Source organism: Streptomyces sp. 8N616, from assembly GCF_052246385.1.
Lineage (GTDB): Bacteria > Actinomycetota > Actinomycetes > Streptomycetales > Streptomycetaceae > Streptomyces.
In genome coordinates, this window is record NZ_JBQQBY010000029.1 from 1 (window position 1) to 102,521 (window position 102,521).

General features: G+C 69.2%; 76 protein-coding genes, 1 other RNA gene and 7 pseudogenes. 36 read left to right on the top strand and 48 right to left on the bottom strand.

Annotated elements, in window-relative coordinates:
* Positions 1–449: 449 nt before the first annotated feature.
* The 3 genes and pseudogenes from ACTWQC_RS24680 to ACTWQC_RS24690 all read right to left on the bottom strand — a co-directional run bounded on the left by ACTWQC_RS24680 (position 450) and on the right by ACTWQC_RS24690 (position 2,756).
* Positions 450–1,100 carry an HAD family hydrolase gene (locus ACTWQC_RS24680; protein WP_443317982.1) on the bottom strand — a complete coding sequence of 217 codons (651 nt, stop codon included), beginning with the start codon at positions 1,098–1,100 and terminating at the stop codon, positions 450–452.
* A 9-nt stretch (positions 1,101–1,109) separates the two neighbouring features.
* Positions 1,110–1,514, bottom strand: a pseudogene (locus tag ACTWQC_RS24685) (PP2C family protein-serine/threonine phosphatase); the annotation flags it as partial.
* Between the two features lie 39 nt (positions 1,515–1,553).
* A complete protein-coding gene (locus ACTWQC_RS24690) occupies positions 1,554–2,756 on the bottom strand; it encodes an RNA-guided endonuclease InsQ/TnpB family protein (protein WP_443317983.1) in 1,203 nt (400 codons plus the stop codon).
* Between the two features lie 728 nt (positions 2,757–3,484).
* Between ACTWQC_RS24690 and ACTWQC_RS24695 the strand changes: the two genes are divergently transcribed.
* From ACTWQC_RS24695 to ACTWQC_RS24705, 3 genes are all read left to right on the top strand, one after another.
* Entirely contained in the window at positions 3,485–3,709 is a 225-nt protein-coding gene (locus tag ACTWQC_RS24695) for a hypothetical protein (protein WP_443317984.1), read from the top strand.
* 316 nt (positions 3,710–4,025) lie between these two features.
* Positions 4,026–5,087 carry a LacI family DNA-binding transcriptional regulator gene (locus tag ACTWQC_RS24700; protein WP_443317985.1) on the top strand — a complete coding sequence of 354 codons (1,062 nt, stop codon included), beginning with the start codon at positions 4,026–4,028 and terminating at the stop codon, positions 5,085–5,087.
* Positions 5,088–5,243: 156 nt separating this feature from the next.
* A complete protein-coding gene (locus ACTWQC_RS24705) occupies positions 5,244–6,389 on the top strand; it encodes a helix-turn-helix domain-containing protein (protein WP_443317986.1) in 1,146 nt (381 codons plus the stop codon).
* 77 nt (positions 6,390–6,466) lie between these two features.
* Here the strand turns inward: ACTWQC_RS24705 and ACTWQC_RS24710 are convergent, their stop codons facing one another.
* The 16 genes from ACTWQC_RS24710 to ACTWQC_RS24785 all read right to left on the bottom strand — a co-directional run bounded on the left by ACTWQC_RS24710 (position 6,467) and on the right by ACTWQC_RS24785 (position 29,883).
* Positions 6,467–7,354 carry a peptidoglycan DD-metalloendopeptidase family protein gene (locus ACTWQC_RS24710; RefSeq protein WP_443317987.1) on the bottom strand — a complete coding sequence of 296 codons (888 nt, stop codon included), beginning with the start codon at positions 7,352–7,354 and terminating at the stop codon, positions 6,467–6,469.
* 31 nt (positions 7,355–7,385) lie between these two features.
* Positions 7,386–8,567, bottom strand: coding sequence for an ABC transporter permease (locus ACTWQC_RS24715; RefSeq protein ID WP_443317988.1), 1,182 nt, complete (start codon positions 8,565–8,567; stop codon positions 7,386–7,388).
* Positions 8,548–9,474, bottom strand: a complete 927-nt coding sequence (locus ACTWQC_RS24720) for an ABC transporter ATP-binding protein (RefSeq protein WP_443317989.1) — start codon at positions 9,472–9,474, stop codon at positions 8,548–8,550. Before ACTWQC_RS24720 ends, ACTWQC_RS24715 begins: the two co-directional genes overlap by 20 nt.
* Positions 9,471–10,235, bottom strand: coding sequence for a class I SAM-dependent methyltransferase (locus ACTWQC_RS24725; protein ID WP_443317990.1), 765 nt, complete (start codon positions 10,233–10,235; stop codon positions 9,471–9,473). Before ACTWQC_RS24725 ends, ACTWQC_RS24720 begins: the two co-directional genes overlap by 4 nt.
* The gene (locus ACTWQC_RS24730) at positions 10,232–10,732 is read right to left on the bottom strand and encodes a hypothetical protein (protein ID WP_443317991.1); all 501 of its coding nucleotides are present in this window, start codon (positions 10,730–10,732) and stop codon (positions 10,232–10,234) included. The genes ACTWQC_RS24725 and ACTWQC_RS24730 overlap by 4 nt, the downstream gene beginning before the upstream one ends.
* Before the next feature lie 86 nt (positions 10,733–10,818).
* Positions 10,819–11,814 (bottom strand): alpha/beta fold hydrolase, encoded by a 996-nt coding sequence (locus ACTWQC_RS24735; RefSeq protein ID WP_443317992.1) that lies wholly within the window; start codon positions 11,812–11,814, stop codon positions 10,819–10,821.
* Complete coding sequence (locus tag ACTWQC_RS24740; RefSeq protein WP_443317993.1) at positions 11,811–12,647, bottom strand: hypothetical protein; 837 nt, start codon at positions 12,645–12,647, stop codon at positions 11,811–11,813. The genes ACTWQC_RS24735 and ACTWQC_RS24740 overlap by 4 nt, the downstream gene beginning before the upstream one ends.
* A 140-nt stretch (positions 12,648–12,787) precedes the next feature.
* A complete protein-coding gene (locus ACTWQC_RS24745) occupies positions 12,788–12,988 on the bottom strand; it encodes a hypothetical protein (protein ID WP_443317994.1) in 201 nt (66 codons plus the stop codon).
* A 46-nt stretch (positions 12,989–13,034) separates the two neighbouring features.
* Positions 13,035–13,226 (bottom strand): hypothetical protein, encoded by a 192-nt coding sequence (locus ACTWQC_RS24750; protein WP_443317995.1) that lies wholly within the window; start codon positions 13,224–13,226, stop codon positions 13,035–13,037.
* Between the two features lie 164 nt (positions 13,227–13,390).
* Positions 13,391–13,783, bottom strand: a complete 393-nt coding sequence (locus ACTWQC_RS24755) for a hypothetical protein (RefSeq protein ID WP_443317996.1) — start codon at positions 13,781–13,783, stop codon at positions 13,391–13,393.
* Positions 13,784–14,299: 516 nt separating this feature from the next.
* Entirely contained in the window at positions 14,300–15,397 is a 1,098-nt protein-coding gene (locus ACTWQC_RS24760; RefSeq protein WP_443317997.1) for a class I SAM-dependent methyltransferase, read from the bottom strand.
* On the bottom strand, positions 15,394–16,614 hold the full coding sequence (locus tag ACTWQC_RS24765) for a glycosyltransferase (protein WP_443317998.1): 1,221 nt from the start codon (positions 16,612–16,614) through the stop codon (positions 15,394–15,396). The genes ACTWQC_RS24760 and ACTWQC_RS24765 overlap by 4 nt, the downstream gene beginning before the upstream one ends.
* Positions 16,611–17,456: an alpha/beta fold hydrolase gene (locus ACTWQC_RS24770; protein WP_443317999.1), complete on the bottom strand. Its 846-nt coding sequence runs from the start codon at positions 17,454–17,456 to the stop codon at positions 16,611–16,613. The genes ACTWQC_RS24765 and ACTWQC_RS24770 overlap by 4 nt, the downstream gene beginning before the upstream one ends.
* 3 nt (positions 17,457–17,459) lie before the next feature.
* Positions 17,460–17,762, bottom strand: coding sequence for an acyl carrier protein (locus ACTWQC_RS24775; RefSeq protein WP_443318053.1), 303 nt, complete (start codon positions 17,760–17,762; stop codon positions 17,460–17,462).
* 68 nt (positions 17,763–17,830) lie between these two features.
* On the bottom strand, positions 17,831–22,597 hold the full coding sequence (locus tag ACTWQC_RS24780; RefSeq protein WP_443318000.1) for a beta-ketoacyl synthase N-terminal-like domain-containing protein: 4,767 nt from the start codon (positions 22,595–22,597) through the stop codon (positions 17,831–17,833).
* Positions 22,598–22,626: 29 nt separating this feature from the next.
* On the bottom strand, positions 22,627–29,883 hold the full coding sequence (locus ACTWQC_RS24785; protein WP_443318001.1) for an SDR family oxidoreductase: 7,257 nt from the start codon (positions 29,881–29,883) through the stop codon (positions 22,627–22,629).
* 690 nt (positions 29,884–30,573) lie between these two features.
* Between ACTWQC_RS24785 and ACTWQC_RS24790 the strand changes: the two genes are divergently transcribed.
* Positions 30,574–31,656 (top strand): extracellular catalytic domain type 2 short-chain-length polyhydroxyalkanoate depolymerase, encoded by a 1,083-nt coding sequence (locus ACTWQC_RS24790; RefSeq protein ID WP_443318002.1) that lies wholly within the window; start codon positions 30,574–30,576, stop codon positions 31,654–31,656.
* Between the two features lie 77 nt (positions 31,657–31,733).
* Here ACTWQC_RS24790 and ACTWQC_RS24795 read toward each other — a convergent pair whose 3' ends face one another.
* Positions 31,734–31,964, bottom strand: coding sequence for a DUF7848 domain-containing protein (locus ACTWQC_RS24795; RefSeq protein ID WP_443318003.1), 231 nt, complete (start codon positions 31,962–31,964; stop codon positions 31,734–31,736).
* 340 nt (positions 31,965–32,304) lie between these two features.
* Here ACTWQC_RS24795 and ACTWQC_RS24800 point away from each other — a divergent pair.
* Together ACTWQC_RS24800 and ACTWQC_RS24805 are read left to right on the top strand one after the other, a co-directional pair.
* A pseudogene (locus ACTWQC_RS24800) lies at positions 32,305–33,056 on the top strand (DUF6879 family protein).
* Between the two features lie 12 nt (positions 33,057–33,068).
* Complete coding sequence (locus ACTWQC_RS24805) at positions 33,069–33,914, top strand: helix-turn-helix domain-containing protein (RefSeq protein ID WP_443318004.1); 846 nt, start codon at positions 33,069–33,071, stop codon at positions 33,912–33,914.
* Between the two features lie 383 nt (positions 33,915–34,297).
* Here ACTWQC_RS24805 and ACTWQC_RS24810 read toward each other — a convergent pair whose 3' ends face one another.
* The 6 genes from ACTWQC_RS24810 to ACTWQC_RS24835 all read right to left on the bottom strand — a co-directional run bounded on the left by ACTWQC_RS24810 (position 34,298) and on the right by ACTWQC_RS24835 (position 46,810).
* Positions 34,298–35,302 (bottom strand): ATP-dependent DNA ligase, encoded by a 1,005-nt coding sequence (locus tag ACTWQC_RS24810; protein ID WP_443318005.1) that lies wholly within the window; start codon positions 35,300–35,302, stop codon positions 34,298–34,300.
* Positions 35,303–35,462: 160 nt separating this feature from the next.
* On the bottom strand, positions 35,463–36,035 hold the full coding sequence (locus tag ACTWQC_RS24815; protein ID WP_443318054.1) for an HAD family hydrolase: 573 nt from the start codon (positions 36,033–36,035) through the stop codon (positions 35,463–35,465).
* Positions 35,948–36,286 (bottom strand): MFS transporter, encoded by a 339-nt coding sequence (locus ACTWQC_RS24820; protein WP_443318055.1) that lies wholly within the window; start codon positions 36,284–36,286, stop codon positions 35,948–35,950. Before ACTWQC_RS24820 ends, ACTWQC_RS24815 begins: the two co-directional genes overlap by 88 nt.
* A 381-nt stretch (positions 36,287–36,667) precedes the next feature.
* On the bottom strand, positions 36,668–37,102 hold the full coding sequence (locus ACTWQC_RS24825; RefSeq protein ID WP_443318006.1) for a hypothetical protein: 435 nt from the start codon (positions 37,100–37,102) through the stop codon (positions 36,668–36,670).
* A gap of 524 nt (positions 37,103–37,626) precedes the next feature.
* Positions 37,627–38,004, bottom strand: coding sequence for a hypothetical protein (locus ACTWQC_RS24830; RefSeq protein ID WP_443318007.1), 378 nt, complete (start codon positions 38,002–38,004; stop codon positions 37,627–37,629).
* Positions 38,005–38,113: 109 nt separating this feature from the next.
* A complete protein-coding gene (locus ACTWQC_RS24835) occupies positions 38,114–46,810 on the bottom strand; it encodes a golvesin C-terminal-like domain-containing protein (protein WP_443318056.1) in 8,697 nt (2,898 codons plus the stop codon).
* A 482-nt stretch (positions 46,811–47,292) separates the two neighbouring features.
* On the opposite strand from ACTWQC_RS24835, the gene ACTWQC_RS24840 reads away from it, so the two are divergent.
* On the top strand, positions 47,293–47,940 hold the full coding sequence (locus ACTWQC_RS24840) for a hypothetical protein (RefSeq protein ID WP_443318008.1): 648 nt from the start codon (positions 47,293–47,295) through the stop codon (positions 47,938–47,940).
* 331 nt (positions 47,941–48,271) lie between these two features.
* Here the strand turns inward: ACTWQC_RS24840 and ACTWQC_RS24845 are convergent, their stop codons facing one another.
* Complete coding sequence (locus tag ACTWQC_RS24845; protein WP_443318009.1) at positions 48,272–48,568, bottom strand: hypothetical protein; 297 nt, start codon at positions 48,566–48,568, stop codon at positions 48,272–48,274.
* A 163-nt stretch (positions 48,569–48,731) separates the two neighbouring features.
* Here ACTWQC_RS24845 and ACTWQC_RS24850 point away from each other — a divergent pair, with 163 nt between their 5' ends.
* The 3 genes from ACTWQC_RS24850 to ACTWQC_RS24860 all read left to right on the top strand — a co-directional run bounded on the left by ACTWQC_RS24850 (position 48,732) and on the right by ACTWQC_RS24860 (position 52,687).
* A complete protein-coding gene (locus ACTWQC_RS24850; protein WP_443318010.1) occupies positions 48,732–49,601 on the top strand; it encodes a YihY/virulence factor BrkB family protein in 870 nt (289 codons plus the stop codon).
* A 216-nt stretch (positions 49,602–49,817) separates the two neighbouring features.
* Positions 49,818–52,157, top strand: coding sequence for a molybdopterin oxidoreductase family protein (locus ACTWQC_RS24855; RefSeq protein WP_443318011.1), 2,340 nt, complete (start codon positions 49,818–49,820; stop codon positions 52,155–52,157).
* Between the two features lie 2 nt (positions 52,158–52,159).
* Entirely contained in the window at positions 52,160–52,687 is a 528-nt protein-coding gene (locus ACTWQC_RS24860; protein WP_443318012.1) for a hypothetical protein, read from the top strand.
* Between the two features lie 119 nt (positions 52,688–52,806).
* Here the strand turns inward: ACTWQC_RS24860 and ku are convergent, their stop codons facing one another.
* Positions 52,807–53,859: a non-homologous end joining protein Ku gene (gene ku / locus ACTWQC_RS24865; protein ID WP_443318013.1), complete on the bottom strand. Its 1,053-nt coding sequence runs from the start codon at positions 53,857–53,859 to the stop codon at positions 52,807–52,809.
* Positions 53,860–54,137: 278 nt separating this feature from the next.
* Here ku and ACTWQC_RS24870 point away from each other — a divergent pair, with 278 nt between their 5' ends.
* The 4 genes from ACTWQC_RS24870 to ACTWQC_RS24885 all read left to right on the top strand — a co-directional run bounded on the left by ACTWQC_RS24870 (position 54,138) and on the right by ACTWQC_RS24885 (position 57,742).
* The gene (locus ACTWQC_RS24870) at positions 54,138–54,491 is read left to right on the top strand and encodes a hypothetical protein (protein ID WP_443318014.1); all 354 of its coding nucleotides are present in this window, start codon (positions 54,138–54,140) and stop codon (positions 54,489–54,491) included.
* Positions 54,492–54,677: 186 nt separating this feature from the next.
* Positions 54,678–55,838, top strand: a complete 1,161-nt coding sequence (locus tag ACTWQC_RS24875) for an FUSC family protein (protein WP_443318015.1) — start codon at positions 54,678–54,680, stop codon at positions 55,836–55,838.
* Positions 55,839–55,885: 47 nt separating this feature from the next.
* Complete coding sequence (locus ACTWQC_RS24880) at positions 55,886–56,617, top strand: YqjF family protein (protein ID WP_443318016.1); 732 nt, start codon at positions 55,886–55,888, stop codon at positions 56,615–56,617.
* A gap of 240 nt (positions 56,618–56,857) precedes the next feature.
* Positions 56,858–57,742 (top strand): SDR family oxidoreductase, encoded by an 885-nt coding sequence (locus ACTWQC_RS24885; protein WP_443318017.1) that lies wholly within the window; start codon positions 56,858–56,860, stop codon positions 57,740–57,742.
* 16 nt (positions 57,743–57,758) lie between these two features.
* Here the strand turns inward: ACTWQC_RS24885 and ACTWQC_RS24890 are convergent, their stop codons facing one another.
* On the bottom strand, positions 57,759–58,772 hold the full coding sequence (locus tag ACTWQC_RS24890) for a Ppx/GppA phosphatase family protein (protein WP_443318018.1): 1,014 nt from the start codon (positions 58,770–58,772) through the stop codon (positions 57,759–57,761).
* Between the two features lie 145 nt (positions 58,773–58,917).
* Between ACTWQC_RS24890 and ACTWQC_RS24895 the strand changes: the two genes are divergently transcribed.
* Complete coding sequence (locus tag ACTWQC_RS24895; RefSeq protein ID WP_443318019.1) at positions 58,918–59,577, top strand: HemK2/MTQ2 family protein methyltransferase; 660 nt, start codon at positions 58,918–58,920, stop codon at positions 59,575–59,577.
* Between the two features lie 52 nt (positions 59,578–59,629).
* Positions 59,630–59,854 carry a CDGSH iron-sulfur domain-containing protein gene (locus ACTWQC_RS24900; RefSeq protein WP_443318020.1) on the top strand — a complete coding sequence of 75 codons (225 nt, stop codon included), beginning with the start codon at positions 59,630–59,632 and terminating at the stop codon, positions 59,852–59,854.
* On the opposite strand, the gene ACTWQC_RS24905 is transcribed toward ACTWQC_RS24900, so the two are convergent.
* Together ACTWQC_RS24905 and ACTWQC_RS24910 are read right to left on the bottom strand one after the other, a co-directional pair.
* Entirely contained in the window at positions 59,831–60,853 is a 1,023-nt protein-coding gene (locus tag ACTWQC_RS24905) for an iron-containing redox enzyme family protein (RefSeq protein WP_443318021.1), read from the bottom strand. The two genes, ACTWQC_RS24900 and ACTWQC_RS24905, sit on opposite strands and share 24 nt — an antisense overlap.
* A complete protein-coding gene (locus tag ACTWQC_RS24910; protein WP_443318022.1) occupies positions 60,850–62,019 on the bottom strand; it encodes a carboxylate-amine ligase in 1,170 nt (389 codons plus the stop codon). Before ACTWQC_RS24910 ends, ACTWQC_RS24905 begins: the two co-directional genes overlap by 4 nt.
* Positions 62,020–62,247: 228 nt before the next feature.
* Here ACTWQC_RS24910 and ACTWQC_RS24915 point away from each other — a divergent pair, with 228 nt between their 5' ends.
* Positions 62,248–62,577 (top strand): plasmid stabilization protein, encoded by a 330-nt coding sequence (locus ACTWQC_RS24915; protein WP_443318023.1) that lies wholly within the window; start codon positions 62,248–62,250, stop codon positions 62,575–62,577.
* A 157-nt stretch (positions 62,578–62,734) separates the two neighbouring features.
* On the opposite strand, the gene ACTWQC_RS24920 is transcribed toward ACTWQC_RS24915, so the two are convergent.
* From ACTWQC_RS24920 to ACTWQC_RS24930, 3 genes are all read right to left on the bottom strand, one after another.
* The gene (locus tag ACTWQC_RS24920; protein ID WP_443318024.1) at positions 62,735–63,409 is read right to left on the bottom strand and encodes a DUF6766 family protein; all 675 of its coding nucleotides are present in this window, start codon (positions 63,407–63,409) and stop codon (positions 62,735–62,737) included.
* Positions 63,410–63,508: 99 nt separating this feature from the next.
* Complete coding sequence (locus tag ACTWQC_RS24925) at positions 63,509–63,964, bottom strand: hypothetical protein (RefSeq protein ID WP_443318025.1); 456 nt, start codon at positions 63,962–63,964, stop codon at positions 63,509–63,511.
* Between the two features lie 192 nt (positions 63,965–64,156).
* Entirely contained in the window at positions 64,157–65,974 is a 1,818-nt protein-coding gene (locus tag ACTWQC_RS24930) for a thiamine pyrophosphate-requiring protein (RefSeq protein ID WP_443318026.1), read from the bottom strand.
* Between the two features lie 315 nt (positions 65,975–66,289).
* On the opposite strand from ACTWQC_RS24930, the gene ACTWQC_RS24935 reads away from it, so the two are divergent.
* The 8 genes and pseudogenes from ACTWQC_RS24935 to ACTWQC_RS24970 form a co-directional block, all read left to right on the top strand.
* Positions 66,290–67,387 (top strand): NAD(P)/FAD-dependent oxidoreductase, encoded by a 1,098-nt coding sequence (locus ACTWQC_RS24935; protein WP_443318027.1) that lies wholly within the window; start codon positions 66,290–66,292, stop codon positions 67,385–67,387.
* Complete coding sequence (locus tag ACTWQC_RS24940) at positions 67,384–68,274, top strand: RNA polymerase sigma-70 factor (RefSeq protein ID WP_443318028.1); 891 nt, start codon at positions 67,384–67,386, stop codon at positions 68,272–68,274. Before ACTWQC_RS24935 ends, ACTWQC_RS24940 begins: the two co-directional genes overlap by 4 nt.
* 150 nt (positions 68,275–68,424) lie before the next feature.
* Positions 68,425–68,711, top strand: a pseudogene (locus ACTWQC_RS24945) (ATP-binding protein); the annotation flags it as partial.
* A 237-nt stretch (positions 68,712–68,948) separates the two neighbouring features.
* Positions 68,949–70,235: an ATP-grasp domain-containing protein gene (locus tag ACTWQC_RS24950; protein ID WP_443318029.1), complete on the top strand. Its 1,287-nt coding sequence runs from the start codon at positions 68,949–68,951 to the stop codon at positions 70,233–70,235.
* On the top strand, positions 70,235–71,494 hold the full coding sequence (locus ACTWQC_RS24955) for an MFS transporter (RefSeq protein WP_443318030.1): 1,260 nt from the start codon (positions 70,235–70,237) through the stop codon (positions 71,492–71,494). Before ACTWQC_RS24950 ends, ACTWQC_RS24955 begins: the two co-directional genes overlap by 1 nt.
* Positions 71,491–71,802 (top strand): chorismate mutase family protein, encoded by a 312-nt coding sequence (locus tag ACTWQC_RS24960; protein WP_443318031.1) that lies wholly within the window; start codon positions 71,491–71,493, stop codon positions 71,800–71,802. Before ACTWQC_RS24955 ends, ACTWQC_RS24960 begins: the two co-directional genes overlap by 4 nt.
* A 10-nt stretch (positions 71,803–71,812) precedes the next feature.
* Positions 71,813–73,858 (top strand): aminodeoxychorismate synthase component I, encoded by a 2,046-nt coding sequence (pabB, locus tag ACTWQC_RS24965; RefSeq protein WP_443318032.1) that lies wholly within the window; start codon positions 71,813–71,815, stop codon positions 73,856–73,858.
* A gap of 552 nt (positions 73,859–74,410) precedes the next feature.
* Positions 74,411–74,983, top strand: a pseudogene (locus ACTWQC_RS24970) (transposase); the annotation flags it as partial.
* A 52-nt stretch (positions 74,984–75,035) separates the two neighbouring features.
* Here ACTWQC_RS24970 and ACTWQC_RS24975 read toward each other — a convergent pair.
* The 4 genes and pseudogenes from ACTWQC_RS24975 to ACTWQC_RS24990 all read right to left on the bottom strand — a co-directional run.
* Positions 75,036–75,350, bottom strand: a pseudogene (locus ACTWQC_RS24975) (hypothetical protein); the annotation flags it as partial.
* Positions 75,351–75,781: 431 nt separating this feature from the next.
* Positions 75,782–76,003 carry a hypothetical protein gene (locus ACTWQC_RS24980; protein ID WP_443318033.1) on the bottom strand — a complete coding sequence of 74 codons (222 nt, stop codon included), beginning with the start codon at positions 76,001–76,003 and terminating at the stop codon, positions 75,782–75,784.
* Positions 76,004–76,236: 233 nt separating this feature from the next.
* On the bottom strand, positions 76,237–77,190 hold the full coding sequence (locus ACTWQC_RS24985) for an SUKH-3 domain-containing protein (protein WP_443318034.1): 954 nt from the start codon (positions 77,188–77,190) through the stop codon (positions 76,237–76,239).
* Between the two features lie 2 nt (positions 77,191–77,192).
* Positions 77,193–81,767, bottom strand: a complete 4,575-nt coding sequence (locus ACTWQC_RS24990) for a DUF6531 domain-containing protein (protein WP_443318035.1) — start codon at positions 81,765–81,767, stop codon at positions 77,193–77,195.
* Positions 81,768–82,017: 250 nt separating this feature from the next.
* Between ACTWQC_RS24990 and ACTWQC_RS24995 the strand changes: the two are divergent.
* Positions 82,018–82,440 (top strand): annotated as a pseudogene (locus tag ACTWQC_RS24995) (CYTH domain-containing protein); the annotation flags it as partial.
* 208 nt (positions 82,441–82,648) lie between these two features.
* On the opposite strand, the gene ACTWQC_RS25000 reads toward ACTWQC_RS24995, so the two are convergent.
* From ACTWQC_RS25000 to ACTWQC_RS25010, 3 genes and pseudogenes are all read right to left on the bottom strand, one after another.
* On the bottom strand, positions 82,649–84,112 hold the full coding sequence (locus ACTWQC_RS25000) for an MFS transporter (RefSeq protein ID WP_443318036.1): 1,464 nt from the start codon (positions 84,110–84,112) through the stop codon (positions 82,649–82,651).
* A gap of 416 nt (positions 84,113–84,528) precedes the next feature.
* Positions 84,529–84,741, bottom strand: a pseudogene (locus ACTWQC_RS25005) (short-chain dehydrogenase); the annotation flags it as partial.
* A 463-nt stretch (positions 84,742–85,204) separates the two neighbouring features.
* Complete coding sequence (locus ACTWQC_RS25010; protein WP_443318037.1) at positions 85,205–85,462, bottom strand: hypothetical protein; 258 nt, start codon at positions 85,460–85,462, stop codon at positions 85,205–85,207.
* A 64-nt stretch (positions 85,463–85,526) separates the two neighbouring features.
* On the opposite strand from ACTWQC_RS25010, the gene ACTWQC_RS25015 reads away from it, so the two are divergent.
* Positions 85,527–85,988: a VOC family protein gene (locus ACTWQC_RS25015; protein WP_352038507.1), complete on the top strand. Its 462-nt coding sequence runs from the start codon at positions 85,527–85,529 to the stop codon at positions 85,986–85,988.
* A gap of 33 nt (positions 85,989–86,021) precedes the next feature.
* On the opposite strand, the gene ACTWQC_RS25020 is transcribed toward ACTWQC_RS25015, so the two are convergent.
* Positions 86,022–86,798, bottom strand: a complete 777-nt coding sequence (locus tag ACTWQC_RS25020) for an MBL fold metallo-hydrolase (RefSeq protein ID WP_443318038.1) — start codon at positions 86,796–86,798, stop codon at positions 86,022–86,024.
* Positions 86,799–86,890: 92 nt separating this feature from the next.
* Between ACTWQC_RS25020 and ACTWQC_RS25025 the strand changes: the two genes are divergently transcribed.
* Positions 86,891–87,490 (top strand): CGNR zinc finger domain-containing protein, encoded by a 600-nt coding sequence (locus ACTWQC_RS25025; RefSeq protein ID WP_443318039.1) that lies wholly within the window; start codon positions 86,891–86,893, stop codon positions 87,488–87,490.
* Positions 87,491–87,735: 245 nt separating this feature from the next.
* Here the strand turns inward: ACTWQC_RS25025 and ACTWQC_RS25030 are convergent, their stop codons facing one another.
* Positions 87,736–88,767: an aldo/keto reductase gene (locus ACTWQC_RS25030; RefSeq protein ID WP_443318040.1), complete on the bottom strand. Its 1,032-nt coding sequence runs from the start codon at positions 88,765–88,767 to the stop codon at positions 87,736–87,738.
* A 100-nt stretch (positions 88,768–88,867) separates the two neighbouring features.
* On the bottom strand, positions 88,868–89,905 hold the full coding sequence (locus ACTWQC_RS25035) for an AraC family transcriptional regulator (protein WP_443318041.1): 1,038 nt from the start codon (positions 89,903–89,905) through the stop codon (positions 88,868–88,870).
* A 225-nt stretch (positions 89,906–90,130) separates the two neighbouring features.
* Here ACTWQC_RS25035 and ACTWQC_RS25040 point away from each other — a divergent pair, with 225 nt between their 5' ends.
* Positions 90,131–91,051, top strand: coding sequence for a hypothetical protein (locus tag ACTWQC_RS25040; protein ID WP_443318042.1), 921 nt, complete (start codon positions 90,131–90,133; stop codon positions 91,049–91,051).
* 86 nt (positions 91,052–91,137) lie between these two features.
* Positions 91,138–92,139 (top strand): trypsin-like serine peptidase, encoded by a 1,002-nt coding sequence (locus tag ACTWQC_RS25045; protein ID WP_443318043.1) that lies wholly within the window; start codon positions 91,138–91,140, stop codon positions 92,137–92,139.
* Here ACTWQC_RS25045 and ACTWQC_RS25050 read toward each other — a convergent pair.
* The 3 genes from ACTWQC_RS25050 to ACTWQC_RS25060 all read right to left on the bottom strand — a co-directional run bounded on the left by ACTWQC_RS25050 (position 92,114) and on the right by ACTWQC_RS25060 (position 95,933).
* Positions 92,114–94,948, bottom strand: a complete 2,835-nt coding sequence (locus tag ACTWQC_RS25050; RefSeq protein WP_443318044.1) for a BTAD domain-containing putative transcriptional regulator — start codon at positions 94,946–94,948, stop codon at positions 92,114–92,116. The genes ACTWQC_RS25045 and ACTWQC_RS25050 overlap by 26 nt on opposite strands.
* 199 nt (positions 94,949–95,147) lie before the next feature.
* Positions 95,148–95,375: a hypothetical protein gene (locus tag ACTWQC_RS25055; RefSeq protein ID WP_443318045.1), complete on the bottom strand. Its 228-nt coding sequence runs from the start codon at positions 95,373–95,375 to the stop codon at positions 95,148–95,150.
* A 279-nt stretch (positions 95,376–95,654) separates the two neighbouring features.
* Positions 95,655–95,933: a helix-turn-helix domain-containing protein gene (locus tag ACTWQC_RS25060; protein WP_443318046.1), complete on the bottom strand. Its 279-nt coding sequence runs from the start codon at positions 95,931–95,933 to the stop codon at positions 95,655–95,657.
* A 275-nt stretch (positions 95,934–96,208) separates the two neighbouring features.
* On the opposite strand from ACTWQC_RS25060, the gene ACTWQC_RS25065 reads away from it, so the two are divergent.
* From ACTWQC_RS25065 to ACTWQC_RS25080, 4 genes are all read left to right on the top strand, one after another.
* Positions 96,209–96,829, top strand: a complete 621-nt coding sequence (locus tag ACTWQC_RS25065; protein ID WP_443318047.1) for a sigma-70 family RNA polymerase sigma factor — start codon at positions 96,209–96,211, stop codon at positions 96,827–96,829.
* Between the two features lie 135 nt (positions 96,830–96,964).
* A complete protein-coding gene (locus ACTWQC_RS25070) occupies positions 96,965–97,609 on the top strand; it encodes a helix-turn-helix transcriptional regulator (protein ID WP_443318048.1) in 645 nt (214 codons plus the stop codon).
* Positions 97,610–97,804: 195 nt separating this feature from the next.
* Positions 97,805–98,914 (top strand): FAD-dependent oxidoreductase, encoded by a 1,110-nt coding sequence (locus ACTWQC_RS25075; protein WP_443318049.1) that lies wholly within the window; start codon positions 97,805–97,807, stop codon positions 98,912–98,914.
* Between the two features lie 248 nt (positions 98,915–99,162).
* The gene (locus ACTWQC_RS25080; RefSeq protein ID WP_443318050.1) at positions 99,163–99,651 is read left to right on the top strand and encodes a DUF6924 domain-containing protein; all 489 of its coding nucleotides are present in this window, start codon (positions 99,163–99,165) and stop codon (positions 99,649–99,651) included.
* A 452-nt stretch (positions 99,652–100,103) separates the two neighbouring features.
* Here ACTWQC_RS25080 and rnpB read toward each other — a convergent pair.
* Positions 100,104–100,504, bottom strand: an RNA gene (rnpB, locus tag ACTWQC_RS25085) — RNase P RNA component class A.
* Between the two features lie 108 nt (positions 100,505–100,612).
* On the opposite strand from rnpB, the gene yaaA reads away from it, so the two are divergent.
* Entirely contained in the window at positions 100,613–101,413 is an 801-nt protein-coding gene (yaaA, locus tag ACTWQC_RS25090; protein WP_443318051.1) for a peroxide stress protein YaaA, read from the top strand.
* An 87-nt stretch (positions 101,414–101,500) separates the two neighbouring features.
* Positions 101,501–102,130 carry a bifunctional 4-hydroxy-2-oxoglutarate aldolase/2-dehydro-3-deoxy-phosphogluconate aldolase gene (eda, locus tag ACTWQC_RS25095; RefSeq protein WP_443318052.1) on the top strand — a complete coding sequence of 210 codons (630 nt, stop codon included), beginning with the start codon at positions 101,501–101,503 and terminating at the stop codon, positions 102,128–102,130.
* Positions 102,131–102,521 lie beyond the last annotated feature (391 nt).

Sequence of the window (102,521 nt, forward strand, 5' to 3'; positions counted from 1 at the left end):
CGGTGAGCCCCCCGCGGGCGACCCCCCGACCGCCCCCGCCACCCCGACCGACCAGACCACCCCACCCACCGACCCGCCCCCGGGCGGCGGAGTCGAGCAGCCGGAGTCCGGAGCGAAGTGACTCCGGGCAGGCCTCCGAGCTTTGCTGGACGAACGGCCCACGGAAGTCCGGCATTTGGGGTGGATTCTTGGGGGCGCTGGTGCAGCAAAGCGCGTCGACCCCCGCCCTCGCCGCTGGGAGGGAGGGGGGACGCGACGGGGGCGGGGCGGGCCGCGGAGCGGGGAGAGGCGGCCCAGGATTCGAGTGAACCGCGCGGAGCGGCGCGTGCCGAGGGTGTGCGCGCAATTATCTGCATGCGCGCGCTTCACACCCCGTTTGAATGCTCCCTCCCTGAAGGGAGGGATTCTCTATTCCGACATGAGCGCGGGGAGTTCCGCGGGAGGCCGGGCTACTCCTCGATGAGCGGCGGGAGTTCTGCGAGCGAGCCGATGTGCCAGTCCGCCGCCGCGGACGCCGCACTCCCCGCCCACAGGTGGCCCCAGGGCCCGCGGCGGATGTGCGCGACCCGCAGCCCGGCGGCCTTCGCGGGGCCGACGTCGTTGGCGGGGTGGTCGCCGACGTACACGATCCGCTCGGGAACGGCCTGGGCGAGGCCGACCACGCGGTCGAAGAACTCGCGCTCCGGCTTGGCGGCGCCCCACTCCCCCGAGGTGGCGATCGCGTCGGCCGGGAGATCGAGCGCGCGCAGCAGCTCGGCGGCGCGCGCGCTCTGGTTCCCGGCGATCACGACCCGCACACCGGTCTGCCGCAGATCCGACAGGACGGGCCTGACGTCCGGGTACAGGTCGCTCTCCTCGAGCCGCTCCCCGTGCCCGGCGGCCTCCCGCGCCCGGTACTCGGCGGCCACGTCGGCGCCGGGCTTCGCGATCCTGATGGCGTCGGCGCTGTCCCGCCCCTGCGCGACGACCGCCCCGACCAGCGCGGACAGGGCATGCCGTGGAACGCCGAGCCATTCGGCCCACGATGCCCAGTAGCGGTCGTCGCATACGAGGGTTTCCCCGATGTCGAACGCCACGGCCTCGATCCTGCGGACAACCATGCGGGAAGCCTACGGCGTCAGCACGGGCGGCCCGGCCTGCTCCACCCCGCCTGCCACCGCGTCGGCCACGACGTCGGCCACGACATCCGTCACGACATCGGCTACGACGCAGCTGACGTTGTCCGGCCCGCCCGCCCGTATGGCCGCGTCGATCAGCGCCCGGACCGCTTCGGCGGGCTCAGGCGTCGAGCCGACGACGCGGCGGATCTCCTCCGCGTCCACCACGGCGGACAAGCCGTCCGAGCACAGCAGATAGCGGTCACCGGCGCGCACATCGCGTACGCCCAGGTCGGGGGCGAACTCCCCGCCGCCGCCCATGGCACGCAGCAGCAGCGCCCGCTGCGGGTGCGAGGCGGCCTCCTCTGCCGTGATGCGCCCCTCGTCGACCATCGACCGGACGAGCGTGTGGTCGTGCTTGAATGCTCTCCCTCGTGAACGAGGGAGATTCCTGGCTCACGCTGCTCGGTCGCTCAGCGAGCGATCGAGTCTTACGCGATCGGCACCAGCCGGGTTCAGACCAGCCCGGACGAGCATCACGCGGGCGGAGTTCTTGTCCCTGGGGGATGTGGCTCCGCACGCGGTGCAGGTGTAGGTACGTTCCGACAGCGGAAGTGCGTGCTTGGTTCTCGCTCCGCAGGACGCGCAGTCCATAGTGGTGTGCGCGGGATGCACCAGGCGTACCTCGCGCCCGTGCTTGCGGCCCATCTCCAGCAGGGCCGCCTTGGTGGCACTGATGGCGGCGTCGGCTGCTTTGCGGGCCATGGTCGTCTTGGCGAGGAACTTCGGACGGAAGTCCTCCACGACGATGACATCGTGGTCGCGCACGACCTTCTTCGCCCACTTGCGGCCGGTGTCCTGCCGCTGCCGGGCGATCTTCTTGTACGTCTTCGCTCGCAGCCTCTTCGCTTCCCGGTAGCCCTTCGATGCGGGCTGCCCTTTCTTCGGTTTACGACGCGCCATCATCCGGTCGTAGCGGGTCAGCTTCTCCTTGGCCTTCCTGCCGTGCCGGGTGTGCCGGAGGTCGTGGGCGTCGCTAGTGGTGGTCGCCGTTTCCTTCACGCCCCAGTCGATCCCGATCACCGCACCGGTTGGCGGGAGCGGCTGGAGCTGGGCGGGAGTGACGAACGAGCAGTACCAGTGGCCGAGGCTGTCGCGGTACACCCGCACCGAGGAAGGCTCGGCCGGCAGCGGCCGCGACCACACCACCCGCACGACGATGCCGCCCGCCAGATGCAGACGCCCGTCCTTGAGCCGGAAGCCGCGCCGCGTGTAGTTCAGCGTCGGCTCCGCCTCGCGCTTCCGCTTGTACGTCGGCATTCCCGCCCGCTGCCTGATCGGCAGGCGGTCCTTAAGGTCTTTGAGGGCCTTCGCACGGGACTTTGCGAAGTCGCGGATGATCTGCTGCTGCGGAACCGAACCGCCCTTGCGCAGCCAGGTGTTGGCTGCCCTGGCCTCGGTGAGCATCTTGTCAAGGCGGGCCGGGCCGCACGTCTCGCCGTCCCGGTGCGCCTGCTGGGAGCGGGCAACACACTCGTTCCAGACCCACCGGCATCGGTCCCACTCCGCCTCCAGCGCGGCACGGGCGGTCGAGGGCACACGCAGTCGGTAGGTGTAGCGGGCATGCCCGGCTTCCGCAGCCGCCTTCACCTGCGCCATGTCTTCCCCCCTCACGGTTCCCGGCCGGGATGCCGTGGCAGCCCGAGCCCTCCGATGAGACCGTATGTGCGACCGCCGCACACCCATACCCCGATCACGCGGCCACCACCCCAACCAGCGATCACAGGCACACGCGTTCGCATCACCCCGGCTCCGCCGGGCAGCTGTGCGGGCGCTCCGCGCCCGGAACCGGATACGGCGACGCTCCGCGTCGCAACGCCCGGATGCGATTCCTCCCGGCGTAAACGCCGGGGCATCCGCAAGAAACAGGTGATCTGGAAGAACCGCCATCGCGGAGGAGATACGCGCGCGAGTCACCGATGTGGACGAGGGCCAGCCGGGAGCCGGACCACAGCATCGCGGTAAGTGTGGTGCCCACACCCGCCAGGCCGGGTCGGACCCGGCCAGCTCGCTGACGGTGTCGCTGGCCTGGCGGGCCGCCTCCTCAAGGGCGTGAGGAGATCGCCGAGCGGGCCGTCGCCGGTCTCGAGCCGCTTGAGGGCCTCGGTGGCGACGGCGCCGGCGGGCGTACGGACGGTCGAGCCGATGGACGCGCTCGCAGCGCCAGCAGCGCTCGAGGCCTCCCCGCCGCCGAAGCCGTCGGCCACGGCGAGGAGCCGCGGGCCCCGTACGCCGCGGTCAACCGTCGGCGGCGGTTCCCCGCCGTACCCGCCCCCGGCGCCACCGACCGGGATGCGGCGCGGCGCGTCCCGCAGCACTCTGGACGTATGGCTGCCGAGCACCCGCCCGTGATCGTGCACCCGCCGTCCCCGTCCGGCGGGCGGCGCGTGACCGTGCACGGCCAGATCGTGGGGCTGGCCCACGGCCGCGGGGACGTCGCCGAGTTCCTGCGCGCGGCAGGACTTGATCCGGCGGAGGTCTCGCTCAACGACCGGACGCTCATCGAGTGGCGCGGCGGCGACCTGGACCACTGGCCCCGCCCGGCCGCCTGACTGCCTACCGCTCCTGCGCCGGTCCTCTGGGCGCAGGCCTCTGACCTGCACCGATCGCCTGAGTAGCGGCTGACGTGAGGATGACGTGAGGATAACCACGCTCAGTAGTCGTCGGCGTCAGGCCGCAGGGAACGGTGGGCCCTCCTCGCACCGCCGCCGCCCCGGCAGGGCGGCATGGACACGCTCTCACCTCGGGATGCATCATCCATGACGTGCGTCGTTGACGCGGGCACAGGTCTCACGGGCCCGTGAAGGCGGATTGATCATCGCCGGATGTGTCGCGATAGGCTCACGCCGAGGCGGAGGGTGCATACGCATGCAGGAGGCGAGGTCCTCAAGGCCGACCATGAAGGACATCGCGTGCCGGGTCGGCGTGAGTATCAAGAGCGTGTCCCGCGTCCTCAATGGCGAGCCGGGGGTCTCCCCCGCGACCGCCCAGCGGATCACCGACGTCGCCCGGGAACTCGGCTTCCGCCGCAATGATCTCGCCCGCAACCTGCGCCAGGGCACACGTTCAGGTGTGGTGGGCCTGGTGCTGAAGCACTCGGCGACGCGCTTCTTCGGGGAGCTCGTCCGCGGGGTCGATGAAGTGGCGGCGCAGGCGAACTCCGTGGTGGTCACGGCGAACACCCGCACTGCCGGCCGGGAGAAGGAGACCCTGCAGATGCTGTCGTCGCGGCGGCTCGACGGTCTGCTCATCGTTCCGACCGGCGACGATCACTCCTTCCTGGCCCCCGAGCAGGCGACGGGCATCCCCCTCGTCTTCGTCGACCGCCCGCCCCGGGGGCTGTCCGCGGACACCGTCCTCGCCGACGACGGCGTGGCGGGCGCCGGAGTCGCCGAGCACCTGCTGCGACACGGCCACCACAGGACGGCCGTCATCGGGGCGGCCGCGGGGCAGTACACGGTCGACGAGCGCGTTCGCGGCTTCCGCGAAGCGATGCACCGTGCGGGAACTCCTGTCGGCGACGACCTCGTACGTCTGGGCGTCGAGGACATCCGGGCGGCGCGGGCCGCGACCGCCGCGCTGCTCGGCTCGGCGAACCCTCCCACCGCGCTGTTCACCCTGAACAGCGTGTGCACCACGGGCGCTCTCCTGGCGCTCCACGAAGCCGGTGTGCGGGACCGTCTCGCCCTGGTCGGCTTCGACGACTTCGAGACCGCCGACCTGCTCAGCCCGCCGGTCACGGTGGTGGCGCACGACCTGGCCGCCATGGGGCGGACAGCGGCCCGCAGGCTCTTCGACCGCGTCGCCGGGCTCGATGAGCCTCCCCGCACCTTCGTCATCCCGACCGAGTTGATCGCGCGCGGCTCCGGGGAGATCCCGGGCCCCGGACGGACGCGGATGGCGACAGCGGGGTCTGCCCGGCACGCGTGAAGTTCCGCTCCACGTCGGCCAGTTGGGGCCGACTGCGCACTCTGCCGAGGCTGGGAACGGCCATTCGACGGAGCATGAACGTCAACGTTGACGTACTGCAGGCGGTCGGGAAGGATCCATTGCCGTAAATCGCTGCTTCCACCCGAGGGAGGGGGAGTGCCGGCATCCGGTGACGTGGCCGAGTTCGCCGCGCTGATGCACGAGTTGAAGACCCGGGCCAACCGCAGCTACGCGGCCCTGGCGAAGCGGACCGGGTTGAGCGGTTCGGCCCTGCACCGCTACTGCTCGGGCGCGGGCGTTCCCCATGAGTACACCTCGGCGGAGCGCATCGCCAGGGTGTGCGGGGCGACTCCCGAGGAGTTGGCCGAGCTGCACAAACTGTGGGTCCTCGCGGATGCGGAGTGGCGCCGGCGCCAGCCGCGAGCCGGTCAGAGCCTGCAGGGCGCACCGGGCAACGGTGCGGCGGACGAGCCTGCGCCGGCCGCCGAGCACTCCACGCGGACCGAAGAAGCGGCCGGAGAACGGGCCGGAGTACGGGCCGGAGAAGTCGCGGAGCGCGCACCGTCCCGCCCGCCGGTGCGGGAGTTCGAAGACCCCACGCGATGGCTGATCACCGGTGGACTGGCGCTCGCCCTGGTGGCCTTCGTCACGCTGGCCGTGGCCTTCACACCGGGGGCGGGCGAGGATCCGGCGCATCCGGCCGGTGACCCGAAAACCGGCTCTTCAGGGAAACTGCTGTTGAGCACCACATGCCCTGTCGTGTTGAGCATGGGCGAGGAAGATGCGTGTGTACGGGAGACCCAGCAGCTTCTGGCCAAGGCGGGGGCCTCGCTGGACATCGACGGCATGTTCGGGCCGGTCACTCAGATGCGGGTGATCGTCTTCCAGCTCTTCGCCGGACTGAATCCCAACGGAATCGTCGACGAGCGCACCAAACGGGCCCTCTACGAAGGCAAGGTGCGCTTGCGGCCGTGGTCCGCGCCCCGGCTGGAGCGCCGGATCCGGGAGGTCTTCGCCGAGGAACCGGATCGGGCAGTCGGGATCGCGCGCTGCCAGTCGCATCTCGATGCGCTCTTCAGTCTGGCCAACTCCAACGGGACGCGTAACTGGGGCGTGTTCCAGCTCTCCGACCGCGCCCTGAGAGAGCTGGGCGGAACGCGGCTGCAGGCGCTGGACCCCGAGTGGAACATCCGCGCGGCACGCCGGCTGTGGTCGCGTACCAAGGACTTCCGTGCCTGGACGTGCAACGAGGCGTACGAGACGGCCAGTCCCTCTCCGACCGCGACCCGCGGCGCGCCCTGATTCACGGCTCGGCGAAGAACGGATCAGCTGCCCGCGGCCACGTCCGGTGCACCGCCGGATCCCAGCATCGTGCGCGGCTACCCGCATCCGGCCTGCGGTTCACGAGCCACCAGTGTCTTGTCGTTCGCCGGAACGCACGTGCCCCGTCCGTCCTCCACACCGATGTCGGCGAACGCGAACGGGATGCCGATGGCACGGCTCGCGCGCGGGTGGTCCATCAACTGGAAGTGGATGTGGGGTTCGCTGGAATTCCCGGAGTTGCCGCATTCGGCGACCTGCTCGCCGGAGCGGACCGCATCCCCCGCCCGTACCGTGACCGTGCCCTTCCTGAGGTGGGCCAGCACCGCGTACGCTCCGTCGCCCACGTCGAGCACGATGTGATTGCCGAACAGCATCCGTGCCCCGCCGGCTTCGCGGATCATCGCCTCGGCGAACATGCAGGCCAGACCGAGAGGGCCGGTGCGCGCCCTGTGGTCCCGCTCCGAGTCGTGGACGGCGACGACCTCCCCGTCGGCCGGTGCGTAGACCGGTCGCCCGAAGGACGGAAACCTGCCGGGGGCGATCAGGCCCTTCTCCGCGGGTTCGCCGCGCCCGGGAACGCCTTCGGGCACATGGACCAGGTCCACGGCGAAGGTCTGGGCGAGGGAGTGGATGCCGTGGCTCGGCACCGCGCTGCCCGGGCTGTTGACCACCATCCAGCGCCCTGCCACCGGCGCCCCCGTGACGCGGGAGTCGCGCCGGGGCCCCATCGGCAGGAAGAGCAGGCCGAAGCCCGCCGTGCAGAAGAACAGGCCGGTGAACACCGCGCCGAGGCCGAGCAGGGTGCGCACCGTGCGGTCGGGGACGACGATGAGCAGCGCCACGCCGAGGCACACGAGCACGACGCCGCCGCGGGCGAGTACCGGCCGGGCCCTCATCAGCCGTCGGAACGTGCGCAGTTCGATCAGCTTGGCGTTCGGTGTCACAGGTGGAGCCCTTCGGTTTGCCGTGCCGCTGTCAGGCGTTCTGCAGGATCTGCGTGATCTTCATGCGCTTGCCGGTGTGCAGGATCGACCGGTTGTAGATGACGCCGCCCAACCAGACTACGAACGCCGTCACCGCCAGCAGGATCACCGCGGGAAGCACGATCTCGGCCGGGGAGGCCACGCCTCCGGCCATCCGCAGGGGGACGAGAATGGCGGAGAACGGCGGTATGTAGCTGAACGCGGCGAGCCAGCCCGCACCGATGTCCTGCAGCCCGATCACCGCGATGACCAGCGCCGTGGTGTTGACCAGTTGCAGGGGGATCGTCAGGCCTGCCAGCTCTTCCTGGCGGGAGACCATCGAGCCCACGGCCCCGTAGACGAAGCCGTAGAAGAGGAACCCGAGGAGGTACCACGCTAGGCTCGCCCCTGCCACCTGCAGGATCGTGGACTCGATGGCCAACGCCCCCGAAACCGAAGCGGTCACGACACCCGCGGCCGCCACGGCGAGCAGCTGGATCAGGCCGACCGCCCCGATCCCGAGGACCTTGCCGATCAGCAGCGGAGTCGGGCGTACCTTGGCGAGGAGGATCTCGATCACCCGGGTGCTCTTCTCCTCCACGACGCCCTGCGCGACCGAGCCGCCGGAGCCGACGATCTGGCTGAACAGCATGAGCGAGACGACATAGGCCAGGACCACGCGCTGCTCGTCACCGGAGTCGGTGGTGGTGAAGTGGACTTGGGAGTGGACGGCCAGTGCCTCGACGTCCGCGCCCTGCCGCCGCAGTTCGTCGGTGAACGCCTGCCGCTCCAGGCGGGCGGTCAGCCAGTCGGCCAAGGCCCGATCGGACGACTGCCGCACGGTGATCGTCACATCCGAGCCGTTGACGACGGCCATGCCGTCGACGTCCTCAGCGTCGAGCAGGCTACGCGCTCGGGCCACGCTCCCGGCCTCGCGGATCTCGACCTGCTCACCCGCAGTTCCGTGCGCCGTCAGTGCGGCCTTCTGACGCGTGGACAGCCCGACGACCGCGACCGACTTGCCGTCGTCGCCGCCGAAGAAGCTCGGCAGCAGCGCAAGTATCGCGACGATCGCCATGGTCAGCAGAGTGCCGGCGATGAAACCCGCGGAGCGCAGCCGGGTGCGCAGCTCCCGCGAGGCCACGAGCCGTACGGACGTGGGCGCGGAGAGATGGTCAGGCTCGGTCGGGGCCATCCGGGTTCACCACGTCTCGGTAGAGATCGGTCAGGTTGGGCTGGGCGAGGGTGAACTCGCGGACGGGGCCGAGGGACTGGGCCGCGGCCAGCAATTCCTGGTCACGGCCCCTCTCGATCTCGACACGGCAGGCGTTGTGCTCGCACTCGAGCTCGGTCACTCCCTCAAGGCTCGCGGTCCATCCGGGCGTGATCCCGTCGCCGACGATCCGGTAGCTCACGGGCTCGCTCTCCCGCAGTGCGCCGACCGACCCGCACGCCACGATGCGGCCGCCGGAGATGATGACCACCTCGTCGCAGAGCCGTTCCACGAGATCGAGTTGGTGGCTGGAGAACAGCACGGGCTTGCCCAGCGCCGCCTGCTCCTTGAGCACGTCGCTCATGACACCGACCGCGGTGGGGTCGAGCCCGGAGAAGGGCTCGTCGAGGATGAGCATCCGGGGATCGTGCAGCAGGGCCGCTGCGAGCTGGACCCGTTGCTGGTTGCCGAGGCTCAGCTCGGACAGCCGGGCCTGCCCGGCCGCCCCGAGTCCGAGCCGCCCGGTCCACTGCCCGGCCGCCTCGCCCGCTTCCTCCGCGGAGAAGCCGCTCAGCCGGCCGAGGTAGGTCAACTGCTCCAGGACGCGCATCCGCGGGTAGAGACCGCGCTCCTCCGGCATGTAGCCGATGCGCTTGCGCTCCCTGACGCCGATGGGCTCGCCGTCGACGAGCACCTGTCCGGAGTCCGCCGAGGTCAGGCCGAGCACGATCCGCATGGTCGTGCTCTTGCCGGCACCGTTGCTTCCGACGAACCCCACGATCCGTCCCGCCGGTACGGAGAAGCCGACGTCGTGCAGCACCTGTTTGTCCGCGTAGGCCTTGACGAGGCCGACGAGGTCCAGGTCCTGGGTGCTCTCGCCCGCGCTCACCGGCTCTGCTCCGGCTTCCGGTAGGTCGCCACGAACATGGGCCCCTCCTCGGCGTACGGGCCGCCTGACCAGTCCGCGTGGTGACCGACCGGCTCCAGGCCCGCGTCGGCGGCGTAGCCGTCGGTCTCCGCGGGGGTGGTCAGCCTGCTCAGCTCGGTGCCGATCCGGAACTCGCCCTGGTGGAACCAGATGTGGGAGGCCTGCCACAGCGACGCCTGCGCATCGATCATCCACGAGGTGAACAGGCCGGTGTTCGGCTCGCCGTACGGGACGAAGAAGGTGGCGGTGCGCTTTCCCTCGGCCATCGCCAGGATGCCGGGGGCGTTGTGCGTCTCGATGACCAGGTGGCCGCCTGGAGCGAGCCGGTCCGCCGCGTGCCGCACGGCCTCCTTCTGCTGCCCGGCGTCCAGCACCATCGACAGCGTGCCGCAGACGCAGTACACGAGGTCGTAGACGCGCTCATCGGTATAGGTGCGCAGATCGGCGTGGACCGCCTTCACATCCACGCCGGCGGGCTCCGCATCGCGGCAGAGCCCGTCGAGCATCTCGGGGGACGAGTCGACCCCGACGACCGTGCCGATCCGCCGGGCGAGCGGGATCGCGATCCGGCCGGTGCCCACGCCGAGTTCGAGAGCACCGCGGTCACCTGCCAAGGCGGCCAGTGTGCCGGCCGTGCGGTCCGCGGAGGCGTCCTTGGGAAACAGTTGGTCGTAGAATGCCGCGAACTGGCGGCCGTATCCGATGTCGTCGACCTGCGTCATGCGATACCTGCCGAATTCAGTGGTACGAACGGTGAGATGAAGGCGTACTGGGGATCTTCCGAATCGTCGTGGCCGCTGTACTGCACCACCAGGAACTGGAATCCCTTGATCGCCGCATGCCGTTCGTCCTCCTCTTCTTCCCTGATCCGGCGGATCACGAAGTCGCGAAGCAACCGGTACGCCGCAGCGTCAACGATCTTCACGTCCTTCTTCCCCACCACTCCGACGATCTCGTTGCAGGTGTCGAAGACCGCTTTTTCCTGGCGCCGGCCGGGAAACCACACGACCTGCCGCCACCTCCTCTCGTGGATCCGGGAGGCCGCCTTCCACGGTGACTCCTCGTCCGTGACCGACAGGGTCCGGAACAGCAGATGGAAGTCGTGTCTGGCGGGCTCAGGGGCGAAGAACCTCCAGTTCGGTATCAGCAGGCCGACGTGGTCGTATCTGCGCAGCCGGTCGAACGTCCGGAGCGGATGCTGGCTCAGCAGTGTGACCACGAGCCACGAGGCGAAAGCGAACTCCACCGCGCGGGCCGCGGCGGCCCCCTTCCCCGGCACGGACCTGCCTCTTCCGGGCATCGGCATTACCGCCCCTCGTCCGTTGTCCTGAGCTGGGTGACGAATGCGCCGATCAGCGCGGAGATCTCGCTTGCCGGCCGCTGGTTGAGCAGCAGTTCGTCGTGTTCGGCATCGTCGATGCAGTGCTGGTCGCCGCTCGGCGCCGACGCCACGAGTTCCGCGTGGAGTTCCGCCTGGGCCCTGTCTTTGTGGTGCGTCCTGGTCGCGGCGACCAGGCGCAGCGGAACACCGATTTTGGGAAGGATTCCGTCGTGGTTGAGGAATTCGGCATAGGCGGCCCGCCATTCGCGGCGGCCCGCCTGCCACAGTTTCCGGTCGCGGTACTGGGCGAGGGCGAGCGCCCGCGTGTCCGCGGGCAGCCAGGCCAGCCACTCCGGGGGCGGGAGCAGCGCGCCGAGGCCCAGGCGGATGGACTGCGGCATGAGCGACAGCGCGAAGGTGAGGGTCCGGGCGCCCTCGGCCTGGGACTGCGACCTGTGCAGCTCGGCCGGGTGGCTCGGGTCGATGAGCACCGCGCCGACGGTGATGTCGCGCAGCGACTCGAGCGCCCGCACGATGAGATACCCGCCGAGCGAGTGGCCGACGAGCACCACGGGGCGCTCACCGGCCACCCCGCGTACGAGGTCGGTGAGGTCGGCGACCGCCGCGCCGAGCGTGAACGGATCCGTCCGCCGGTATTCGCTCCGGCCGTAGCCGGCGCGGTTGTACGACAGCACCGGATGGTCGCGGGCCAGCGCGCGCCGGAGCCACACCCAGTGCTCCGACGTGGACAGCAGGCCCGTCTCGAAGACCACGACCGGATCGAGGGGCGCCGTCTGGCGGTCCGTCCCGGTGAACCGGTACGCCAGCAGGTTGCCCGCGCTGGTCTCGAAGAGCTCCTCGTCCCGCATACCGCGCAGCACCTTGCGGTGGCGCAGGAACTGGGCCGCGACTCCCGTCGCGCACGTGGCACCCAGCAGCCCTCCCGCGACGCGGGGAAGGATATTGCTCCTGCCGCTCATCGCCCGCCTCCGGGAAGCCCGCGGCGCTGGGTCACGTACAGCACGGCCGGATAGGTCGCCACGAACGCCCAGACGAACCGACCGAGACCCATCACGCGGGCGTTGACCAGGTGGAAGGCCCCGGTCGCGGTCAACAGCGCGGCGCCGGCCCTGCCCTTCGCCAGAAACACCGCCGGGAAGGCGCACTCCATGGCGAGCACCGCGTGCCCCAGGATCTTGGAGGACCGGGGGTAGCGCTGGATGAGCCGGAAGACCTGCGCGTCCCCGTAGGTCTCGGTGCGCATGATTCCGGGCAGCGCCGCGCCGGTGCGCCAGGTCGGGCTGACGACCTTGACGTATCCCGAGATCGCGTAGGACATCGTCGACTGCAGTGCGATGTACCACAGGCAGGCGTCGACGATCCTGGGCTGCCGCTCGCCGATCCGGGCGACGGCCGACGCGGTCTGTACGAGGAAGGAGAGCTGGTCCGAGCCGTCGGTTCCGTAGTGGTGGCGAGGATAGGTGACGAGGGCGGACAGCGCGAGGAAGCCGTTCGCCGCCGCACGGTGGTTCCGGTGGGTGCCCGGCAGGAGCAGCGACGCGGCGGCGGCCGCCCGGGCGCCGTGGATGACCCTGGTGGTTCGCCGGTCCGCGATGAAGTCGAGGGCCTTGCGCACCACCAGTGGCGCCGCCGCGAAGTTCTCCCGGGCCAGGTCCCAGTTGTTCAGCCCGCCCTCACACCGGTCCCGCTCGGTGACCAGGAGCTCCAGGCTGCTGACGAGGTGCGTCATCGCGCTGATCTGCTCTCCGGCGGTCAGCGCCGTGTTCCGGCCGATGGCCGGGGAGGAGAACACTCTCCTCGCGATTGAGGAAATCGCCGACCCCACTGCTGTTCCCGTTCCTTTCCCCGGCCATCGGTCTTCATGTGCCGTCCGGAATCAACGGCGGTCATACGCATACGCTTGCGCGTCGATACCGCCCGGCGGCGGGGACTTCAGCCGAAAACCGCTTGTCCGACCGCCACGCCTGCCGCGAAGGCACCGGCCGAGGCGGCTGCGCCGGCGACACCCGCGGCGAAGGCGGCCGGTGTGGCCAGCACCGGGCTCATCGCACTGATCCACTCGGACTCCGCCGAGTGCATCGAAACCGAACGCAGCTCCTCGCTGGCGTTCACCTTCTCCAGGACAGAAGACATCTACTTCTCCTCGGCTTTCTATGGATTCAGATCTGGTTCGGACGAATCAGTCGTTGACGGCCCAGCTGACCGCGATGCCCCCGCCGAACGCGGCGGCGGTGACGGTCACGCCTGCGGCCACGGCCGCGGGGGTGGCGAGCACCGGCTCGCTCGCGGACAGACTCTCCACGTCCGCGAGACCGGAGGCGGCGGAACGCAGTTCCTCGCTGGCGTTCACCTTCTGCAACATGGTTGCCATTCGTTCCTCCTCGACTATTACTCAACCTGGCGTGCGGGTTGAACCGAGCGAAAAGCTAGCCACAAAAACGTGTCAGCGGTATGGGAATCCGGCGGGAGGGATGGCGGCTTCTTTCAAGGGCGTCCCGCATAAAACCTGTCAACGCTACGGGAGGCGGGGGCAGGTCAATCGGACACCACCGCCGCCCCCACGACGAAGCCCACGATCGCGGCCACGATGGCGATGGCGGCGGACGCCGCACCGACGACGAGCAACGCCTGGGCGGGCCGCCACGCCTCCAGCTGTGCCCGGTGGGCCACGGAGATCGCGACAGGCGGCGGCGCGGCGTCCCCCGCCTCGTCCCGCTGGGCCTGCCGAGCCTCGGTCCTCACAGGTGAGCCCCTGGATTCCGGCTCGTTCGCGATCTCCTCGGCGGCCGCGTGCCACCGCTTCTCCCACAGGTCGACGTCTCCGCCGCACGCCTCGGCATAGGCCAGCGTGACGGCCAGAGAGGGGTGTTGCAGTCCCCGTGCGGCCTCGGCGAGGGTCGCGGCCGAGTAGTGAGCGGACTCCGCCATTTTTCGGTAGGAGGGTCTTCCGGCATCCGTTCGCAGCTCACGCAGTTCGTGGGCGAACCGCTGCACGGTGCCGGCCGATGGATCTATCACTCTTTCTGGCCTGGGCATTGCCCTCCCTTGATGTAAGGCGTCAATGTGCCCGCACAATCGCCGGAGGCGTCACGGCCGCACAACCGGGAGCGGGGATCTTGGGACGGCGGGACGGCGATTGCCGTCCCACCTGGGAAGAGATGACCAGCGGGGGACGCCGCCGGGGACAGCATTCGCGCTCTCGAGGGCCTTACCCTTCCCGCAGACATGGAATGTTCAACTACCCTCGGGAAAACGGGAGTCGCAGCCGCAATGGCCGACGAGAAAGCGGAAGAGCCGATTTCCCATGGGGATTGAGAACGCGGATCGCGGGCGTTCTCGAGAGAGCACGTCGTTTCCCGGTGGGCACGGGATCGGGGCCGGCCGCGGTAGCCCACGCATACGGTTACCGAGAGCAGAGTCGTGCTCGCTGTACGCCGCATCGCGTCAGTCCCGCCGGGCGACCACCCGATAGGCGTTGGCCAGGCCCCACGGGTGTGCCAAGGGCTTGACCAGGAGCCGGTCCAGCAGGGCTGCGGCGAGAAGAGCGGGAACGCCCGCCAGCAGAGTCGCGGTGCGCAGCAGACGGCGGAGCCGGGTCGGCGGCGTCGCCAGCCAGGGAGCGTCCTCCGGCGGGGCGACGGCATCCAGCAGCAGCCATACGGCACCGAGCAGGTCGACCGGGTCATGCGGCTCGGCGTGCTGCTCCGCGACCACGGTGAAACCGAGCTCGGCCAGCTCCTGGCGCAGGTTGGCCACCGGGATGAAGTGGAGGTGCTGCGGCTGGAGCCATGGCAGCCACCAGCGGCCGAGCAGCCGGGCCCAGCGGCTCTCCGGGTCGGGCACTTCGATCAGCAGATGGCCTCCGGGTCGGATCGTCCGCCGTGCCGCCCGGAGTTCACCTCTGGGCTCGGTGCTGTGTTCGAGGTAGTGGAACATGCTCACCACGTCGTAGCCGTCGCCCGGTTTTTCGGCCAGGTCGACGAAGCTGCCGCGGATTCCCCGCTCCACCCGGCCGGCCTGCTCGGCCAGTTCGACGCCTGCGCTGAGGTCGAGCCCGTCGAAGGAGGTGCCGGGGAAGACCGTGCGGGCCGTCTCGCAGTAGTGGCCGTGCCCGGTGCCGACGTCCAGCCAGGTCCCGGGGCGTTCGGCGAAGGGCCGCAGAGACTCGGCGCGTTGCCGGTACATCTTCTGCCGTCCGGCGAAGACGCCGCCGAGACTCTTCTCCCCCAGCCCGTCGTAGAAGTCCCGGTAGTAGAACTCCAGGCCCCCGGCGTTCAGTCTGGGGTTCTGGAAGACGTGACCACACTGCAGGCACTGGTCGAGCAGGAAGCGGCCCGGCTTGTGCTGGAAGAGATCGGACGTCCGAAGCCGTTCCCGGAGCCGGCCCGAGCCGCACCACGGGCAGTCGTCCCGCCGCGGCTCGAAGAACCGCTCGGTGCCCTGGGCCAACTCGGCCTGGTAGCCCGGACGCAGCGCGGAGACGGCCTCGGCGCGGTCGGCCGTCGCGGGCTCTTCGGGTCGTCCGTCGGTGCTGCTGCTCATCGCTTCTCCCTGGGGCCTTCGGCGGCGACCTCGACGGCCAGCTGCTCGAGGTGGGTGGCGGCTGCGGCGGCGCCGCCCGCGGCGCGGAAGGATGCCCCGACGCGCTCGGCCGCGGTGCGGTGACCCGGCTCGTGGAGGACGGTGTCGAGCGCCTCGCCGAGCTGTGGCGCCCTGACCCTGCCGAACCTGACCCGGATGCCCGCCCCGGCGTCCACCACCTGCGCGGCCACGACGGGCTGGTCGTCGCGGATGGGCGCCACGACCAGCGGGACGCCGTGCCACAGGGCCTCGCACACGGTGTTGTGCCCGGCGTGACAGACGACGGCGCCGACGCGTTCGAGCAAGGGCAGTTGAGGGACGCTCGGGAGCACCAGGATGTCCTTGTCCTCCGGGCCGGCCGAGGTGCAGGACGGAGTGCCGAGCGAACCGGCCGGGTCGACGATCATCATCTGCAGGCGGTCGGCGCGGCTGCGCCCGGCCTCTCGGCACTCGGCGAGGAACCGTGCGCCGGCGTCGGCGTTGGCGGTGCCGAGGGTGGTCAGTACGGTGGGGCGCGCAGGGTCGAGCCACTCCCAGGGGAAGCCCGGCGCCACGGGGCGCGCGGCGATCGACGGGCCGACATAGCGGATCCGCTCGCCGGCCCGGGAGGCCCGGCCGGCGAGTTCCTCGGTGGTGAAGGCGAGCACCAGGTGCGGCGAGAAGCGGGGGTCGGCCGTGGCGTCCGGGTCGCCGATGCGGCCGCGCAGCTCATGGAGCAGCCCGCTGAGCCAGGCGTCGATCTTGGGCATGCCGTCGAGCGCTCCGGTGAACTCGGCCGAGGTGGTGGCCGAGGTGGCCCACGGCACGCCCAGCCGTTCGGCGATCAGACCGCCGGCGACGGTCTGCTGGTCGGCGACGAGCACATCCGGGCGGAACGCCTCGACCGCCGCGTGCACACCCGGGGCCATCTCCTCCGCGAGCGGCACCAGGAACCGCTCCCAGAGGAATTTCAGCGCGCCCGGACCTCGCACATCCGGCGGGCGGACGGCACCGCCCTCACCGAGCCGTTGCCCGGCGCAGCGGAAGACCACCGCCCCGCCCCCGGCCAGCTGTCCGACGAACTCCGGCATTCCGGCCCAGGCCACCTGGTGGCCGCGGGCAGCCAGTTCCGCCCCGACGCCGATGGTCGGATTGATGTGCCCGACGAGGGGCGGCACCACGAAGAGGAAGCGGCTCACCGCGCGTCAGCCTCCGCCAGGGCAGGGCCGGGCGGCATGCCGCCCGGCTCGCGGATCCATGACAGGAGGAGGTCGAGAACCTGCGCGGGCGCCTCGGCCAGCACGGAGTGTCCGTGGCCCGGGACGACGACCGAACGGGTGCCGGGAAGCAGCGCCTCCAACCACCGGACGTCCCCGGCGAGTTCCGAGTCGGCGCCGTAGACGGCGAGCACCGGGCAGCACACCGCCCTGACCTGACCCTCGCTCAGCAGCTGGCTTTCCGGGACCTCCTGGGCGAGGGAGGTGGTACGCACCAGCCGGGCCGCCGACTTCGCCAGCCGGGCGGTGTGCGCACCTTGGTGAGCAGTGATCCAGGCCAGCGTTTCGGCCTCGTGCGCGACCAGTTCGGTGGAGATACGCCGGAGGATCCCGGTGATCTCCGCCGCCCAGGCTTCGGTGGCCGGCTTGGCTTCGATCACCGAGAGGCCGGCCACCCGCTCCGGGTGGCGGATGGCGTACTCGAAGGCCACCGTTCCGCCGAAGCAGTTGCCGACCAGATGAACCGGGCCGGTGATCTCCAGTCGGTCGAGCAGCCGCTCCAGATCGGTGACGAACGCGTCGAGGTGGTACCCGTCGGCCGGGCGCTCGCTGCGTCCGTGGCCCCGCTGGTCGTACATGACCACATCTGTCCCGGCGGCGGCGAGGCCCGGGGCAACGGTGAAGTAGTAACTGGCCAGGCTGTCGGTGAGCAGCCCGTGCAGGAGTACGGCGGTGGCGGTGGCCGGGCGGCCGTGGGCCGGGGCCAGGCGCTGCACATGGAGCCTGATGCCGCCCGGCCCGTCGCCGGTGTGGATCATCGTCATGGGTCAGCTCCCCTCGGCAGCCATGAGGCTGCTCTCCTCGGCGGCGCTGAGGCTTCCCTCCTCCGCGGCCCTGAGGCTGCGGACGACGTACGCGACGAGTCTTCCGACCGTGAGGCCGATGATCTCGTCGAGCTCCAGACCGGCCACGAACTCGGCGAAGTTGACCTGCCGCCCGTAGCGGGCCTCCAGGCTGCCCCCCAGAGTGACCAGGTCGATGCTCTCCAGCTCCAGATCCTCGGTGAAGCGGGTCTCCATGGTGATCTCGATGTCGTCGAGGCCGTACTCGTCGAGCATCGCCTCGAGCATCCCGGCGATGTCCGCGAGGACGGCCGGCTCGTCCGCCGCGGGCGCCGGGGCGGTCTGCTCGCTGCTGGTCACTGATCGGTCTCCTCGGTCTCGTCTGCCGGGCCGGTTGTCCAGGCCACGGCGTAGTCCCTGCTCGGCAGCCCCGGAGGGTTGACCGTCCATGTGCTGTGCACCCGGTAGCGGCGCCGGGGCCGTTCGCCCGCCGCGGCCACCTCGACCAGGAGCCGTTCCGGTTCCGCCGCGACCACGGCGAAGTCCCGCGGCCGGCCGAGGAAGCCGGTGCCCTCCGCCTTCGCGACGGCTTCCTTCGCCGCCCAGAACGCCGTGGCCCACCGTGCCTCCGACTCACCAGTGGCGGCGCACACCTCGGCGAGGAGTTTCCGCTCCGGCTCCGCGAAGGCGACGGCGAGGGTCTGCTGGTCGCGGTCGGCGATCTCCTCGATGTCGATGCCGGGGCCCGGCCCGCCGTGGTGGCCCGTGTGGTGACCGGGTGGGCGCTGCACCACCAGCGCCACCCCGGCCTCCGCCCGGTGCGCGAGCGAGAGGGCCGACTCCGGCAGCGTCCGGCCGTGGATGCCGGTGGCGTACGGGCGGCCGTGTTCGTCGTTGCACACCTGGATCTCGGCGGGGAAGACCGGGCCCTCTCCCCGCTCCCAGAGCCACTGCCGCACGGCGTCCTTGGCCGCGATCCGGCCGAGCAGCCACTGCCTGCGGCCGCGTGGCGGACGGCGCTCGTACTCGGCCCGCTCGGCGCCGCCCAGATGGTTCCGCATGATCAGCTCGCGGGAGGCCAGGTCCGGCCAGCGCTCGTGCAGCAGGACCCAGCCGCCGGGCCGCGGCCTGGACAGTGTGGTGCGCTGGGGGAAGCGCTCCACCGCTCTGGTCTCGGGATGGTTGTCGAAACGGCGGTCCTGCCAGCCGGTGAGCTCCGCCCACACCTCCCCGTCCGCGACGAGCTGCACATCGGCTTCGAGGACGGCGTCCGTCAGCGAGGCGATCCCGACCAGGCACTCCACCTCGGTGCCGGGGCGCGGGTGCGGACCGAAGAAGCGCAGATGCCGTATGCCGACGGGGAAGACCACCGTCCGCTCGGTGCGGGTCGCCATGATCCAGTAACCGAGGAGCTGGCCGACGTTGTCCAGCAGCGCGCCGGGCGCGGGCGGCGTGGTGATCCTTCCGCGTACGTGCCGCTCCCCCATCGCGGTGATCTCCGTGATGCCCTGGAACGCCGGGCCGTGGAACATCCATCGCTCGCTGTAGAGCTCGGCCGCGCTGTGGTCGGGAATGCGCTCGGCGGCCGGGTCCGTACGCCACGGGGCCGGGCGGATGTCCGCGTACCGGGGCGCGAGTTCCACCTCGCCGCGCGCGCTTCGGCCGAAGGCGACGGCGAACCGGTCCGAGCCGTCGGGCGACGGCGTCACGGTGACCGGCACATCGGTGGGCGGTGTGGCGGTCACCCACTGGTCGAACCGTGCGCTGTGCACGCCGACCGCCCGCAGCGTGGGCATGGCCTGCTCCGCCGAGTCCATGAGGTGCTGGACGATCGTGGTGGCCGGGACGACAGGCCATCGGTCCGCCTCGTCGGGCCAGCCGGGCCGCTGCTGGAAGAAGCAGTGGTCGCGCAGGTACGGCATGGCATCGGTGGAAACCCGCAGGACGGTGCGCCACTCGCGGGCCGGGCCCGCCGCCTCCGCCCGGGGCACGGACAGCCCCGTCGGCGGGGACGCCGCCGCACCGCCGGAGGAAGCCACGGGCTCGGCTGCCGCCGGAGGTTCGGGAGCGGACGGGAGCCGGCCGGATGCCGCGATCAGCTCGGCGGCCGTATCGGCTGTCTCCCGCAGCAGCGCCCCGAGCTCCGCCGCCACCGGGAAGCGCTCCACAAAAGCGTCCAGCGCGAGCGCCGACTCCGGTCCAGGATCAGGGGTCAGGTCCGCCGAGCGGGACGCGAGTTCGCGGCGCAGGATCGCCACGTCGGGCCCGTCGAGGGAGATCAGCGCACCCCCCAGGTCGAGCCGCACCGGCGGTCGCGCGGCAGCCGCGGGCCGGGCGGAACGTACCGCTCCATGCCCCGCGGCAACGGGACGGGGAAGCGACGGGTCCACGGTCGCGCCCTCCGTCCACAGGGCGGTGGCCACCCGGCGGAGCCCCGCGACACCGTCGCGGCGCGGCGAGTTCGCGGCCACGGCGAGGTGTTCCCTGCCGTTCAGGGTGTCGCCGATGAGCGAGGTCAGCTGTCCGGTGCCGACCTGGACGAACGCCCGGAAGCCCGCCTCGTACATGGCCAGCGTCAGAAGCCGGAAGCGCACCGGCTCCAGCAGGTGCCGCACGAACAGCTCGCGCACCGCGGCCTCGGTCGGCGGATAGGGGGAGGCCGTCGTCCCCGACCACACGGGGACGGCCGGTGGGAACAACTCGAACCGTTCCGCGACGGCCCTGATCGGCCCCAGGCAGGGGGCCAGCATCGGCGTGTGGAAGCCCGACTGAAACGGCAGGACCTGTGCGATCACCCCCTCGGCACGCATCGCTCGCACGAACTCCTCGACAGGGGCCTCGGGTCCGCACACCATCGACTGGTTCGGCGCGTTGTCGTGGGAGAGCACGATCCGGTCGTCCGCACGCTCCCGGAGGGCGGCCAGCACCCGCTCGGCGGGAGCGCCCAGGACAGCGAAGGCAACGCCGGGCAGGCGTAGCGCGTCGGGGTCGAAGGAGTCGAGGAAGTCGTCGACCGCGTCACCGGAGTACAGTCCGCCCGCCGCCATCGCGGTCCACTCGCCGACGCTGTGCCCTGCCACCGCGTCCGGCACGACTCCCATCCGCCGCAGCACGCCGTCCAGGAGGCGGCCGACGCCGAAGACGCCGGCCCCGTGCCGGCCGATGTCGCCGACCCGCGCCTGCCCGACGGAGCGGTCGGCAGCGGGACCGGAAAGCCCGAAGTATGCGGCGACGCCGTCCACCCGGGGCTCGAACTCCCCCTCGAGGCCGGGGAAGACGAAGGCGAGCTTGCCCGGCTCGCCGGGGTCGCTGTGGTCGCAGGCGCCGAGCAGCGGACGGGGCGTGAACCAGATGTCGTTGCGGCCGCGCCAGGGGCGGCCCTTGGCCACCATGCGTCTGGCCAAGGCCAGCCGCTTGGCAGTCGGGTCGACGATGCCGAGCCTGCTGCGCCGCGCGTCGTCGGGCCGCGCGGACGCGGTGGCGAGCACGCCGGAGTCGTCCGCCGCGAGCAGCCCGGCCAGCTGCTCCGGAGTATCGGCGGCCAGGGCCAGGACGCGCTCCGGCTCGCTCACGGCGGCCCTGGGTACGGGTGCCCTGGGTAGGGGTGCCCCGGGTACGGCGGCCGCGGGTACGGCCGGGGCGGGGCCCGGCGCGGCGGCCGCGGGTGCGGGCTCCAGCACCACATGGGCGTTGATCCCGCCGAAGCCGAAGGCGTTCACCGCGGCGCGGCGTACGGGCCGGTCCGGGCCGGTCTCCCACGGCACGGCCCTGTCGATCGTACGGAACCGGGTGGGCGCCAGCGCGGGGTGCGGGTCGTCGCAGTGCAGGGTGGGCAGCAGCAGTCCGTGATGGACCGCCAGGGCGGCCTTGACCAGGCCGGCCACCCCGGCGGCCGGCATCGTGTGGCCGATCATCGACTTCACCGACCCGATCACGGCCCGGTCGTGGGTGGTGTCGCCGCCGGTGAGGTCGGTGCCGCCGGTGAGGCCGGTGCCGTCGGTGCCGCCGGTGCCGCCGGTGCCGAACACCGCTGCCAGGGTGGCTAGTTCGGCCGCGTCGCCGGCCGGCGTCGCCGTGCCGTGCGCCTCAAGCAGCCCGATCGAGCCCGGCTCCCGCGGGTCGAGGCCGGCCGCCCGCCACGCCTGCCGTACCGCCCGCGCCTGGCCACCCGGGTGCGGGCTGACCAGGCTCGCGGCACGGCCGTCACCGGCCACCCCGATGCCCCGGATGACCGCGTAGACCCGGTCCCCGTCCCGTTCCGCGTCGGCGAGCCGTTTGAGCACGACGACGCCGGTGCCCTCGCCGATCAGGATTCCGTCGGCCCCCCGGTGGAAGGGCCTGATCCGCTGGCTCGGCGACAGCGCGCGGAGCTGCGAGAAGACACTCCACAGGGTGATGTCGTGGCAGTGGTGCACGCCGCCCGCCAGCATCACGTCGCACCGGCCGGAGGCCAGCTCTCCCACAGCCTGGTCGACCGCGACGAGCGACGAGGCGCAGGCGGCGTCCACGGTGTACGCCGGGCCGCGCAGGTCGAGCCGGTTGGCCACACGCGAGGCGGCCAGGTTGGGCACAAGACCGATGGCCGCTTCGGGATGGTCGGGGCCGAGCTGGTCGGTGAAGGCCGCGTGGACGCGCTCCAGTTGGTCGGCCCCGAGGCCGGGCAGCAGCTCGCCGAGGGTGCGTACGAGCTGCCGGGCCGTGCGCACCCGCTGGTCGAGCCGGACGAGGCCGGGGGTGAGGTAGCCGCCGCGACCCAGCACCACACCCACCCGGTGCCGGTCGGGCAGCCGCTCCTCGCCGCCCGCGTCGGCGACGGCCGCGGCGGCCACGTTCAGCGCGATCAGCTGGTCGGGCTCGGTGCCGGACACCGTGGCGGGCATGATCCCGAACCGGGTGACCTCGACCTCGGCGAACTCGTCGACGAACCCGCCCCGTCGGCAGTACACCCGGTCGGCCACGGCCGGACCGCGCCCACCGTCCGGATCGTAGAAATCGGCGTCCCACCGCCCGGCCGGGACGTCGGTGATCGCATCCGCGCCGCTCACGAGATTCCGCCAGTACGCCGCCAGGTCGGGGGCACCGGGCAGCAGAACCGCCATGCCGACGATGGCGACCGGGGGCATCCGGCCGGCCGTCCTCCCGTCCCCCACGGTCACCATCCCGATGCCGTGTAGACGACGGCACGGGCCGACTCGTCGCCCCAGGCGAGCTCCCGCAGCAGTGCGAGCGTTCCCTCCTCGGGATCGATGAGTGTGATACCGCGCCGCGCGTACTCGCGCCCGAGCTCCGGGGTGACCATGCCGGTGTGCGAACCCGCGGGAGCCCACGGGCCCCAGTGCACGGTCAGCGCCCGGCGGCCGGTACGGGCCGCCCACTGTGTGCCCAGGGCTTCCAGTACGTCGTTGGCCGCCGCGTAGTCCACCTGGCCGCGGTTGCCGAGCACGGCGGAGATGCTGCCGAAGAGCACGGCGAAGGACGGTCCGTCCGGCAATTGTTCCAACGCCTCCAGCAGCGTGCTCGCGCCGCCCGCCTTCGTATCGAAGACCCGCTGGAACGACTCGGCGGACTTCTCCTCGATCAGCCGGTCCTCGATGACGCCCGCCGCGTAGACGACGCCGTCCAGCCGGCCGTGGTCGGCATGAATCTCCTTCACCGCCTGGCGCACCGCATCGGGCTCCCGGAAGTCCACCGAGCGGTACCGGACTTGGCCACCGAGGCTCCGCGCCTCCTCCACCGTGGCGGCCACCTCGCGCTGTGCCAGGATCCGGGCGGCGGTCCGCTGGATCTCGGCGGGCGTCCGGCTGCCCTGGGCGGCGAGAGCCGCGCGCAAGGCGGCCTCGTCGCGGGCCCCGGCGGTGAACGGATCCTCGGGCCCGACGGGCTCGGGGGTGCGGCCCAGCAGCTCGATCCGGCAGCGGGCGGCTGCCGCGAGGGTGGCGGCGAATCGCGCGGTGATGCCCCGTCCCCCGCCGGCCAGGACGACCACGGAGTCGCGGTCGAGGCCGATGGCCGCGGCCTCCGCCGCTCCGTCGCCCGCGGGACCGGCGCCTGAGGAACCGAGGACGCCGAGTCCGCTCTCCATCAGCTCCAGACCGTGCCGGCCGGCGGCTCTGCGCAGCACGACCGGCGGGCCGTCCGGGGCGAGCAGTTCGCCGAGCAGCGCGTCGGCGACGACGGCGGGCGTGAGGCCGGGGGCTTCGGGAGCCTCAAGGGCTTCGGGGACTTCGGGGGCTTCGGGGGCTTCGGGGGCGAGGATGTCCACCACCCTGGCCACGGTCTGCGGGTACTCCCTGGCCACCGTGCGGAACAGCCCGTGCAGCCCGGCCGCACGCAGGCTCTGCGGCTCCGCCGGACGGGCGGCCAACAGCCAGCGCGGGCCGCGCCGCAAAGCCGCCTGGACCACGGGAAACGCCTCGGGCAGCACCGGTGCGCCGATGCCGGCCAGCGGGTCGAGCAGCATCACTCCGTCCACCGGGCCGTCCTGTTCGGTGAGCAGATGCCTGGCGGATACGGCCAGCGCCTCGGCGCCGTACGCGGCCAGCCGGTCCGACACCGCGTCAGCCGCTCCGTCGCCGTCCCCGAGCAGGACGAAGCGCTTGCCGCCCAGTACGGACCCGGGATCGGCGGCGCCGCCCGGATCGCCCAGTGGCACGGGCTGGAGCCGGAGCCGCCTGGGAGCCTCGCCGCTCACGGCAGGCGGCTCCTGCCGTGCCGCCGCGGGCGGGGCGGCGGTTTCAGGGGCGGACTGCGGGACGGCGGGGGCGGCCGGCCGTCCGGTCAGCCAGGAGGTGACGGCGGCGGCGGTACGGGCCTTCGCCAGCTCTTCCAGCTCCTCGTCACCGAGGGCCGCGGCACCCGCACCGGCCACACCCAGACGCTCCGCGAGTTCACCCGCGATCTCCGCCCGTTTGATCGAGTCGATACTGAGGTCGGCTTCGAGGTCGAGGTCGGGCTCGATCATGTCGACGGGGTATCCGGTGCGTTCGCTGATGATCTCGGAGACCACCCGCAGCACCTCGTCCTCGGTGACCGCGACGGGAGCGGGCACCGCTGCGGGTACGAGCACCGCTGCGGGTCCGGGTTGCGGAGTGATGCCGTGCGGAGGCTCGTCGGACACCGGCTGCGGCTGGACTGCGGGTGCGGACACAGCGGGTGCGGACGCGGCGAGCGCAGCCGGCGCCGCGGGCCGGCCGCCCGGCGCGGCTGCGAAGTAGCTGAGGAGCACGTCGCGCTGCGCGGCGACCATCTCCCGGCTGGCCTTGAGGAATTCGGAGACCAGCACGTCCCCGTCGCCCTGCGTGCCGCTTGCCCGCTCCGACTGGCTCACACTCGCCTCCATGACACGTCGAGCCGGTGCCAGCGCACCGGGAAGGAGTTCACCGGCAGCCGTACGGACCAGCTGGCCGTCGACCGTCCAGCCGGGCCGCTTCGGCGGCGCGGTGCGCCCCGCGTCAACGGCGTCGCGGTCACGGAACATCCAGCCGGTACGCACGGGCAGCCCGGCGACGGCCAGTTGAGCGAGGGCGTCGAGGAGGCCGCGCACGCCGCCGGAGTGACCTCGCCGCCCCTCGCAGGCGACGGCGCGGTGCGGCCGGTCGCCGAGGATCTCCCCGACCAGCCGGGTGAGCACCCTGCCGGGCCCTGCCTCGACGAAGACCCTGGCCCCCGCCTCGTACATGGCCTCGATCTGCGGGGCAAAGAGGACCGGCGCCCCGATCTGGGCGGCGAGTTCCGCGCGGAGCGCGTCCGGAGCGTCGCCGTGCACGGCCGCGGTGCGGTTGGCCCAGACCGGGAACTCCGGCGCCATCACCGGCCGGCTCGCCAGGACCTTGGCGAACCGGTCCCCGGCGCCGGCGACCAGCGGGCTGTGGAAGGCGCAGGCCACCGGAATCCGTTTGGCTCCGTACCCCGCCTCCCGCAACAGCTGCACGGCGGTGCCCACCGCCTGCTCCGGACCGGAGACCACGGTCTGCCGGGGCGCGTTGCGGTTGGCGAGGACGACCCGGCCGGCGAGCCCTGCCTCGTACAGAACCCGCTCAACGTCGTCGGCCCCGGCCGCCACCGCCGCCATGGTGCCCGGCTCCTCCCCCGCGGCCTCCAGGATCGAGGCCGCTCGCTCGGCACTCAGCTCCAGCAGGTCGCGTGGGGTGAAGGCGCCCGCCGCGCAGAGCGCGACCAGCTCTCCGTAGCTGTGCCCGGCTGCCATGTCGGGCCGTACACCGGCCGATGTGAGCAGGGAGTACGCGGCCAGCCCGACGATTCCGAGGGTCGGCTGCGCAATCCGGGTGTCGGTGATCCCGGCCTGCTGCCGCGCCTTCGCGGACTGGTCGAAGGCGGCCGGCGGGTAGAGCACATCCGTGTACGTGCGGCCGAGTTCGAGGAGGTGCTGGAATTCGGGGAAGGCGACGAACAGCTCCGCGAACATGCCGGGCCGCTGGCTGCCTTGGCCGGGGAAGAGGAAGGCGACCTTGCCGGGACCCGGTTCCGCCCGCACTTCCGTCCCCGGTCCAGGGCTGTCCGGCGTACCGCCGGATTGCTGTTCCGCACCGGCGAGGTGGACTCCCGCGGCGGGATCGTGCTCGCCCGCCAGCACCCGCCGCAGCTGCCCAACCAGACCGCCCGGCCCGTCGAGGTGTGTGGCGACCACGGCTGCTTGTACGGGCTCGTGGCTGGTGTCGGAGCGGCGGGAGGCGGCCAGCGCGAGGTCGCGCAGCCACCAGGGCCGCCCGGCCGCCTCGTTCGCCGTGGCCGTCCTCAGCGTCTCCTCGACGGCGCGGAACGCCGCCGCGCGGTCGGCGCCGCGGAAGGTGAACAGCTCGGCGGGCCACGCGTCGAGGCCATGGGCCGGGGGCGCCCCGCCGTCGTGGGCCGCCAGCACCACATGGAAGTTGGTGCCGCCGAAGCCGAACGCGCTGACTCCAGCGATCCGTTCGGCCGGCGGGGCCGCCCAGGGACGGGCCTCGGTGTGGAAGGAGAAGGGGCTGCTCCCCGGCTCCCAGGCGGCGTTCGGCCGTTTCAGGTGGAGAGTCGGCGGCTTGACACCGGTATGCAGCGCCAGCACGGTCTTGACCAGGCCGGCCAGCCCGGCGGCGCACTTGGTGTGGCCGATCTGGGACTTGACGGAGCCCAGCGCACAGCGCCCTGGCCCGGCCCCGGCGTCGGTGAACACCGCGCTGAGAACGGTCAGTTCGGTACGGTCGCCGACGACCGTACCGGTGCCGTGGGCCTCGACCAGGCCGACGTCGGAGGGCGAGACGCGGGCGTTGCGGTAGGCGCGCTCCAGGGCGGCCCGCTGGCCCTCGGGGCGCGGTGCCGTCAGGCCGAGCGACCGCCCGTCGCTGGAGCTTCCTACGCCCTTGATCACGCCGTAGATGCGGTCGCCGTCCCGTTCGGCGTCGGCCAGCCGCTTGAGCACCACGCAGGCGACGCCCTCGCCGAGCGCGATGCCGTCCGCCGAGCTGTCGAAGGTGCGGGAGCGGCCGGTCGGGGACAGCGCGTGCACCGAGGAGAAGAGCAGGTAGTCGTTGATGCCGTTGTGCAGGTCGGCTCCGCCGCACAGGACGACGTCGCTGGTCCCGGTGACCAGTTCCTTGCAGGCGACGTCGACGGCGGCCAGCGACGACGCGCACGCCGCGTCCACGGTGTAGTTGGCGCCGCCGAGATCGAGCCGGTTGGCGATCCGCCCGGAGATGACGTTGGCGAGCATGCCGGGGAAAGAGTCCTCGGTGAGCGCGGGCAGCTGTGCTGCCAGGCCCTGCGGCACCGTGCCGAGGTAGGACGGCAGGACGGCGCGCAGCGTCTGGGCGTTGGACAGGTCGCTGCCCGCTTCGGCACCGAAGACGACGGAGGTACGGGAGCGATCGAAGGCCCGCCCGTCCCGGTCGCCGTATCCGGCATCGTCCAGAGCCCGGGCGGCGGCCTCCAGCGCGAGCAGCTGCACCGGTTCGATGCTGTTCAGTGAGGCCGGCGGGATGCCGTAGCGCAGCGGGTCGAAGGGGATCGGCGGCAGGAAGCCGCCCCACTTGGAGTTCGTCGCGCCGCTGCCGCCGTCGTTGACGCCGGTGCCGGGGGTCCTGTTGCCGGTGCCGGTCTTGGCGTGCCCGTCCGCCGAGTAGTGGACGGCCGGATCCCATCGCTCGGCGGGCACTTCGGTGACGGCGTCGACGCCGCCGAGGACATTGGCCCAGAAGGAGGCGAGGTCGGGAGCCTGCGGGAACATGCAGGCCATACCGACCACGGCCACGTCCAGCGGCGCGGGGGCTTCCGGCTCGGCGCGCTCCCCGGCCGGATCCACACCCAGGCGCTCGCGGAGCGCCGCCGCGCTTGCGGTGAGGAAGTCCGCGGCCGCCGAGGCGACCGACCGGTGCAGCGCGCTGATGGTGGTGGTGTCCGAGCGCAGCACAGCGACCTGTCCGGCCATGAACATGCCCTCGGTGAGCTGGCGGTCCTCGTCGACCGGCACCAACTCCCCGTCCGCGCCGCGCTCCACCCCCTTACTGGCGACCCGCAACCGGCCGACGTTGAGCCGCTCCAGACTCTCCCAGCGCTGCCGGTCCGGCACTCCCTGCTCCTGCAGCCGCTCCTTGACGGCGCGGTAGCTGTCGGTGAAGGGGCTGGGCACACACCGCGTGGCGTGGCCCGGGGCGGTCTCGAGCAGCGCGGTGCGCCGCGCCGACACCACCTGGCGCTGGAAGAGCGGCTGTACGGCACCGTGGGCCACCGCCTCCTCGGTGAAGAGGTAGGCGGTGCCCATCAGCAGGCCCACGGCGACGCCGCGCCGCGTCAGCGGGGCGGCGAGCGCGGCGACCATCGCGGCGGACCGCTCGTCGTGGACACCGCCGGCGAAGAAGACCTCGATCCGGCCGGGCGCACTGCTGCCGCCACCGCTGCCGTCACCCTCGACGTCGCTGCCGCTGCCGCTGCCGCTCCCGCTGTTGCTGTCGCTGTTGCTGCCGCTGTCCAGGAAGTCCTCGATCACCGCGATCTGCGCCTCCCAGAGCGGGAAGCTGTTCCGCGGGCCGACATGACCGCCACACTCGGAGCCCTCGAAGACGAATCGGCGAGCACCGGCCGCCAAGAACTGGCGGAGCAGCCCCGGCGAGGGAACGTGCAGGAAGGTGGTGATCCCGTCCTTCTCCAGGGCCTCGGCCTGCGAGGGCCGTCCACCCGCAACGATGGCGTGGCTGGGGCGGGCCTCCCGTATGGCCTCGAGCTGGGCATTCCTGACCTCATCCGGGGCGAAGCCGAGCACGCCGACCCCCCAGGGCCGTCCGGCGAGGACGGCTCCGGCTTCCTCCAGCATGGTGCGCGCCTGCTCGCGCCCGGCCAGGGCGAGCGCGATGAACGGCAGAGCGCCGTCCGCGGCGACGGCGGAGGCGAACCCGGCCTGGTCGCTGACCCTGGTCATGGGGCCCTGTGCGATCGGCAGCCGGGTGCCGAGCGTGCCGCACATCGGCGCGCCGGGACGTAGCGCCGAGGCGCCCGAGTCGTCCCGTACCGCGTCCCGTACGGCGTCGGTCATGGCCCGGACGGTCCGGCCGACGTCATGCCAGCGCTCGGCGAAGCGCGCGGCGAGGAAGCCGTCCTGGCCCACGGGGAGCAGCCGGGTGCGCAGGTCGCGCACCCCGAGCAGGGCGGCGATACGGGCGGACTCCGGGCCGTCGGCGCCCTGTCCGCCGCGCCCGTCCGCACGGTCGGCGGTGGGGAGTGCGGCGCCGGGACCGCGGCGCCGCAGCACCCGGTGGCCGCCGAGGACGGTGGTCTCCGAGCCGTCCATGGAACGGAGCACGGAGGCCGCCTCCTCCGGGAGGCCGGATTCGGCGAGCAGCGCCAGCTGGGTGTCCAGGACGACCCCGGCCGCTCCGCCGGCCACGGCAGCCGCGGCCGTTCGCGGACCGATGCCGCCGCAGGCCCAGACCGGTACGGCTAACGCCCGCTCGCCGAGCAGCTGCTGGAGGAGCACGAAGGTACCGAGTTCTCCGATCCGGCCGCCGCTCTCGCTGCCCCGGGCGATCAGGCCGTGCGCCCCCGCCTGAACGGCGGCGAGGGCCTCGTCCAGGCCGGTGACCTCGGCCAGCACCCGGCAAGGGCCTGCGATGTCGCGAACCGCCCATGGAGAGTCGACGCCGAGCACCACCGTGTGCGCTCTGGTGCCGTCGTCCTGGGTGGGACCCACGGGGAAGTCCGCGGGCGTGAGCCGGCAGCCGGCGGCTACCCGGACTCCGTACCGACCACCGGCCGTCCAGCTGCGGATGCGCTCCAGTGCTTCCTGGGCCTGCCGGTCGCCCGTACCGAGGTCGAGCACGCCGAGCCCGCCGGCGCGGCTGACCGCGGTGACGAGTCTGGCGTCCGGTTCGCCGAATGGGCTGATTCCGATGACAAGGTCGTCGAGGTGCGCAGCGGAGGTCATGTAATCTCCGAAAAATTTGGTGGTGCAGTGGGGGGAAAGGGAGATAATTCGGGCATGCGCTTGGGTGTACGGGCTTGGGGATTCCTGCCCGGAGCGATGCCCGGATCGGCGGCGCGCTGCCGAAATTAGCGACGGCATTACCGGATAGTCAACAGGTAACCATGCTCCCCGCGTTGGCGGTGGTTGACGCAGGCGGGCGGCCGCCCGCCTTGGTCCGGACCTCCCACGTCCGGCGATTTCACGCGTGGATCATGACCGTGACACGTATGGGTTATCTCGCCGGTGCGTCATATGTTGACGTCTGCGTCATAGGCAGGCAGAAAGTCCTCGCGCGCCGAAGGAAATTGGCGTGCGAAGGACGGAGCCGTATTGCGTCGCTCTTTCTCGGGATGTCACCTCACATCCCTCGGGATGTTGCCCCACAACCCTGTGACGTTGCGGTCTCTCCGGCAGCAAGCTCACCCTTCCGGCGTCAACCGGGCTTGACCATGTGCACGGGTCACACCGCGCGCTCGGCATGACCCGCAGGCGGCCACATGTCACACCCGGGACCACACCGCCCGCCGAACTCGCCTTCGGACAATGGTGTCGTGCACCAGGCCGGACCCTCGGGATGAGTCGGAGCCCCACGTCGTCACGTACAACGAGAGCCTCCAGGATGGCGGACCCACCCCCTACCTGGAGACATGAATGAGGTTCAAACAGACGCTCCTGACGATGACAGCGGCCCTCGGCCTGGTGACGGCGACCACGGGCACCAGCGCCGTGGCCGACGTCCCCGACCCCACTCCGGGGTCCCTGCAGCAGTACGACATCAACTCGGTCTACGTGTCGGGGGTTTCGTCCGGCGGATACATGGCCAACCAGCTGCACGTCGCCCACTCCGATGTCTTCAAGGGCGCCGGCATCTTCACCGCCGGCGCGTACGACTGCTCGCAGGGCAACCTCAACACCGCGCTGTACGCGTGCATGGACACCTACCTGCCCCGCAAGACCCCGGCCCAGCTGGAACAGGAGACCCGCGACCGCGCGACGGCCGGCAGTCTGGACCCGGTCGCGAACCTGTCGGGGGACCCGGTCTGGCTCTACCACGGCAGCTCCGACCAGACCGTCGACCGGGCAGTCAAAGACGATCTGGCCACGTACTACCGCGACTTCGGCGCCGACGTCTCCTACGACACGACCTCCAGCGCCGGGCACGGCTGGGTCAGCCCGCTCGGAGAGGTCCCCTGCTCCTCCACGGCCGCGCCCTACATGAACAACTGCGGCACCGACCCCGAAAGGGACATGCTCACCCACCTCTTCGGCACCGTGAAGCCCGCCGCCGACGCCCCGCTGAACGGCAAACTCATCCAGTTCGACCAGAACAGCTACGCGCCGGGAGGCAGCGCGGCCGCGATCAGCATGGGCAACGAGGGCTTCGCCTACGTCCCGCAGTCCTGCGGGTCCGGCTCATGCAAGCTCATGGTCGCCCTCCACGGCTGCTACCAGTACTACGGCCTGATCGGGAACACGTTCATGGGCCAGGCCTACCTGAACGAATACGCCGACACCAACGACATGATCGTCCTGTACCCGCAGGCCACGACCGCAAGCGACAACCCGCGCGGCTGCTGGAACTGGTGGGCCTACGGCGGCGACACCCACTACGCCGAGAAGAGCGGCAAACAGATCACCGCGATCATGAACATGATCAAAACACTGGCCGGAGACACCGCGTCTCCCGCGCCGGCCACCCCCAAGGGTGCGGCAGCGCTCGATCCGCAGCCATAGCGGCATGCGGGGAACCAGCAGACGAGTCGAGCTGGTCGCTGCGCTGCGCCGCCACCATCACAAGGAGGGCAGGAGTCTCATGGGGTCGGCAGAGCCCGCCAGAACCGGGTGATGATCTCGCGGTAGCCGGTATGGCCGGTCCGCCCCGTGTGGGAGAGCGCCCACAGCTCGACCGGCTCACGGTCCTCGCCAGACGGCTGCGACCGATCGGAGCACGTCGTGCACTCGGCCTCGAAGATCGCGTCTTCGGCGTTCGGGTCGGCGGTCAGCGTGTGCGGCACGAACGCGTACCTGGCCCGGATGCTCACGATGACCGCCTCGCGTGAGGATGCCGCGCAATCTCTACGCTGCAATCGGAGACGAGAGACCAGTTCCGGGCCGCCGCCGCGGTGGAGCGCTGCCTATCGAGGGCGGCGCACACGTCGCATCCGTCAGTCGGCTTCGGAGCCTCGGTGGGCAGGCCGACGTGCACGGGCGCAGCCATGGTCGTCGTGGGATCACTCATGAACAGAAAGCTATGGACCGGCAGTTGAATGACGCGAGAGGAAATTCTCGATTATTCTCGTGTCGTGGCTGACGATGCGTCGACATTCCCGCGCTGCCGCCGACATCCTGTGAGCCGAGGGCTTCCCAGAGAGGGGTAGAGCGATGGCACGCAGGTTGCGCTTCAATGGCACGGGCAGCGGCGGCACCGGCTGCCCGTCACTGCATGAGGACCTGGACAGCCGGGAGGTCATCGTTCACGGCCTGCCGCTGACAGACCCCGAAGACACCGCGCAGCTCCAGCACTCTCCGACGGAGAGGTAGCGGTCGTGGTACCGCGCGAACTCCTCGTGGACTACGCGCCGAAGGACGCCACACGCACGGCGAGGATCATCGACCTGGACGAGTTCGAGACCTTGTTCAGGACGTTCCAGCACACCGCATGGCGTCTGGAGACCAGGCGCCGGTACGCGAGCGACGAAGCGACGGACACCTACCAGCAATTCATCGAGACCGGCGCCGCGCAGTGGGACTTCAACGAGTCGTATTGCGAAATGATCCGGACGCAGACAGAGCAGGGCAAGCGCGTTGAGCGCGTCCGCATCGTCGACAGCCCGCCCACGACCGGCCAGCTCTACCTGCTCGACAACGCGAAGCGGAACAGCGCCCTGGGAGAGGACATCCGTAACCTGTGGCGGGCGGACGCCCAGCGGCTACGCCTGCCCGAAGAGGACTTCTGGATCTTCGATTCGCGGCTGATCGCCAAGCTCAACTTCGACGACGGCGACCAGCTCGTGAACGTCGAACTCATCACGGAGCCCGCCGAAGTCGTGCGGTGCTCCCTGGCACGCGACGCCGCGTGGCACCACGCTCTCCCGTACAAGACGTTCGCGGCGGGGCTCGCCGCGGCCAAGTAGCGTGTGCAACCGGTGAGCACGGACTACCAGCAGGCGCGGGCCGCCCTCGGGCTAAGACTCCGGGAACTCCGCGGCTCGTGCCCTGGCGGTCGGCTCACCGGTACACAACTGGCCGAACGACTCGGCTGGACGCAGTCGAAGGTCAGCAAGCTGGAGAACGGACGGCAGACCGCGACGGCCGAGGATCTGCGGGCGTGGGCTGAGGCGACCGGCCAGCCCGAGACTTACGACGAACTGCACGCGCGTCTGAACGGGTTCGAGTCGCACATCCGCTCGTGGCGGAGGCAGCTTGCATCTGGCCACCGTCCGGTGCAGGACACCTGGAATGCGCTGGTCGCGGAGACCTCGATCATCCACGGGTGGGAGAACTCCATGGTGTCCGGCATGCTCCAGACAGCAGATTACGCACGCCATGTCTTCATCCGCTACGCCGAGCTGCAGAAGTCCGCACGCGACACCGAGGACGCTGTCCGTGCCCGCATGAAGCGGCAGGAATGGCTTTACCAGCCCGGCAAGAAGTTCCACATCATCATGTGGGAAGCAGCCTTGCGGGCCCTGATCTGCCCACCATCGGTGCTGGCCGCGCAACTGGACCGTCTCGCCGGAGTTGTCGGCATGGACACCGTCCGGCTCGGCATCGTCCCATTCGGAGCGCCCCTGAAGATCCCTCCCGCCGACGGATTCTGGATCTTCGACGAACGGCTCGCCATCACGGAGGACTGGCACGCCGAGCTGTGGCTCGACGATGCGGACAGCATCGGCACGTACATGCGCGTGTGGGAGACACTGCGGGAATCCGCGGTTTTCGGGGCCGACGCACAACGCGTGATCAATGAGGCGCACCGGGCCCTCGGCTGATCACCAGATCCGCGCCCGCATCCAGCACCGCCACCGGGCCACCACGCCCACCCCAACTCGTCGCCAACGGGTGCAGGCCCCGGCCGCGGCGGTCGGCCATGACCCTCGTCCGTGGGCAGCTCGAGTGCGCGTCGGTTGTTACGCCCAGGGACTCGGGGAGACCCTTCTCGCGGCGGTAGGCGGCGGCACGGGCCCGTATTTCCGCGCCGCCCGCGAACTCCGTGCCTGGCGGAACGAGCCCGCGGTGCAGGAGGCCCAGGATCGGAGCGCAGCGGTTTGCAGTCGGCCCGCAGCCGTCGGCGAGACCGAGAAACCGGGGAGAGAGACCGAGCCGGACGCGCGTGGCGCTGCTCCTGGTCGAAGGCCGACGAGCGCGACCGCGTTCACCCGCTGACGGGGCGCTGGCCTTCGCCGAAGGGCGCGACGTCGGCGGGGGCGATGTCGGTGCGCAGTCGCAGGGGCCGGACTGCGTGACGCCATCGGCCGGCGTCGACAGCCGTGTCGCCGTGGAATTCCACGACGTGTTCGGGCTCGACCGGCGTGAACTCCAGTGGCTCCCGGCTGCTCCAGGACGCTGTGATGCGTACGTCCGCCCACGGATGCCCCGGACCACCGGCGGTGAGCAGGCGGCCCAATTCGCTGCGGAGGGAGGCGGTGAGCGGTGTGCTGCGGGCGGCGAGACGGAGGATGCCGTCCGTGTCGTAGCGGCCGAGCAGCAGCGTGAGCGGGGCGGTGACGGGGCCGGTGACCGCGCCGATGATGGCTTCGCTGGTCTCCTTGGCCCGCACCTTGATCCAGCCGCGGCGGCCCGGGTGATAGGCCTGGTCCCAGCCCTTGGCCACGACTCCCTCGACGCCGACGGGTCCCCATAGGGTCAGCCACTGCTCGGCCAGCTCCCGATCGTCGGTCACCGGGGTCAGGGTCCACGGCGCGCCCAGGTCGTGGGTGGCGAACAGATCCTCCAGAGCGGCGCGGCGGACCCGGTACGGCTCGTGGAGGAGCTCGGCCGTGCCGCGCTGAAGCAAGTCGAATGCCAGGTAGTGGGCGGGCTGGAGGTGGGCCAGGTGTCGGGTCGTGGCCAGCGGGCGGTTCACGCGCTGCTGCAGCGCGCCGAACTGCAGGCGGCCCTCCATCAGGATCACGGCCTCGCCGTCGAGGACGACCTCTTCGGGCAGCGCCGCGGCGGCGTCGGTGATCTCGGGGAAGGCGGCGCTGAGATCGTTGCCGGAGCGGGACTGCAGCTGCGTCGTTCCGGAGGAATGGAAGACCAGGAGCCGGAAGCCGTCGTACTTCGGCTCCAGGGCGATGCCGCCGGGCAGGGCCCTCGGCACGGGCAGGGTGTCGGTGGCCTTGGCCAGCATCGGTTCGATCGGGGGGATGAGAGCCACGACTACAGTATGGAACCTTTAGGGGCAAATGTGCATTAATGCACCAATCCGCCGTACGCCCAAACCTCGTCATAGTGGAAGAGCTGCTGCTCGGCGGTGGTGGTGCCGTCTTCCCGTCCGACGGCAGCTAGGTCACTCGCACGCGCAGTCGCCGTGCGCCTCAGGCGTGGGCGCCGGTGCCGGTGAAGGGCCGGACGTCGATGACGGCCATGCCCGCGGCGTGGGCGGCGGCGATGCCTTCGTCGCTGTCCTCGTAGACCGTGCACCGTGAGGGCGCGGCTCCCAGCTCCTCGGCCGCGCGCAGGAAGATGTCCGGGGCGGGCTTGCCGCGCTCCACGTCATCACGGGTGACCAGGGTGTCGAAGCGGTCGTGGAACGGCTGATGCCGCAGGGTCTCTTCGATGATGCGACGGGACCCGCCGGATGCCACAGCCATCGGCAGCCGGTGGTGCATGGCATCGACGACCTTGAGCAACTCCGTGTGCGGGCGCACCTCGTGTGCCCCCTTGAGGAACAGCTCGTCGCGGTCGGCGACGATCTGCTCCACGGGGCGGGACAGCCGCAGCGCGCGCTCGTCCACCAGGGTGTGGATCATCTCCGCGGAGGAGAGCCCGGTGCGGGCGTCGAACCACTCCTTCTCCAGGGTCACGCCCTCGGGGGCCAGGGCACCCGACATGGCACGGTAGTTGGCGTACTGGCTGTCGACCAGGGTGCCGTCCCAGTCGAACAGCAGACAGCCCGCGTTGGTAGGGGCGAGTTCGGGGTGCATGGGAGAGTCCCCTTTCTGGTTCCGCTGGTTACCTGGACCAGCGGCAGGAACGTTGTTGCCACCAGGAAGTCCGCTGCCCGGTGCGCTGCGGTGGCCAGGCTCATCAGCACACCCCGCGTCCGCGAGGGGTAGATCTCGGAGATGTAGACCCAGAACACCGCGGCAGGACCGACGGCCCCTGCGGTGATGAACACGCACAGCAGCAGCGCGGTCACCGCTCCCTCGTACCCGAGCGGCTGGGCGGCCGCCGGGACCGCGAGCAGCTTCCGTGTCACCTGGTACAGCAGTGAGACGATCACCTGAGCAGGGTTCCAGCCCGCCCGCGTCGCGCGCCATACTCGCCGAGCAACAGCGATGTCCTGCGCCAAATGGTTCGCGTCAGATCATCCGCGACGGAGACGCCATAAGCATCTGATCGAATGCGAGCAGCGGGCCCAGAATTACCGCTACGGCGTTGCCAAGGTCGATCACGACAGCGGCACTGCGCCGCATAGGGCTGCCCGGGGAGCCGGGTACGGGACGGGAGTTCGGTTCATCATAGTTTTACGGAGCGCCACTGACGCCTGCAGACAGCAGATCCGGGTCTCATTCCCAATTCACTCGACGGGGAACCAGTTGATATTCCGAAAGATTCCAGGATAATCCTCGGTCAGCATCCGCATCAATGCCGCCTTGGTGGCAGGCCTGCATCGCTCATGGGCCTTTATCAGCACCTCGCGACTCCTTAGGAACTGATCCAGAATCTCCCAATAGATCACATCCTGAACATGCGGATCTTCGTTGAGAAAGAACCCTTCAATGAAGTCGAAGCAGCCATTCAGCACGTCATCCGACTCCTCCTCACCACTCAGGGCGGAAAATAGGATGGGGTGAAGGACTATCGACAAGAAGTCGGAAAGGTTTGAGTCGACACTTGGCCATTCGGCAAAATATCGTCGATCCGGTTCTTCGACTGCCTGCAGCGCTTCACGTGCACCAGGAACCAGTCGCACGAACTCCCTGACAACATCCCGGCAGCCAATCGCATCCATACAAAACCCTCGCAAAGGGTAGAGGCCCGTTCGCGCAGGGGCGAACGGGCCTCCATGCTAGGACAAGGGTGCAGGGCCCGGGGGCTCAGTCAGATCGTGGAATCCGAATGGATCGATGCCATCCTTGAACATCTCCCAGAAACCACCGACGATCCCATACTGTCTGATATAGCTGGGGGCCTGCGCAGCACTGATTCCTATTATTCCCGCAATACCGAAGGCCTTATATCCACCCCTCAGGTTCCTCGGTTCCCCTGAGGGTCGCGGCGGCGCCTTCGGGTGATGAGAAACAAAATCCTGGCCCGTCTTCGTCCAGACCTCGCCGGACACGCCGAGCTAGTCGAAGGTGGTGGTCTTCTCACCCGCAGCGCCGACGTTGTCCGGCTTGGTCGATGTGCGGTCCAGCGGGTCGAAAGTGCATTTCCGTCGTGGACGTAGGTGTGCTCGGAGATCAGGGTGCCGTTCGACTCCTTAGCGATCTGTGTCTTCAGCCCTCCGCCCCTACTTCGAGCAGCCGCCGTCAGTCAGCGCATGAGCTTCAGCACGGATCGCGAAGAAGCGGACATCCTCAGCAGGAGGGCGGTATCCCGCATCTCACGCCACTTCTCGCCATATAGAATCTCAGAGGTTGTATAGGAGTTCGACTGCGAATCGATGACTTCAGAGAGGTGGAGCAGCCGGTCAAAGAGCTCTCTCTCCTCGGGAAGCACCTCCCCACTCTCCGTCATTTCCTCGAGGAGCGATTCATACCCCTGAAGATCCTCAAGGAACTCAGCCATCGCCATTTCAGGCTCGGGGTGATCATTCCACCGCAGATACTCCAACTGAATCACAGGCTCCGCGGACATCACGTCGAGCAGCCTCATCAGGTTCAGGAATCTCTGCAACTTCAAGCTGTACATACACACCCCTTTTCGGTCAATGCACGAATCCTAGCACTCAAAGATGCGGGCCCGCCTGATACCGGAATCGGGATCAGGCGGGCTCAGGCCTCTCTTAGCGCATCAGGAGTTAGGCGCAGTAGCCAGACGACGGGTCACAGGCTGTCCCGTCGCCATTGATTCCGACGACCTCGGAGTATCCACCGGTTTGCGAATCGTCTTGGAACATCCACGCATTTTGCATATCAACCGCGTTCCAAAATCCGTACCTGTAGGCGAGAACACTGAAGTCCGCAATCTGCAGCACGGCCAGGGCACCACCCGCAGCGTTCGCGGCGTTCGCCCCGGATCTGGGAATCGAGGGATTGGCCTTCCGGATCGCCCCGAGATTCTTCTCCAGCGGATCGTCGTTCACCCAGACTCTGGAATCAGGCGCATTGAGGTGCGGTGACCTGCCACCACCCGTCTGGTTCACTCGCCAGCCGGTGCCATGCCGACCGCCCGGCTGCCACTTGATCATGCCATTCCCCTGGGTCCAGACCTCCTGTCCCGTCCTGCCCTTCCGCACGTTGTACTGCTGGAACTTGAAGCCTGTCTTGCGCTGCCCCTTAGTTGGGATCTCAAGTTTCCATCCATCGGGCAAGACCCCGTCCCACCGGGTGAAGAACTCATCCGGCGTCATTCCCTTCAGCACGTTGGGATTGTCCAGAACGGCCCGCAGGGAGAACTGACCTTTTGTGGAGACCTGGGAATCCAGCAGAGCCATCGGCGGATGCGATGCGCCCCTGTCACCGCACATCAGGAGAACCATCGGGCATTCCGCAGTCTGCGTAGATTCCGAGCTCGAGCCGGGGTCCTTGCTGGGCTGGTACGTGCCGTAGGTGCCATTGCTGCCGGAGCAGTAGTTGGGGTAGCAGCTCTCGTGCCCATCGAGTTCGATGAATGTGGTGGGATTCCCGCCGGTGAAGGCGTATCGGTTGCCCGTCAGCGGGTCGGTGCCGAGGTTCATGTCGGCGAGGGCGCCGTTGTACATGTCCCGGGTGGTGAAGCGGTTCAGGCCCGGGTTGTAGTCGCGGAAGCCCATGTCGTAGGTGCCGCTGTTGACGTCCCAGCGCTTCGAGTTGAAGCGGTACGGGTTGTACGCCTCCTTCGTCGGGTCAGCGGCGTCCGGCTTGTCGATGCCGGTGAACTCGGACTTGTCGTCGTTGCCGTACGCGGTGTAGCCGTAGGTGGCTTTGGTGTCGCCGCCGGCCGTGGTCAGGGTTTCGACGTCCGTGTGGCTGTTGTAGCCGTAGTAGCCGTCTTCCTTGGTGCCGTCGGTGTTGTGCTTGATCTGCGACAGCCGCTCGCCCCAGGGGCTGTACTGGTAGGACTTGGTGACCTTGCCCGCGACCTCTTCGTCCAACACCTCGCCGGACAGGCCGAGGTAATCGAAGTTGGTGGTCTTCTCACCCGCAGCGCCGGCGTTGTCCGTCTTGGTTGCGGTGCGGTCGAACGGGTCGAAGGTGTACTTCGTCGTCTTCGTGCCCCCGGTGTCGGTGAGCTTGGTGTGCTGCACCACGTGGTCGAAGCCGTCGTAGGTGTTGCGCTCGATGACCTGGTCGCCGCCGGTCACCGACTCGAGCCGACCGAAGGGGTCGTAGTTGTACTTGGCGGACGATCCACCGGCGTCCGCCGACAGCAGCCGGTTGCGGTCGTAGGTGTACGTGGACGTGATGTCCTTGACCGTCTGCCTGATGACGTTCGCATTGTCGTCGTGGACGTACGTCTCCGTCCCCGCGCCATTTCCGGTCTTGACCGATTTAGCCAGACGGTTGGCCGGGTCGTAGGTGTAGTCCGTGGTCGAGGAGAGGTACGCCGCGTGGTTGTCGGCGTTCATCTTCTTCGCAACGTCCTGCGCCTTGTTGCCGTTCGGGTCGTAGGCGTAGGTGTGCTCGCTGACCAGGGTGGCGTTGGGCTTCTTCTCCACCTGCGTCTTGAGCTGACCATCGAGGAAGTAGGTGTGGTCGACGGTGTTGCCGTTGCCCTTGACCTCCCGCAGCTTCTGGCCGCGGTCGGTGTAGGTGTAGGTCGTGGCCTTCGGGCTGGTGTCGGTCGGGCTGGCACCCACGCTCACCTTGGACACCAGGTCACGCGGGTCGTAGGTGTACTCGCTGTACTGGTCCGGGTTGGTCAGCGTCTTGGTCAGGCCGTTGGCGTCATAGGTGTAGGACGTGGTCTCCTTCACCAATCCCGTGGCCAGCTCCTCGACCTTCTGCACCTGGTTCAGGCCGGTGTAGCCGACCTTGTAGGCGTCGATCCTGGCGCCGGAGGAGCTGTCGGCGATGTCGGTGAGGTTGGCGTTGGCGTCGTAGGTGTAGGAGAAGGTGCGCTTCTCGGTGTCGACTTCCCCCGTGGTGTCACGCACCAGCTTGATGCCGTCGGCCACGACCACCCCGCCGCTGTTCTGCGCGAGCGTGACCTTGTGGCTGTTGCCCTTGGCAAAGGTGTACGAGCCGAGTGAAGTCCACGTGCCGGTGTTCTTCGTCTGGTCGACGGTCCTATCGGTGGTGGTGTCACCGGTCAGCGACTTGTGCGCGATCGTGTACTTCGCTGCAGTGGCCGCGCCGGTCACCGACGGGTACTTGGCGTAGACCGTGTAGGTGCCGTCGGCCGGGACGTTCAGCTTCCAGGTGAAGGTGTCCGTACCCGTGCCCGCCGCGTGCTTGTGATGGTCATAGCCCTGCTGACCGGACGCGCTGCCCTTGGTCCACGTGCCCGTGGTGGAGGTGTTCTGCGAATCGGAGTTGTCGACCAGCACCACGTGCTTGCCGACCGGGACGCCGTCGTCCGAGCGGGACTTCAGCTTGCCGTCGGGGTAGTACGACCAGCCCATCGTCCGGTCCGAGGAGCCGCCCGCCGAGGTCAGGGTACGCGTGGTCTGCTTGCCGATCTCGTTGTAGTCGTAGGTGGCGACAATGTCCCACGGGTCAGTGGACGACTGCACCCACCCGTTGTCGAAGTAGGTGTAGGCGGTGTCGTTGCGGACAGTCTGGCCCTCGGACGGCGGCAGAGAGGTCTTGGAGACCCGGCCCACCGCGTCGTAGGACGTCTGGGTGTAGACGTTCGGGCTGTTGTAGCGGGTGTCGTTCGGGTCGTACGGCTGGAACTGCTTGACCGGGCGGTTCAGCGCGTCGTACTCGGTCCGGGAGGCAAAATCCTCCGTATTCGCGGTCTCCACACCGCGCGGGGTGATCACCTTCGTGGCGTTGCCGACCTGGTCGTATTCGTACTTCGTCGTCCGGTAGGTGATCGTCGAAGTGCCCGAGTGCGGGACCTTGACCTCGGTCTGCTTGCCGCGCTCGTCGTAGGAGATGAGGGTCTTGTTGCCCTCCTGGTCCGTGCTGGAGACGACGAGGGAATCCTTGTCGTACGTCCGCGAGGTTGTCTTGCCCGCCGCATCCGTGACCGTCGTGACCCGGTGGTTCAGGTCGTAGTCGGTCTTGGTGGTGAAGTCGGTGGTGTCAGCGGTGGCGTTCTTCTTCGGGTCGACGACCTTGATCGGGTTGCCGACGCTGTCGTAGCTGTAGGAGATCTTGTCGCCGGCCGCGTTGACCACGTCCGTGAGCTGGTAGATCGCGTCGTAGGTGTTGGCGGTCGTGTAGTCGTTCGGATCGGCGGTGGTCAGGTTGCCCTTGGGCTCGACCGTCTTGAGCAGGTTGCCGACCTTGTCGTAGCTGTACGAGGTCTTGCGATCGGCCGAGGTGGCGGTGTCCTTCGGGGCCGTGGCCTCGGTGATCTGGTCGGCCTTGTCGTACACGGCCGTGGAGACTGCGCCGTTGGGTGCCGTCGCCTTGGTGACGTTGTCGTTGGCGTCGTACTCCGGCGCCGGAGTGGTGATCAGCACGCCCGCGTTCTGGTCCTTGGGCACCGTGCTGACCAGCGGACGGCCGAAGTAGTCGTACGTCTGCGTGGTCTTCTTGACCAGCGCGTCGGTGACCTCGGTGACCTGACCGCGCTCGTCGTAGACGTATGAGGTGGGCTTGCCCAGCGCATCGGTGATCGTCGCCGGGTAGCCGGTGGGGCCGAAGTTGCTGTTGGTGGTCGGGTTGCCGTTGGCGTCCGTCGCCTTCGTCAGCCGGCCGTAGACGTCGTAGTCGTACTTGGTGGTGTAGTCGTCCGCCGTCGTCGTCGCGACACCCTTGGGGTCGGTGACGGTCTTCAGGTTGCCGAAGGTGTCATAGCCGAACTGCCAGGTGCGACCCGCGGGAGAGGTCTTCTTGAAGAGGTCCGCGGAGTAGCCGTCCAGACGGGTCTGGTATTCGAGCTTCGTCGGGTTGGGATAGGTGGCGGAGTTGGCCGGGTCGCAGTAGTCGGTGGGGTTGAATGCCGCGGGTGCCCACGACTTGGTCGTCTCGGCGTCCCACTGGCGTAGCGGGTAGCCGGTCTTCTGGTCGTAGCAGTACGCGGTTTTGGCGCCGTTGGCCTCTTCCAGATACGTGACGTTGTTGTCCGTGTCCCAGCTCATCTTGGTGTCCTGGGACTTGGCGTTGGTGACCTGGACCGGGCGGCCGTAGTCATCCGTCACATGGGTAGAGGCGTGCGCTTCGGCGTCGGTGACCTTGGTGTCGACGAACTCGGCGTTGTTCGCGTTGACCGTGTACAGGAAGTTGGTGTTGCCACCCAGACGGTCGGTGATGGTCTTGGTCCACCAGTGGTACTTCGGATCGTCGGCCGGGGGCTGGTTGTACGCCAGGTCGGTGGAGTTGCCCCGGGGGTCGGTGGCCTTCACCAGCTTGACGTTCTTCATGCCCTGGGTGGCGTCGTAGGTGAACTTGAACACCTTCGGCTGCGAGGAGTCCTCACCGTCGGTGAACCGGCCGAGCAGGCCCTCGGTCGTGTAGTAGAAGTTGATCTTCCGGCCGGAGATGTCCGTGACGGACTTGATGTGGTCGGAGATCTTGGGGTTGTTCAGGTTGGTGCCGCTGACCTTGGCGCCCGTGGCGTCGATGTACTCGTAGGTGGCGTCACCCTTGGTGTAGTACGCAACCGTCAGGGACTGGCGGCCGGCCGGGTCGGTGATGTACTTGAGGAACTTGGTCGGCTTGTTGTTGGACTTGCGCTCCTCGTAGGTGAACGTCTGCGTGTTGCCGTTCTTGTCGAGGACCGACGTCAGATAGCCGTCGCAGCCGAAGAGGAAGCGTGTGCCGTCGGGCCTGGTGAGCGTCCAGGCGTCCGGCACCGGGTCCTTTGCCGGGGTGCAGTCCAGACCGGTCTTCGGGCCCAGCTTGAAGTGGACGCCCGCCGGGGCCTTCCATGACCCGTCCGCCTGCTTGCGGAAGATGTGGGTGGTTCCGTCGCCGTCCGGGAGCTTGATCTCGGTCGGGTTCGACTTCGGGTGGAGCTCCAGCGGAGCGCCGAGCCGCAGCGGTCCCGCCGCCTGGCCCGACCAACCGTGGCCGAGCACCGTGTCAGAGGTGTCCAGCGAGTTGTACGCGACGCGGAAGAAGGTGTTCAGGCCCCGGCCGGGGTTGGTGAAAGCGTTGTAGGACCAGACACTGTTGCCCGAGGCGAGGTTGTTCATCACTGTGGAGCCGGCGCCGGTGTTCTTGCCCGCGTAGGAGTAGAACTTCTCCAGGCCGAGCTGGTTGGAGGTCGTCTCCTCCACCGCCACGTTCTGCTTCAGCGGCGGGATGCCGCCCGTACCGGCCGACAGCCAACTGCCGTCGGCGACCTTGCGGACGTCCCAGCCGAGGACGTAGTCCGTGCGCTTGTTGCCCGAGGCCGAGTTGATCGGCGTCTTGACCTGTGCCTGGATGGTGGCGGACTCTCCCGGAGGCAGCGCCGGGATGGCGGTCTTCAGCTGGTTGCCGCCGGTGGTGGCGTCCGTGCCATCGGGCAGCTTCCAGGTGTAGGACAGCTCCCGCTCACCCGCCGCCCACGCCGTATTGGTGGTGTTGGTGACCGTGAACTCGACCGTGTAGGTGGAGTTGGGGGTCATCCTGGCCGGGGTGGTCGGCGCGTAGTACGTGTCCTCGGTCGTGGAGTCGACGTAGATCACGCGCAGCAGTGGGCCGAGCTGGTAGTCGGCAGCCTCCGAGGCCAGGAACAGGGTGCGTTCCTGCGGGCCGGTGGAGGACTCGTCCTTGAGCCTGACCAGGGCGCCCTTGTTGCTGGACGGGGTCTTGATCCAGCCCTGCGTGAGGGAGGTGGCGTCCCACGACTGGCGGCCGACCTCCGAGACCTGCGCGACGGTGCTGGAGACGGTTGGCGAGTAGTCACCGCCTGCCGTGGTCCAGGCGGTGGTGGAGGTGGCGTTGTTCCAGGTGGCGGATGTTTCGGCGAAGTCCCGGGTCAGGCCGCGGAGTTCGTAGATCGCGCCGTTCGTGTCGGTGGTGGTCTCCGCCCCCCACATGAACAGCCGGGATTCCAGCACGGTGGCGGTGGTGGGGATGTCGCCGGTGGCGAACTTCATCGCGGCGCGGGTCTTGCCGTAGGTGGTGGAGTTGTTGCCCACGCTCAGCCACTTCTGGTCAACCCCCCAGGACTGGATGGTGTCCTGGTTGGCGGTCGGCTGGGCAGAGGACAGGGTGGTGTCCGTGACTCCCGCTGTGCCCTGGATGAGCTTCATCGTGCGGCCGGCCTTGGGCACGCCGACGATGCGGGTCGGCGACCCGAGCAGCTGGCCGTCCTCGGTCTTCACCGCGATCTGGTAGTAGTACGACCGCCCGATCTCGCCCGAGGAGCTGTCGGGGGTGGGGGTCGCGGTGGTGTCCGTGTAGGTGGTCGCGGCCTTGTCGATCGGCGCGACCAGGGTGGCCGCAGACGGGGTGAACGCCTGCTGCGTCGAGCGGTGCAGCTGGTACTCGACGATGTTCAGGTCTGCGTCGCCGGTGGTGTTGGAGTACGCCTTCCATGACAGCTCGGGGCCGGTGCCGTGCACGACGGTCGGGGAGTCCAGCGTGGTGCCGACCTTGCCGTAGGTGACGGTCAGCCGCGGGATGGTGGAGGTCTCGCCGCCGTAGTCTCCGTCACCGGCCTCGTAGCGCGGGCCGCCGGTCGGTGTCGTGGAGGAGGTGTCGTTCTTGGCCTGCAGCACGAAGCCGTGGTTGGCGGTGCCGTCGACCCACTTCTGGACGGTGTCGGTGACAGCGAATTTGTGCCACTGGTTGTACTCGCCCGTGTTCTTCACGATCTGGGCGGGATTCACCAGCCGTACCGCGTCCGCGATCACCGCCGAACTGGCCGCCACCCCCGTGTCACCGAGCACCACCTTGTAGGCGCCGCCCTTGTTGAAGTTCAACTGGTTGGTGGAGCCCCCCAGCGACGTCCACACCCCGCCGCTGCCGGCCGACTGGTCGACGGTGTAGTTGCTGGTCGCGCCGCCGGCGGCGGTCACCGTGTAGGGGGCGTTGGTAGCCCGGTTGGCGCCTTGCACATAGTGCGCGTCCACCCGGTAGCTGCCCGTGTCGGGCACCTTGACCGGCCAGGTGAAGGTGTCCCCGGTGATGGAGTCCAGGTTGTAGCGGAAGGTGTCCCCGACAGCATTCGACGTCACACCCGAGGTCGGCCATACCCCCGAGGCCGCAGTCCCCGTGTCCTCGTCGTCGACCTGCACCGTCGTGCCGGACAGCTCACCCACCAGCGAGCTGGTGTTGCTCCAGGTCGCCATCGACTCGCTCCAGGAGCCGGTCGCCCGGTGGGCCTCGATCGTCACATCGTTGCCGTTGGTGGTGTGCGCCTGGTCGAAGTACATCTCCAGCCGCGCCGAGTCGACCTTGGTGCCCGAGGGGATCTCGTCCAGCGGGAACTGGATCAGCGAGCGGGCGATGCCCGTGTCGGTCTTTCCCGCCGACAGCTTCCAGGTGGTGTTGAAGTTGGTCGACGGCTGGTCGGACAGGACCATGACATCCTGCGAGGCGGACGGCGAGGGAGCGATCGTGATCGTCGGATCGATCACCACCGGATAGCTGCGCCCCTTGACCGCAAGCCACTCGGCGTCCGGCGTGACGGTCAGCTTCCAGTTCCTGCCGGCGCGCGTCAGCTTCTGGGTGACCTTGGTGCTGTGAGTCCGCCCGAAGACCGACGTATCGCCCTTCTTGGCATCCGTCATGTACGGCGCCGGGATCACCATCACCGGAGTGCGCGGCAACTCCCCGTACAGGGCGACCGAGCCGTCCTTACGGGCCTTCGGTATCAACCCGTCCGTCTTTAGCGTGAAGGTGAACGAGACCGGCTTGTCCGGGCGCTTCGCCAGGACGATGTTCTCCTTCACGCGGCCCCGGCCCACCACATACTGCAGATCAGCGCCCTGGGCCGCCCCCTTGTATGTCACCGCGGAGCCGTCCGCCTCGGGCTCCAGCGTCCGGCCCGCGCCATCCAGGCCGAGGGTGACGGCGCCGCTGTCGGCCTCGAAGCGGATCAGGCTGTCGCTTCGAGCGCCGAAGTAACTGCGGCCGGTGTTGGCGGCGTTGGCGAGCTCGAAGCCCTTAGCGTCGGTGGGCCGAACGGCAGTGTCGATCGGCTTCCACGACTTCGACTTCACATCCCGGTAGGACATCGGCGCCGCGGACAACTCCGCCTGCACCCGGCCGTCCGACATCTGCCAGAACCGCGCGGTAGGCGTACGCCGGCCCGTCAGCTCCCTGACCCGCCCGGGCTTCGCCTCAGCCTTGCCCCAAGAGGGCTTCTCCCGGTCCGCGATCCCACGTTTCGGATCACCCGGCGGCTTGGCCTCCCCCTCGTCGTCGGAGAACCAGCCCTTGATCGTGTCGACAACGCCCTTGCCCCCATCACCGCCCCCCGGCGCCGGCGCCGCATACGCCACCTGGGGCAGCAAGGTGCCCATCACGGCCGATACGACCAGGCCCGAAAGAAGCCTGCGGTACCGAATCCTCACGTTGCCAACTCCCTCTCCCAGCCTGCTACTGCTTTCGCGCGGGCGAAAGAAAGGGCAGGCCAAATCACCGCTCCGGAAATTCCAGGAGCAGTCAACGGGTGGACCAGCACCACGAATGCGGCGCGACAGCACGGAAAAGCGACCGACGCATCTCCAGGATGAACCCCTGGCCAGGGGGTCCTCCAAGAGAAACGTCCGCACGGTCGAGACAGCTCTCGCGGTCAACGCAGGTTCTATCGCACGGACTTGATGTCACGTCAAGCGGCCGGAGATTTCGGAAACTTAGGTACTCATGCATCCCGACTGCCACCTACACCCGCGAATCACGAAGGGCATACGTCCCTTTTCTTCCGACGCTGGTGAGGGGCGGGTGCCGTCGTGTATAACCCAGCCAGAATTTGCAGGACTCCGGTCTGCACGAGGGGTTTTTCATGGGCAAAGGCATCTCCGGCACCGATACCGCGAGCACGGATTCCCCAGCCGGCGAGGACTCTGACGTGCACTCCCCCGACACCGAAACCTCCGGCGCTCACACCCCGGACACCGCAACTCTCGACGCTGAGGCTCCGGACACCCAAACCCCTGAGACCGGCAGCGACCCTGACGCAGGAGCCGACGCTCGAGACCCGGGTGCGCAGGGCGCGGACCGCCGCGGCGTCGCCCTGGCCGGGGCACTGCTGCTCGCCTGCGGCGGCCTGGTCGCGTACGGCATCCTCACCACCGAGGACGAGCCAAAACCCCGCGCCATCCCCACCGCCGAGGTCACCTATGAGGTACTCGGCAACGGCACGGCGGACATCTCGTATCTGGCGCGCAGCGAGGCCGGCAAGGCCACCGTGGCCACCGGCGTCCAGCTCCCCTGGAAGAAGACGGTCCAGGTCCCGCTCGGCAAGGAACCCATCGTCAGCATCACCCTCGGCAAGAAGAGCGGCCAGGCGAGCTGCACCCTCTCCATCCACGGCAAGCACGTCCAGCGCGCCACCGCCTTCGGCCCCTACGGGCGGGCCACCTGCACCGGCAGCCTCCCCAAGCCTGAGCCCGCCGCCCCGAACGACTCCCCGGCAGCGCCACCGGCCTGACCTGCGCCTTCTGCGAAGCGCTACGCCGACTCCGCCCAGGTGGCACCGGGCACGATCCCGGCCGGATCGCCGTCGATCTCGCGGCGATTACGGCGGTGCCTTGCGTTTCACCGCGCGTGCGGCGGCTACCCGAGGCCGGAGTGAGCGCGCAATGACGGGCGTATGCGCAGCTCACAGCACCAGCCCAGGGGGATGGTGACAGCGATACGCGGGAAGTGCGGCTTCGTCGAATCCGGGGGTTGTGTGCGTCCCCTCCCCCTGGAGAAGTGAGGAACCCATGAGTGGTGAGTCCGCGAATGGGCCTGCCGGCCGTGTCCAGCAGACCGGTCAGTCAGCGACAGAGCAGGCATCGGCTACCGCCGGTCAGGCCAAGCAGGCCGCTGGTGAGGTGGCCGGTACCGCCGTACAGCAGGCCAGGACAGTGGCTGGTGAGGCGCGGCAGCAGGCCGGCACCGTGGTGGGTGATCTGCAGGAGCGCGTGACGGAACAGGTACAGACCCAGACCGAGCGAACGGCAGAGACCCTGCGACAGTGGGCGTGGGCGGATGATCTGGCCGGGCCGGCACAGAACGCGCCCGGCGATTCCCCGGCCCGCAGCCTGGCGGCGCAGGCGGCCGATGGCGGTCACCCCGCGCCCGTACGGCGGCCCGGAGCTTAGGTGGTGAGTCGTGGCGCGAGGCAATCCAGAGGACAGGGGCAATGCACAGGACAACGGAGCGTCCCGGCCGGGGGCGAATGCGCAGCCGCCGGCCGAGAAGCCGACGGATCTGCCCAAGCAGTCCTGGGCAGGAGTGCTCAAACGTACTGTCAAGGAGTTCAAGGGCGACAACCTCACCGACTGGGCTGCCGCTCTGACCTACTACGGGGTGCTGGCGATCTTCCCCGCCCTGCTGGCGCTGGTGTCGATTCTGGGACTGCTGGGCACGGACACCATCAGGCCGTTGATCGACAACCTGGGCAGTATCGCCCCGGGAGCTGCCCGCGACATCCTCACCAGCACCCTGGAGCAGTTGGAAGGCAACCAGGGCCGAGCAAGCATCGCGCTGATCATCGGGATTGTGGTCGCCCTGTGGTCGGCCTCCGGATACATCGCGGCGTTCATGCGCGCCTCCAACGCCGTCTACGACATCGGCGAAGGCCGGCCTGTGTGGAAGACCCTGCCCATCCGCTTCGCCATCACCGTCGTCGTGGTGGTGCTGCTGGCCGCCATCGCGGTGGGCGTGGTGTTCACGGGCACCCTGGCCGAAAGGACCGGGGATATCCTGGGGCTCGGCGACACGGCCGTCACGGTGTGGAACATCGCCAAGTGGCCCGTGATGGTTCTGCTCTTCATGCTGATCATCGCGCTGCTGTACTGGGCGTCCCCGAACGTCAAACGCGGCTTCCGCTGGGTCAGCCCCGGCAGCATCATCGCCGTGCTCATCTGGATCGTCGCCTCCGCCCTCTTCGCGCTGTACGTGGCGAACTTCAGCAGCTACGACAGGACCTACGGCAGCATGGCCGCGGTCATCATCTTCCTCATCTGGATGTGGATCTCCAACATCGCGATCCTGCTCGGCCTGGAGTTCAACGCCGAACTCGAACGCGGCCGTGCCATCGAAACCGGCCACCCACCCGGCGAGGAGCCCTACGTCGAGCCCCGGGATACCCGCAAACTCTGAATCACCACGCCAACCCGGCTCGCCCGCCATGGCGCAGGCCGACGCCTCGAGGGGCCATTGCATGGGCAGTGCGGCCGTCGGCGCCAGGGCCGCCAGTCCCGGGCAAGCCTGGTTTGCGCTCCTCATGCTGCGGGGTACCCGGCCCCTCCGGCGTCCGGCTCCTCAACGGACCGGAGGTCCTGGAACCGTGCTTGCGGGCTGACGGGAGAACGGGAAATGGCCAGCAGGATCGTCGATGTCTGGGGTGATCGGACGCCTTTCGCTCCCGGTGTGCAGTGGCCGGAGCGGGTCGATCAGCACCTGACGCTCGAGGAGTCCCGGATCGAGCGGTGGGTGCAGTCCGCATGCGTGTTGTGCTCCAACGGCTGCGGCCTGGACATTGCCGTCGCCGACGGACGGATCGTCGGCGTACGCGGCAGAGCTCAGGACCGGGTCAATCACGGACGACTGGGTCCGAAAGGCCTGTTCGGCTGGCAGGCCAACAGCTCCGCGGACCGGCTGACCCAGCCCCTGATACGCGTGGAGGGCGAACTGCGGCCCACCGACTGGGACACCGCGATGCAGGCCGTTGTGGCTCGTTCGCAGGAGATCCTTTCGGAACATGGCCCCCTGGCGATGGCCTTCTACACCAGCGGCCAGTTGTTCGCCGAGGAGTACTACGCCCAGACGTTGATCGCCCGCGGCGGCATCGGCACACCGCACCTGGACGGCAACACACGGTTGTGCACGGCGACGGCGGAGTGGGCGCTGGTGGAGAGCTTCGGCAGCGACGGAAACCCCGGATCGTTCTCCGACATCGACGTGTGCGACACGCTGTTCCTCGTCGGACACAACATGGCCGAGACGCAGACGGTGCTGTGGACGCGTCTGCTCGACCGCCTCCAGGGGCCGGACCGTCCGCGCCTGGTCGTCGTCGACCCGCGGAGTACGCCGACGGCCCAGGAAGCGGACGTCCACCTGGCGATCCGGCCTGGCACCAACGTGGCCCTGCTCAACGCGATCCTTCACGAACTGATCGGCCACGACTGGGTCGACACCGCATTCGTGCGTGAGCACACCGTCGGATTCGCGGAGCTCCGGGGGATGGTCGCGGAGTACACACCGGAGAAGGCGGCCGAGATCTGCGGAGTCTCGGCGGACGCCATCCGGCGGGCGGCCAGGATTCTGGGCACCGGGGAGCGCCTGGTGTCGACCGTGTTGCAAGGGGTCTACCAGTCGCACCAGGCGACCGCGGCCGCCGTACAGGTCAACAACATCAACCTGCTGCGGGGCATGATCGGCCGACCGGGCTGCACCGTGTTTCAGATGAACGGCCAGCCGACGGCCGAGAACACGCGGGAGACCGGGGCCAACGGAACGATGCCTGGGTTCCGCAACTGGCAGAACGACGCCCATATGCAGGAGATCGCCGAGGCCTGGAACGTGGATGTCCTGCGCATCCCCCACTGGGGGCCGCCGACGCATGCCATGGAGATGTTCCGCCACTGCGAAAGCGGATCGGTCAAGTTCCTGTGGGTGACCGGGACGAACCCCGCCGTCTCCCTTCCGGAGTTGCACCGCATCCGCTCCATCTACGGACAGGAACGGCTGTTCCTGGTCGTCTCGGACGCTTTCATGACGGAGACCGCCGCGCTTGCCGATGTGGTGCTGCCCGCTGCCCTCTGGGGTGAGAAGACCGGCTGCTTCACCAACGCCGACCGCACCGTTCACCTTTCCGAGAAGGCGGTCGACGCGCCAGGGCAAGCGCGTTCCGACTTCGACATCCTCCTCGACTACGCACGCCGCATGGACCTGCGCGACAAGGACGGAGAGCCGCTGCTGAAGTGGACGGAGCCTGAGCACGCCTGGAATTCCTTCATCACACACACGCGCGGTCGGCCGTGCGACCAGAGCTCACTGACCTACGAGAAGCTGCGCGGCGGCAGCGGGATCACGTGGCCCTGTGCGGAGTACGCGCCGCAGGGAGCCGAGCGGCTTTACGCCGACCACGTCTTCGCCACCCAGGCCGACTACTGCGAGGACTACGGCCACGACCTCATCACCGGCGCACAGAACGAAGCCGACGAATACCGGGCCCATGAACCGGGCGGCCGGGCCCTCATCAAAGCCGCCCCCTATCTACCGCCGCACGAGCCGGTGGATGACGACTTCCCGTTGCAGCTCACAACGGGCCGGAGGGTGTACCACTGGCACACCCGGACCAAGACCGCCAGAGCACCTGAACTGCAGGAAGCAGCCCCGGAGATGTGGGTGGAGCTGCATCCCGACGATGCCGAGCCGCTCGGAATCGTCGACGGTGATCTCGTACGCGTACGCTCCCGCAGAGGTGAGATCGACGCCCCGGCGGTCCTCCGCGGGCACCGGCCGGGCCTGGTGTTCGCACCCTTCCACTACGGCTATTTCGATCAGGCCGACCCCTTCCGGCACACCCGAGCGGCCAACGAGCTCACCCGCACGGAGTGGGACCCCGTATCCAAACAGCCGATCTACAAGGTGACCGCCGTGCGCGTCGAGAAGATCGCGAATGCCCGCGCTGTCGCCCCTGGCAGGTACTGACCATGACCGGAATCGGACCGCTGCTCTCCGAGCTCCACGACGTCGAGAACGCCCTTGCCCACGCGTACCGCAGGGTTGCCGAACGCCAAGCGACCGACCACGGCACCTACTACACGTGCCACACGCTGGCGACCCAGTGCGATGCCCACGCCGAACGCGTACGCGTCATCGCCGAGCACTACGGCCAGGACCTTTCCGAGCCGCGCCGTTCCGAGCTCCTGGCTGCGGCCAGGGATGCCGTATTCCACAAGGCGTCGAAGTTCCTCAGCACCCGGACAGAAACCGGCATCCTCCTGCTGCGCGATCTCCGGCAGCTCTATCTGACGGCCGAGGATGTGAATCTGCACTGGACTGTGCTCGGCCAAGTAGCCCGGGCCGTACGCGACGAGGAGCTCCTTGAGGAGGTCTCCGTTCTCCACGGCCAGACCCTCACGCAGGTCAAGTGGCTGAAGACGCGCCTGAAGGAAGCTGCTCCCCAAGTCCTGGCGGTCGCCGGCCGAGCCAGTGGCAACGGGCCACGACCGGCCTAGGGGTGGTCGGGGCCGGCGGCGGCCGGCGCAAGCCGCCGAGCTCGTCGCGGAGGGCGCCGGGAGCGGTGCGCCCCGCCGCCGCGGCCCGCCTCGTACTGCTGGTCCACGCGCCTCCGTCGCTAGGAGGCACGCCGGCGGCGGCGCGCGCCGGAAGCCCGCGCGACCGCGCGCTGCAGCTCCTGCCGGTTCATGCTGGAGCGGCGGGGGATGTTCGCTTCGGTGGCGCGCTCGTACAACTCGGCCTTGGTCAGCCGGCCGAGGTCGTCGGCGGTCGAGGCCTTCTTCTTCGCTGCGCTCGCCTTGCCCCCGCCGGTCCTGCTCGCGGTTTTCCTGCCGCCGGTTCGCCGGGTGGCACCGCGGGTGGACTTCTTCGTCGCACCGGTCTTGCGGCCTTTCTGTGCCTCGTCGACCGAGGCCTGCAGCGCGGACATCAGGTCGACGACCTTGGTCGACTCCGGCGCCGGCTCGCCCTTCTCCACCGTCTCTCCGGCCCGCTTGGCCTTCACCAGCTCGCGTACGCGCTCCTGAGTGCGGTCGCGGTAGTCGCCGGGATTCCACTCCGCGGTCATAGCCTCGATCAGCTGGGTGGCCATCTGCAGCTCCTTCGGGCTCTCCTTGGAGCCGGAAGGCAGGTTGTCCAGCGTCCGGTGCGGATCGCGTACCTCGTCCGCCCAGTGCAGGGTGTGCATCACGATGACGCCGCCCTCGGCGTGGACGGCGACCAGGTACTCCTTCTGCCGCATCGTGAACGTGGCGATGCCCGCGCGGCCGACCTCCTCGAGGGCGTCGTGCAGGAGCCCGTAGACCTTGCTGTACGCCTTCTCCTTCGGCTGGACGAAGTACGTGGTGTCGAAGTAGATCGGGTCGATCTCCTCGAGATCGACGAAGCGGTCGACGTCGATGCTCTGAGAGCGGCCGGGGGCGATCTCGTCGAGCTCGTCCGGCTCGACGATCACGTACTCGTCGTCCCCGGTGTCGTAGCCCTTGACGATCTTGTCGTACGGGACCTCCTTGCCGGTCCGCTCGTTCACCCGCTTGTTTCGGACCCGGTCGGAAGTGCCCCGTTCCAGCTGGCGGAAGCGGATCGTGTGCGACTCGGTCGCCGTCACCAGCGACACGGGCAGGGTGACCAGCCCGAACGTCAGGGTCCCCGACCACACCGGGCGCGCCATTTCCCTTGCCTCCCACAACCTGTCGAGCAATCTATAAATACACATTTGCACGATTTCATCGGCATACGGGAAATCAGCTACGCCATGCAGCATGGCTCCGTCCGGATGGGTCGCCACCCGACACCCGCACCGTGCCCCGTTTCGCTGGAAGGCCGGCCGGGCACCCGACCCGCGTCTGCGTCAGATGGCACGGCCGTGACCAGGGCTTATGCGGATGCGAGCAGCGGCCCAGGCGTGGGCGCATCCCATGGAAGCAGGCAGACCCGTGAGGAGGAGCAATGAGCACTCGGCAGCACGGCGAGTTGCCGCTCGCCGACTATGACCACCTGCCCGTAGGCGCGCTGGAGCACCGAATACGCGGGCTATCCCGTGAGGAGCTGGAACTGCTGCTGCAATACGAACGCGAGCACGCCGACCGGCGCCCCGTCATCGAGCTCTTCACCGCCCGCCTTGATCAACTGAAGAGCGGTAGCACGCCGTCACAGGGTGGGGACAGGACGCGTCCCGAGCAGCCTGGTCCACCGGCCAAGGGCTCTCCGGTAAGCCCCGAGACGTCACCCGAGCCGATCCACCCACCGCCGCACGGCACTCCTGCCACGCACGCCAAGCCGAAGGGTGACCGCCCCTCGTGAGTCCGAACGCGTCGCGGGCCGAAGGTCGAGCGGAGCGAACGTCGCGATGTATGACGGCTCCTGACGTTCCATCAGGTTCGTCGACCGTTACATTGACGCTTGGACGGGTACTTCCAGCGGCATGCGATCACTGGTGATCAACTGCTTGCAGAATCCGTTGTCCGCACCACCCGGCTGACCGAGCTCATGCTTGATCGTCTGTGCCGGAACCTGCCGAACCGAAGAAATCTCGTCCCCGAAGCCGAGCTGATAGCCAAGGCCACGGTGGGAGCCGCCTGCGCCTGGTGGCTGGCACGGCTGCTGCCCGGCCACGATCAGCCGTATTTCGCCGCACTGGCCGCGCTGCTCGGCGTCTACCCGACCGTGCTGCGCTCGCTGCGCCAGGCCATTCGCTTCGCCTGCGGCTTCCTCCTCGGAGTCCTGGTCAGCGTGCCGGTCTCGCTCCTGCTGGGGCCGACCGGCTGGAGCATTCTCGTCGTAGTCCCCGCTGCTCTGCTGATCGCGGCGTGGCCGAGACTCGACGAGCAGGGCATCCAGGTGCCGTTCACCGCCGTCTTCGTTCTGCTGGCCGGGGGCAGTGAGCCGGTCGCGTACGCCGTGCCGCGACTCGCTGATGTCGGCATCGGCGTCGCCTTGGGCCTCCTGGTGAACACCGCGCTGCCGCCCGCCCCACATCGGCGGGAGCCCGGTGCCGCGGCGCACCGGCTCAGCAGACGAACCGCCGACCTACTCCGCGATACGGCAGAGGAGGTCAGGCAGGGCGAGCTGTTCGGCACCGATCACCGCAACGAACGTTCGCACGCGGTGCACCGCAGCGTAGTAAGGGTGGCAGACGCCCAGGCGACGGCGGTCGAGAGCCACCGGTTCAACCTCCGGACCCGGCTGTCACGGCATCGCCGCGACCGACCCGCGGACGCGACGCTGGATGCACTGTATGCAGCGGCCGAGCAGGCACGCGTGCTCACCCGCGAGACCCGGCGGAGCGGAGCCGGCACCGATCCATCCCTCCTCCATGACGGCTTCCGGGAGCAGTTCGGCGATCTGCTCGACCTCCTGGCCGAGCTGGTGGTCGGCAGCGGCACGTCGGGTGACACCCCGCCCGAAGGGCGTTTGGAGGAGGCCCAGCGCCGTTACCGGTCGCTGCGGCAGACAGCCCTGGATGCTGCCGACGGCGGCGGGGATCCGCACCGATGCCTCGCGGAGACACAGCTCTGTGCGCTCGTGCTCCAGCTGCTCTTCGACCTGACACCGGCGCGGGGCGGCGACGGTGACGCCGGAAGGGCTCGGACTGGCGCGAGGACGGGCTCTCTCCTGAGGGTGCCGACGTCAGGCGCACGGGAGCGGTGATCGGCCGGACGCAGGTTCGTCGCGCCAGGGGCGGGCACTCGTCGCACGTGGTCTCTTCCGAACCGGCCCAGCGGGTCCGGGTGCCGCTCCTCCGAGCCCAGTGGCGTCAGCAGGCCTTTCTCCACTGGCCGTACCCTCCGGAGGACATCCAGGCCCTCCTGCCGAACGGCCTCGTCGTGGACCAGTACGACGGCGCGGCCTGGGTGAGCCTCACCCCGTTCCTCATGGCGGACCTGCGACCGCTCGGTATCTCACCCCTGCCTGCGCTGGCAGCCTCCCCCTTCCCGGAGACCAATCTGCGTACGTACGTCCGCGCGCCGGGTGGACGTCATGGAGTGTGGTTCCTGTCCATCGAGGTGGGCAGCGCCATGATGCTGGCCGCACGCACCATGGGCGCGCCCTACCACCTGGGCGACCTCAGCGTGCTCGCGTACGACGGGACGGTGTCGTACGGCGGCTCCCGGCGAGGAGGTGAACCGACGTATCACCTCATCGTGCGCCCCGGAGCGACGATCGATCCGTCGGAACGAGAGGTCTGGCTGACCTCGCGATGGCGCGCCTACACCCATCGGCTGGGCGTCCTCTGGGAGACCCCCATCTGGCATGAGCCATGGTCGCTTCATGAGGCCACGCTCGAGGACTTGCACGAAACGCTGACCCCCGCGGCCGGCATCTCGGCACCCGCTGGCGACGCATCCGTCACGTTCTCCGAAGGCGTGCGGAACGTACGCCTGGGCATCTCGCGGCCCCTCCGCCCTGGCGAAGCCGACCCGGCCTGAGCCGAAGGGTCACTCGCTCGGGTGAGCAACTGCCCGGCGGGTACCCGGGTCGCATGAATGGAAAGAACAGGCAAGCCCTCACCCCCGATCTGCCTCCCGTCGTGGAAGTCCCCGATCTGCCGAAGCCCGGCGCTGGACACCACGACGGCAAGCCGGAGCTCGGAAGAGTTCGCGATGGAGAGGAAGGACCACGACGGGTGCCCAGGGAAAGCGCCGGCGATGTCCCGGACGGGAGAGAACATGAACCCTCGTGACCAGCAGAATCCCGTGGAGCAGTACCCGCAGCCGCCCTTTCCGCAGCAGGATCAGCCCCATCCAGGGGGCACTGAGCCCATGGCACCGAGACCCGATCACGGTGAAGCCTCGTATCGCGGTTCCCGGCGGCTTGAGGGTTTGCGGACCGTCATCACGGGCGGTGATTCCGGCATCGGGCGCGCTGTGGCACTCGCTTTCGCGCGCGAGGGTGCGGACGTGCTCTTCACCCACCTCGCCGAGGAGGAGAAGGAGGCCGCCGAGACGAGCCGCCTCGTGGAGGAGGCCGGGCGGCGAGCCATAGCCGTTCTCTGCGACATCCGCGAGGAGGAAGCGTGCCGAGACCTGGTCGACCTCGCCGTGAAGGAGTTCGGCCGGATCGATGTGCTCGTGAACAACGCGGCCTATCAGATGGCTCAGCCAGACGGGATCGAAGGCATATCGACCGAGCAGTTCGACCGCGTACTCCGCACCAACCTGTACGGCATGTTCTGGCTCTCCAAGATGTCCCTCCCCCACATCCCGGCGGGCGGCAGCATCATCAACACCACGTCCGTGCAGGCCTACAAGCCCAGCCCCCACCTACTCGACTACGCGACAACCAAGGGCGCCATCGTCACCTTCACCCAGGGACTCGCGGGGAGCCTGGCCGAACGCGGCATCCGGGTCAACGCCGTCGCCCCCGGTCCGGTGTGGACCCCGCTGATCCCCGCGACGCTGCCGGACACCGAGACGTTCGGCAAGCAGGCTCCTCTGGGACGCGCCGCCCAACCTGCCGAGATGGCACCGGCCTTCGTATACCTCGCTTCTCAGGAGGCAAGCTTCATCACGGCCGAGATCCTCAACGCCACAGGCGGGACACCACTGCCATAGCGCGACCTCCACAGCATCAGCCCGAGACTCGGCCACCCGCGGCCAGATGCAGTGTTGTCGCCTCTTCCTCGTTGTCGTTCACGCTGCTCAGCTCTGGCCACCAGGCCGAGCCTCCGGCCTCGAGATGCCTCAGCAGGATGCCCTCCCGCAGGGCCCATGGAGAGATCGTCACGGTGTCGATCGCCATCAGCTTCATCGTCGTGTGCGCGACCACCGCTCCCGCCAGCGACTGCCGCGAGCGGGCAGCCGAGATGCCCGGCAGGTGCGCGCGTTCGGCCGCGGGCAGCTGCATCAGCCGCTTCACCACGGGGCGGAGATCGCTCCGTACCAGCCGACGGGGGACGAAAGGACCATCACGGCCGGGCGCGGCACCGCACAGCCGGGCCAGCTGCTGGAAGGTGCGCGAGGTGGCGACGGCTGTGCTGGGCGCCTCCCAGCGAACCCGGGCAGCAACGTCCCGGAGTTCGTGCCGGACCGTGCGGCGCAAGGCTTTGATCGCGCGCCGCGCCGGTGGATCATGTTTGCCGAAGTATTCGCGTGTCAGGCGGCCGGCGCCCAGGGGCAAAGACGCGGCGAAGTCCGGCAGCCCGCTTCGGCCGAATGCCACCTCCAACGAGCCCCCGCCGATGTCGAGCAGGATCAAGGGCCCCGCGCGCCATCCCATCCACCGGCGAGCGGCCAAGAAGGTCAGCTCCGCTTCGGTATGTCCCGACAGGATGCGGAGCGGAGCCTCGGCTCCGGCGTTCACTGCCTCCAGGATCTCCTGCCGGTTCGGGGCATCGCGCAGGATCGCCGTGGCGAAGGCGAAGGTCTGCTTCACGTCCCAACGATGCGCTTCCTCCCGGGCGGCCTGGACGGCGTCGACCAGGCGTTCGACGGCCTCGTCAGCAAGCCGACCGTCGCTGTCCACGTGTTCCGCGAGGCGAAGCCGGCGCTTGGCCGTGTGCACCGGCAGCGGCACCCAGCCGTCCCCGTCCGCGATCACGAGTCGCACCGTGTTCGAACCCACGTCTACTACGCCCAGTCGCATGCGTCGCCGAGTACCCCGCGCGCCGGACATCACGCGGCCAGGTTCGCCCATCACAAGGTCTCGCACATCGGGATGGTCGCCTCGGGCCGACCTTGCGGTACCGCGGGCGGCGTTTGGTACGAGGCACCGGAGGCACTCGGAACTCGTGATTCTCCTGAGGCCGCCTGGGGTCTACTCACCGCAGGGTGACTCCTACCTCCTGCGGGAAGCCCTGATCAGCTCGGCAGTACCGCAGGGTGCACGGGCCCTCGACGCGTACACCGGTACCGGCGTGCTCGCCCTGGCCGCGGCGCGCTTGGGCGCCGCGGAGGTCTGCGCGGTGGACGTGTCCTCGTCGGCGGTCGTCGCAGCCCGGTGCAACGCACGCCTGAACCGGCTCCGGGTCACCGTTCTCCGCGGGGATTTCTCCTCCTGCACTGCAGGGCGGCGGTTCGACGTGGTGACAGCGAACCCACCCTACGTACCGTGCCCAGCAGCACCTGCCACCGGCGGGCGCCGGGCCCGCGCCTGGGACGCCGGAGAAGACGGACGCTTTCACCTCGACCGGCTGTGCGCAGCGGCACCACGGCTGCTCGAGCCGAACGGCATGTTGCTGATGGTCCAGTCAGGCCTGTGCCGGCCGGCGGTGACTCTGCGCATGCTGTGTGACGCCGGGCTGAAGGCGTCCGTCGTCGCCCGGCACCGACAGTCCTTCGGTCCTGTGCTCATGAGCCGTGCCCCGTGGCTGGAGGAGCAGGGCCTCATCCCCGCCGGCCAGCGAGAAGAGGAGTTGGTGGTCATTCGTGCCGACCGCGTCTCGTCCTGAATCCGAGCCGAACCGACCCCGTCATGCCGCTCCCGCCCCCGAAGCGCGCCGCGTGATCGTGGAGCCGGGGGGACCCGTTCTCGTCGAAGGACCGGTCGAGGTGGTGCTCCCCAACGGCCGGACGGTGACCTCCGATCGCTTCATGGTCGCTGTCTGCACATGTCGGCGGAGTCACACGTATCCCTGGTGCGACACGAGTCACCGGCGGCGCCCTCGCACCGAGTTCGAGCCCGAGGGCACGGGCGGCGGGACCTCACGGGAAGGATGGTCGGAGTGATGATCGCCCGCGGCTCCACGCGCTGAGCAGATGCTCGGCCAACCGGTCCTCGAGCAGCTCCGAGGCCTGCATTCCGAACACCACGTCCCCGGCCAGCTCCGGCGCCCCGGCCAGGAGATCGGCCAGTACGTCGTGGCGCATCACCTGCTCGTGCACCGCGTCCGCCTCGATGTGCTCACTGTAGAAGCGCACGCATGCGGGGCTCGCGCCCATCCTCCGCAGGGCCCGGACCATCCTGCGCGCACTCGGCGCGGTGGTGATCTCGGCGGCCGCGAAGTGGCCGACCAGAGCACCGCGCAGCCCGCGGTGCAGGCCGAACAGCGACATCATGTTCACGGTGGCCATCGACGGCGCCGGTACGGTGTCCAGGTAGTGCAGATAGCCGGTCTCCAGGCCTGCACCGCGCAGCAGGTCGGCATAGAGCCGTGAGTGCATACGCTCCTCCCGGCCACCGCCGAACTCGTCGTACTCCACGGCGACCAGCGATGCCTTCGCGCGGCCCTGGAGGCGTGGGATGACCCAGGCGTGCGGGTCGGCCTCCTTCAGGTGGTAGATCGACCGATGCACCAGGTACTCGCGCATCTGCCACCACGTCCCGTGGTCACTGAGGTAGTGGGAGACGCCCGTGCCCTGCGCCGGCTCCACGAGCAGCTCGCCGAGAGCGGCTCCGACGTCACGACCGCCTGCCGTGCCCGAGCGGAGGGCATCGAGGAAGGCCCGCTCGGCCCGACCGCGGAAGCCCAGCAGCTCCGGTTCCCACTCCCAGGCCTCATCCACCCCGCGAAAGCCGCGATAGTGCAGTTCGTAGCAGAGCTGCAGAACCAGCTGAAGATCCTCACCGAAGGGGTCGCAGCCATCGACCTCCGGCCAGCTGCGGTGGGCACCGGGAGCCGGCGAGCGCAGGCTCTCCGCAACCGCGGCCGACAGCGGACCGCGCGGCTCCGGCAGGTCGGGTGGGTGGATCGCCGAGGTCGGATACAGGTCGGCCAGATCGCTCACGGCGTGCCTCCCGGGTCAGGTGTTCCGGTGCCCCCTCTTGCGGTGGAGGCCGTCTCGGCAGCGTGCGGTGACCTTGGTGGCGATGAGGACATCGTCTGCCCGATCAAGTACCGCAGAACTGCACCCGGGCCGTCGGCACCCGCCGCGCGCTGACGTTCGGCGCCTGTGCCGCGCACAGCCATCTCCTCGATCCGGCTGCGCACGAACGACAGGTCACCGGCCTCCTCCAGCGCGGGGCGCACGTGGTCCACGAGGGTCGCCACGCGTTCGAGGGCCGGCACCCTCCGCTCGTACGACGGGTGCACCGCGGGTCCCCGTATGCCGTACCGGGAAGCCGACCAGACCGCGGCGGCAGCCACCTGCTCGCGTACAGGCGGGGCTTCCCGGCCAGCCGACAGCGCGGCGAGCGCAGTGAGCACCAAGGCCCGCGACAGCGCCGCCTGAAGCAGGGCCTCGCCCACGGTCGCAGCGGCGTCCGCTGCCCGAAACTCGACGGTGGGGAAGCGCAACGACGGCCGGGCCAGCCAAAAGCTCATCTTCGGATCCGCCAGTGAGCCGCAGTCGACCAGCCGCGCGAGCTCGTGCTCATAGGCCGCCGCGGACGCGAAATGCGGTGGTACTCCGGATCCGGGGAACCGCGATTGCTGCACCATGCGCCAGCTCGCGTAGCCGGTGTCCGTGCCCTGGTGATAGGGGGAGTTGACGGACAGCGCCAGCAGGGTCGGCAGCCAGGGGCGCAGATGGTTGGTGACGGCCACAGCCACTTCCATGTCGGGAACGCCGACGTGGATATGGCAGCCGCAGACCTGATAGTCGGCGGCCACCCCGGCGTAGAGCTCCAGAATTCGGCGGAATCGGCTCCCCTGTGTCACCGGCGTCGGTTCGCCGGACAGCGGAAATGTCCCGGAGGACACCAGCCTGAGGCCCGTTCGCTCCGCAGCCGGGGACAGAACCTCCCGGGCGGAGAACATCTGGGCGCCGAGGTCGTCGAGCCGACTGCATATACCGGAGGCCGCCTCGACCTGGGTCGAAAGCAGTTCGTGCTTGAATTCGCCGCCGCACGCCGCCGCCGGAGCCTGCTCTGCGATGTCCAGGACATCGGCCGCCCTCGGCGCCAGGCGGCCGCTTTCCGCGTCCACCAGGAGGAATTCCTCTTCCGCTCCCATGGTCGGCAGCATGAAATCCTCCGGAGGCGGGGCCATCACCACGCTCCAGCGATGGCTTGGACCATACATACCCGTCCGAGTTGCCGGACTCCATGGTTCTACGCACCTGCGGTACCACGGTGTGCTCGCCCGCTGGATCGATCCCGGGCCTCCGCCGCCGGCGACACGACGAGGGTGTTTAAGCACGTGCTGGCGCGGGACTCGTAACAACATCACGAGGAGGAAATCATGCCGCGAGGATCCAGTTCCAAGCGAGAACGGCAGTACGAGAAGATCAAGAAGGGCGCGGAGGAGCGCGGTACGTCGACCAAGCGGGCAAAGGAGATCGCTGCGAGGACCGTGAACAAGGAACGCGCCCGCAGCGGGGAGTCCCGGACCGCCAGCCGTACCTCCATTCAGGACAAGTCGCCCTCCCAGCGGGGCGGCCAGCGCTCCGGCAAGGGCGAGGGCCCGAAGGGCCCGACGCGCGACCAGCTCTACAACGAGGCCAAGCAGCGCGGTATCGAAGGCCGCTCGTCGATGAACAAGGACGAGCTCGCCAAGGCGCTGGGGCGCTGATTATCGCGCGCGACGCCCATCCCCCGACGAGCCCGAGGTGCTACCACACCTGGGGCAGGAAGCGTGCCAGCGCAGCGCCACGGCGCTCTGCCGCAGGTCGGCTACGAACAGGCTACGAACACCTGCCGGTGGAGGAGCTCACCCCTCGACGCCGAGCTCACCCCGCGACGCCGGTGGAGGTGTGAGCGGCGCCCACCGGTTTGGACTCCGGTGACCCGCGCTGGCGCAGGTAGATCGAAAGAATGGCCATGGAAGCGATGGCGAGGAATTCGGACTGCCAGTTCTGAAGCGTACGGCTCCAGAAGTCGGCGGAGAAGATGTAGTCGGGCCAGCTCATAGGCGCCTGAAGCTGCCTCAATTGCTCTTCGTTGTACGCGGCGACACCGCTGATGGACTGGGCCAGCCAGGAGAGCAGGAAGATGCTCCCCATGACGAGGCCGAGCGAACTGCCGTACACCTTGAGCCGGATCCCGCCCGCGGCCGCCCACCGGGGAGCGTCCGAGCCCGCGTGCCGGCCGACGCGCTGCGCCTCGTCGGATTCCGTCCCGATCCTGTCCGTCCGCTTCGACTCCGGCGAGCCGCGCTGCACCAGCCACACGGTGAGGAAGATGTAGAGGAAGAACTGCAGGTACTCCGACTGCCAGTTCTCCATTACGTCGACAGCGAAGTCCGAAGAGGCCATGTAGTCGCCAACAGAGATCGGCTGGAGGTTCTCGGCCACGAGCTGATTGTTGAAGTCCGCGTGGCCCGCGAACGCCTGTCCCAGCAGAGCAAGAAGGAATGCGACGCCGAACGCCAGTCCCAGGCCGTTTTCCCTCAGGAATCTCCGCACGGAGCGCTTCACCGGTACAGCACCCCCAGGGCAATGCAGTACGCCAGGCCGCTGACGATCACCAGCAAGCAGAGCGTGAACATGACCTTCATACGCCCCTCAGCCGTTCTTCAGCGTGCAGCGGTACGGCTGCTGCGGCCGCGGCGTGCACCCCGCGGCCACGACCTTCCAGCCGGAGGAGAACTGCGACAGGAACAGGGTGTCCGCGGTCAGGACCACACGTGCCTGCCGCCCGTGGACATCGACGCTGCGCACATCCCCCGGTCGGTCCCCGGCCGACGGGACGTCCTCATCGAGCACCCCCTGAGCGCAGTCCGCCCGGGCGGACTGCGCCACCTCCTCGCGCGTGCCCGGCGCCAGCACCTCGCACACGGTGGCCGCGTCCTCGGCGCGCACGGCGCGCTCGAAGTCCAGAGCGGCCGCCATGGCAGCGCTGCGCCGCTCCTCGACCGCGCCGCAGCCCACCGTCACCAGCAGGACGGCTGCCGTCCCCGCCACCGCACTCCATCGCCACCGCCGCGCGGTGCACATGGCGCGGGTGGGCGGCGTGGCCACGCGGCGAGGCCCTTCTCCCCATTCCTCGACGTCCACAGACGACTTGTACACCGAAGCGCAACCGCCTCTGGATCGGCTCGCCGGTGGTGGAGGCACGTGACCGTTGGTCGGCGCCGCAGATCCCCCGGCACAGCCTCTGCGTGCTCCTGGCTCGCCGGTGACGTCGGCATCAGCAGCTCCACCAACCCGTGCTCATGAATCGCCCCCTCCGGTGGGCAACTCGCCCGAGGGGCCCGGCAGGAACTCCTGCGCCTTCGCCTTCAGACCCTGGATTGCCACGTCCACGCGGTCCGGATCCCCCTTCAGCAGCGACGCGGCCGTGGCCTCCAGCTGCTCCCACGTCGCGTGCGGCGGGATCGGCGGCACGGAGGGGTCTGTCAGGAACTCCACGACCGCGGGCCCCTCCGCCGCCAGCGCCTCCCGCCATGCCGGCTCCACGCCCTCGGGCTTCTCGACCCGGATGCCGGTGAGGCCGAGCGAGGCCGCGAAGGCCGCGTACGACACGTCGGGCACGGACTGCGAGGGCAGGAACTGCGGCGCCCCGCCCATCGCCCGCATCTCCCACGTCACCTGGTTGAGGTCCTGGTTGTTCCATACCCCCACGACCAGCCGCGGATCGTCCCACGCGTCGCGGTACTTCGCCGCGGTGATCAGCTCCGCCATGCCGTTCATCTGCATCGCGCCGTCCCCCACCAGCGCGATCGCCGGCCGGTCGGGCTGGGCGAACTTGGCCCCGATCGCGTACGGCACGGCGCAGCCCATCGTGGCGAGCGTGCCGGACAGCGAGCCGCGCATCGTGCCGCGGAAGCGGATGTGCCGCGCGTACCAGTTGGTCGCCGAACCCGAATCGGCGGTCAGAATCGCGTTGTCCGGCAGCAGCGGGTCCAGGGAGTGCGCCACGTACTCCGGGTTGATGGGGTCCGCGGACAGCTGCGCCCGGCGCCGTATCACCTCGCGCCACCGATCGACCGCGGCGCACGTCTCGTCGTACCAGTCGCGGGCGGTGTTGCGTCGCAGCAGCGGCAGCAGCCTGCGCAGGGTCGCCCGGGCGTCGCCGACCAGGTTCACCTCGTACGGGTAACGCATCCCGATCATGTGCGGGTCGATGTCGATCTGCACCGCCCGAGCCTTCCCGAAGCCCGGGAGGAACTGCGAGTACGGGAAGCTGGAGCCGACGGTCAGCAGGGTGTCGCAGTCCCGCATCAGCTCGTACGAGGGACGGGATCCCAGCAGCCCGACGGCCCCTGTGACACCGGGGAGTTCGTCCGACAGCACGTCCATGCCGAGCAGCGCCTTGGCGACCCCGGCGCCCAGCAGGTCCGCGACCTCCGCGACCTCGGCGCGCGCACCCGCCGCGCCCTGCCCGACCAGTACGGCCACCTTGTCGCCCGCATTGAGGATCTCCGCCGCGCGCTCCAGCGACTCCTGAGAGGGCACGGACTCCCAGCCGCTGCGGTCGAGGCTGGAGGGCACCATCTTGAAGGCATGGCCCGGCGGCGAGTAGTCCAGCTCCTGCACGTCCCCGGGAATGATCACGGCGGTGGGGGCGCGCCGGGCGTACGCCGTGCGCACCGCCCGGTCCAGGACGTTCGGCAACTGCTCGGGCACGGTCACCGTCTCCACGAAGTCGGACGCCACGTCCTTGAACAGCGTGTGCAGATCGACCTCCTGCTGGTACGAGCCGCCCATCGCGGAGCGGTGCGTCTGCCCGACGATCGCGACGACCGGCACGTGGTCGAGCTTGGCGTCGTACAGCCCGTTGAGGAGGTGGATCGCACCCGGGCCCGATGTCGCCACGCACACCCCGACCCGGCCGCTGAACTTCGCGTAGCCGACGGCCTGGAAGGCGGCCATCTCCTCGTGCCGGGCCTGGACGAACCGCGGCTCGTCGCCGGCCCGGCCCCATGCGGCCAGCAGGCCGTTGATCCCGTCCCCGGGATATCCGAAGACGTGGGCGACATCCCACTCGCGCAGGCGGGCGAGGATGTGATCGGCAACCTTCTCTGTCATCTGGCGGGACTCCTCTCGGCCCGCCACTACGGCAGCAGCTCGGTGTGGTGGGCGGACGCGCGCCGTCCGGAGAGTCAGCTGACGTCCTGGCGGGGATGCGGCATTGGTTCCATCCCGAGTTCCAGGCTCGGGCCCGCGGAAACCCGCCCTACGGCCTCGCGCTCGTACGGGGGTTCGTACCACGTCGCCGGCATCGGGCAGATGGTGGTACCCGGCACCCCGCGCGACGGTGATGCAGGTCACTCGGCTTGCCCGTCACAAACGCGAGGTGGGCTGCATCCCGTGTGTGAACTGATTCCACAACAGGAGGCACACATGAGGGTCGTGGTGGTGGGAGCCGGCTACGCGGGGACGATCGCGGCGAACCGGCTGGCCAAGAAGGTGAAGGCGGCGGAGATTACGGTGATCAACCCCCGTCCGGACTTCGTCGAGCGGGTGCGGCTGCACGAGCAGATCGCCGGGACCGGAGCCGCGGCGACCCCGCTGACGTCGATGCTGCGCGAAGGGGTCGCAACGCGGGTGGGCACCGTCGACAAGATCGGCGACGGTCAGGTCACTCTCTGCGACGGGGCGAGTCTCGACTTCGACTCCCTGTTCCTCGCGGTGGGCAGCACGGTCGCACCGCTGCCGGGCACCGTTCCGGTGGGGACCTGGGAGGGTGCGCAGGAGGCGCGGGCCGCGCTGGCCGGGCTGCCCGGCGGGAGGGTGGTCACCGTCATCGGTGGCGGGCTGACGGGCATCGAGACGGCAGCCGAGATCGCCTTCGGCCGACCCGACCTCCGCGTGCGGATCGTGGGACAGACGATCGCCGCGAGCCTGTCGGCAGGAGCGCAGAAGCGTGTGCGCACCGGCCTGGACCGCTTGAACGTGGAGGTCGTGGAGGACTCCGTCGCGCAGATCGACCCTGGCGCCGGGGAGGGACGAGGCGACATGGTGCGTCTCCACGCGCGCCCGCAGTTCACCTCCGACCTCACGCTGTGGGCGATCATCGGGAGCGTGCCCGACCTGGCCGCCCGCAGTGGACTCGAGGTGGATGCCGACGGGCGTGCGGTGGTCGACGAGCATCTGCGCAGCGTGACCGACCCGCGGATCTTCGTCGTCGGCGACTGCGCGGCGGTTCCCGGCTCTCGAGCGGCCTGCGCGACGGCCATGCCTCAGGGCGCACACGCAGCGGATACGCTGGCGCGGATGATCCAAGGCCGTAAGCCCAAGCCCTACTCCATGGGGTACACCGGACAGGCGTTGAGCCTGGGCCGGCGCGACGGGCTGCTGCAGGTCAGCCGCAGGAACGACACCGTGCGTCGGCTCTACTTCGCCGGGCCCACCGCGGCCGTGGCCAAGGAGCGAGTCTGTCGCTACGCGAAGTTCGGCGCCCGCACCGCCATCTACGCCTGGCTGCAGGGCTCGAAGTGACCGAGCAGCCGGATCCCGCGCACGAGTTCACCACGCACAGGGCCCTGCTGTTCTCGATCGCCTACGAGATCCTCGGGTCGGTGGCCGACGCCGAAGACGTCCTGCAGGACAGCTACCTGCGGTGGCGGTCGGTGAACCACACCTCGGTGGAGAACGCGCGGGCCTATCTGGCGCAGATCGTCACCCGGCAGGCGCTCGGCGTACTGCGGTCGGCCGTCCGCCGCCGGGAGCAGTACGTGGGGCCGTGGCTGCCCGAGCCGCTGGTGACCGACGCTGCCGGCGACGCACCCGACGGCATCGACCATGTGCTCACCGGCGAGGCCGTGACCACCGCGATGCTGCTGGTTCTGGAGGTCCTGACCCCTACCCAGCGCGCGGTGTTCGTGTTGCGCGAGGTGTTCGGCTTCGACTACGCGGAGATCGCCGCTGCGGTGGGCAAGTCCGAGGCCGCGGTGCGGCAGTTGAACCAGCGCGCCCGCAACAGCGTGCGCGCGAGGCGACACACTGCAGTCGCCACCCCTGCTGAGGCACAGCCGGTCGCCGAACGGTTCCTGACGGCGGCCGCGACCGGTGACGTCCAAGGCCTCATGGACCTGCTCGCACCCGATGTGGTGTTCCTGGCTGACGGCGGCGGGGTCGTGAACGCGGTGCGGCGCCCCGTGGTCGGGCCCGACAAGGTGGCCAGGCTGCTTCTCGGGCTCCTGGCCAAGGGTGCCCGCATGGGCGAACTCGACATCCGCATCGGCACCTACAACGGGATGCACTCCTTCGCGGTGCTCATCGACGGCGAACTCGATCAGGTGACCTCAGTGGAGATCCGCGGCGGTGTCGTGACGGCCATCTACTGCGTCCGCAACCCGGAGAAGCTCACGGCGGTCAAGGTGTGACCCGCGCGCCTTCAAGGCTGTTGCCAACAAGCGCACTGAAGTGCAACCGAGCCGGGCCTCCTTCACGGGGAGTCTTTGACCTGGGCGCGTTGCTGATTGCCTGTCAGTTTCCCGATCGCGCAGGCGGGCCATTGGCGCTGAGGCCAAGCCATCCTGCTCGCCGGAATCGGCATGGGCAAATCTGCCCTGGCCAAGTCCCTCGCAGTACGGGCCGTGGCCTTCGGATACCGGATCTGTGTGCCCTGCGATCCAAAGGGCGAATGGAGCATCGTCGCCCAGGAACTGGGCGGCAGACCATCGCCCTCGTCCCCGGTCTGCCAGGCCGATTGAATCCGCTCGACACGCCCGCCAGGCCGTACGGCGTCAGCCAGGAGAACTGGACAGGTGAGGTCCGCAAGCGGCGCCTCCTCCTTCTCGGGTCACTCGCGAGCCGAGTGGGGCCAGGCATTGCTGTCACAGCCACAGCTCGGAGTATCTACTGGCGCCGTCATGCTGCTCTGGCGAGGTGCAACTCCTCGGCAGCGGCCAGGAACGCCTCTATCTTGCGGAGTTCGGTAAGCGCCACTTACCGATCATTCAGAACATCGGCCTTGATGGCGGCGCGGGGCTTGGGAACGATTTGAGCACTCAGTGGTCGTTGATCAATGCCTTGAGGCGCGAGTGGAGGTTGACAGGTGGGTTCTACCCGGCCGTTGTTGGTGATCGGCGGCGCTTCGGTCCCCGCTGGCGAGGAGTGCGTGCACCAGGCGGTGAAGCGGGGCCTCGATGTCTGGTTGGTGGACTCAGCAGCCAACTTGGAGCGGTTCCCGCACATCGTGGGGCTGGCGGAGAAGGCGATCACGTTGGACTACAACGACGTCGAGGCATGCGTGGCGTGGGCCAAGGAGCACGGCGCCGGGCAGGAGTTCCTCGGCGTGCACGGATACCGCGAGATGGCCATGGAGTCCACCGCCGCGGTGGCGGAGGTGCTCGGTCTGCCGGGTCTGGACAGAGAGACGGTGCGGCGGCTGCGGGAAAAGGCACGCTGTCGCGAGGCACTGCGCGAGCGGGGTTTCCGGCAGCCGCGGGTGGCGTTGTGCCGGACGGCTGAGGATGTGCGGGCGTTCATCGCCACCACCTTGCCCGGCCCGTGGATTGTCAAGCCGCGGTCGGCGCAGGGCGGCGTGGGCGTGAGCCGCGTGTCGGGCGCGGACGAGGTCGACACGGCATTGGCGCACCTACGGTCGTCGTGCGCCGCGTTCGGCGGCTGGCTGCGCAACCAGGGCGTGCCGGAGATCCACAGCGATCCGACGGTCTTCCTCGTCGAGGAGTTCCAGGACGGCCAGGAGTACAGCGCGGAAGGGGTGTGCGTGGACGGCGTGCCCCATGTGCTGGCGGTGACGGAGAAGCTGACCTCGGGCCCGCCGCATTTCGCGGAGCTCGGGCACGCACTGCCGGCGGGCCTTGACGCCGACGCCGAGAATCGGGTCAAGGAGACGGTGACCGCGGCGCTGCGGGCGATGGGCGTGGACATGGGCCTGTTCCACGTGGAGTTCTGGTACCACCAGCATGAGGTCGTCCTCGGCGAGGTCCACGTGCGTCCCGCTGGCGACCGCATTCCCACCATGGTCGAAGCCATCACGGGGGTGGAGTTGCACGGGGCGGTCTTCGACCAGATGCTCGGCCGCGCGGTGGATCCGAGCGCGTGGCCGGTCCAGCGTGGAGCCACGATGCGCTACTTCACTCCCGCTCCCGGGCGGATCACGAAGATCGAGGGGTGGGACAAGGCCGCGTCCGACCCGCGCGTCTTGGCCAGCAAATGCGACCTGAAGGTCGGCGACCAAGTCCAACCTGTCTCCTCCTATTTGGGTCGCTCCACCTATTTGGCGACCACCGGCCCGACCCGCCAGGCTGCGGTCGACGCGCTGGAGGAGCTGATGGCCTCGGTGGTGATCGAGACCGATCCGGCCGCGACCATATGATGCCTGGGCAGATAGAGCGGTTGCTCCCCGAGCCGCCCGAACTGCGCCGGATCGCCTGCGTCACTCTCGCCAACACGTTCGGCAACGGAATGTTCCTGGCGACGCAGGTGCTGTTCTTCATCCGCGCGGCTGGCCTGAGCGCTGCCGAGGTGGGCTTGGGCCTGGCCATCGCCGGCGCGGTCGCGATCTTCGCCGGCGTTCCGTTGGGCCGGCTGTCCGACCGGTGGGGGCCACGGCGGGTCCTGCTGGTCATCCTGGCCGTCCAATGCGTCGGTGTGGCCAGCTACACCACGGTGCACTCGTTCGCGGTGTTCGTGCCCTTGGCCACCGTGGTCAGCTTCATCGACCAGGGCGGCAACGCGGTGCGGGGGGCGCTTGTCGCGGCAGTGCTGCCGGCCCAGGACCGCGTGCGGGCACGCGCGTTCCTGCGGGCGGTGGCCAACGTCGGCATGGGCGCGGGAGCGGCTGTGGCCGCCCTGGCGTTGCAGCGCGACACCGCCGAGACGTACCAGTGGGTCGTCATCGGCGACGCCGTCACGTTCCTGGTGGCTGCGGCATTGCTACTCCGCGTGCCCGCCCCTACCCCGCCACCACGGCCGAACGTCCGGCGCGGGCAGGGGGAGCGGTCCCGCACGCCGGCACTGGCAGACCGCCCCTACCTCCTGGTCACCGTCCTCAATGGCGTGACCGCCGCGCACTCCGGCGTCTTGACGGTCGGCGTGCCGCTGTGGGTCGCCGGCTCGACCGACGCCCCGCGGTGGACGATCTCGGCGGTCATGGTGGTCAACATGGCGATGGTGGTCGCCCTCCAAGTGCGGGCCAGCCGGGGGACGGAGACCCCCCAGCGGGCGGCCAGGGCGCTGAGGCGCGCCGGAGGGTTGCTGGCCGCCGGCTGTGTGGTCTTCGGCCTCGCGCACGGCCTGCCCGCGCCGCTGGCGGTCCTCGTCCTGCTCCTCGGCGGCATCGTCCACACCCTGGGCGAGATGCTCTCGGAGGCAGCGGGATGGTCGCTCAGTTACGACCTCGCCGACCCGGCCGCACCAGGCGAGTACCAGGGGGTGTTCAACATCGGCAACGCCGCCGGCATGCTGCTCAGCCCCCTGCTGGTCACCGGGACGGTCATCCATTTCGGGCTGGCCGGCTGGCTGCTGCTGGCCGCCGTGTTCCTGCTGGCCGGCATTGCGTGCGTCCCCACCATCCGCCGCGCCGCCACCCGGTTGGCGCACGTATCCCACCCCCTAGCAGAGGAGGCGAGATGACCCCAGGCAAGGAATCCGGAGCCGACGGGCTGGAAGCACTGCGGGACGAGCTGGACCGGATCGACCAGCGGCTGCTGGGCACAATCCGCGAGCGGCTGGACTGCTGTGTGCGGATCGCAGAGTACAAGCGCGAGCACGACGTGCCCATGATGCAGCCGCACCGCATCGGCGTCGTCCAAGCGCGGGCGGCGGAGTTCGCCGACCAGCAAGGCATCGACCCAGCGTTCCTGCGCAACCTCTACGAGATCATCATCGCCGAGACCTGCCGGGTGGAGACGCTGGTGATCGACGCACCCGCGGCGGGGTGAGGACCGCCAGATGCGCACCCTGCTGATCGACAACTACGACTCGTTCACCTACAACCTCCACCAACTGCTGGGCGAGGTGAACGGAACGCCGCCCACCGTGGTCCGCAACGACGTCGACTGGGGCTCGGTGGACATCAGCGCTTTCGACAACATCGTCGTCTCCCCCGGTCCCGGCCGCCCCGACCGGGACCGGGACTTCGGCGTGAGCGCCCGCGCGATCCGGGAGTCAGGCCTGCCGGTGCTCGGCGTGTGCCTGGGCCACCAGGGCATCTGCCACCTGTTCGGCGGCCAGGTCGCGCACGCCTCGGAGCCGGTGCACGGCCGAGCCACCAAGGTGCGCCACACCGGCCAGGACATCTTCGCCGGGATCCCGTCACCGTTCTCAGCGGTGCGCTACCACTCCCTGGCCGTCACCACCCTGCCCGCCGAACTCGAGGGCATCGCCTGGGCCGACGACGGCACCCTGATGGCCATCCGCCATCGCAGCGCGCCGATCTGGGGTGTCCAGTTCCACCCGGAGTCCATCGGCACCGAGTACGGTCGCGAGCTGCTGGCCAACTTCCGCAACCTCACCCGCGCCCAGCGGCACAGCGACGCCAGCTACCACCTACACACCCGCCGCATAGACCACGCCCCCGACCCGGAGGCCGTCTACACCACCCTCTTCGCGGGCCAGCCGCACAGCTTCTGGCTCGACAGCAGCGGCCACGCCGATGGCGGCGGCCGGTTCTCCTGTCTCGGCGACGGCAGCGGCCCCCTCGCCGAGTTCATCACCTACGACGTCACCGAGCAGCAGATCACCGTGTGCCGCCCGGGGCGCGAGAGCGACCACGTCCGGCAGCCTTTCTTCGACTACCTCGACCGGCAACTGCGCAACCGGGCCCTGCCCGCCGACGACTCGCTGCCGTTCGCCTTCAATCTCGGCTACGTCGGCTACCTGGGGTACGAGTTGCGGGCCGAGACCGGCTCCCCCACCCGGCACCGCGCGCCAACCCCCGACGCCGCATTTCTGTTCGTCGACCGCGCCGTCGTGGTCGACCATGCAGAGCAGGCCTGCCATCTGCTGTGCCTGAGCCAGGACGCCGACGACGCTGGCGCGGCCGCGTGGCTCGATGCCACCGAGCGGCAGGTGCGGTCGCTGCCCGCGGCGGCCGCCAGCGCCCCGGCCCCGCTGGTCGAACAGCCTCCCGTGTCCCTAGGCCTCCGGCACGACAAAAAGGCCTATCTCGCGCGAATCTCGCAGTGCCTCGACAAGATCCGCGACGGGGAGTCGTACGAGGTCTGCTTGACCAACCTGGCCACCGTCGACACCGCCATCGACCCGCTCCACACCTACCGGCACTTGCGCAGGATCAGCCCGGTTCCCTACGGCGCACTGCTGCACTTCCCTGGCCTCGCGGTCCTCAGCGCATCACCGGAGCGGTTCCTCACCATCGGCCCGGACCGCGTGGCCGAGTCGAAACCGATCAAAGGCACCCGACCCCGCAGCGCCACACCACAGCGGGACGAGGAACTCCGCCAAGAACTGCGCAACAGCGCGAAAGACCAGGCCGAGAACCTCATGATCGTCGACCTGGTCCGCCACGACCTCAACACCGTCTGCCAGGTTGGCACCGTGCACGTGCCGAAGCTGTTCGACGTGGAGACCTACGCACCCGTGCACCAACTCGTGTCCACCATCCGGGGCACGCTGCGCGACGATGTATCCGCCGTCGACTGCGTCTGCGCCGCCTTCCCCGGCGGCTCCATGACCGGCGCGCCCAAACTGCGGACCATGGAAATCATCGAACAACTCGAGGACGGACCCCGCGGCGTCTACTCCGGAGCGCTCGGTTGGTTCTCCCTCAGCGGAGCCGCCGACCTCAGCATCCTCATACGCACCATCGTCGCCACACCGGAGACCACCAGCTTCGGCATCGGCGGTGCCATCACCGCCCTGTCCGACCCAGCCGAGGAGTTCGAGGAGACCATGGTCAAGGCTCGCGCCATGGCTGCGGCCATCCACGGCCTTGGTACTGGTGAGCCTGCGGATTCAGCTGCCGCCAGCCCCTCGTGAGGTCCAGCCGATTGCTGACCCGCAGGTGGTCTCCAGGGGCCCATCAGCGGCCCACTGCTGATCAAGTGATCCGTTCGGCTTCCCCGGTCTCGGGCCGCGCTCAGCGCACAGAACAGTTGGCCGTGGTGGCAGACGACTGCTCCTCAGTAGCTGCTGTCGTTCCGGTCTTGAGGGGTGCGTGTCGAACGGGAGTCTCGATCGGGTGATCGCAGCTGGCCGCGGGCATGAGAACAGGGCCTCTTGGTAGCTCGGGGCTGCGAAGCCAACCGAGATCCAGGAGACCCTGTTGCCGCAGTTGTACGTGCTCGCGCCGGTGGAGTTCAACTCGGCTGCACCGACGTGTGATTGTGCCGCTCCACCGGTTCGGGAATGCGGCCGATCACCCGGTTCTTCCGCCACTGGCGCGATCAGGTGCTGGTCGGGGAGTCCCACGAACGGCTGCGTGATCGGGTACGTCAGCAGGCAGGTCGGGATGCGCAGCCCACGGCCGGCGTGATCGACTCGTAGTCCGTCAAGGCGGACGCGGTCGTCGGTGCGGACAGCCGCGGCTTCGACGGCGGCAAGCTGGTCAACGGCCGCAAGCGGCACCTCGTGGTCGACATGCTCGGCCTGCTGCTGGGAGTGATGGTCACCAGCGCGGCCACCGGTGACCGCTCCGCCGCCCACGTCCTGCTTACGCAGGTCGCCGACGCGCACCACCGCCTGGCCCTGATCTGGGCCGACGGCGGCTACACCGGCAGCCTCATCGAATACTGCCTCACCGCACTCGCGCTGGTCCTGTTGATCGTCAAGCGCAGCGACGACATGCGCGGCTTCGTAGTGCTGCCCAAGCAGTGGATCGTCGAACGGTTCTTCGCCCACCTGATGCGCACCCGCCGCCTGGCGCGCGACTACGAGCGCCGCACCACCAGCGCCGAAGCGATGATCCTGCTCATGACCCGCCGGGGATCGCCACCCCTATTCCTGACCAGCGAAAACGCCGACCTCCGGTTCGGTACGGCAACAGCTACTGAGTTGGAAACCCGAAGTCGACCTGAGCGCCGGCTGGAACAGCAGCTCCACGACCTCCGCGCGCACAGAGATACTCACAACCCGGCCATGCCCGTGCCCAGTGTTAGCCCGTAGCCGTAGCTTGTCGCCCACGCCGTAGCCTCCCCGTTGCGCGTGCGGCTGTTGGTTAGCGGTTGATGGCTTGGATCTCTTCGACGGTGATGTTTTGGGTGGTGCCGAAGTGCCCGTCGGGGAGCTTGCCGCCGGGAGTACCGGTGCCGGTCCAGTGGATCTTCCAGGTGATGGTTGCTTTGAGCGGGTAGGTGCTGTCGCCGCTGGAACGGAGGTACTTCACGCCGCAGGGCGGATCCTCGTCGGAGTGGCCTTTGGTGTAGGGCTGGCCGATGCCCCCGTCCTTGATGGGGCACTCGCCGGAGGCAGGGTAGGTTTCCGCATCCTCGGTGCCCGGTTCGATGCGGAGGGAGACCGGTTCCGGCCAGGCTCAGGCCTGGCACTCGGAACTCCCCCTCTGAGACGTCAACTCTTCCGTGATCCAGACGCCTTGATCGTTTGCGCGAAGTCGGCTGGCATAGATGACGAAGTCGTCCTTCGACGGCTTCGTCACGCTGGTCTTCCCCGTCTTGAGGCTCTTGTTGTACGCCTTGCTCTGGTCCTCGCAGTAAACGAGAGAGGCAGTCTTGTCCTTCTTGACCTCGGCTCGGGCGTTGTAGAACCTCTTGGTCCCGGTGATGCGGTTCTTGTTGTCGACGAACGACGGATGAACTCCTGGCTTCCGGCAGCTGCCATCCCCTCGGTGTAGAAGAGGTATGCCTCGTGCGTGGGGTTCTGCTCGGCGATGGCCATGTCCACGGCTTTGATCATCTGCTCGGTGTCAGCAAGGACAGCGTCCTTGTCCTGGTTGCCAGTCTTGGCCTAGTCAAAGTTGTAGGACAGGTCAGCCCGAAGCTTGATTTTCGGGCGGGCCACCGAACCTGACTGAGACGAGGGCGACGGGGACGGCTCGCCGCTCTTCTCCTCCGCGCCGGCGATCTTCCCGTCGCCCTTCTCCCCGCCGCTGCTGCACCCCGTCAGGGTGAGGGTAGCGGCTGCGAACAAGGCGGCCGTGGCAGTCAGCGTGCGCTGTTGCAACTTCAACTTCCATACTCCCTAAGGCTGAACGGCGTGGTTACGCTACTGCACACACGTGTCAGTTCCGTAGCGAGGCTTGCGCAGTCCGTATCGCTCTGGCCAAATCACGTCGATGCGCTCGGGTGGTACCCACCTCGGTGCTCTGTGGCAGGGAGTTCCCAGACGATCCATTCATAGGGATACCAAGGACGCACCGGGCCGCCCAAATGCCAGGCATCGCCGCCCTTGTCCGGCCCGGGTTACCGGATTCGCTCGATGAGCTTCTCGAGTGCCTTGTCAGAGGTGTCCGCCAGCAGTTCGACGCTGTCCATGCCGATGTAGACCGCCCCGTTCGAGGCCATACCCAAGTACTGGTTGCCTTGGGCGGCCATTCCAACGGGGTACAGGTAGGCCCCAGCCTGCTCGCCGAGGTCCTCGAAGATTTCGTGGTCCCACCTGGCCAGCAGGGGGTCGAGGTGGAACACCATCCAGGCCCTCGTCTTACCTGGTTCCGGGTGGGGGATCCCCACTCCCCCGAACTCGGAGAGGAACCGCTGGGCCGCTTCATGGATCTCGAAACCATCGTGCTCCTGCAGGATGCTCTCCCACGTCGCAGTGGGCACCGAACGACCGGGATACCATCCGTGCGCGCGCAGCACGCGCTCGGTCTTTTCGGACCAGCGTTGCCGAGTGTCGGCAACCTCCTCTTGGGGACTGCCGTGACTCTGAACTGGTTGAGGACCTGCCGGCAGGCACGGCACGGACGCCGTGGTGCGCCGTGACTCAACGAGCTTCTCCAGTGCCTTGTCCGCAGTGTTCGCCAGCAGCTCGACGTTCTCCTTGCCGATGTAGACCGCACCATTCGCAGCCACGCCTACGTAGCTGCCACCGCTGTCGGCCTGGCCGACGGGGCATAGGTACGTTCCGGCCGCCTCGCTGAGTCCCGCGAAAGTCTCGTTGTCCCACTCTGCCGTGAGGGGATCGAGGCGGAACGGCGACTGGGCCGTGACCGGGCCCGGGGGCCACCCATGTGTTACCAAGCCCCCGAACTCGGAGAGGAACCGCCGTGCCGCCTCGTGGAACTCGAATCCGCCGCGCTCGCGCAGGATGCTTTCCCACGTCGCAGTGGGCACTGAACGGCCGGGGTACCACCCGGCCTTGCGCAACACGCGGTCGGTCAAAGTGGGCCAGCGCTGCCCGAGTTCGTCACTCACCTCTAAGTCACCGCCGTAATCTCGAATTGGTTGAGCACATCCTGACACGACGGGCAGGGAGGCTTCGGCGTGCCGTGCGCTGGATTGCCTGGCGCCCGCACATTCACGGCGGCCATCACTCCACCTCGCGGATTCACGCCCGCATTGAGTGCGTTCGACAGTGCTTCCGCCTCACCGCAGCGCGCGTGCTGTCCCCCCATTTGCTCCTTGATCTCTGCCGGTACCTTGTCGTAGGCGGCCTGCACGTCCGGGTGCAGATTATGGTTTCCGCCGCCCTTGATGCTCGCGCCGTTGAAGGTCTGCTGGTGTCCCGGTACCGCAAGTCCCGCCGAACTCGTCGGCCTGGTGTGTTTGTTCGCGCCCGGTCGTGCCTGTTCGGCGTCCGCCCGGTTACGCGCGGCTTGCAGGGCGCGTTCGCAGTCGGGCGCGAGGCCGAGTGGGTCCACGGCGGTGAACGGGTTGGGCACGTACGCACGCGGGTTCGGGCCGGGCGCGAGACCGAGCGGGTCAGGTGACGCGTACTGGCCGGTCTCCGGGTCGTAGTGCCGCTGGTAGTTGTAGTTGAGCGCTGTCTCGGGGTCGTGGTACTGGCCCGGGAAGCGCAGTGGACAGTACGCGCGGTCGTCTCCCGGATCGCTCAGGTCGGCGCCCCACACGGTCGTCCGGGCCTGCCAGGCCAGCTCGCCCCGGTCGTCGACCAGTTCCGCGGGCGCGCCGACGAGGTCGGTCACGATCGAGTAGAACTGTTCGTCGATCCACTCCTGCGGTCTGTCCCGCGGCGCGACCCGGTCGACCTGAGTGACGGGGCTGAACCGGTCACGCTCCCAGTTCCACACGGTGCACCTGGGTGCGTCGTCACCCGACAGCGTGACTTGCTCGGCCGGGACGAATCCGTCCCAGGCGAACAGGACCTCCTCCACGATGGTCTTGCCGTCGGGTCCGAATCGTTCCTTGGAGATCCGGCGGCCGAACGGGTCGTACCGGTAGGCCCACCGGGTGCCGTCCGGGGTGACCACCCCGACCAGCCGGTCCTGGCTGTCCCACGTGTAGCGCCAGACGTCGGGCTTCCTCGACAGCCGCTTCTTGCGCCTGACCACGACCCGGCCCTGGGCGTCGTACTCGTAGCGCACATCGTTCGAGCTGCGGGCCGGTTCGCGGACCGGTCCGCTCCCCGCGGGAAGCGCAGACGGATTCTCCTGCCATTGCCCCTGCGTGAGGTTCCCCGCCGCGTCGTACGCGTAGCGCTCGGACCACGTCGCCGCCTGCACCCCGGTGACGCGCCCGGTGCGATCGACGTCGACCACCCGGTGGCCCTTGAGGAGGTCGCTGATCGCCCCGACCGTTCCGTCCGGCCGGTAACGGTATGCCCGGTGCTGGACCTGCCTCGGCTCGAGGGCCTCCGACGGGCCACCCGCCGTCAGCGTCTGCGAGCTCAGCCTGTCGTTCGCGTCCCAGACCTGGCTGAGCACGGCGGCGCCTGCCTGGCGCTCGACTTCACGCCCGGCCGCGTCGTAGGCGAACGTGACGGTCCTGCCTGCCGTCCGCAGCAGCACGGGCCGGTCGCGTCCGTCGTACTCCCAGAAGCTCTCGGCACCCGAGGGCGTCACCCGGCGTATGCGCCTGCCCAGCACGTCGTACGTCGAGCGCACGGTGGCGCCATTGCACGTCTCGGCGAGGACCCTGCCGACAGCATCGCGTTCGTAGGTCAGCTCGGCATGCGTGCCGCCCACATGGAGCACGTTGCCGAGCGGGTCGTAGGCGAAGGTCGTGACTCCTTCAGCGGTGCGCTGCTCCACCACCTTGCCGAGCTCGTTCCGCACGTACACGGTGGACTCGCCCGCACCGTTGATCTGTTCGACCAGGCGACCGGCAGCATCGTGGCGGTAGGTCTGCGTGCGGCCGGTGAAGTCTTGCTCTCGGGCCAGCCTGCCCGCGTCGTCATAGAAGTACCGCCAGGCGGCGCCGAGTTGGTTGGTCACGGACGTCACGCGGAGCTCGCCGTCGTAGGCGAACTCAAGGCGCGACCCGTCCGGGTCGATACGGGCCGCGGGCCGGTCGAATCCGGTGTACTCGAAGCGCGTCACCTGCCCGGCGGTGTCCGTATGCTCGACGAGGTTTCCCTCGCCGTCGTAGACCCTCCGCTCGGTGGTGCCATCGGGCAGGGTGCGCCAGCTCAACTTGCCCTCGGGCGTCCACCCGTACCGCGTGAGGGTCCCGTCGGGACCCGTCTGCGCAACCAGCCTGCCGAAGGCGTCGCGCTCGCACCGCGTCGTCGAACCCTCGGCGTCGGTGGCTGAGACCGTCATACCTGCCGCGTCGGTCTCCATCAGCACCGTGCGCCCGGCGGCATCGGTGATCGCGGTGGCCGCGCCGATGGCGTTGTACTGGTAGGACACCCGGGCGCCCATGGGATCGGTCTCGGCGGTCAGGTTCCCGCGCGAGTCGTACTCCATGCGCCAGACGCGCCCGTCTGCTTGGGTGACGGCCACCGGCAGGCCGTGCTCACCGTTCTCCGCGACGCTCCGGCGGCCGTCCGGCCGGATGACGGCCGCGGGGTTGCCGTGCTCGTCGTAGAGATAGCGTGTGGTGTGGCCCAGAGGGTCGGTGACGGCTTGGATGCGGTCGTAGCGGTCCCATTCCCGGGTGGTGGTGTGGCCCAGGGGATCGGTCTCGGCGATGAGCTGGAAGCAGTCGTTGAACTGGTAGACCGTTGCCTGGCCAAGGGAGTTCGTGGCCGTGGTGCGATGGTTGGTCTCGTCGTAGCGGTAGGAGTACTCCAGGAGACGGTCGGTGCCTGTGGAGAACACGCACCGGCCTGCCACGTCGTACCCGTAGCGGTACCAGGTGCCGTTACGGTCCTCCCACCGGCTCAGCCGCGCCTGGTCGTCGTAGGTGAACCGCAGCGGCAGGCCCGAGGAGTTGTAGACCTCCGCGAGGTTCCCTGCCCGGTCGTAGCCGTAGCTCATGATCAGCGGCTGGTCAGGGTCGCTGAGCAGCGTCAGGGAGGTGACCCTCCCGTCGAGGGTGGCCACGCCGATGCGGTAGCCGCCGGAGTGGGCGATTTCCGCGGGTGCACCGTCAGGGGTGTAGGTGAGACCGATGCCGTTGCCGTTACGGTCGGTGATGCCGGTCAGGGGCAACTCGGTACCGGACCGGCCGGACGGGGACGCGAAGTGCAGGGTGCGGCCGGTCTCCGGCTGGTGCACGCTCATCGGGGTGCCCGGCTGTCCGTTCCAGGTGAGACCCCACCGCGGGCCCTCCACCGGCATCACGGGTTGGTCGGGGTCGGGGAGCGGGACGGGGTACTCCAGGATCATGCCGTCCGCGGTGTAAAGCCGCACGCCTGCCTCGTCCAGAACCAACCGTTGATCGAGGGTGGAGGCCCACGACGGGCCGAACCAGCGCCCTGAGCGGTAGGTGGAGATGTGGTGCCGTTCGAGGACCAGGGGCAGGACGCCCGGGAGTTCGACGTCGGTGGCCGGCATGATGAGCTCGCCGGTGGCGACGTCGACAGGGTCGCCGCAGCCGTTCCGTCGGGACATCTGCACGCCCGACTTCCGCATTTCACGGCCGAGGCCCTTGGCACCCTTGGCCATACCCTTGAGCCCGGTCTTACCGAGGGCCTTGGCGCCCTTGGCGAGGCCGCCGAGGGTGGTCAGACCCTTCATGCCGGGGATGCAGTCCAGGGCTGCGAAGGCCACATCCCAGAGCGTGGCTTGGCCGTTGGCGTATTTATGGAGGGTGTCGGCTAGAACGACGAGGGCGGCGATCAGGACGATCGCGCCGAGGATCGGCCCGCCGATGATCATGGCGATGATGCCGACGATCGCGACGACGACCTTGCAGACCGCGACGATGGTGTCCCAGTTGTCCGAGACCCAGTCGACCGCCTCCTCCCACCAACTACGGTTCTGAATACCCGCGTCGGAGGCCTCCTCCAGCTTCTTCTTCGCCTTCTCCGCCGCCGTCTCCCGCAGCTTCTTCGCATCCGCGGCCATCTTCTTGGCCGCATCCAGCGCCGACTGGGCATTGTCGACCGCGGTTTGGGCGTCGCGCTGGGAGTCCTGGGCCTGGGTGTGGTTCCGGGTAGCCGCCCGGACCTCCTTCTCATCCGGCGCCGGGACATCTTTCTTCTTGCCCGAGTCCTCGTACTCCTTGGCCTTCTTCCCCGCCCGGTCCACCCAGTCGTTCGTCGTCTCCAAACGGGTGTTGGCCGTCGACAGATCCCGCCGCGCTTCCCGCCCCTTCTCCAGCGCACGTCGCGAGTCGTCTTGCGCCTTCTCCAGCTCCGGCCAGTACGCCGCCAGCGCGTCCCCGGCCATGTCGTAGGACTTCTTCAACTTGCGGAGGTTCTTGGGGACGTCCTCGAACTCGGCGGTGAAGGCGTCCGCGGACTTCCCCGCCCACCTCAGCAGCGCGTCATCGCCGGCCATGCCCTTGATCTGGCGCAGCGCGTCCCCGACATCGTCGGCGAAGTCGTGCAGCCTGCGCGCCAGTCCCTTGACCCGATCAGGATCTCCCGGAACCGGATCGGACTCCAGGTCAAGGACATGCCAATCCGTCGGCCGATTCCCCACCCCGAACAACCCCCGTCACATCACACACGTCCTGCAACGTATGGGCATACGAATCTAGTTGATGTGGCTGACGAGACGACAGGAGGCACTGCATGAGGGCGTTAGTGCTGGATTCCTCAAAGGCAGTACACATATCAGCGTCGCAGGTGGCGGGTGGCGGGGCCGGCCGGCCCCAGATCCATGGTCTGGCGCGGGCGTTGAGCTGCAGGGTGGCCACGGCCGTGGCCTGGGTGATGTCGTCCGGGTTGGCGAAGGACCGTGCTCCACGCTGACGCTCAAGCAGGTGACCGACGCCACCACGATCGACGGCACCACCGAGAGCGAGACCGAGGTCACCGACCTGCATGCCATGGCGGAGATCCTGCGTCACATCGGCCTGCGCGAGGTCCGCTACCAGGAGAACTACCGGGAGGAATGGCGCCTGGGCGAGGTCGTGTTCGACTTCGACACCTGGCCCGACCTGCCCACTTTCATCGAGATCGAAGGCCCGGACGAGGCATCGGTCCGCCAGGCCGCATCTTTGCTCGAACTCGACTACACCGAAGCCCGCTTCGGCAGCGTCGACGAGATCTACAAGAGCGAGGCCGGCCGGGACATCCTCGCCGAACCAACACTCCTCTTCGCCGACACCGAGAGGGACGAAGCATCCCCTGCGACGGTCCAAACTCGCTGATCTCGGGGGTGGAGCTGTGCTTACGGAACTTGCCTTGCCGCACAGGGTGATACCCGGGATCGCCGAATTTGCCCGCGGTGGCCTGCCACACCAGGCCGGCCCGGCGCCCGCATCGGCGTAGGCCGGGCCGGCCGGAGCGGTCAGCTGGCAAGGGCGCCTTCGCCGGTGACGTGGCTCTGCAGCTCGGTGCCGACGATGCAGCGATGTCTTAGCAGCGACGCCACTGGCGGGGTACGGGAGTTGGTTCCGTGACTCGTGGCGTCGGGCACCGGGTCACAGCGACGAAAAGGGTCAGGACGATCCCGCCGGCCACGACGAACAGCGTGGTGCTGATCCCGTCTGCGGTCGCGATCCGCAGGCGCTCGCCGGTGAGGTCATCGAGGCCTGCGGTCGCTACCAGGACAAGAATGGCGAGGCCGACCGCGGCACCGACGCCGGAGCCCGTGGAAGCGACCCCTGAGGCGATGCCTTGTTCTCGGTCGGCGATTCCTGTCGCGGCAGCGATGAACATCGTGGTGAACACCACGCCGTCACCGATGCTGAGTGCCACGAGTCCTGGGATGAGTTCGACGTACGAGCCGTCCGGCGAGATCGCAAGGCCGAGTGCCACAGCGCCGCCCGCCCCGATGGCAAGAGCAGCCACCAACGTCTCCCTGAGCCCGAATCGCGTCACGAATTGGCCGGCCGTCGTTGAGCCTGCCACCACGATCGCCGTGGGGATCAAGAACCCGGCCCCTGTTTGCAGAGCGTCGTAGCCGAGGATCTGCTGAAAGTAGATCGAAAGGAAGTAGAGCACCGAGCCGAAGGTCGCCATGAATATGAACGCGATGACGACGCCAGTGATGAGGTTCCGGTTCGACAGCAGCCGAGGGGGCATGAGCGGGTCGACGCTGCGCCGCTCGATTACTGCGAAAGCTCCGATCAGCAGCACGCCGACCACTGCGCTGATCAGAATGCCTGGTGAAAGCCAGCCCAGCCCGGGCCCTTGAACCAGAGCGAAGACGATCAAGGTGACGCCGAGAGTGACGCTCAGCGCGCCAGGCAGATCGAATGTGCGGCCCTTCTCGCGTTCACCGTCCGGCGGGATCAGCACGAACGCAAGGAGCAGTGCCGGACCCGCCAAGGCAACGTTGACCAGGAAAACCGCTTCCCAGCCGAAAGCCTGGGTCAGTAGTCCACCGAGCAACACACCGATCACAAGTCCGGCCGCTCCCGCACCGCCCCAGACACCCAAAGCGCGGTTACGCGCAGGACCTTCCGAGAACGTGGTGTTGATAAGCGCCAGAGTGGTGGGGAAGACCAAAGCTCCACCAAGTCCTTGAAACGCGCGCGCGGCCAGCAGCATGCCCGGCCCGGTGGCGAGACCACCAGCAAATGCCGCTCCGGCATAGAGAGCGAGCCCCGTCGCCAGGACGCTGCGCCGCCCGAGCAGATCCGCGGCGCGACCGCCGAACAGCAGGAAGCCGGCCGAGGCCACCGCGTAAGCGCTGATCACCGACTGAAGCGTTTGTGCGGAGTAGCCCAAATCGCGTGCGATATCAGGCAGCGCCACCACGACGATGTACTGGTCCAGCGAAACGATCAGCATCGCAAACGACAGCAGCGCCAGTGTCGCGGTCTCACGGTTCCAGCCAAGACTGCCGGACACTGATGAGGCTTCGGTGGGTCGCAATGCAGCACTCCTGGTCGACAAGGCCAGTCCGTCCTACCCGGCCTCGGATGTTCGGCAGAGCGGGACACTGGCGCTGCTGGGGAGATGCCCCAGACACGGAGCATTACCAAGACCTTAAGGATCCTGGTCACCAGCTCGCTCAGCGACATTCCAGTTGAACCGAATGGGCGCCGCAGACGCGTCGAGGGCGACACGACCGAGCCCACAGCCTGAGCATCCTGGTGTCTGAGTTTTGCGACTGGAGTGCGAAATTGGGCCGAGTTGATCGTTGGGCTCAACATGGGGCGGGGACCGTCGAGTTGCATGGTCCGGATGTATTTGACGCCCAGCCACCTCACATCGCTGCTGTTGCTGCCCCAGGTCGTCCCGCCCCGGCGGATCTCCCGGCGTCTGCGCGCTCACCACGGCACGGGCGTTCAGTCCCAGGAGAAGAAACGCACCGGTGGGACCTTCGTCCGGCAAGAGGGCCAGTCGGACGGCTCCCCCGGGCGGCCTCGGCCGGGTCCCCGCCGTCGGCGGCCGCCCGGGGGTTGAGGTCGGTGGCTCGCAGGCCAGGGGCGAGCGCGTTGACCTTGACCCTCCTCGGCCAGCATCTGGGCGTAGAAGACGGTCAGGGCACTGAGGGCGGAGGCGAGATCCGCCAGACCGTCCCGCTGCGGCGGCATGCGGTCGGGCAGGAGCACCAACTGCCCAGGAACTTCTGCATGTTGCTGCTGCAGCCCGAGCAGGGTGAGCACCCGCTCCGTCGTACCCGCTCGCCGCTTGACATGTCATGTCATCCACCCTGGCCCGAGATAGCGGACCGATTCTGTCCGCTAAGGGTGTCAGGGTCGCTCCATGGATGCAGACGAACTCGATGGGAACCGGACGCTGCGCGAGCAGTGGGAGTTCTCTGGAACCATCAGCTCAGAGCCCGGCTCGAGGGCCTCACCGACGACGCGTACTTCTGGTCGCCAGTGCCGGACGCCTGGAGCGTGCGGCCGCGCGGCAGCTCGACAGCGCCCGTGCAGGTCGGTGCCGGGGACTTCACGATGGACTACGCCTTTCCCGAGCCGGTCCCCGCGGCCTTCCCGACGATCGCCTGGCGACTCGTCACGTCGTCGCCGGCGTGCTCGCCGCGCGCAACGCGGCGCACTTCGGCGCGCCGGCGGCGTCGTACGAGACCTGGGAATACGCTCGCAGCGCGGCCACCGCGCTCGACCAGCTCGACGCCCAGCTCGACGTCTGGCCGGCTGGGTGCGCGGCCTCGGCGAGGCCGGGCTCCGGGTCCCGGTCGGCGCGAAGGAGCCCTTCCCCGAGGCGCCTACGGCCGACCTGGTGCTGCACATCCACCGCGAGCTGATCCACCACCTGTCTGACGTCTGCCTGCTGCGCGACCTCTACCTGCCGAAACCGCTACGAACGGAGCAACCCGATGAGCCGCCACATCCAGGTCACCTTCGACGCCCACGACCCGCGGGCGCTGTCGTCCTTCTGGCGCGACGTACTGGGCTACGTCCACCCCGGCCCGCCCGGAGTCGACCTGCCCGAGGACGCCGACCCGCTAGCCGCGTGGGACGACTTCCTCGCGCGGGTCGGCGTACCGGAGGAGCAGCGCAACACGAGATCGGCCATCGAGGACCCGGACGGGCACGGCCCACGGCTGTTCTTCCAGCAGGTGCCGGAGGACAAAGTCGCCAAGAACCGCGTCCACCTCGACGTCCGTGCGGCTCCCGGACTGCAGGGAGAGGAGCGGATGGCGGCGCTGGAGGTCGAGTGCGACCGGCTTGTCGCGCTGGGAGCGACACGGGTGCGTCGCTACGAGCCCGCTCCCCCGATGAGCGCCGGCTTCATCGTGATGACCGACCCCGAGGGCAACGAGTTCTGCCTGGACTGAAGGCCTGATGCCGCGATGCGGGCCGGGGTTCGCTCAGTTCAGCTGCAGGCGGTCGGCCAGTCCCGCGGCGGTGAAGGCGGCCACCAGGTCGCCGCGGCCTTCAGTGAAGTGGGCCCAGCTGTCGAAGTGGACGGGGACGACCCGGCGCGCCCCGAGGAGCTGAGCGGCATCGGCGGCCTGGACGCTGTCGAGCACAACCGTCGAGTCGAAGATGGGCAGGCGCGGAGCACCTGCGAAGAGAACGGCGGTGTCGACCGGGCCGAACCGCTCGGCGATCTCCTTGACCAGGGTGAGCGAGGCGTTGTCGCCGCTGACGTACACCGTGGCCAGGTCGGCTGCGGTGAGGACGAAGCCCACGACCTCGCCCGCTATCGGTTCGACCTCCTCGCGCGCCCCAGGACCGTGGATGGCGGGCACGCCCGTCACGGTCACGGTGCCGCCGTCGGGACGGTCCAGCTCGACGGACTCCCAGTCCTCAAGACCCTTGGCGTCGGCGCCCAGGCGGCCCGCGCCGCTGGGGGTGGTGAGGGTGACGGGCACGTCGGCGAGGAGTGCCCGGCCGGAGTGATCGAGGTTGTCGGGATGCTCGTCGTGGGAGAGCAGGACCACATCGATGCGGCCGAGGTCCTCGGGCGCGGCGGAGGAGGGCTCGGTCTTGGTCAGGACCAGGCCGGGGCCGAGGGGGTAGTCGCCGGGGGCGTCGAAGGTGGGGTCGGTCAGGAACCTCAGCCCGCCGTACTCGATGAGCGCGGTCGGGCCGCCGAAGACGCGGACGGGGATCTGCTCAGGGGGCGTGCCGACAGCAGACATATACAAGAAACACCTCACGGATAGTTAGCGGCTTATCCGTGAGAGACCGTAACGGCTTCTCACGGATGAATACAAGCCGTAACATGAGAATCATGGACGAGACCCTGACCGCCGAGCCCGTAGTTCCGCCCGCACCGGGCGCGGCGCAGTACCGCGCACTCGACTTCGCCAACAGCGCCGTCGCTCTGCCCGGCGGCCGGTTCCTCGACCTCCTCGGCACCCCCGCCGCCGCGAACCAGTGGCTCACCGAACACGACCTCGCCCCGACCGGCGCCGGACTGCAGGAGGCGTGCGCGGCGCAGCTGCGGACGCTGCGTGAGCAGATCCGGGCGCTGCTCGCCTCCCGGGTGGACGGGCACCCCGCCCCGCCGAGCGCTCTCGCCGCCGTCAACGGCGCCCTTTCCAGGGCTCCCGCGGCCGCCCTGCTGCACTGGGACCCCACCCGCGGGCTGCTCCGGGCCGCCTCGCACCCGATCACCCAGAACGTCGATCACGCCCTGGCCGCCCTCGCCGACAACGCCGCCGAGCTGCTCACCGGCCCCGACGCAGAACGCCTCGCCGCCTGCGGCTCCAGCCCCTGCAACCGCTACCTGCTGCGCCACGGGCGCCGCCACTGGTGCTCCACCCGTTGCGGCGATCGCGTCCGCGCGGCCCGTGCCTACGCCCGGCGTACGCGACTCGAGTCCCGCTGAGACAGCTCCTCCGGCCCGCCACGATCGGTGATGAAACGTCCCCGGCGGTGAGGCCGGAAGCCGAGTGAAGACCAGGTGCCGTGTCTCCTCCTGGAGCGCCTCATACCGGGCGTTCGCACGGCTGCGTCGCGCTCCGTCCGTAGTGCCGTCAGCAGACGGCGGATGCGGAGCAGAAACGGGGTCGCGGCCGAACCGCGACCGGAATACGGCCGACTGCCGCTTGCTCCGGTCGCGGCCGGCGTCGGTCAGGCGGGCAGCGGCAGCCGGTCCGCGAGGGCGAGCTGCGCCCACCAGTCGGGGTAGACGGCCGGGAGTGCGCTGGCCGCGTCCAGGTCTGCCAGGTCCTGCTCGGTGAGGACCAGGTCGACGGCGGCCAGGTTCTCGGTGAGTTGGTTGGGGCGCTTCGCGCCGATGATGACGCTGGTGACTCCCGGCCGGGCGAGTACCCAGGCGAGGGCGACGCGGGCCACGCTCACGCCATGCCACGAAGCGACTTCGCGCAGCGCATCCACGATGTCCCAGCCGCGTTCCCGGTCCACGGGCGGGAAGTCGGCGAGGGCGCGGCGCGCGGTCTCATCGCTGGCGCCGTTGCGGTCGAACTTGCCGGACAGGAGCCCGCCGGCAAGCGGGCTCCACACCAGCGTGGCGAGCTTCTGATCCGCAGCCATCGGCAAGATCTCCCGCTCGATGTCCCGTCCGGCCAGCGAGTAGTACACCTGCTGGGACACGAAGCTCTCCAACCCGCGCAGCTGCGAGGCGCCGAGGAACTTCATCATCTGCCACGCCGCCAGGTTCGAGGCGCCGATATAGCGGATCTTGCCCTGCCGAACGGCGTCGTCCAGAGCGGCCAGCGTCTCCTCCACGGGGGTCAGCGGATCGAAGCTGTGGATCTGGTACAGGTCGATGTGGTCGGTACGCAGCCGGCGCAGACTGTCCTCCAGCGCCCGGGTGACCCACAGGCGTGACAGACCGACGTCGTTGGGACCGGTGCCGGTGCCCATGCGGGCGAAGAGCTTGGTGGCAAGCAGCACCCCTTGGCGCCTTGAGCCCAGCACCCGGCCGAGGATCTCCTCGCACTCACCCGCCGCGTACATGTCCGCGGTGTCGACGAGGTTGACACCTGCGTCGAGAGCCAGGCCGACAAGCTCGTCCGCAGCTTTCTCGTCCAGACCACCGACGAGGCTCCACGGCGGCGTCCCCGCCCCACCGAACGTCATCGTCCCCAAAGCGATCCGGGAGACGAAGACCCCCGTGGCGCCCAACTGCTCGTATTGCATGTTCCGCCTTCCGATGATCCGTGCTCTGGTCGTGGACGGCGCTGCGGACGTCCGCACGGCTGCCTCCGACGCTAGGAGGCTCCGACCGAACAGACCATGATCAAGCGTCTGAAGAACCTGCGCGTTCGTCCATGGCGGACGGCACACGGAAGGGAACCGCGGGCCAGCCGTCCAGCCTCGCCGTCACCGCTGCGAGCGGGGCGCTGCGGTACTGCGTCGGCGAGATGCCGGTGACCCGTTTGAACGCGGTGCTGAACGCGCTCTCCGACGAGTACCCCCATTCGGCGGCCATCGAGGCCACGGTCCGCTCACTGCGGCGCAGCTCCCGGCCGGCGGCCAGAATCCGCCAGCGCTGGAGGTAGACGAGCGGCGGCAGCCCGACGAGTTCCTTGAAGCGGGCGGCGAAGCTCGCCCGGGACATGCCCACCTGAGCACCGAGCGTGGCGACGGTCCATGGGCGGTCGGCCTGCTGGTGCATCAGCAGCAGCGCCCGGCCGATGCGCGGATCGCCGAGCGCACCGAGCCAGCCCGGCGGGGCCGTCCCGTCCGGCGCTCCCGTTCCCGCCACGACGGCCCGCAGAGCCTGGATGAACAAGATCTCGGTGAGCCGCTCCGACATCACGGAGGTGCCCAGGCGCACGGCGCCCACCTCCTCGAGGAACACCTCCAGCAGCGGCTGGATCGCCTTTGCCTGAGCGGTTCCGGCGCGGATGGCGACTATGGGTGGCAGGCCGTCGAGCAGCAGGGCGACGGTGGCGTCGAGGAAGTCGACGCTGCCGCCGACGATGAGCGTCCCCTCCTGGTCGGCGGTGCGGTACGTCTCCCCGATCCGCACGATGCGACTGGAGGAGGCTCGGTACACCTCTTCCCCGCTTTGGTATGGCACATCCAGGTCCCCGCAGAGCGCGAACGACTCGCGCGCCGCCAGCAGGAAGCAGTCACCGGCCTGGAGACGCACCGGCTCGGCTCCGTCGGCGCCGAGCCAGCAGAAGCCGCCGAGTACGGCCCCGATCTTGATGTGCTCGTGGACACCGAAGCGCAGTGCCCAACTGCCCCACGCCTCCAGGCCCGACAGCGACCCGGCCCTGACGTTCAACGAGGCGAGAACATCGAACAGCGGGTCAACCGGTGATCTCATGTCCTGCACGTTAGCGGGCATTCGGCCGTCCCCGCTGGCCGAATGCCATCGGTAGCGGGTACCGGGCGGCTCCGCGGCAGCTGAGCGCGGGGCGCAGAGGATGTCACGGTTGTGTATCGGGCCGCCACGAGAGAACCCCGCGTGGGCCGGGTCCGTAGCAGGGACCGTCGGCCTTCCCTTCGAAGGCCGCGCAGCAACAGGTCTCTTCCTCAAACGGGGGTTCCCATGTTCTACAGACGTGCCGCCATGCTCGCCGCGCTCACCGCCACGGGCATGCTTCTGCTGTCCGCCTGCGGCGGCGACGCCGGAAGCGATGGCGCCACCGGCGAGAAGGCTCCGGCCGCCGCGTCCTCGTCCGGCGAGATCGAGCTGGCGTTCAAGCGCGGCACAGCCCAGGAGAACAACGCGCAGCAGAACACCGGCGATTGGGCGAAAGCTGCCGCACCAGCAGCAGCCGCCAAGAAGCCCGTGGTTCGCAAGTGGGTGCAGCTGTCGGCCGGTCGGGCCGGGACGCTGAATCACGTGGTGGTCAACGGGGCCGGGTTCACGCTGTACCGGTTCGACAACGACTCGGCCAACCCCTCGAAGTCCACCTGTGAAGGTGAGTGCGCCGCCACCTGGCCGCCGTATCTGATCGCTCCGGGTGGACGGATCTTCGTCGACGGGGTCACGCCCTCGGCGATCGGGGTCATCAAGCGGACCGACGGCAATTTCCAGGTCACCATTGGAGGCTGGCCTGTCTACCTCTTCAGCAAGGATCTCAAGGTCGGCGACACCAACGGCCAGGGTGTGGGCGGCACCTGGTTCGGCGTCACGCCCGACGGGCAGCGGGCCGGCCGGCCCACTGAGGCGGAATCCGGCAACCAGCCCAGCTCCGGTGCGTCATCGGAGGTCAGGCCCGCGAGCAGCGTCATCCTCTTCGACGCGCCCGACTTCTCCGAGAGCGGCGCCTCTCAGGGCATCGCGGGCCCCGGCTGCCAGAACGTCAGGCGGGGAAGCGCCTTCGGCTCACTGAGCACGAACGGCTCCGTCAAGATCTGGGAGGAAGCCGACTGTCAGGGCAGGTCCGCCACGGTCGAGGGCAACGTGAGCAACCTCGCCGACATCGAGTTCACCACGATCAGGTCGATCCGCTTCGCCGGCTGACCGCTGTTCTCCGGGGCGGGTGGGGTGACTCCCCCTTACGTTCCGCCCGCCCCGGGCACCACACGAGTCGAAGGATGGAAAGGGCCGTGACACGCCGCACACCGATCGCCGCCTGCGTCACCGCGCTCCTGCTCGTCCTTGCAGGTGCCGGCTGTGACTCCCCGCCACGCCTGCCGGCCTTCTCCAACCCCGTCGTGCCAGGGCTGTGGACCGCCCAGCGCATGTCGGAAGCCCGGGCCGCGGACACCGCCGTGCCGAACGGCATCGGCGAGGACGCCGGCACCACGGATCCCGAACCCGACCCGGTGCCCGCGACGGCGGAGAAGGTGGCGTACCGCGACAATGCCGCGGTGATCGGGAAGATCTTCTTCGACACCCCCGACGGGCCGAGCGTGTGCTCCGGCACTGCGGTGGAGGACCCGGCACGCCCCGGCAGATCGGGGCTGGTGTGGACGGCGGGTCACTGTATGCACGCCGGGGCCGGCGGCGGCTGGTTCCGCAACCTCGTCTTCGTACCCTCGTACAACGATCTCGGGCTCGACGCAGCAGGCCGGCAGGCCGCGGACGAGGACCGGATCGCGCCCTTCGGAATCTGGTGGGCCGACTGGGCGGAGGTAGCGCCCGAGTGGGTCGCCGAGGGTGCCCCCTCCGGCGGTGGTGGCTCGCCGTTCGACTATGCGGTGATGCATGTACAGCGCCAGGGGCTACCGGCCTCGCTCCAGGAGACGATCGGTCAGGCGGCGCCGGTCTGGTTCGGCGCACCGTCGGCCACTCGTATCGGGGACATGGCGGTCTGGGGCTATCCGGCCGAGTCCCCGTTCGATGGTGAACGGATGTTCTCGTGCCAGGACAGGCCCGGCCGTCTGTCGATCCGCTCCGACCAGCCGGTGCTGTACCGGATCGGCTGCACGATGACCGGAGGCTCCTCCGGCGGCGGCTGGTTCGCCCGCGGTCCGAACGGCGCCCTCGCGCTGGTGAGCAACACGTCCATCGGTCCGGCCGACAGCACCTGGCTCGCGGGGCCGCGCCTGGGTAAGCCGGCGAGGGAGTTGTATGAGCGCGTCAGTGACAAGGCCGGTTCTCTGTGAGGGCCGTGAGCTTCGCACGGACGGCCTCCGCGCCCGAATGGCCGAGCCGTTCCAGGATGGCGAGAGCCTCCGCCCATGCCGCACGGGCCGACTCCACCCCGGCCGCCGCGTGGTGGGTGTCCCCGAGGCGGCTCAGCGTGTCCGCTTCGGCGTAGGCGACGCCGAGTTCGCGGTAGAGGGCGAGGGCCTGTTCGTAGCCGGTGACGGCCTCGGTGTACCGCCCCAGATGGTGCTGGGCGAGGCCGATGCTGTCCCAGGTGTCCGCCTTGAGGTAGGGACGGTGGTGCAGTTCCGCTGTCGCCAGGGCTTCCCGGCAGTGGTCGAGCGCCTGCTGGTGCTGCCCGAGCAGGGTGTGGCACCAGCCGACGGCGTTGAGTGCCGCGGCGGTGCGCGCACTGTGGCCGGCAGCTCGCTGCAGAGCGAGAGACTGTTGGGCGTGGGAGAGCGCTGCCTCCAGGTCGCCCTGCCGCTCGGCCACCCAGCTCAGCTGCCGGTGGCTATCGGCGCAGGCGGTGACGTCACCGGCAGCGGTGAACAGCTCCACCGCCCGCTCCATGCGGTGCCGTGCCTCTTCGACCCGGCCCAGATCGGTCGCGGCCCGCGCCAGTCCCCGGTGGACGTGTGCCTGGGCACAGGGGTCGACGAGACGGTCTGCCGCCTCCATCGCGATGTGGTGTACGGCTTCGAGGTCGTGCCACAGCCCCTTCCGGTCCAGGTAGTGTCCGACGGCCCAGGCGAGCTGCCAGGTGTGCGTGTCGAGCCCATGAGCGGCCGCCGTTCTGATGGCCGCCACCAGCACCGCCCGTTCGGCGTCGAACCAGGCCGCGGCCGGGCCGGAGTGCCCCGGCTCCGGGGCGAATTCCTCGGCCCGGACGCCCCGGGAGGGGGCAGGCAGCACGATCGCGGGCCGGTCGGGAGAGTACGCCCGCCCTGCACGGTGGGCACTGTGCAGATAGTGGTCGAGGACGCGGACCCGGGCGGTGTGGTGCTCCTCCGGCGTGTCGGCGGTACGGGCCAGCTCGCCGCCATAGGTGCGCAGCAGGTCGTGGGCTGCGTACCGGCCGGGCACGGGTTCGTCCACGAGGTGGGCGTGGGCCAGTTCGCTCAGCAATTGGTGAGTGTGCGGGACCGTGAGGCCTGCGAGGCTTGCGGCGGCGGCCAACGAGGTGTCCGGGCCCGGATGCAGGGCGATCAGTCGGAACAGGCATGCGGCGGCGGGGGTGAGGGCGTGGTACGACCACGAGAAGACGGCGCGTACGTCGACCGCCGTGTCGGTGTCGCTGAAGGCGTCCAAACCGCTGCGACCGTTGGCGAGTTCGCCGGCGAGGGTCGTAAGAGGGAAGGCCGAGCGAGTCAGCGCCCGCGCAGCCGCGATGGACAGGGCGAGCGGCAGCCGGGCGCAGAGTTCGATGATCTCGTCGACGGCCGAGGGCTCGGCAGCCACTCGGTCGGCGCCCAGCCTGCGTACGAGGAAGTCGCGCGCCTCCGCCACAGAGAGCGCGTCGAGGGTGATGGGCTGGGCTCCGTCCGTGGCGATGAGGCCGGACAGCCGGTTCCTGCTGGTGACGATCACCAGGCAGCCGGGGCTCGCCGGCAGCAGCGGGCGTACTTGCTGAGCGTCGCGGGCGTTGTCCAGCAGGAGCAGCAACCGCCGCCCGGTGAGCCGTGTGCGGTAGCAGGCCGCCAGCGCGTCGGTGTCCTGCGGAAGGCTCAGCGGATCGGCCCCGAGTGACTCAAGAAGCGTGCGCAGCGCCCGGTCCGGGGAGACCGGCGGTCCGGCCGGGTCGAAGCCCCTCAGGTCGATGTAGAGCTGACCGTCGGGGAAACGGGAGGTGACATGGTGGGCCCAGTGCACGGCGAAGGTGCTCTTGCCGACTCCTGCCATGCCGGTGATGGCGCTGACGACGATGGTCGTGGGCGCCTCGCCGTTGCCGTCGAGCAGCAGGTCCATCTGTGCGAGTTGCGCCGCACGCCCGACAAAGGCCGGCAGGTCGGCGGGGAGCTGTGTCGGCGTCGGCTGGTCGGGGGCCGGCGCGGCCGGGTGCACGGGCGTGGGAGGGGCGGTCAGTCCGGCGTCCGCCCGCAGGATGCGCTCGAACATGTGCCGGAGTTCAGGTCCCGGATCGACACCCAGCTCGCCGGCGAGAACTGTGCGGGCCTCGCTGTACGTCGCGAGCGCCTCCGCCTGGCGTCCCGACCGGTACAGGGCGAGCATCAGCATCTCCCGGAACCGTTCGTCGAGCGGGTGCTCGGCCACCAAGTCCGCCAACTCACTTGCGACATACGCGTGTTCGCCCAGTTCGAGCCGGATCGCGAGGCTCACCTCCAGGGCCGCCAGTCGCAACCTGCCGAGCCTTTCGCGCTGTGCCTGGGCATACTCACCGCGGACTCCGGCCAGCGCGGTCCCCTGCCAGCAAGCGAGGGCGTCGTCCAGGTGCCGTGCGGCAGTCTTGACATCGCCGTCGCGGCGCGCCCGGTCGGCACGGGCAGCGAGGTCCCGGAAGGCAGCCAGATCGAGCGATTCGGGCGACGTATGCATCTGGTAACCGTCTCCCACCGAGAGGATCGCCAGGGGGCCGAGCTGCCGACGCAGCCGATGGACGTAGGTACGCAGCGAAACCACCGGGGACCCCGGCGATCCGGTCCCCCAGACGGCGTCGACCAGCGCTTCGACCGAGACCTGTGCGCCTTCACCGAGCAGCAGCATGGCAAGGACCGCACGCTGCTTCGGAGGCCCGAGGTCCACCTCGTCCGGCCCGCGCCAGCCGCGGACAGGCCCCAGGACGGTGAACCGCAGTTGTTCCGGCACTCAGGCTCTCCCCTGCTCAGATCGAGCACAAGGCCTCGCCGCCCGGCCGCCCTGATCCCAGGAAAAGCACTGACGTTCCGCGCCGGGCTCCATGGCGGCGCCTTCGCTGTGGCGATATCGCATGTTCCGCTTTCCGCTGATCCGCGTTCGGGCTGCGGTCGGCGCGCCGCTGCGGCCGTGACCACGGCTGCCTGCGATGCTACGGGCCGCAGGCCGGGCAGGCCATGATCGAGCGTCCAGCGAACCTGCGCGATCGTCCACGACAGCTAGAGGTGAATGCCCGGGCGGCGGCCGTACGGCGGCGTCGACGTCCGGCTCGGGCCTCAGGAGGTTCGGCGAGAACCTCGCCGGTGGCCGGGGTGACCGTGGTGAAGGTGGTGCCGTTCCCAGCGGCCCACTCGCCGCCGATGAGCATGCCGGTACGCATGGCTGGTTCTCCTCCTGCGCGAGTGATGCGGTGTCAGGAAGCGGCGAGGATGAGGTTACTCCGTCGGCACCCAGCAACAGAGAACTGCTCGCCTTTGTAGGTGAGTTGGGAAGCGAGTTGGGTGCAGTTCGAGATGAGTGACCTGCTTGGGGCTGCGGCGCTACGGGAGTCGCTGGGTAGGGATCAGACCGTCGAAAGAGCTCACGGGCAGGTAGCGCCAAGGCTCTGGATAGGTGACTGGCCCGCGGAAACTCCGCCGCTCAGTTCGCTCAGCTGACGTCACAGGGTCCCGGAGCGCAATGCGAAGGCGACAGCGTGGGCGCGGTTACGCAGTCCGAGGCGGTTGGTCATGCCACTGATGATGTTCTTGATGGTGCGCTCGGAATAGCTCAGCTTCTGGGCGATCTCTGTCGTGTCCAGGCCGTCCGCCAGCAGCCGCAGCACCTCCACTTCGCGGACCTCCAGTCCGGACGGCGTCAGCCCCATCGGCCCCAGCACGTCGCCGTGGACCGTGCCGATGTGGGGTGGCGGCCGGGGTCGCGGCCCGTCGCGGAACATTGCTGAAGCGAGACGCCATGTCAGCGGTGCGCGGTCCGCCTCGTGCGCTACTACGGCCCGCTGCCGGCCGGGGGTTCAGCCGCCCGCTCCGCCCGTCACGAACTGACTGAGTATCAGAAAGCAACGGCGCGTCCATCGAGGGCCAGAAGCATGCGAGACGTCCTCGGGCGTTCCGACGCGGCGGTTCATCAGGGGACGTTCCCAGCTGTCATCCGTACGCCGACCCGCCGCCGTTCGAGCAGTCGGCGTGGCCTGAAAGGCTCGGTCGAACCACCATGTACGTCACGTCCTCTTCGATCGCTCTGAAGAAAGACGGGAAATTGCCCGCGGTCGCCTCGTTGTCCGGCAGCGTTGCACAGCACGTTGCAGGCTCCGAGAAGGTGGTCCCGGACAGAGGCCAGGACTTCATGCGGGCGATCAGCACAGCGGAAGCCGGCCTGCTGTGCTTCGCCAAGTCACTCACCCTGGGTGACGTCCACAGCGCTGAAGACCTCGTTCAGGAGGCGCTGTTACGGGCCTGGCGCCACGCGGATCGGCTCATCTCCACCCAAGGACTCGCGCGTCCCTGGCTCTTCACCGTGGTGCGGCGGCTGGCCATCGACCGTGTCCGGGCCTCTCGCGCGCGTCCGGTCGAGCTGTGCGCATCGGACGTGGACGTAGACGTGGTGCCCGATGTAGGCGAGCGCATGCTCACCTCGCATGTTCTGAAGAAGGCGATGGCGGACCTGACCCCGCCCCACCGCGAGGTACTTGTTCACCGGTACTACCTCGATCGCAGCGTTGAGGACACTGCGGCCGCATTGAATCTCCCGATCGGCACGGTGAAGTCCCGCACCAGCCATGCGTTGCGGGCACTGCGCCAAGGCTTGATGCCCCAGGGAATCCACGCGGCGTGAACTCCAGACGACCGCTGAAGGTGGTGATCTTCAGCTTGGCCGCTCCCTCGACGTCGAAGGTGCCGGCGGCGAGGTGTCCGGCGAAGCGGATCCCGGCGGGCAGAGAGACGGGTGATCTGTTCGTTGGAGGCGATCGTGGCGGAACGGGTTCGGGTGATCTCGATCGCGATCCTCGCCAGTGACCCGGTCACCGGAGAGGGAGCCGCCTCCTGCCTGAGCAGGCAGCGGGAACTGACAGTGCTGCCCCCGCAGGAGCACGAGCGGGCGGACGTGATTCTGATGCTGACGGTAGACGTCACCGACGAGACGATGCTGCTCATGGAAGCGGCGTCCGCCCGCTCGGTCAATCCCGGCATGGGAATCGTGCTGGTCACCGGAAGTGTGCGCGAGGGCCAGGTGGTGCGGGCGGTTCAGTTCGGCCTGCGCAGCGTGATACGGCGCCAGGATGCCGGGTTCGACAGAATCGCCAAGGCCATCCGAGGTGTCGCCGACGGATGCGGAGTGCTGCCCGCCTCGGTCCAGGGCTGGCTCATCAACCACATCGGCACGGTCCACGGCGACGTGCTGGGGCCGATGGGGCTGACGCCGTCCGGACTGGAGGTCCGCGAAGTGGAGGTGCTGCGGCTGCTGGCGGACGGCCTGGACACGACAGAGATCGCCCAGAAGCTGAGCTATTCCGAGCGCACCATCAAGAACATCATCAGCGGCATGACCAACCGCCTCGGACTGCGTAACCGCGCCCACGCTGTCGCCTTCGCATTGCGCTCCGGGACCCTGTGACGTCAGCTGAGCGAACTGAGCGGCGGAGTTTCCGCGGGCCAGTCACCTATCCAGAGCATCCTCGCCCACGGTGCTGGTCACTGCGGCCAAGCCCGGAGAGCAGGGGACCGCAACTGGCAGCCAGCGACCGAGAACCGGGCCGCTGAACAAGTCGTAGTGCAAAACGTACCCCCGTAAGCCGTACAGGAGATTCGCATGTCCAGTCACCTTGAAGTCCTTGTGGTCGGAGCCGGCATCGCCGGCCTCGCGACCGCCACCGCGCTTCACCGCGAGGGAATGTCCGTCGACGTCATCGAGCGTTCTCCTGAGAGCCGAGCCATGGGGGCTGGGCTCTTCCTGCCCGGGAACAGCGTCCGCGCGCTGACCGCACTGGGGCTGGGGAAACACCTCAGCGCGCAGGGAGCGCCCATGCCCGGCCAGCGGCTGATGGACCACCGGGGCAGGGTGCTGGCCGACATCGACATGGCCGAACTGTGGAGAGGCACCGCCGGTTGCGTGGGCATCACCCGAGGCGACCTCCATGCGGCCCTGCAGGACATCGCGCCGGTGCCTGTCCGCCACGAGGTCACCGTGGTCTCGCTCAAGCAATCCGACGACGGTGTGCACGTGGAGTTCAGCGACGGCGGGAGCGGCCGGTACGACGTGGTCGTGGGAGCGGACGGCATACGGTCGGGTCTGCGAGAGTCAGTCGATCCGGCGGCCGGTGCCCGCTACCTCGGGCAGGTCTGCTGGCGCTTCCTGACCGACGCCCCCGACATCGACAGGTGGACCGCGTGGCTGGGCCCGGGGACGGCCTTCCTGGCCTACCCCGTCGGCGGGGGCCAGGTGTGCTGCTACGCCGACGTGGCGGCCGCCTCACCCAAGGACCCGACCACCGCCGCCGGTCTTCTCGGGCTCTTCTCCGGCTATGACCAGCGCGTACGGGACCTGCTGGCCACACCCGCCGCCCATGAGGCGTACTTCTCACCGGTGGAGGAGGTCAGCGGCGAGACATGGGTGCGCGGACGCGTCGTGCTCGTCGGGGACGCCGCGCACGCCAGCTCGCCCAACATGGCCCAGGGCGTCGCCATGGCCGTCGAGGACGCTCAGGTCCTCGCCGAGGTACTGGCCACCGGGGGTGACACCGAGGACCTCCTCCAGCAGTACGTCCAGCGCAGGCTCTCCCGCACCCGGTGGGTCCAGCGGCAGACCCACCGGCGCGACCGGTCCAGGTCCATGCCGCCCGCCGTGCGCAACATCGCGTTCCGCTACGGCGCCAAGGCCTTGTGGGAGCGCGGCTACGCCCCGCTGCGCGACCTGCCCTGACTCCGGCCCTGACGCCGCCTGTACGCACCACAGGCGTGCCGGTCGTGGAGGCGCCGGCGGACTCAGCACTGTGTCCGCGCCCGGCCGTCTATCTAGATCTGGCGATCATTTGCGCAGGTCAGAAGCCTTCCTTCGAGTAGGGACATAAGGGCGGTGGCGTCAACAATGAAGGTCAATGCGACGTGCGAAGGACTGACGGTGGCTCACGAGACAGCCGGACCCATGCCGGGCAATGTGGGAGGGGATACATGAAAGCGATACCTGAGATTGTCGGGCGTGATGAATTCGACGCCCTGGTCATCAGGACCAACTACGACGACGAGGCCGCATGGCAGGCAGTGGTGGCGGACCTGGCTCAGTCATGGTGCGACGTCGGCGAGTTCGAAGCCTCCGTCCACCTCATCGACGATCCTGCCTGGGCCGATCTCGGGCCCGATGAGGTCCTCAACGCGGCGAGGCGGGATGAAAACCTGAGCGTGGTGTTCCTCGCCGACCGGGTCACGATGCGGTCTGTCCATCGCGCGCTGCTGGCCCTCCACATCACCGACGAAGAAGACGAAGACCTCGACCCGATGTACTACGAGGCGCTCATCGCCTCCCCGCCACCTCGCGGATTCAGGACCGTTCCGGTCGGCGTCCACGACGTGCACGCAAATCTGTCGATCGGCAACATGGACTTCGCGGAATTCGCCAAGGCAGCGTTCGCCGATCCCGACCGAATCTACCGGTCCTTCTGAGCGTGCTACTCCCGCTCTGAGCACTTCTACAGATTTCGACAATGGGCACAAATAGGCCATAGGTTACGCATCCTGCCCTACCAGGCGCTTCGCCCTGCCACTGGGTGCCGGGCAGTGCTCTCGTGAATTCGCTCGCCACCCACCCACCACCTCCACGTCTACCGTGCCTGGCGGGAACATAGTGCTCGTGTGCGACCTCGGCGTGAGCCTCTGCTCGTTCGAATCAGGTCACTTCGCCGCCCCGGAACGCCGTCCAGCGGCACGCTCCGCTTCGCCAGCCAGCGGACGAAAGTTGTCGGCTGGGGGCACACTCATGGCGCCTTTGGGCCAGCGTGCACATCGCGTGCACCATCGCGCGGGAACTCCCGGGAAGCCGCAGGTACAAGCGGGAAACCCATCGGGATGCATTGTGGCCCTGGCCAGGGCAAACACCCTGGCCAGGGCCACAATGGCAGACGAGTCGAGCTGTACGCCGGGTTCTGTCTCCGCCGGGCCTCGCGGCCCGGTGGGAGGCGGTCATCCATCTAGGACCGGCGTTGCCGCCGGCCTCGTGCGGTCCACCCGCGGACTCGGGCGGGCAGCCCTCGATCGTCCGCGCAGGGCCATCTGCCGATGGCCCCTCTTGACCTTGCTCCGGGTGGGGTTTACCGAGCCGTCCGAGTCACCTCGGACGCTGGTGGTCTCTTACACCACCGTTTCACCCTTACCGGGGGCCGAGGCCCCCGGCGGTCTGTTTTCTGTGGCACTGTCCCGCGGGTCACCCCGGGTGGGCGTTACCCACCACCCTGCCCTGTGGAGCCCGGACGTTCCTCGGCAGGACCCAAGGTCCCGCCGCGACCGCCCGCTCGGCTCGTCTGCCGTGTTGACCATGGTACCCGCCGCCGCGAGCCCCGAGGCCGGAGGCCGTTAGGCTGCGGCGCCGGGGCCGCACCCCCGACCCACCGCGTGAAGGAGATCCACCGTGCTCGTGCTGTTGCCGCCGTCCGAAGGAAAGGCCGTCGGCGGGTCCGGGGCGCCGCTCAGGCCCGAGGGGCTGTCCCTCCAGGGGCTCGGGCGGGCGCGGGAAGCGGTGCTCGACGAGCTGGTCTCGCTCTGCTCTGACGACGAGGAGAAGGCGCGCGACGTGCTCGGCCTGAGCGAGGGGCTGCGCGGCGAGGTGGCCAAGAACGCCGCCCTGCGCACCGCACCGGCCCGCCCCGCAGGCGACATCTACACCGGCGTGCTCTACGACGCCCTCGGCCTGCCCTCGCTCGAGGCGGCCGCCCGCAGGCGGGCCAGGCGCTCGCTGCTGGTGTTCTCCGGGCTGTGGGGTGCGGTGCGGATCGGCGACCGGATTCCGTCGTACCGCTGCTCGATGGGCGTCAGGCTGCCGGGACTCGGGGCGCTCGGCGCGTACTGGCGGGAGCCGATGGCCGAGGTCATGCCGGAGGTGGCGGGGAACGGGCTCGTGCTGGACCTGCGGTCCGCCGCGTACGCCACCGCCTGGAGGCCGAAGGGCGAGGTCGCGGGACGTACGGCGGCCGTACGCGTGCTCCACTCGCAGAGGGTGGACGGCGTCGAGAAGCGGTCCGTGGTCAGCCACTTCAACAAGGCCACCAAGGGCCGTCTCGTACGGGACCTGCTGACGGCCGGGTTCACGCCGAAGGGCCCGGCCGAGCTGGTGGAGGCGCTGCGCGAGCTCGGATACGTGGTGGAGGCGGAGGCGCCCGCGAAGCGTGGCACCGCCTGGCGGCTGGATGTCGTCGTGACCGAGATCCACTGAGAGCGGGCGGGTGGCCAGAGCCCCTCCATGTTGCACCATGTGCAACGCACATTGCACATAGCGTTGAGCGCCCGGCAGGATGGCGCCATGACTTCCGTGCTCGACCTCGCCCCCGTGATCCCCGTGGTGGTCCTCGCGGACGCCGCGGACGCCGTGCCGCTCGCCCGTGCGCTGGTGTCCGGGGGCCTTCCCGCGATCGAGGTCACGCTGCGGACGCGCGCCGCGCCCGCCGCGATCCGGGCCATCGCCGACGAGGTGCCGGACGCGGTGGTCGGCGCGGGCACCGTGATCTCGCCCGGGGGCGCGGAGCTCGCGGCCGCCGCTGGGTCCCGCTTCCTGGTCAGCCCGGGCTGGACGGACCGGCTGCTCGACGCGATGAAGGGGTCGGGGCTGCCGTTCCTGCCGGGTGTCTCGACCACCTCGGAGGTCGTGGCGCTGCTGGAGCGCGGGGTGACGGAGATGAAGTTCTTCCCGGCGGAGGCGGCGGGCGGCACCGCGTACCTCAAGTCCCTTTCCTCGCCGCTCCCTCAGGCCCGCTTCTGCCCGACGGGCGGGATCGGCGCGCTCTCGGCGCCGTCGTATCTGGCGCTGCCGAACGTGGGCTGCGTGGGCGGTACGTGGATGCTGCCGCCGGATGCCCTCCGGGCGAGGGACTGGGGGCGCGTGGAGCAGCTGGCCCGCGAGGCCGCGTCACTCCGCGACCGCATTGCGCGCTGACACGACCGAGGCGCGCGTCGGCGCGGCCGAGTCACGGGCTGACACGACCGAGGCGCGCGCTGACGCGGGCCCAATCGCGCGCTGGCGCGGCCGAATCGCGCAGGCCGGGACCCCCGGTCCACGCCCGCCCCTGCGCCGCGTCCGCGTACAGCGGTGCGGTCATGCGTTCCGCGGGGCTGGGGGGACCTCCCAGGCGGAGCTCTGGGGAGGGTGGGCACACCGCGACCACCGGCGTGCAGCGGGTGCGAAACGCCAACCCACGGGTACGGGTGGCCACCGTCGCCGGGTGCGGGCCGGCTGTGTCCACCCTCCCCATAGCCTGAACGGCATGGGGGTACCCCCATCGCCCCAGCGGAACGCATGCCCGCGGCTTCCGGGCTTGGGGGGGGGG

Bases quoted from the DNA above. Each gene is read 5' to 3' on its own strand.
- ACTWQC_RS24695 (WP_443317984.1), top strand. From the start codon at position 3,485: ATGGCTGCCGAGCACCCGCCCGTGATCGTGCACCCGCCGTCCCCGTCC.
- ACTWQC_RS24790 (WP_443318002.1), top strand. From the start codon at position 30,574: ATGAGGTTCAAACAGACGCTCCTGACGATGACAGCGGCCCTCGGCCTG.
- ACTWQC_RS25065 (WP_443318047.1), top strand. From the start codon at position 96,209: ATGTACGTCACGTCCTCTTCGATCGCTCTGAAGAAAGACGGGAAATTG.
- ACTWQC_RS25060 (WP_443318046.1), bottom strand. From the start codon at position 95,933: ATGTTCCGCGACGGGCCGCGACCCCGGCCGCCACCCCACATCGGCACG.
- ACTWQC_RS24930 (WP_443318026.1), bottom strand. From the start codon at position 65,974: ATGACAGAGAAGGTTGCCGATCACATCCTCGCCCGCCTGCGCGAGTGG.
- ACTWQC_RS24960 (WP_443318031.1), top strand. From the start codon at position 71,491: ATGACCCCAGGCAAGGAATCCGGAGCCGACGGGCTGGAAGCACTGCGG.
- ACTWQC_RS24955 (WP_443318030.1), top strand. From the start codon at position 70,235: ATGCCTGGGCAGATAGAGCGGTTGCTCCCCGAGCCGCCCGAACTGCGC.
- ACTWQC_RS24680 (WP_443317982.1), bottom strand. From the start codon at position 1,100: ATGGTTGTCCGCAGGATCGAGGCCGTGGCGTTCGACATCGGGGAAACC.
- ACTWQC_RS25075 (WP_443318049.1), top strand. From the start codon at position 97,805: ATGTCCAGTCACCTTGAAGTCCTTGTGGTCGGAGCCGGCATCGCCGGC.
- ACTWQC_RS24775 (WP_443318053.1), bottom strand. From the start codon at position 17,762: ATGCTCGAGGCGATGCTCGACGAGTACGGCCTCGACGACATCGAGATC.
- eda (WP_443318052.1), top strand. From the start codon at position 101,501: ATGACTTCCGTGCTCGACCTCGCCCCCGTGATCCCCGTGGTGGTCCTC.
- ACTWQC_RS25020 (WP_443318038.1), bottom strand. From the start codon at position 86,798: ATGTCTGCTGTCGGCACGCCCCCTGAGCAGATCCCCGTCCGCGTCTTC.
- ACTWQC_RS24725 (WP_443317990.1), bottom strand. From the start codon at position 10,235: ATGACGCAGGTCGACGACATCGGATACGGCCGCCAGTTCGCGGCATTC.
- ACTWQC_RS24700 (WP_443317985.1), top strand. From the start codon at position 4,026: ATGCAGGAGGCGAGGTCCTCAAGGCCGACCATGAAGGACATCGCGTGC.
- ACTWQC_RS24780 (WP_443318000.1), bottom strand. From the start codon at position 22,597: ATGCCCCCGGTCGCCATCGTCGGCATGGCGGTTCTGCTGCCCGGTGCC.
- ACTWQC_RS24875 (WP_443318015.1), top strand. From the start codon at position 54,678: ATGCTTGATCGTCTGTGCCGGAACCTGCCGAACCGAAGAAATCTCGTC.
- ACTWQC_RS24935 (WP_443318027.1), top strand. From the start codon at position 66,290: ATGAGGGTCGTGGTGGTGGGAGCCGGCTACGCGGGGACGATCGCGGCG.
- ACTWQC_RS25035 (WP_443318041.1), bottom strand. From the start codon at position 89,905: ATGAGATCACCGGTTGACCCGCTGTTCGATGTTCTCGCCTCGTTGAAC.
- ACTWQC_RS24825 (WP_443318006.1), bottom strand. From the start codon at position 37,102: ATGGATGCGATTGGCTGCCGGGATGTTGTCAGGGAGTTCGTGCGACTG.
- ACTWQC_RS25055 (WP_443318045.1), bottom strand. From the start codon at position 95,375: ATGCGTACCGGCATGCTCATCGGCGGCGAGTGGGCCGCTGGGAACGGC.
- ACTWQC_RS25080 (WP_443318050.1), top strand. From the start codon at position 99,163: ATGAAAGCGATACCTGAGATTGTCGGGCGTGATGAATTCGACGCCCTG.
- ACTWQC_RS24855 (WP_443318011.1), top strand. From the start codon at position 49,818: ATGGCCAGCAGGATCGTCGATGTCTGGGGTGATCGGACGCCTTTCGCT.
- ACTWQC_RS24785 (WP_443318001.1), bottom strand. From the start codon at position 29,883: ATGACCTCCGCTGCGCACCTCGACGACCTTGTCATCGGAATCAGCCCA.
- ACTWQC_RS24890 (WP_443318018.1), bottom strand. From the start codon at position 58,772: ATGCGACTGGGCGTAGTAGACGTGGGTTCGAACACGGTGCGACTCGTG.
- ACTWQC_RS24735 (WP_443317992.1), bottom strand. From the start codon at position 11,814: ATGAGCGGCAGGAGCAATATCCTTCCCCGCGTCGCGGGAGGGCTGCTG.
- ACTWQC_RS25040 (WP_443318042.1), top strand. From the start codon at position 90,131: ATGTTCTACAGACGTGCCGCCATGCTCGCCGCGCTCACCGCCACGGGC.
- ACTWQC_RS24915 (WP_443318023.1), top strand. From the start codon at position 62,248: ATGCCGCGAGGATCCAGTTCCAAGCGAGAACGGCAGTACGAGAAGATC.
- ACTWQC_RS24755 (WP_443317996.1), bottom strand. From the start codon at position 13,783: ATGGCGGAGTCCGCTCACTACTCGGCCGCGACCCTCGCCGAGGCCGCA.
- ACTWQC_RS24860 (WP_443318012.1), top strand. From the start codon at position 52,160: ATGACCGGAATCGGACCGCTGCTCTCCGAGCTCCACGACGTCGAGAAC.
- ACTWQC_RS24690 (WP_443317983.1), bottom strand. From the start codon at position 2,756: ATGGCGCAGGTGAAGGCGGCTGCGGAAGCCGGGCATGCCCGCTACACC.
- ACTWQC_RS24830 (WP_443318007.1), bottom strand. From the start codon at position 38,004: ATGTACAGCTTGAAGTTGCAGAGATTCCTGAACCTGATGAGGCTGCTC.
- ACTWQC_RS24835 (WP_443318056.1), bottom strand. From the start codon at position 46,810: ATGGGCACCTTGCTGCCCCAGGTGGCGTATGCGGCGCCGGCGCCGGGG.
- ACTWQC_RS25030 (WP_443318040.1), bottom strand. From the start codon at position 88,767: ATGCAATACGAGCAGTTGGGCGCCACGGGGGTCTTCGTCTCCCGGATC.
- ACTWQC_RS24870 (WP_443318014.1), top strand. From the start codon at position 54,138: ATGAGCACTCGGCAGCACGGCGAGTTGCCGCTCGCCGACTATGACCAC.
- ACTWQC_RS24745 (WP_443317994.1), bottom strand. From the start codon at position 12,988: ATGTCTTCTGTCCTGGAGAAGGTGAACGCCAGCGAGGAGCTGCGTTCG.
- pabB (WP_443318032.1), top strand. From the start codon at position 71,813: ATGCGCACCCTGCTGATCGACAACTACGACTCGTTCACCTACAACCTC.
- ACTWQC_RS24750 (WP_443317995.1), bottom strand. From the start codon at position 13,226: ATGGCAACCATGTTGCAGAAGGTGAACGCCAGCGAGGAACTGCGTTCC.
- ku (WP_443318013.1), bottom strand. From the start codon at position 53,859: ATGGCGCGCCCGGTGTGGTCGGGGACCCTGACGTTCGGGCTGGTCACC.
- ACTWQC_RS25025 (WP_443318039.1), top strand. From the start codon at position 86,891: ATGGACGAGACCCTGACCGCCGAGCCCGTAGTTCCGCCCGCACCGGGC.
- ACTWQC_RS25015 (WP_352038507.1), top strand. From the start codon at position 85,527: ATGAGCCGCCACATCCAGGTCACCTTCGACGCCCACGACCCGCGGGCG.
- ACTWQC_RS24885 (WP_443318017.1), top strand. From the start codon at position 56,858: ATGAACCCTCGTGACCAGCAGAATCCCGTGGAGCAGTACCCGCAGCCG.
- ACTWQC_RS24760 (WP_443317997.1), bottom strand. From the start codon at position 15,397: ATGAGCAGCAGCACCGACGGACGACCCGAAGAGCCCGCGACGGCCGAC.
- ACTWQC_RS24910 (WP_443318022.1), bottom strand. From the start codon at position 62,019: ATGGGAGCGGAAGAGGAATTCCTCCTGGTGGACGCGGAAAGCGGCCGC.
- ACTWQC_RS24715 (WP_443317988.1), bottom strand. From the start codon at position 8,567: ATGGCCCCGACCGAGCCTGACCATCTCTCCGCGCCCACGTCCGTACGG.
- ACTWQC_RS24770 (WP_443317999.1), bottom strand. From the start codon at position 17,456: ATGACGATGATCCACACCGGCGACGGGCCGGGCGGCATCAGGCTCCAT.
- ACTWQC_RS24840 (WP_443318008.1), top strand. From the start codon at position 47,293: ATGGGCAAAGGCATCTCCGGCACCGATACCGCGAGCACGGATTCCCCA.